This is a genomic window from Gracilibacillus salinarum, from assembly GCF_022919575.1.
GTDB lineage: Bacteria > Bacillota > Bacilli > Bacillales > Amphibacillaceae > Gracilibacillus > Gracilibacillus salinarum.
Genome location: NZ_CP095071.1, coordinates 288,358 through 403,700, shown reverse-complemented (window position 1 = coordinate 403,700; position 115,343 = coordinate 288,358). Strand labels below are relative to the sequence as shown.

The following is a 115,343-nucleotide window of genomic DNA, read 5'->3' as shown; positions in this document are numbered from 1 at the left end:
TACCGTGTTGATCTTCAGAAATATCTCCTACTTCTGTCAGTCTCCCTTCTTGTTCAATATCTTCTTGGGTTCTGGCGTTTTCAGTTTCTTTATTCTCGTCTTCTTCCTCATTACCAGTATCGTTTGCTTCTTCTCCTGTTTCGACTTCTTCACTTTGACTTTGATCATCAGCTTCAACCTCACCACTCGTATTATCACTAGAACAAGCTACAACAAATAACAGTAATAAAATCAATATGTACTTCTTCAATTTGATCTCCCCCTAGTCTTTTATAAACATTCTAGCATTATTTTCCTATATGTAAAGATGACTAAATATTATAAAAGGCACCTGCATTTTAAGTAGGTGCCTTTTAGTTTAACTTCTTCTAAGTATATTTGGAAAATCACGTTTTGCAGAAGGTTCAAATTCATCTACATGAAATTTCCCAGCTTTTATATCATACATATTATCTAGAATATAGTTTCGTAGTCCATCATCTCTCAAATGCTCTACATCCTCTTCAAAACAGAAGAAGTTTTTCTTCAATTGATGATCATATACCTTTATTAATATTGAATAATCTTCAACATCTACCGTTGTCTTTATTTCTAATTTAATTTTTACATCTACCATATGTTTACTCTCCTTTTCCAACACGACATATTTACTATTTCGACAAAAATTAGAATTTCCCTTCCATAAAATTCAATTTGCGTCTTTTTTGTTATCAGGTATATAATAAGAACAAACGTTCTTGTGATGAGGTGAAAAAAAGATGAGGAATATAAGTGAAGAAGAATATAAAATTGGATCACGTTATTTATTTTTATCTATGGCCATACAAGTAATACAGAAGGATTTAGAAAAATTACGCAGCCAAACTATCTTCAAGATCAACGAACCGTATATAAGATTGCTTGAAACAATCGAGAAAAAAGCCATTGAGGAAAGACGTAAGTTAAAGATAAGAATTAGCCAGGAAAAAATCGCTGTGCTGGAAACTAATCAGACAGATACATTTACAGAATACACCTTTTATTGTAAAGGCAAAGAAGAAAAACGAAATTATTTTAAGCCAGCTATTCGTAAGAAAGTGTTAGTTATTTTAGAGGAGTATTTTGAGAAGGCTGAAATGAAGGAATAGTCCTTACCATTCAAAACTATATTGGACAGTAAGGACTTAATCTTAAAGATAATTAATTCATTATAAATTTTCTGGATGCTGCTTCATGGCTTTCTCATCCCATTCCGAAGTTTTTAATCCTGTACCATACATTACCATTTTTCTAATAGAATTTATATAAAACGAAATTAAGATAAATCCAAGCAACGTCTGCAAATTAGCAAACTGCAGAAAAAGCTGAGCATACTTAGGGGATTCCTCGGCTAACTGAGTTATCGGCATACCCTGCCCCAAAGCTAAAAAGTAGTTCATGCCTATTTGCACAACTGATACAACTAAAAAAAGGCCTAATAAACTTATTAATACTATTGCTTTAGAAATAGGAGAATAATCAATACCTGGCAACCTGAATCTTTTACCAATTGAGTAAATACACTCAGTTAATGCTAAGAATATAAGTAATATTACAATAATCCAAAAAGGAATACTAAAAACAGCAGTAACAATATTTCCTATTATTGCCCAAAACGACAAATGCTTTATGTCTTTAAACATGTCATTTTCAATTTGTTCTTTTGCAAGAAGAGTAGATTCTTTAAAAAAAGGTTGAGAAAGAAACATGGTAGCAACCACCTTACTATAGGGCTTTTTACTAACTTTATGCTCCCTTACATTGTTTATATTCCCTTTTTCTGCTTTTTTACTCCCGATTCCATCTGAAAAATCAAACTCATTAATTATCTCTATGTATTCTACTTTCGAGGTTATCATTTCTGACATTGCCGAAGGGGATATCCTTTTAATCTTTGAGCTTCTTTTTTTATTTTTATGCAAACGTCTAGGATGAATAGTTTGTAGTTTACCATCGTTCTCTACAGTAAATCGTTCTTTATAATCCACTGCCACCTCACTCAAACTAATCCCCCTCCTCCATGTCTTGTATATAAATTAAATTACTTCCTATAACTTCATCATTGTACTCAATATAAAACTCATAAAACCCTTCTGTCTCTACAGGGAAGTTCTTGAATTTAAATTGACCTTCTATAAAAGTCTTTTTCTTTTCACTTGGAGCAAATTGTTGTTTAATTTTATCTCCTATTTTTTTACCTTTAGGACTTTTAAAGTGGAAATAAAAATGTCTATTATCCCTTTCTTGTAAATTATACTCTAATCCTACAATAACTAAGAATTCCAATTTTTTAGGAAAACTGTCAAATGTTAAAACGTCAAAAACATTATGATATGTATTGGTTCCATCATCATGCATGGTTATATCTTTGCAAAATGTAATGTTGTTTACTTTAGCATACCCCATTAGATCACTTCCATAATTTATGTATTATTAATAGAATAATGGAAAAAGCATCCGCTTGTCTAGTCATAAACAAAAAAAATAGTCATAAAGTTTCATTACTAATCCCCCAAAAAGCACATGATGTTGCTTTGATGTTACTCTCAACTTTGATCAAAAGATCAATAACGCCAAGACCAGATTGCCATGAAATATAAGTTTGTTTGGTGATTTATGGGATCATACAATGATGAGTCTTAATAAGAATCTTCCATATTTGAAATGATGTCGATGCTGTTCGTAAAGGTAAGGTCGGTAACGTGTTGAGCTGGTAAAGCTTCAAGTAGCTTAATGAGGAAATTGTTTGAATAAATTGGAATAAGGACTTATCCTAATTCTAGAAATAACAGGATAAAAACCAGAATACGAGATGGGAGTTTTTTCTCCCTCTCCGTTTTTTATAGCACTAACAAAAAATCCCACCACTAATATGTGATGGGTGTTGGAGAGTGTGGTCATAGTTCTTCTCTAGCTTTTTTAATATTCTCTTTACAATTAAATTAATCCAGAAGATAATAGCCACAGAAAGAAAACTGTAAGAAATCCAGCATTCACCCGAAGTGAAAAATACTTACTTTCAAAATACATCCTTATTCCACCTTTCTCCATTTATTAGACATAAAAAAGAGAAGGTTTAATAATTGTTGCAAAATCCACAACATTTATTGTATTATAATATCAAATGATATTATAAAAAATGAGTTGGCAATTAACATTGATACCTGGGGAGGTCCTGTTAATTAAAGCCTTCTCTTTTTTTATGTATATATAGATTTTAAATGATAAAATTATTTTTGACAATAAAAAAATCACCTTGTTGCGTTATTCGCAACTTTTGTGCTTATCCATCACATTTTTATTTATTGCAGGAATTTTGTTGAGTGGTGTAGAAGAAACTAAATACACTTTAAATTAAGGATTGTTGATAAATGGAAAAAGAGTTTATATCTTTTATAAGTGCCGTAATAAGCGCTGGTATTGCAGGACTAGTTACATTAGTAGTTCTTTTTATTAACCAATTAATGCAACATAAACGTTGGAGAGAAAATATGCAAAGAAAAGGAGAAGATAAATACCTCGAAAAAAAATTAGATACTTTACATGAAGCAAATATAGAACTATTTAAATTGGCAAATGAAACTCTTAGTCTCGCCAGAGATGCTGACAGTAAAGGCATTAATGATAAATTTGATAATTTAAATAACAAAGTACGCTTAGCAATTGAATTATCCTCGCCATATTTAAATTCGGGTAATGAACGTGAAATTGATGAAGATCTTGGGCTAATAGTTGAAATTAGCGAAGTTTTTGAATTATTAGCATTAATTCGTGGAATGTTACAAAAAGAAATTGATACTACAGATAAAGAAATTGAAACTCATTTACTTTGGCTCAATGAGGCCATTTGGGGTTTACGTGATCATCTATCTTTTGAAATGAAAAATTTTGATTTTAATAACGTAGTAAAGCCTACTAGTAATAAAATATTAAAATGGACTTTATTATCTTTATCTATAAATATTTTTTATACAATATATATAATTTTTATACTAATCTAAAAAAAATCAAGGAGCAGTTTTCCACGCTGCTCCTTTTTACATAAACAACTTATTAATAGTATCAAACAAACGTAATACTTAATTGAATGGTGTCTTAGAATGTTCCATTGTTTAAACGGCGTTGCAACTCTTTGACTACAAGTGATGGACGACTTAATTTCTTATCACAAGTTGTTCCCAGGTACTTCTGTAGTTTGCCGATTGTTTCCGGCCCTAACAGACCATCAACTTTGGCACCCATTTTCTTCTGTAATGCTTTAATAACCAAGCTACCATTTTTACCATTTCCGAAATCGATTGTGTCGCCATAAAATGCTTCAGTGATAACATTGCGGATTTGATCGCTGATTTCACCATCAACAACAGTTCCAAGACACTCTTGCAATCCTCTTGTTGTCTTTTCTGCCCATTTTCCATCTACAGTAAGGTTGGTACCGAAGTTCTTATCAAGGTAATCAAGTGGATCTACTTTATCAGTTTTATCAATATTCCATCTTCCTTTATGCAATTCGAAATGTAGATGCTGACCCGTAGAGTGACCGGTATTACCCATGATACCAATTTGATGACCTTGCTTTACTTTGTTCCCCACGAATACAGTTCTGGATCTACCTTTCATGTGTGCATATACAGACTCCCACGTTTGTCCATTTACAGTGTGCTTAATCATAATGCACTCACCATAGCTATCAGATGTGTAAGATCGTGTTACGACACCATCAGCGACAGCATAAATTGGATGATAACCACCTTCAGCTATATCTATACCATTGTGATCTGTTCCCCATCTTTCACCCATTTTACTTGTTACCCGTCTCGTGTCAGTTGGCCATATAAAAGATCTCATCATTTTTCCTCCTTGTCATTAAATTCTGATCTGATTTCTTCAGTAATACTCTGACTGTTATCTTTGTCAATTGCTCTTAATTTTTCAGCTAATCCGGCTGGTACCAATACGCCAACCTCAGCAAGATTCTCTACAATACTTAAGCCTTCATTAGCAATGTAAAAAAGCACAGTCGCATAAGTGACTGCACCATTTAGACTTAATATTTGATCTACCACATTGGCAAGAATAATCACAACTAAAATAAGCAACTTACGTGCATATCCAAATAATGATTTTCGCGACCACAATTTTCCATTTTTTATTGCTTTTGAGACACCTGTTACAATATCCAATGCCATCAATAACAACAACAGATGTAAAAATTTCACATCACCAAATAAATATAATCGTGCAGCTTCTAAATGCTCCAAGTTAACAGCTCCCATCTCTTCATCTCCTTAGTTTTCATTATAAGTAAGTCCCCCTCTTATCTATTTTTTGGGTATAAAAAAAGCACCTCGGTTGGAGATGCTTTAAAACGACTCTTTTTTATATTTTTCTATTTCCTCATATGCCAATATTTTGTAACTTGAACCTATTTCAAGCAAAGTGAAATATGGAGTTGAAACAATTGACTGCAGGTTCACCCATACACAAAGTAATAACACCCTAGTCTTCTTAGAAAAACTAATGGCTTTTGAAAAATACTGCAAGTCTTTTTTGTACTCTTTAAGAATATCATTACTTAAACTATCGTAGATTTTCTTATACTCTTCTTTGTTAAATTCGTAATTCAATCCATGACTTATACTATTTCTAATAGTATTAATTTTGTCAATTGGATCATATATTTCCTTATCAATTACTCCAACACCATATAATAAGTCCAACCTGCTTTTGAAATTTAAACCTTTGAACTTCTGAGGATGCTTCAAAAAAATTTCTGTTAGTCGGATCATTTCTTTTTCAATATATAAATGCACCCTCAAGATTACCATTTGTATTTCCTCATGTTCCGTTTTATTTAAAAAATCTTGTTTCTCTTTTAGAAATTCATCAAGCCCTGCTTCCAGATAATCCGATTCGATTTTTGACAACTCCACAACATCCCCTCCTCCTTATCATAATTCGACAAAAAGGAGGAAATTCCTGCATAAAAAATACGCCTTATTCGGCGTTTGGCTCTCCTGTGATCTGGTTGGCTACTTCCTGCTTTACAATGCCTTCCAACTGGGTAAAAGCTTCATTACCTTGATACTGAGCTGCTGTTAATGGAATATATCCATTAATGTTAATATTGCCGTCTTCTGCTGTCATTTTAAAACGGACACGGACACTTTCTAAAGAGCCTTCTTGATAACGGGAATCAATACCTAAGATCTGTACAATCATGCTGTTTCACCTCCTTCAAATTGATCACAAAGATAATCATATATTACGGCATCTGTGCCCCTAAATACTTCTTCACAGTTCAGTAATACATTTCGTAAGGTCTTCAGCATTTCTTCATTGTCACCGCCATCAATGACAAGCTGTTCTTCGTATAATTCCTTCAGGTCCTTCTGAAAGGCATTTTCATCTTCAATGTCATAACGTTTACCATCTTCTATCATGATCGGTTCGCCTTCTTCATCTTTCTTGGCATGTTCTTTCGCAAGCTCGACACGCTGCTGATCCACTTCTTTTAATCGCTCACTCAGTTTGTTAATAAATTTCGTTCTGTGACGTGACTGCTTCCCTTTTAATGACAATTCAAAAAGCAGGCTAACCGCCTGCCCTAGTTTTCCATTTTCAATTGTTACTTGCATATTAAGCAACTCCTTCTAATTGTTTTACTTTTTGTTCTAATACTTGGACCTTCATTTGCAATATATTAACGTCATTTTCAATCTCCGTGCTGATACCGTATAACTGTTTAATGGCATCCCAAGAAAGAGCAATCATCGATAAGTGATCGGTGCGTGTTCCAGTATGATCTAAGACCTCTACCGGTGTTTCTCGACCTATGACTAACCCATATCGGTAACCATCGTAGCCATTTTCGATACCATTATTATATTGCCACTGGTATGCTTTAGAATTAACAATCTTATCTAAAGAATCAAACGGCATATCTGCAATGTTTTCCTTTATACTTTCTAAAGATGGACTCCCAACACTATCTGCAGCACCGGCTCGTAATTTATACCATACATTATTGGATTTATAGGCTATATAATAGCTTCCAGAAGTATTCAAGCCAGGATAAGAACCATGAAAAGCACCGCCTTCAAAATATCCTTCTGAATTACCATTTGCGTCCCATCGATGAAAGTCACTAAGATTGCCCCAAAAACCATCTTGATTCACCCGAATTCTACCTGTGCCAGAATTGTAATAAATACTTCCAGGTTGACCATTTCCGCTGTCATTACCCAATCTAATACCTGCATAGAAACGAACAGATCCATTAGCATCAAATACCAAATCATTTCCTTCAGCATATATTCTGGCTGTGGAAGCACCATCATACCAATCGCCGAACCCTATAGCACTCGGTCCAATGTAGGCACCTCCGCTAAATGTATTATTGTTATAGTGTTCTATAGCTAAGCCAAACTGGCTAATCTGCGCTTGTCCATATGTTGAAAATGAAGTATTTCCGGATTGCATAGTAATTAATCCGTCATTAACGTCAAATACACCTTTTTGATTGGCGTGTGCCCAATCGCTGTAGTAAATGCCTTCTGAGTGGATATGATTGTTCTCAATAGTTGTATAATTGTTAGAATCAAGAATGGAATTAAAAGAAGAACCGTTGATATCTACACCATTAATCGTACCGGCTGTAATGGTTCCCAGGCTATCCGCGATATCCGATAAAACCGTAACGGCTCCTTGTAATTCTATATTCGCTGCTAGAATCCGAGCTGTTTCACTACTTAAGTTAATCGCAGCTATAACTCCATCCTCATTTACTTTAAGAGCGATTTGATTACTATGTTGCGAAATGGTGGATTCTGCCGTGTCCACTCTATTTTCCAAACTATCAAAAGTGCTCTCTTCTACTTTAGTAGTGATCGATCCTTCTAAAGCACTGATAGATTGTTCTGCCGTTGTTGTTCTTGTTTCTAAATTGGTTACAGTGGATGCCTCTGCCTTAGTATTTACTTCTCCCGCAATTTGTGTAATGTCAGATTCGGCCATTTCTAATCGTGCATCTATTGGATTAATGGTTTCGTCTACTTTCTCATTTATAGCACCTTCCACGAACGTTGCATCTACCTTACTTGATATCTGCCCGGCCTGAATATCTACTTGAGTAGTTAAATCGCTAATATCCGTTGTATGACCATCCACTGTAGATTGAACGCTACTAACATCAGCACTTATACCATTGACATTAACCTGTAATGTAGAGACTTGATTACTTACGCTGGTTACATCCCCTTCTATATCTTCCAAAGCACTTTGACCAGCCTTTAATGCAATAGCAGAGGAGTTAGCACTTATATCCGTTTGTTGTTGTTGAACGGTGCCATCAAGTGTACTTAAATCGGTTATGACAATCGATAACTCGCCTTCTACTTCGTCGATATCATTTTCAACAATAACAATCCTACCTTCTTGCGCTAATAACGCATCTTCATTATCATTTACTGCCGTCTGTAGATTACTTACTGTGTCGTTAATCGTTTGTACCGTACTGCTTTCGGCTTTAAAAGCCAGTTGACCATCCACATAAGTAACGTCTGCTTTATCCAGTAACTCTTGATCTACAGCTTGCTTTATTTGATCTGTATAACTATTAGCGTTCGTCTCAGCATCACTGGCAACGTTGTCCGCATGCTCTTCTGCATTGGTTTGTGCTTGTTCCGCTTTTTGAGATGCATCTGCGGCAGCATTACTTTCCACCGTATCGTCTTTGGTGTCTATTTGTGTTTTGGTGTATGTCACTTCTTCGAGATCACTCATGGCTATTTTATTCTTTATTTGTTGCTGTAGTGACTTCCAGATGGCGTTGACTTCTTCTTCGGTATACTCCGTATAATCACCGAGTCGCACCTGTTTTTGTGCATGATCTTTAATATCGCGATCTTGGAAAAAGATACGAGCTTCTAAATATAAGATAGGTTGGTAACTTGTATCTTTAATCTGGATGGTGTCGCCAAATCGTATTTTTTTATTTTCGAGTCCTGGCACATTTTCGAGATCAGCAATGGTGCCTTCGTAAGAGACACTAGCATTTATACGCTTGGCTAGTTCATTTTCTCCAAGTTTTCTTAATCTTGCTTCTGTTACATTCTCATCAAGCGAAAAAGAAGGCTTGTAGTCTTTCGTAATATGCCGGCCATTTCTGCCCCAGCGCTGTAAAGCCTCTTTATCTTCGACAAATACCGCTAATCTGCTTCCATCCTCTGCTTCAGGACCAATAACATTTAAGGCAGTAACAATATTTTCAGTATTTTCGATACGTTTTAGACCGATTAAGTCTCTACCAAACTCAACTCTACGACCTCGCCATTGACCGACTTTTTCGACCATATCAATATACCTGGCAGTGATCTTGCCGTCTTCATGCTCAATCCGGAAACGTAATTCTAATCCAAAGACTGATGCAATACGTTTTAAATATTTATATGGATTAGTATCTTCATCAAAAGTTAGGGTCCTGGTACCGTTAAATACCACATTGCCCATTTGCCATCCGGTGTCAGCTAATGCATTTTTGCCATGAGCCTCAGCTGACAGTGCTGGTGTGACATGTGGTGCAATCGTTTTGGCTGTTGTTAACTCTGCATAGCTGGCATAACTATATATTTCTAGCTGTCGGTTAATCCGATTTTCTTGCACCTCATAAATGATAAATTCTAAAAAATCACCATCCTCACTCGGGATGATGACTCGATTGTTTCCAGTTATAAACTCTGAATAGCTATGATCGGCATGTGTGGAAAAATCAAATGTCTCACTACCATCTTCTAGCGATTTCTTGTGACTATTAGAGATAACATTTCGATACCGTATATGACCTAATGCTTGGTTATTGCTACCGTCAGATATAAATAATTGACTCACAATCTCACCTCTTTTCTTGCTATGACATTCTGTTTATAAATACCGCTCTCGATAACTACCACTTGTTTTTAGGCTACCGGGCATAACTAATAGGTTGTTATCACCTTTTTTCAGGGTAAAATAATCAGCGCCTAAAATGCTATCCTCGTAAGGCTCACCATTAATATAAACTTGTCCATTATTAGTGTGGTCAAATGTGATAATGTCGCCTACATCCGCAATGTAGGGAACCCCGTTATTACCAAGACTATTTATTTTAGACACCGATAGATGATGCACAAATGTTCTTACTTCATCAGCAGCGCCCCATCTTGCAATATGGATACCTACTTGAGCTAATTGCTTGTCTGTAAATAAACCTTCATTATCTTTAAAAGATGTAAATTTTCTAGTATGGTGTTTTCTGTTTTCGTCTAATTCCGCAATGTAGGCTTCCCAATAATCCCCTTTTCTCAGTATTCGTAATATACCGTAGAAGCTGTTCCAGTACGCATTATTTTCATCAATCATGTAATTATTAACGGTTTGATCACCAATTCTAATAATTCCGTTTGTCATACTTCTATGCGCCCAGGCGTCTTGCATCGCTAATTTAGCTATGACATTTTCCAATTCATCATATAAGTACAGTTCAACTTTTCCGACTTGTCCGGGGCTATTACCGTTATCAAATGTAACTAACATATCTACCATAAAATCAGATAATACTTCGCTAACACTTGTTTTAACAGCAGGTCCGTAAAATTCACTCGATCGTTCTACCCCAAAATCAGTAGCTATCATTGCCCCATTCGCGTCCATCACGCCCTGTATATAACTATTTTCAACGCGAGTTGCCGTTGTGAATCCAGTCACACTGTTCATAGGGTTATAGATCAATCTTTCGTATTCTTGTACTGGCTCTTGTTTTGTTAAATCTATAGGTTTGCCAACCATGTTGTATTCGCCAAGTTGATTTTGGATCATTAAAAACGTAATAGGTGCTGTGACTTCAAATTCAAAAACTGGTTCTGCTTCTGCGGTACCTTCATTTTTGATATTAAAGTAATCGGATGTGGCACTAAATGGCTTTTCAGGACCATAGGCATACGGATCCGGACATATAAATTGAATGGTGCCTCTTCTTAATACAGCCATTTTTTCGAAATCATCAAGAGTATTTTGGACTACAGCATAATAGATGCGACCAGGTTCGTCGTCAAATTTTAATGGGACAGGTTTATCCGTTAACAGCCATTCCGCTAGTTCATCTTTTTTGGTCAAAGCATCCGCATCATCTTTAATACGAAAACCTACAGGCTGACTAATTGGTAATGGATCAATGTCCGTAGATGCCAGGTAACCACCTGGATAGCCGGGCACCGTTAAGAGATTTCGTTTCCTAGCAGCAAAGGGAGGTTTGCTTCGGCCACGCTCAATATATAGCCAATCTTTTCTTATACCGTTAAATGTTATCGATTCATACGCCAAATTTCTCCCTCACCTTCTGTTTACGAGTCTGAGTTTCAGTAATGACAGGTTCCAATCCTTTTCCTAGTGATCTAACATCTATGATAGGATTTGTATCCTTAGCTAACAACTGCATAAGGATTTCATTTTGCTGCAGTGTGGCGTTTAATAGATCTTTCGTGTAGTCTGTAGCTGAATTATTAGTTCTTGATGGTTGAGTTTGGGTATTGCTTTGTTTACCTAGTAATGCAAGTAATTTATTAAAAGGATTGTTTCTTAAGCTATGAATAATCCTATCGGCTTCACCTGCAGGACTAATACCTGAAGCGAAACCTGGAATAGGACTAATCATTTTCGTGGTCTCCTTATTCGTAAAAACCTGTGCACCCTTTGGCACGTCATATAAACCAAGACTAGCCATGGCCCATTTGTTGTTGTGTTTAACTAGCTCCGGTCCTTCTTCACCTAACCAAGAAACTCCGCCTGGGTGTGAATCGGTTCCTTTTGCAAAGCCTAATGCTCCACCAATTAAATTAATTCCGACATTTACAGAACTAGGGATTAAATCCCAAATACTGTTCCGTCTAGCTAGACTAACGTCTACATTTTTATTACCTTTTTTCGTTGCCTCGTCATGAACTTTATCAGCAGTGCCATTGTCATCAACGTCAACATTTTTATTGATGTCTTTTCCTAATAAACTATTAATATCATTCGCACTATTTTTGACATCGCCTAACTCTTTATCTTCCCTTTGAATATCAGAAATCCTACCCGAATAAACATCAGTTTTAGCTAATTCATTAATAGTTTGTAATTCACCTTTAGCATCACGTAATTTATCAATTTCATTTTGTGCTTCTTGAACACGCCTAGTATATTCTTGAGTTGTTAATTCTCCATCTTCTTTTTGTTGTCTCAAACCATTTCTTATTTCTAATTGTTTTGCAATCTCAGAGTCTAGCGCTTCAAGACCTTTTCCTCTTTCAGCATTGACATCTACTTGCGCAAGAATGAGTTGTTCATACTCAGCCACAAGTCCTTCCGTTTGCTTCAATTGCTCCCTTTTAGATTCTAAGTTATTTTGATTTTCAGAATATTCTTCCGTCTTACCATCTATTAGTTTTCGAACTCCATCATACTCAGCTTGTACTAAAGAAACTGCTATTTCCTGTTGCCTTACTTCTTCTTTCTTTTGCTGCCATTTTTCACCCCCGATGTTATAGGAATCTTCTTCTAGTTCTTTTAATTCTCTGTTCAAACCATTTAATTTACTTTGCTCTGATGATAATTCTTGTTGTAATTTAGGGCGTTTTTCACTTAAACGATTTAATTCTTGTTCAAGTGCAATATTATCTTGAACAAGTGCATTCTTTTCTTCTATTAATGTTTTTTCGTTTTCAAGTGCTTTTGATAATTCATTTCTTGCAGCTATCTGTTGTTCACGTAATTTTTCTTCTGTTAACTGTTTAATTGCTTCCGTAGTTTCAACATAAGCTTCTCCTTCACTGCTTATAGCTTGTGCAGTCCCAGGTGCCTTTTCGATAATATCATCATTTAAATCTATAAATGTTTGCATTTCTTTATTTGTAAAACCTGACTTCTCAAGTAACTCTTCTTGTCTAGTTTTTAATTCTTTTACTTTGTCAGGCGCACTTGTTTGCTCTAATAAAGCTAATGTATCCATATACTCAAGCATTTCATCTTTAGTTAGTTTATTAACTTCTTTCATTTCGTCAAATTTGGTTGTTACGTTTTCTAAAGTTGTTATTTCTTCTTCCATTTGCTTAACTACATCAAAATTAACTTCTTTTAAATCTTCTGTGTTACTTGTTAAAGCGTAGATACCAACTCCTAGCGCTCCTACTCCTGCTATTGCTAAACCAACAGGACCACCAGTAACACCCATGAGACCTATCCTGCCAAGTAATCCTTTACCTCCAACTTTACCAAGACCTTTAGATAAACCACCAGTTACTTTCATCAATCCACCAATACCTGTACTTAAACCACCAACTACAGATAATACAGGACCGGCAGCTGCAGCAATGCCACCTAACATGACAATGTTCTTTTTACCTTCGTCATCTAGTTCTTCAAACCAGTCTGTTACATCTTCTATGCCATCTTTAACATCTGGTAGGACATCACGTGTAAAATCAAGAAGCGTATCACCAACCGGTAATAAGACTTCTTTTGCTTCACGCCACGTTGCCTTCCATTGTTTCAAAATGGATTGTTCTGCATTTTTGGTCATATCGTCCATGGTGCCATCTACGTCTTCGATACCTTCTCCAATTTCACTCATCGAATACATGGCAGTTGATTCTAGATCTTCCCACTTGGTACCGAAAAGCTCGACACCGATTTGATTAGCTGCTACTTGATCGTCCATACCTTCCAATTCTTTCAATACGGCGTTGGACATGTCTTTTACCGTTTTATCACCATCCTCAAATTGCTCCCATACTTCCTGAGTAGATTCAGATAGTTCACCCATAGCATCAGTAGTTGTTTTACTGCCATCCTTGATCCGGATCTGAAATTCCTTCATTACGTCGTTAATATAATCTAAGTTATAAACGCCGGCATCGGTTCCTTTTTGCAGTAACTCAAAATACTCCTCTGCAGAATAACCCATATTAGCAAATAAAGTGGAATACTCGCTCAGGTTATCAAACATTTCATTAGAGAAGTTAAGACCGTTCTGCGCTCCTCTGGCCATCAAATCAAAGGCTTCGTCTGCTTCAATACCAAAACCCTTCATGACATTGTTTCCAGCTCGTGTGACCTCGTTTACGTCTGACTCAAAGGTATCAGCTAATAAGAATGCTTTTTCGGTTATTCGTTCCAAATCTTCGTTATTTAAATCTCGTATGTTTTGCTTGGTTTGTAATAATGCGTGATCGATCTCCTCAGCACTTTCACCAAAACCATTCTTATAAATATTACGAGATATATCCGTTAATTCTTTAGCTTCTTCTGCAGTTAGACCTAAAGAATTTTGTATCTTGACAGCAGAATCTTCGTAACTGGAAGCAACGACTCCCATGGCAGCACCCGCACCTAAAACAGCAGGTGTCAAAGTCGTAGACATCACATTCCCAACTCCAGAAACTCGATCACCAAAGGCTTGCATTTTATTGCCGGCACTGTCTAATTTGTTTCCCATCTTGGTCCAATTGCTATTAGAGATACGTTGTTCTTCTTTTAGCTTCGCAAGATCATCTTCGACTCGTCCGACATAACGACTTAGATTATTTAAAGAAGCAACCTGGTTGTTATATTCTTTTGCTGCCTTTTGTGCTTCTTTGGATCCTTCCCCATGCTCTTTAACCATCTTTTCATAGGTTTTACGAGCGCTTTCTGTCACAGACTGTTGGACTTCTAGTTTTCGGTTTAAGCCTCTTAATCGTGTTTCATATTTTTCAATCGATTTATCGCTACGGTCAAAGGCAGACATGTTAGCTTTCATTTCACTATTTACGACCGTCAACTGAGATTTTAAATCTTTCAAACCGGAATTGACCTTCATTGAATCAAGATCAAGCTCAATGGACAGACCTTCTATTCTTTCAGGCATGTACTTTCCCCTCCTTTCCTAGCCACCAAAAGCCGCAATAAGTGAATCTTTTTTCTGTGGTTTGTTTTTATCTTGCATCAGCTGCACAACATAATGAATAGGCATTTCTAGTATCTCGTTGATATCTTTCCCGCTGTTCATTAATTTGAGGATGAGCTTATCTAAGTATTCAGCCTGTTTAGCGATAGAAAAGTCCTCATCCGTTAACTTTTCTTCGCCAGGAAGTTTTTTGTGTCATCTGACTGTTGTCCTTGTGCCACAAAAATAAGTTGTTGTTTTAAAACGTCTTGACCTCCTGGAGCGTGCAGACGATTGTAAATATCATCCGTAGTAATCTTGCCGGCGAATACCTCGTTAGCAACGAAATCGGCAATTTTATCAAATCGGTCTGCTTCGGACATGGTTCGATCTGTTTCTACTTCATGCCATACTTCAATTGCATTGCGAGCTACACGTAATGGAATAAATGCTGGTGTCCATACTTTTTCAATTTCTGGTTCGTCGCCTTTTAAGACGCCTTCTGGATTTTTCACAAGTTCTAACATGTTTCGTTTTAAATTAGCCATGATGATTATTCCTCCTAAAATAGAAAGAGCAAGGTTTTAACCCTGCTCTTCGATCTTTTTAATTAATGGTCTACCTGCTTTGTTATTAGATGATGCCAATTCGTCTAATCGTTCTTGAATTATTTTTTTATTAGCTGGTCTCGGAAAAGGCTTATCCTTTTCATAGTCCTTGTCCTCTTCTAAGTCTTTAAAACTCTCTAGTACGATATATTTTGCTTTAGCCAATGGTCGCACCTCCTTAATTGCTTCAACGTATTTTATCGATGCTTTCTCCTGGTTAACATGTGATAGGTCATCCTCAAACGGAGTATGGTCTACATATTTCCCTTTAAAAAATAAAGATTGATGATCATCCACTACACCGGCATTATGGAAAATTTTTGTCTCATAATATTTCTGTACTGGATCTGTTGGCCAAGAAAAATTCATTTCTTCAGGCACTTTAACATCTATGCCAAAATGATACACATTCCATAGTTGCGCCCACATCTCCGCTGTCCATTTTTGAATATCCGTGTTGGTTTGGTCTAGCAGTTTATAAAGTGTAATCGAATCTTGATATACCTTTTTCCAATATGCATAAGAAGGATTTTTAATCGCCCATTGTGCACCACCAACTGGATCTTTTTTTCTAATGAATGGATGATCTATTCCAATCGCCCTACACATATCTTCTAGCAAACGTTCTCCCTTGCTATCGATATATTGATTACCAATGTAGCCTCTACAATCCGATGCATACCACATTTTTTTGGTCGGTCTCACTTTTGGAATTTCCCTCAACAACACATCGCTGTCTAAATAAAAATAAGATCCATTTTCTCTAGATGAATCTTCTTCTAGATACATCATCCATAAATAGGGTTTGATGGACGGAATATAGGACTTATCTGCTCGATTATCTTGATAAACATGCACTTCACAACCCAAAAACTTGAAATATTTAGGAATATCATCATCCCCTTGCGTAAACAAGAGGATAATGTCTTGTATCCCTAATTTTTGCAACCTAGTAATGCACACTTCTAGTTCCCATTTGAAACGTAATATAGCAGGCTGACAAAGTATATACTTCATCCTCTATTATGCTCCGACTGTGGTTGACGTCGTAGTGCTAGAAGTAGTAGTTGTCGTTGTTGGATATGCTTGGCCAAACACCTTTTGAAATAAAGCATCACGATTAGTGGTGTCTCCTTTAGCATCTCGTGCAAATATAACCGATTTTTCTTCTGAGAAACCTGTTACTTGTCGATCCATAAATTGCGCTGTGATTTCTTCACTCGAAAACTCCGTGCTTCCACCTTTGGTATTACCGTTAATTGATGGTCTTGTGAAAATACCTTTCGGTAAACCTACGTATTCTGTCGAACCATCTTCATAAGTTTTCGCAAATACGCATGCGACATATGGTGGATTGTCATTACTACCTGCTGCCGTTAATCCCTCAACAGATTCCCATCCTAACAGATTCTGTTTGTCTTCAATAGGGATTTTATGAAAGCCAGATGTAACACTAACATCACCACTAGAAACAGCTAATTCTGCAGTAGTGTTATCGCCGTAAGCTGGCACAATTTCTTGCGGCATTTCCACTGTGATATTTTGCAAAAACTTCACTCGTTCAATAGAAGCTGCAATTAATTCATCTCCTACAATGCCATAGTGAAATTCATCCACGCCTGTGGATGATCTATAGTTCTTTTCTTCTCCTGCCATTTTTTCATCACTCCTATAAATTATTTAAATCTTCTCTATACAAAGAACCGCGATACCTCCTAGCATCACGAAAAACACCTTGATCATATTCTTTTGGCCCTGCTCGCTGAGCGAATCGGAATGTCTTCCATATGACATCTCGAATCTTATCAGAGATCTCTTCAGTTAATTTCCTATCTCGACTCCAAACGTCAATCTGTAGTAAAAAATCTAGCTTTGTCCATTGATCATCTGCATATTGACTAGGTGTCGGTGTATCAATAGGATCAATCACGATATATGGATTATCGACATCCCCTGTTTCAGGATATTCATAAAACTTAATACGTCCAAAAGCTTGGTCATAAATATAGGCATCAGCAATTAATGCTTTATAAACCATGTCTAAGATGTCCATTACACACCACCTTTCAACGCTTTCTTGACCGCATTTCGATAAGCTTTCTCACTATTTTTCAACGCTCTTGCAATTGCACCTTTACCATCTGGATTCGGATTATTAATGGTACCCCACTCATTTAAGTGAATGATGCGATATCGATCATGTGGTCCACGCCAGTGAACTTTCATAATCCTTGATCCATTTTCCCATACAGGTCCTTTTACTGTGATTTCCTCAATGCTTGCGCCTGTGTCCTTAAATGTCTCAAACTCTCTTTTTAGTTCTTTGACAAATTCGTCTGTTGCTTCGACTAAGGCCTTATCACTAATGTGTTGCATGGCTTGTTTACCTAACTTGTTTTCCAAGTCCGACAGTAGATTATTTAGGCCTTTGATTTTCACACTCATGTGACCAACTCCGCTATCACATTAATAAAACGATTGTTTTGTGGATCCGGCTGAACATGTTTAACGTTGTATCGATTATTTTTGTACTGTGGATGCTCAATCGAAATATAATGCTTATCAGTCGGTACATACTCCTGTAATGGATCACGTATGGTGATCGTAATGTCTGATAACGTGCCGTTTGATTTGGCTAATTCCACGTCTTTCAACCACACTTCATCAATCTTGGCCATGCATTCATACAAAGTGCGCTTTTCTTGTTCGCCAGGTTCAGGACCTTGATTGGGTTCATATTCATAGAAAGTGGTAGGTGTTCTCAATTGACCACTGTGCAAGCGAGGTGGTTTATATTCAAATTTTCGCATACTAACCACCTCCAGATGTAGTAGTTGTTGTTGTATCTGGTAGCATATCTATACCTAAGCTAGTGATTTCACTCAGAAAATTATCTTCGAAATATTCAACAGCATCATTGTAGGCATATCTTGTTCGTTCCAGAACTAATTCCGTCGCTCTAATATCAATGGAGGTTTCACCTTCAAGATCAAAAGTACCACATTTACTTTCCACATAGGCATAAGAAAAGGATAACAACCGCTTCAGATTGTCATCCTCTCCATTATGTGAGATGTGCACTCTGCTCTTGAATTCATTTACAATTTTCGGTGTGATTTCCAATTAAATCACCTCTTACGCGCTAGTTGTCGTAGTAGTTGTAGAGCTAGTTGTCGTGGTGGTTACTCCATCAATATTCAAGTCATACACTTGCGAAGCGTTGTTATCTTTCGGCTTACCAGTAGCGTATTGTTTTGCGATGAATACATCTGCATCTTCAAGTGCTAAGGTTTCTTTGTATCGATTGACTTCTACACCACCACCAACTGCAGCGATATATTCGCCTTTTACAAAGAAAAGCACTTTTCCTTGTGGCACAAATACGGATTCTGTTTGAATTGGATTGAATGGCAAGTTTGTCACATAAGCACCATTAGCATTTTGTGTTGTTGCATTTGCTTTGATATCGAAAGTGTCAAAAGGATTTGTCACCATAACGATTTTACTTTCCACTTTACGTGGGTGATCCGCTACGGTACCATCTGGCTTTAACTTCTCAGCTAATTTTTTCACCACACCTCTTAATTCATTGATGGTTTTGCGACCAGGATCGAAAGTTAAAGTTCCTGCAGCTGTTTTATCTGTTACTGCACCCGTTTCTTTATCTACGTGTTTCAATAAACCGATTGGTTCGCTTTGTGCAGAACCACGGCCAGCCACATATCCGCGTTCTAAACCTGCTCGCATTGCTTCCCGAATGATAGTACGCACATAACGCTCAATCCATGCAGGCCCTAGCTTTAACATATCTTTTGCAATAGGTACAAAAGCAGTAAGTTTCAATTGCGTGATTTTTTCTTTGCGGAACGTAGCGTTTAATTGACCTTGAATTTCTCCGAATAGATCTCCCCAAACAGCTTGACCGGTTGGATCATTGGAATAAATAAATTCAGTTACTGCGCCTAAGTTTTGAATACCAATTTCCCCTAAAAGTGGGTGATCCTTAACGATTTCTTCAAAAATGCGCTCCTGAGTTGTTTCTGGTAACGTATCTTTTTCTTTAAACCCACCATCTTCTATTACAGCATTAAAGAATTTTGTTTCTTCACTAGTTAGCACGTTTTGTCCACGTGACTGTAACGCAAGGTTATCGCCCATATTCGCATTTACTTCACTTAAAATATCGCCACGAACATCATTCGCAAGTGCTTCAAGCATATTGGATAGCGCTTGTGATTGTTCCTCTTCTGTTCCGTTTTGCGTCGCTGTTGCAAAAGCTTGTTTCTTTTCTTCGAAATTGTTAAATTTGATTGGCATGTTCATTCTCCTTTTATTTTAAATTTAAAAAAAGCTTACTCATGTTCTGCTTAGATTCAGCAGGAGTAGGCTCTTGATTTTGTAGTTCGTTATTTTGTTGCATTTCATTTTTGATTTCAGATTTGAATTCTTCGAACATCTGCTTGATAGTTTCTTCATTCAAATCTGTTGTGTTGGTCGGCTTTTTAAAACCACCTTGATTTCTAACTTTATCAATAACCTGTTTGGGGAGTACTACAGAATCAACAGCTGCTACCGCTTGATAACTTTCATCAAACATAATTTCATCAATCATATTGTGCTCTATTGCTTGTTGAGCTGTCATCCAAGTTTCATCATCCATCATAGATTGTAATTCTTCATCACTTTTTCCAGTTTTAATCTTATAAGCGTTTATAATAGATTGATTTACATTCTTCAGAAAACCTGAATTACGGTCCATATCCCGATAATCACCTGCAGCTCTATTCATGGCATTGTGTATCATCATTTGTGCTGTCGGTGACATCAGAACTTTTTTTCCAGCCATCGCAATTACGGAGGCTGCACTCGCCGCAATACCTACAATTTTAACCGTTGAATCTCCTGAATAATCTTTAATGGTAGAGTAAATTTCAGAACCATCGAATACAGATCCCCCGGGCTATTAATTAAGATTTCTAAATCATCACCATTAGCATTATCAAGGGCTTTTTCTACCATGCTTGGTGAAGTATGATCAATATCAAACAGTTCATAGATCCAAGATATGTCATCAGATACAATAGTACCTTTGATTTTTAATTTATACGGCATCAATTCTCACCTCCTTCAACGGTCTCTGAATAGTTTTTCGTGATAACGTATTTATCGTGGATCGGATCATCGGACTCCTCCATTCCTAGTTCATCTCTTAATTCATGGCCATTCGCGACACCAGATGAACGTAATTTATCTACTGCAGTAGCTACATCAAACATATTGCGATATGTTACACGCCTTATGTCCATACGCTGACCAGATAGGTACTCCTGTTTTGAAAAGAATTTACCGTCAAACTCATCTTTAATTTTCTTAAGCAAGGAATCTATACAAAAAGTCATAAAATTACGTGTATGTTTTTCGACATCAGCCATCTCGCCATGTACTAACGATGGCGGAATGCCAAGTGCTTTTGATACTTGATCGAGATAACCGTTTGTAATCTTATTAATATCATCGATAGTGTTTCCAGAATTATTTGTCTTTGCATGTTCTTCATATTTGAACCCTTTTTGCTGCGGAACAATAGCAAAGACTTTGGAACGAATCGATGCATACATATCGTTTATGAATTTTTGCATTTTTGCACGCTTTTTCGGATCCTTACTATGGACATCTTCGGTATCAACAGTAGATCGTACTTGATAATTTAATTTTTGATATTCTATCAACCTACCGAATAATTCTCCGTAATCACTGTACAGAGAACTTAGTAGTTTGGATAAATTTTCATTGTCATACTCGAGATAAATGACATCGCTCATTCTAAAGGTTCGACTGTAAGTAAAATTCTTGATTGTGACTGATTTAAAAATATCTTCAACCAAACCATATTCGTCTCGATAAAAATCATCAGCTATTAGTAGGTCATCACTGTCTGATTTAATAATTAAACATTCATTATCGTGAATTAACTTATAAATGACTGTTTGCCAAAATTGAGACGCTGACATATTTTTGTTTGGTCTAACGTTCAATCTATAGTACAACTCGGTTTTAATCAGTTTTTCTCCGTCTTTTACGCGGAACTCCGATTGACTAATTGTACGACCAATTAAGTTTACGCAAATCTGTATAGCTAATTTTTTCATATGAATTCGTTCTGAAATATCCTCTATTAACCCCTGATCATGCATTTGCTCTAATTCGCTATGTCCCTTGAATAAGTCTAATAACCCCAATGCCTCACCTCCTTAAAAGCTAATTTCATCTAGATAGAATTCCTCTTCTTCTTCCAAGTAATTATCCGCCTGCCACATAGCATAAACAAATGCAGTAAAACCATCAGTTTTTCTTCTGACTTCATCTTTCTTTAGAAAATCTTTATTACCGTCTCCTTTTACTTTCACAGCAATATTGTTGGTGTTCCATCTCATTAAAGGGTTGTCTCCAAATATAACTCTATGTTGAGCAAAGAGAAGCTCAACTCTTGGTGCAAGTCTTGCATAAATAGCATGTGGATTACGAATATACAAGACATGAAAACCTTCCGCTTCTAATGCTGTCTTAACAATGTCTAAACGGAAGGTGTCACCAACTATTGTGTTTAACCCATATTTTTCACGCATTTCACAAAAATAATTAACCATATACTGTATATTTATTGCTGGTTCATCTAGTAGGGTTAATAAGCCTTCTTCTTCCCACTCTTCAATTGGCGGTTTAAGATTTGCTTCCTTTACAAAATCTCTTCTAGCAAACTGGTGACTATCCCAAATATAATTTTCACCATCTTTGAATAACACACCACAGGCGGTAAAATCTTTTATGAATGAAAAGTCAATTGCTCCTACACATGTTTGATGTTGCAGTTTTTCATAAGGTATGGGCCTGTTCGTTGCCATAATGTCATCCCAAGATGCAATACGTGTTGTATTATCCTCCTGTGGTAGGTTCATTCTTTTGGCCATAAATTCTGGTCGCCCGGATGAATCATCTTCTAAATCTAAATATTCGTCCATAACTGTATCAAATAGTTCTTCAGCATAAGGACTCAATGGCTTACTAAACATTGGGTTAGCTTTCTCCCATAAGTCCGGATTTTCCACTTCATCTTTATTATCCATCTTGCAAATAAAGACAAATCGGTTTTTTCGTTTACTTCCACCTTTCAATACTTCAAGACATTGCTCTATAAACTTATCAAAAAAACCACCACGGACATGACCGTTGGTGGATATAAATATTCGCCTTCTATGTTTTACTTTTCCTAAACCTGAGCTTAATGTATTAATAAGTTTCATCTCTTCGTAAATATGCCACTCATCAAAGATTAAGCAACCAGGTCGGCCGCCATCTTTCGTGTCCGCATTTGATGTTTTGAATGCAAATTCAGATAAAGTTTTCTTTCCGGTGATTTTTGTTCTTGTCCACCGAAAAAAATCTCTCATAAGATTTTTATTTTTCTCTTTCATGTTGAAAACTTCTTTTACTGATGTTTCAGCTTGGTCTTCACTATTTGCAACCACATCAACGTTGTAACCCTCAATCCCATGACCAGGACTGATAAAGTAATCCGAAAGTCCAGAGATTAAACCATTTTTACCATTACCGCGAGCAATCACAATTACAATATCTTTAAAGTAAAGTTTGTCTCGCTTTATATATTTTAAAAAGATGAATGCAATAATAAACTTTTGGAATAATTCAAGTTTGAAATACCATTTTTCAATATAATTGATACATTGCTCGATTTGATCTTCATCGAAATATATATCATCGCGAACAAGCACCTCTGTTTCCAGTTGCTTTACCAAATCTATTCTTTCCTGATTAAAAATAATCTTACCCGATCGCCAGGCTTGAATATATTCCTGTACATATTTTTGGTAGATCAATACAAATCACTGACTTTAGGTTCGTCATTATCCTTTTTCTCATCATTAAGCTCTGGGGGGTTAATCAATTCAAATTTAATAGATTTTTCAAGCGAAATTAACGTTTTTGTGAGCTTATTCAATTCATTTATTGCAGGATTTGTTTTCATAAATTCCTGGCTTCCGTTAACGGTCGTGGTTAAAACACCATTCTTATTTATTTCCGTTTGGAGCCTGCGAATCTGCTTCACAATAGCGATATATCGCTTTACTTTATCAACTTCTACTAAATCATTTGTATCGATTCTTAGCATTAATTGTTTTTCCAAATCGGTAATTTTTACAACTCCGCTCACAAAAACCCCCCCTTCTTTTTTTATCCCCCCCTAATATAAGTGTGGAATTTTGAATTTTTTTGGACAGCAGACTCCCCCTTCACCGGTGCCCCCGGCTGTTAAAATCGCAAAAATAATTAGGTGGGGGGTCTAGATTGTTCGGAAGCTGACAGCTTTACTTTCTTTTTGTGCTATAGTCCTTTCTATTGAACGAACATCTATAGTGATTTCATACTCATCTCTTTTTATGTCACTGTAATCTCGTTTAGCATATCGGTAAATGCTTTCCTCTTTTAACCTCTCTAGATCTCTCTTCATTCGTTCATACTCATCGATTGGCATTGTTACTGTTATCATCTTCTCACCACCATTCATCATCCCACTTAGGTTTCTTCCTCCACAAAGAAAAGTCAACGTACCTTCCGTGCTTGTAGTTATGACAATTAACGCATTTGGTTTCCAAGTTATCTTCATCAAGTGCAAGCTCCGGATGATCTTCTATCTCTTTGATATGGTCCACAACCAGCATGATTTTCTTGCGCTTAGCTGATTCACTGTACTCATTTGTATCAATGGTTACTCTACCTTGCCGTTTACATTCCTGGCATTCGTAATTGTCTCGCTCTTTAACCTTAACTCTTAGCAGCTTCCATGCTTTACCGTCATAGAACTTACGCTTCTGTTCTCTTGTTTTGTATTCAGGCATTTAATTATCGCCTTCAAATTCATACTTGCCTCTTTCCAACCTGTAACCTCTTCTGGTTGGGAAACCATGTCCAGTAACATAGTGTTCAATATTATATCTTGTCCCACCAAACTCATCAGTTTCAGTTTCCCAGTCAAAAGAAACTCTTATCTTTTTTGTTATTTTTTCACCTTCATAAAATACTTTAGGCACTGATTCTTCGTTTACCAATTCGATTGTGAGTAATGGATTTCCATTCCTTTCATTCATGTGCTCGTAAGCATACTTTAAAGCATCAACTGCATCTATATTTTTTTCTGGTACGTAATATAAGATGTCTAATTTATCAGAGAAAGTTATTTCATTATCAATACCAAGAGCATTTGAAATTTCCGTCGGTATCAGTAGCGCGTGCCTTGACTCGATAATTTGGGTATTATTAACTGATTTGTTTATAGGTTTTAATTCAAACATACTTAGTAATCCATTGAACATCGCTTCCGTTACATGTGGATACATTGATTGCAAATACTTTATAGCTTCTTTAGAGAAAAAGGCGTTCTTCAATATACTCATCTCCCTTTATGCATAATAAAAAGACACCTCATTTGAGATGTCTTTACTGATTTAATGACTCCAAATATTAGCTGCTATTTGCAATGACAATAGTGATCCACCAATAATTGCAACTATTGCTAAGATCCTGACTATTTCTCTTAAAATTCCTCTTGGTATTAAATTAATGATAATCATAAATACAATTCCTAGAACCACAGCAGTAATTCCCATTATGATAAATGGACCTGCTACATCCCATAAGCTATTCCAATTAAATAAATTCACTTCTAAATTATCCAATATAATCCCTCCCTATTGATTTATCGTCAAATAACGAAGGATATTAAGATAAAAGGCACTCACCGTTTAGCAGTGAATGCTTTTTGTGCAGTAAAAAGACACCTCATTGAGATGTCTTAATTTATCTTTTATTTTGTAATAAATTCCTGGCATTGCATTATCTTCAATTAATTCTATTCTGTTACTCCCTATGCATGATTATCTAAATGGAATTATATCAATAGTTGGATAATTTTACTATACTAAATCGCCACACACACGATTACCTTTTTTCACGCAATAGAAAAAGCACCCACATTTGATGCTTTTTAGATTAACTTAAGGTCTCTTCAAACGATACTATTAAAGTACTTATAAACGAATGGCTCCAGAACCTTAACCAAGCGATGGTTTCCATATCAAATATGATTTCCCTTCCATCTATTAAGTGAGAATTTAATACTGATGCTTCTTCAGGAATTTTTTTTTCTATTTTGTCAATATTATAGTATTGCTTATCAGACAACTTCCCATCCGTATGAACTAAAGAGTGTCTCATTTGCCTCAGTATATTGTAAGTATTAAAGTAATCTTGAAATTTAAATTTACTTTTTGATGGTTTTTTCAATTTTAATTCCCTTTGAAAATAATCCGGTAAATTTTTATAATACCAAGCACTGCTTACTTTTTCCTCGACAATTTCTCTGTCATATAACTCTCTTTCTTCCAATAATATTTTGTATATTTCTTGTAACAGAATATCAAAACTGGATACAATTGTTATTAAATAAAATTCAGCTATATTCTTTGGAATAGAAGTTTGATATTCATTTATTAATCTCTCTCTTCCTAATTGATGATCCATTTCGATATTAAATCTATAATGATTAGGAATCCCACCGATTAATGATAACGCAGTAATATGCTCTGAATTAATATATCTCTCTTGTGCAACAACCGATGAATTTACTAACAGAGCAACCGCCTTATACTTTTCTATCAATTTAATATCAGCATCAATTAATAGGTTGTTAACTTTCTCTTTATAATTCATATATTTGTTCCTCCCTTCATCATATTACTTTCAACAAAAGAAGAGAAATTCCTGCAATATTTTATTTTTTAAAGAAAAAGAAATCATTTGCTACTAGTTTTCTTTAATGTTTTCTTTAATGTTTTCTTTAGCAAAATCGCTTTAATGAAGAAACTCGTTTAGGGGTCCGCTAATTAGATGACACCACTGTCAACTACGTAGGTGACACCACTGTCATCTATATAGGTGACAGCAAAAGGTGTCCGCTAATTAGAGTACAAACAAACATTCGCTATAGGTTCATAATAAAAACCGACCAAGCATTTGCCTGACCGGTTACTTAATTTTCTATACTATTACTATAATTCATTTTTTCAATGGTTTCTATTCATGGTATTGAGGGAAAGAAAAGTGTGAATTAATTTCGTGAGCGAATTTGATGGATTTCATTATCTCTGCATGCTTTTTGTAAATGTGACTGGTACTGTATGTCAATTCCTCCGCGATGCTTTCCAATGTCATTCCCTCTACGTACTTTAAATATAGTATTTGGTTGTCCAAACCTTTAAACATACTAATAAGTGTCTTGGCATCACGCATGTCATTCATTTTATGGGCTAACTCATGTTCAGTGGTTCTTATTATTTCTTCCAAATTAGCTGCTTTAGATTTTTCTGTTAACTTTACGTCGCTAAGATCACCACGAGACCATCTCCCCAATTCTTTTTTGTACCTTTGTAACTCAAATTCTAAGTAATCTATCTCCTGCATAAGCCTTTGGTAATCTCTCAACCACTCATACAAAGCACTCACCTGCCTTAGCTCTAGCTTGTAAAAAGCCCTGCGCTAAAGACAGGGCTATAAATATCACTCTTGTAGTTCATCATCATCAAAGTTTACATCATTAGGCTCACCAGTTGGAATGTCTTCTGTGCTTAATTGACCTTCTGGTACTGCTGCGGTTCCATCAGGATTAACTTTGTATTCCAAACCTTCGTGAGCTTCTTCGAATTCTTCAATACTCATTTGAGATGGTTCTAGTAAAAGAACAACACTTCTGCCTGCATATTCATATAGCTTTAATACTTTACCCTGGCTATCGCCTTTCACATTGAATTTAAGTACCGTTTTCTTGCTGTCACGTTGAATGGACTTGAATTCAGCTGGTAGATCATCTACCTCGCTATTTTCAACACCGATCACTGCAATGTTGCCAGCCATGTTCACAAGCTCGTCTGAATGCTCTAATTCATCCCCCTGAACGTGAAATTCCAACACTTCTTTTTTATCGTCCTTCTGGATCTTTTTAAACAACACGTTCAAATCTACTTTTGACATTTTAGTCAACCTCCTAAATTTAATGCTTATTTCAATTCACATAACGTTCTATAAGTGTGATTCGACTCTTTGTGCCTATCAAACTGAATAACTCTCAGATCGTCTTATTTTAAACATTTAAGCTATGCTAGTTTTACTTTGGTTAAAACATCTGCTTGGTACGAATGTTGAACTGTACCTTTTTTAGCTGCTAAAGCAATATGAGCCATGATATAAGCATCAACCACGTTATCACTTGGATGTTCAAATCCATAGTGCTCCTGCACCGCCTTCATTACTGCTCTTTTTTTAGCTGCACCTTTTAAACGTTTCTTATTACCTGGTTCGCCTGTCCATCCCGTTTCATTCACAAATTTCTTAACAGCATTTGGAGCAACCTCATAATATTTCAACCCTCTACGAAACAATTCATTTCTAATGCCATGATGTAAACCACCGGCAAACATTGCTTTTTGTGTTTGGAATGGAAAGCCTTCGATGCAGATAATGTCATCTGATTGAATATGCTGCATGATGTCATAAATGAGAGTGGTCATTCGCTTCGGATCCTTATCACCAATACCAGTTAATTCTTTTGCTCTTAATACTTGTCCTTGTTCATCCAGTGCTACAAATCCAGTTTTGGATGCTGGGTCAATTCCTATGAATCTCATTTCATATCAGCCTCATTCTCATTTGTTTAATAAAGTTAATAATGCTATTATGTTCCTAAAGTATAGGAGGTGAATTTGATTGTCGACTACAACTACTTCATTTAATATTTTGGGTATTTTCATTACTCTGATTCCATTAATTTTGTCAGTAGCTGCTATTATTTTTATTATTTGGTTTGCTTTAACTTTGATTAAAATGTTGCAAGAAAAGAATAGAATCCTTGCTGAAATATCAACAGAAGTCAAGAAATTCAATCAAAAGAACACCGATACATTTTAAAGACTGCTTTGGCGGTCTTTTTCATTTTCGTCTCAATAAGCCTTATTCCCATGTTTGTACGATCTACCTTTATTCCGCTCCATCTTGGTCAAAATAGCATCTTCAAGATCGATGTTACTGGAGCCACAAATATCAAAGATTCTAATGCAAACATCTGCAAGTTCTACTTCAAATCCTTCCTGATTTCCTTTGCGATCAGCTTCTAGTGCTTCTGATACTTCGCTATGAACTAAAGCTAACAAAGTACCCGTTTCCCTTGGTTCATCATGCCAGCCTTTTGATTTGGCAGTTTCATATGCTTCACTACATAGTTGATTAATAGATTTAGCCATTTCTAAACTCATCCTTTCAATTTAATTCCTCGAATTTCTGCTTCCACCCTCTAAATAAGAGGCGAAACTCATTAATACCAGTATCGCGACCTTTTGCTATAAACTGTTGGATTACTTTACCCTGCTGTTCAGTATCGTTCGGATCATGCCAAAGAAATTCGACGAAATCAGCATCCTGTTCAATAGAGCCGGACTCCTTCAAGTGAGACAATTGAGGCTTTTTAACGTTTTCGCTTTCTCGAGTCATTTGGCTCAGCATCATGAAAGAACAATTTAATTCCCTTGCCATTTGTTTCGCGGTACTTGTTACATTACCAACAGCTTGCGCCCTGGTTTCTTGTTTCTTTTGTGAAATACTCATAATCTGCAAATAATCTACGGCCACCATTGCAACATCGCCATACTTCCGTTTAAATCTTTTGGCTGTTGCTCTTACTTCATCTATGGTTACCCCTGCTGCATCTTGAATGAATATCGGTAGATCTTGCAATGCATTGTATGCATCTTCTACATCAGCATATTGGTGCGGATTCAATTCTTTGTTTTTGATTCTATTATATGGAATACCTGTATAGTTAGATATCATTCGATCCAGCAACTCATCATCATCCATTTCTTGTGAATAAATTAGAACTGGACCATGATTAGCCACACCCATCACCCTTTGAAGCAACATTGCCGTTTTACCTACGGATGGACGACCAGCTGAAACAAACAATCGACCTCGCCATAAACCATTACACCAGCCATCGAATTTTGGAAAATGAGTTGGCACATAACCAATCTCTTTAGAAACCAGGTAGTCGAAATATTCATACCTAATTTCTTTCAAACTCTTCATGCGACCATTTTCTTTCGGTCTTAAATCTGCTATCTTTGCTTCGACAGCTGCATAATAATCCTCATCTGTATCAAAATCCTCACGAGAAAGCTCCGTTATTTCGTGGCCAAGATCAGCACCTCTCCGCCTCACAGCTCTGGACCTAACTATATTCGCATGATGCTCCACGTTTGCTGTAGTCGGACACGATTCTGCAAGTTTGGTAAGATATGAAATACTCAATTGGTCTTGCTTTTGGTGCTGCAGGTATAAATCAGTGACTGTTACAATGTCGATTGGTTTATTGTGCCTGTCCAGGTACTTCATTACTCTGTATATTTCCTGATGTTTAGGATCGAGAAAATCTCTATCTTCTAAAAATGAAATATCATCTAAAACGTTAGGATCTAAGAACACCGCTCCAAGTACTGATTGCTCTGCAGATAGATTTTCAATCGTTCCAGTTGAACTCATCCGGATTACCTCCTTCTTGTATAAATTTTTGGAATGCTATCTCTTTATCTCGACCATCTTTAGGTTGCGGTTTTTGTTTAGTTATTGGATTTGATTCAGCATTCATTTTTATTGCAAGTTCCATGAATTTCAGTCGTAACTTTTTAGCAGACAATATATTGGTTCGCCAAAATGGATCTGTAGTAACCCAGTCCATTACTTCTTTAGCCTTTCTCTTTTCTACCTGGTCGATTTCAATAAGCTTTCGCATATCATCAGCCCAAGTTTGCATATTCGCCTTTTTAGTTAGATGAGCAATCCCTGCATCTTCGGCAACTTTCTGGACTCGTTTATAAAAGTAAGTGGCCATCTTATAGTATGTGCTTTCGTCGTCGTATTTCGGTTTGACGTTAGACGGATTCTTTTTAGGTTCTGGAACCGGATTAGATTCCTGCTCCTGTTTATTCCATTGCTCGTAGTTCTTATTAAAGCGCAATTTTCTTGCTCCTTTCTTTCCAGCATCACTAACTTTAATGATATTTTTCGATAGCAAAACTCTTAACTCTCGGTCTACCTGGCTACGATTAGCATTTATTTTCGATGCTAAAAACCGAATAGAAAGCTCTTTATCTTTTGTCTGGAATCCGTAAGTATATCGCCAAACAGCCATGATTAAACGAAACTGAGTGCCGTTAAGATTGACTTTCATGATTTCGTTTAGGATTTCATTGGCAACTCCTGTGTACCCCTCTTCTTTTTGTGGATTTGCCATGATCAATCATCCGTTCATGTTTGTTTTTGAAGATGTCCAATAATGCTATTCACGAGCATTTTCACATCTTCTCGTTCATTATCTTGATAATAAGGTTCATTAAGCCATTCTGTTATCATTGCAGTTAATTCATCTTCAATGTCAATTCGTGCTTCGTATCCTTGCAGAATGGCTTGTAAATATTGAGTAGGGTCATTGCTTGCAAACCTTTTAAGAACTTCAGCTGGTCCATGTACAATAGAAAATGGAACGGCCATTAATACAAAATGCACAGTCTTCTTTGGCATGGTTTCTAATTGTTTTTCATAGAAGGCAAACGCCTCAGCAACTTCTTTTGGTACTTTCACTTTATTCATGTAATCACCTCTAATCGATAATGTTTGTTTCGGATAAAACCTTTCTTCGCCAGTGCTCGTACTGTTGTCATTTCAGCTAAAGCAGGCATGTTATTGTTGCTTGATAAGTGCGATAAATATATTTTCTCACCTTTGCCCTGGACTAATTCAGACAATGCAGCTGCAGTTTGCACATTACTTAGATGGCCTACATCAGATAACACCCTTGCTTTTACGCTATTTGGATAGTCTGAATGTTCCACCATGGCCGGAGCATGGTTTGATTCAATGATGTAAGTGTCTGAGTCACTCATGTGTATAAGCATGCTCTCATCAACTTTTCCAGTATCTAAGCAGATAGAAGTTTGTTCTCCATGCATCATTACTGAATACCCAACCGGTTCATATGAATCGTGGTGAACACCAAAAGGCGTGACACTTATTTCTCCCATGTCAAATATTAAGGGTTCATACATAATGTCATTCTTAGGTAAGATTATTCCGTGCTCTACATTTTCAATAAGCTTCCATTCCTCTTCACCTGCAAAAACGGGTATATTATATTTATTAGCTAAAGGTAATCCTTTTGTATGGTCCTTATGTGCATGAGTGATAAATATAGACTCAATGTTGTTTGGTGTAATGCCAACCTCAAGCAATGCTTTTTCAATCTTTGTCTTGGCCACACCAGCATCAACTAGAAAAGTAGATTCACCTGAAGTAAGTGCGATGCAATTCCCTTTGGACCCGGAAGCTAGAATATCTACTTTCATTTACTTGTCCTCCAATTCTTCACAACACCGAATGCATATCCTTCTATCTCGGTAATAATATTCAGTGTGAGGATTTAGCTCATCCCCACACAATTTGCAATCTTCCTGTCGTTCGTAAACAATTATGTCCGGCAAGTGTTTATTCTGGTAGCTCATCGTCAGAAGCCTCTTCCGCTTCCTTCATGTCCAAGTGCATATCTAACAGATCAATTAGGCCTGCCAATTCCGATTCAGTCGCAGGATCACTAAACTTAATGTTGTTATCTTCGATGTATTTATTAATGCCTGCTTTAGTGGTAATTCCTAATTCTTTGAATCTCTTTTTCATTTCTTTTCTAAGTGCAGCAACCTTGTCTTGTTGCTGTGGTTGTTCTTGTTGATTTTCTCCTGGATCAATAACTTCCTGGTTAGGCGTAATGTCAGTGCGCTCACGTTTGTATTCAGGAATCTCGCTTCCACCTTCAATAGGCTGATCTTCATCAAAATTAAGATCAAATGCTGCCTTTAACGCTCTTCGTGCCATATGTTTTTTGAACATATCATTAAAGTAATTGGTCCACATGGTTTTCTGCATCCCAATATTAGAACGCTTGAAATGTTCAACCTCTTCCACTTCCATAATGACTGAAAATGGATTGAACCCTTCACGATAAGCAAGAGCGTAACCACCGATTACTTTACCTCTAGGGAAGCCCCATGAATGTTCATCTATTACGGCATAATAACGGCCGTCCTTTGATTGTTCCTGGTGCATTTTAAATTCATCATTCTCATGTACTAGCTGCACATCATAACCTTGGTACCCTTCGCTTTCTTTTGACTTTCGAACATAGAAGTCAACTCCAAATTGGACTGTTAGTTGACCACCGCGAACTGCAGGATAAACTTCATTCATCACTGGATTAGCACCAGAAGCCTTTGCGATAGACATAAATAGTTTGAATTGTGATTCGTTGCAATCTTTACCGATCGTTTCACGAATAGTTGTAACATCTTGTGGTGTAAGCTCACCGAACGCTAACCCCTGATGTACTGCTAATTGATTATTGTTTGCCATGATTGAATTCCTCCTATAAATCTATAATTTTGATATTACCAGTTTCTTTGTGCACAACCTCTAATCGATCATCAAGATTCTTAACGATCAACCAATTCTTCGGATTGAGGTTTTCGGCTACTAAGACTTCTTTATGCTTGCGTGTTGGACGACGGCCGTGCTTCATGATTCAGCACGTTCCTTAAAAGCAACCCTTTTATCGATCTCAGCATTAATTTCATCCAGGGTTTCTTTCATTTCTGCTAGGATCAGGTACTTAATTTTGTTGAAGAAACGCTCTTTATTTGCCCATCGATCATTTGGACCAAAGAAACGATAATCATCACGTAATCTGATATCTGTCGTTGATATACTGCAGATGTCCTTAGCTGTGCCACTTTCTATCCGATCAATGTTCTGCTGCACTCTTTCTTTAGCTTTCACTAACTCTGCAACCTCGCTTAAAACTTTTCGTTGATCCATTATTTATCCTCCTCAATTTTCAGTTCTTCTCCAGCAATAACTTTAGCCATGATGAGTTGGCCACTTGGTTCTTTAAACTTGGTGATCGACTCAGCATTATCAACAAATACAGGAGCAACAATATCGCTTTGGTCTGATAACACTTCTCTTAATTCCAAGCCCGCTCTGATAGATTCAGATAGTGACAGCTTGCTATAATCCTTGCCGTCCATTTGTATTTCAAATGTTGGCTTATCGTCACCATTCTTCTGCTTTTTAAATAACTTGATCGATAGATTATCAAAGAGTGATTGTACTTTTTTAGCCTGCAGTTCCGCTTCCTTGGCATAAAAGTCCTTTATGCTATCGAGAATGAAAATGGATTCATTCAGGTCATCACGAGTCTGCTTTTCAGTTTGCTCTGCTTGTTCGATCTGTTCCTGGAATGCTTCAAGCTGTTTGTACTTATTCAATTCCGCTTCGATAGGATTGATCTTATCTTGCAATGCTCGTGATTTTTCCAGTTCTTCGGCTACATCAATGTATTCCAGTTCCTCAAGATCCTTTTTTAACGCATTTCGTTTGTTAACAATGTCGCTATGCTCTGCCTTATAAGTAGCGACACGTTTTTCTTTATCTTCTTCAACTGCAGCAACGGATTTTTCATCTAAAGGTTGCTTACATGTCCTGCAGGTGCGTTCTATCTTTTCATCACGAATAGATGGCCATCTGTTTTTAGACATTTCGATTTGATCATTAAGTGAATTAATTTGTGATTGAATGTTATTAAACTCGCTGTTTGTTGTTAATGCTTCATCCGTGACTTTCTCAATCTCATTTCTTTGTTTCGTTAGTTGAGAAAGTTCCGCTTGCAAAGATTCCTGTGGTACTTTTGGTGCCTGGTCCTCGAATTGTTCCTTCAATGTCTTTGTACGGCTTTGTGCTGCAATGTATTGCTTGTCCAATTTATTTTTCTTATCACAATGGATTTTCTCAAGGTCCGCTAACGATTGTTTCTTAACAAGTTCAGCAAGTTTGTTGCTTTGTGCTTCAGGCAGTTCTTTTAATACTTCTTTGTTCGCGGGAGCCGTTACATAATCAAGGATCATTTCACGTTGTTTTTCCCAATGCATCGTAAAGAAATAATTCGGGTTAAACAGTGACAAGAACATATTTTTATCAAATAGTTGATCAAGTATTTCGTTGAATTCAGTAGCTTTACTAGGCACTTCGTTGATTAAGTATTTTGTTTTGCCCTTCTTTAGTTCGCGGCCTAGAAGCAAATCTTTGCCATCTACATCTAATAAGAGTGAAACCATTGTTTCATCTGCTTCGTATGTTACTGGTGCCGGATCCGTCTTGCTTCCAAGCGTATCTATGCCGTATAATAGCCAAGAGATAGCTTCCAATACGGAAGACTTTCCTTTTGCATTGTCACCAGTGATCTTCGTTACCTCGCCAAAGTTAACTTGTAGATCCTGGTGGCTTTTGAAATTGTTTAGCTTTAGTTCTTTGAATTTTATTTGCAATTTAATTCCCCTTCCGATAAATAATTAATGCGTCTGTTGCCCAATCTTCGTGAGTGGCACTAGCAGCAAACTTAATATCAATTACTTCAGTATCTGCATTCTCTTCTAGCCATTGATTAACTCTTCCTTCAATAAACTCTCCGGATATTTGCTTGGTTCTTATGCTTGCAGCTACTCCTAAATCCAATAAATTCACCCCTTTCTAATCTGTAAAACTTCAGGAAATACTTTTCCGCTGAATTCGGTTGGATTACTGCGTGACGAATATGGATATTCCTTATCCAGTTGCCTTAGAACAGCAGCACGATTTTCACCTTGTGCATATATCTTTCCAGTAATTAACCCTTTAGCCACTAGCATGCTTTCACCTCTTTCAACTGCTTATTACTGTGATACGTTAAGACGCGTTCTTTCTGACTTGGCGACATCATCTGCCATAGCTTTGCCTTCACTCTCAATAGCCTCACCTCCTTTCAAAATCTATAATATCTGCCGTTGTAGCTTGATTAGGATTCTTTCTGGACGCTAACCTTCGTTTTCCTGTTGGTGTCACCATATAATGAATATAATCAGCCGTTACTTCCAATTCTTTTGCACACTCTCCAGCAGTACCAGTAACCAACATTTTTTCGCCTTTGTAAACTGCATAGATAGCATTGTTTTTATAAGATAATCCAGCAGGCTTCTCCAATACTTAAACCTCCTTTCAGTACCAGTTATATCTCTCTTTCAATGCGTGATCACTTAACTGATAATTAGCACCATCAACTGTGGTTTTTTCTAAATTCATTCGACGTAATTCTGCGAATAAATCGATAGCATGATCAAAATATTGCTTGGACTTGTCCAATTCGAATTTATCTAAACAAACTAATGAAGCTTTAAAGTAGTCTCCTATTTCTTTTCGATAATGATGAGCTCTCTGCTTGTCCTTTTTTAGAAAGTGATCAGAGAATGGCATATCATTCACCCCAGTCTCTTACTTGCATATCTGCATATTCACTTTGTATCTTGCCAATTAAAAAATTACACCCGGCTGCTAAAGCTGTAATAACAACGGCACAAATAATATAAGTCATCCAAAACACCTCGCTTGACTCACTTCTTTATATAGCTTCATGACACCAGGAAACGACTGTTTAAATGCTGCTATTCGTAATGGGCCTACCATTGGAAATTCATAAGCACTTTCCATGTCTGTCATTAGTGCTGCTAGACGAATGCTTTTAATGTTGTCATCCTCAATGCCTTGAATTTCTTTGAAACGTTCTTGGAATCCTATTAAACTTTTATGGCTGTTAATTGCCATTTGTCTCACGCTCCTTCCATTCTTTCTAGATAATTGAGCAAAAAATTGGTTGTTTTAGCAGCAGGAAAGTACCACTTACCGCCTAACTTTACCTTTGGAAAATCTCTTTCATAGAAAAACGTTCTTTGAATACTTGACCAACTCATACATGTTCTTCTAACCAATTCATTCTTATCCCACATCACCATGTCGAATTCAGCTTTATCTAGCCGCTTTTCTATCTCTTCTCGACAGATGCTTTCAACTAGCGATTGATCGACTTTCACTTCGATCATTTTACTTTCCTCCTTTAGATCCCTAATATTATTTTGATACGCTTCACATGCTCTTGTGCTTTCTTACCAGTACGTTTACCGCTCAGAATGTCAGAGAGATAAGCGCCGGAGATCCCAAGCTCTTTAGCAAGCTCGCTATGCTTCATATCTCTTTTGTATAGTTCATTGCGGATTTTAATACTTAAATCCATTGGCATGGTTTTCACTCCTTTATGATAGTGTCATTTGACTGTTAGATTGATCAATTTCTATTTGTAGTGATGTAGATGGTCGCCACAATTCAATGAATCGTATAGCATCATCAAACTTAACTTTTGGAATGTCACCATAACGCGGTACTCCAAAGTGTTTCTTAAACTCTCGCCAAAATGCTGAAAATACTTTTTTGCTTGATCCTTCATATGCAACAGAGTGAATCCCACCTAATGCTTGTACCACTGAATATTTGGCAGCCTGTTGTATCTCTTGTTGTTGCAAGGAATCAATTCGCATATTGCCCTTCAGATATCTAACATCTGATTTGATAGTTTTAATTTCTCTTTCATGTTCTAATGCCGCTTGAAGTGCTATTTCTAATGATTGAGGTTGAGCTTGCTCTTTTACGTTGTAGTAGTCATCAACTAACATTTCATAAACGTTCCAGGCTTGATTAGTATTTAGTGATTTCGCATGTAGCCATGCTCCTTTTTCTGTCCAAAGATAGAGTACCTGGGCATTTCTTGAACCATCGTCAATTTGGTGACGGTTGATAAAATCATGCTTTTCTTGACCTTTTAAAGGAATAAAATGCTTACCCTCTGTATACCTATCTTGATTCCTAGTAAAGTTCTTGCTGATTACCTTGCTACTTGTTCCATAACTTTCTGCCAACTGACTTGTTGTCAAAACCCGTTGACCGTCGTAATTAATAATTGTTAAATCTGTCATGTGATCCTTCCTTTCTTTTGGTATAATCTCCCTATGAGGGAGGTGAATTTTATTACTACATTTCTAGTTATTTTGTTAATTATTTTTTTGTATCTTAGAAAATCTATAAAATTGATTTGGAAAAACTCACGAATAAATTATTTGCTCAATCTCTATAATTCTTATAAACAAGCATCCAGTCGTGAAGATAAAATGCAATCTTTTGATGCAATTGCTAGAAATAAACCATTGAGTGATGATTTACTAGGCAATATATTTCGGATCTCCCCTTCATATAAAGACTTTGAAGACGAAAGGACAATTCATCATGCTTTCATAAAGCTTCACGAAGCTTTTAATAACAATTCTTATATGGCTAAAAAATACCTTAACCCGAAATATTTCATAAAAGATTTGTTTTTTATACCTGCTAATGTGTTTGGTTTTTTAGTTAGCTATGAGTTTAAAAAGTTCCCTTCTTTCTTATTTAGTTGTATCGCATGGCTAGCTACAATTTTAATTTCTGCTTATGCTCAAGAAATCCGGACTTTTATTGATGGGATATTCCAAGCTTTAAATTAATTAAATCAATATAATGAAAAACTCCACTATGAGAAATATCACAACCATTTTCATACCAAATAAAACTCTGTCTAATTTTCTATCTAATGCGTTAAACATTATTTCTAAGATAGTTATTGGTGTTTGTGGAGTCTCATTTGTTTTTACTTCTCCCTCGCCTGATACGCCAATATCATGTGGGGGTTCTTTTTTCTCCACTATTCAACCCTCCTTTATCCACTCACACCCAAGAACCAACATTTGAAGTCTTTGCGTGACCTATTGGCGTCGCTCGCTATCTTACTGATAGGTTCTGGCGTACTCCGCTCGTTCGAATGATGGTGCTCAGGTGTGAGTGTTTTAAATTAAGCTATAAAATTAGCTAAAAGTATTGACTTAATCTATCCATTAGGATAGAATACAAACATAGCTAAATAAGACTTTAAAAAGCCTGTAATAATGCATTTATCAGCTCCCCAGCGTCAAAAATTGCATTTAGATAGGTCGTATTTTTTATTGTCTTTCTTGCTAATCAAATAGCTTACCTAGAGTATATTAGACAATTAGATAGATGTCAACACGATTCTATCCAATTAGACAATATATTTTGTTGTAAGTAGCTAGGATGGTTGATATGACAGTATTTGAAAGAGTAAAAAAACTTTGCGATGAGCAAGGAATGTCTATTGTTGAATTAGAAGAAAAGATAGGATTCGGAAGAAACTCACTTTATAAATGGAAGAAACAAAACCCAAAAACAGAAACGTTAGAGAAAGTAGCTGACTACTTCGACGTAAGTACTGATTACTTATTAGGACGTACAGACAAAAAGCGTTACTATGATCTTACTGAAAAGGACGAACAAGCTATCCAAAGAGAGCTCAAAAAAATAATTGATGGTGAAGATGTTGATAGTGCCTTCGCAGCATTTGATGGTAGAGTGTTAGAAGAATTAAATGAGGAGGATAGAGAGTTACTAATCCAATCTTGGGCAAATACATTACGTCTTACGAAACGAATGGCTAAACAGAAATTCACTAGAAAAGACTACCGAAAATAAAGCGTGGTGAAACCTCTATGTTTATTAAAGAAAGAGTGGATCAATTAGTTAAAAAACATAATACTAATAACCCTTTTAAAATTGCAGAAGAATTAGGTATACAAATTGTATATGAGCAATTAGGGAGTATATTAGGTTACTATAGCAAGACTCATCGTTGTAAAGTTATCCACATCAATGAAAGTTCACCACGAGAACAACAAATATTTACTTGCTGTCATGAATTAGGACATGCTCTTCAACATCCTGAACATAATACAGCTTTTTTGAAAGCAAATACATTTTACTCAACAGACAAAATAGAACAAGAGGCAAATGAATTTGCAATTGAATTGTTATTTAACCAAGGTGGTGATCAAATTGTGACTCTACGGGAAGCTACTGAGACATACGGCATCTCTGAGCAACTGGTTTATAAAAATTTTTGCGATTAAAACAGAACAAACATTCTTATTATAAGGAGGTGAGAAAAAAGATTGCCTTTTACCACTATTAGAAGGGAGAAATTTGCATGGGAATAAGCTACAGAAAGCATAATGGTTCTTGGGAATACAGAATTAAGTACCAAGATCCAATTACTAAAAAGTATAAAGAAAAATCAAAAAGAGGATTTAAGACAAAACCGGAAGCTAGATTCGAGGCTCAGGAAGTTGAGGACCAGCTATTAAATAACTTTGAGTTAGCTAGTCAAAATATTACTCTTAAAGAATTTCTTAATAACTGGTTGGAAGAATATAAAAATGGTGTAGTTCGAAAAAATACGTTTGATCTACACAAGAGAAATATTGAAAAACAAATTATCCCTTATTTTAAAAGCATCGATATGAAGTCGTTGAAACCTACAATGTATCAACAATTCTTAAATTCATTGCACGATAAAGAATACAGTAAAAGAACTATCGAAATAGTACACGGCACAATGCGAAATGCTATGGAAAAAGCTTTGCAACTAAACATGATTGACCATAATCCGACAATTGGTGCTGTCATTAAGGGTAAAGAAAAAGAGCGACAAATTAAATTTATTGACTCGACAGAGATACCTACATTCTTAAAAACCTCTTTTCAATACGGTTATACATTTTGGTTTTACTTTTCATTCATGATAGACACCGGCATGAGAAAAGGAGAAGTTGCAGCATTACAATGGTCTGACATTAACTTCAAGGAAAAGACTATATCGGTAAACAAGACTTTAGATTTTCAAGCCGAATCGGATGAGGAATTGTTTGGAGATCCTAAAACATTCCGTTCTAAGAGAACCATCTCAATAACAAATAATACCATTAACCAGTTAAAGGATCATTTAAAATGGCAAAATAAAAACAAACAGAATTTAAATGATATATATCGCCACGACCTAAATTTAGTTTTTTGCCGTGATGATGGATATATAATGCCTAAATCTAGTTTGTTTAATGCCTTTAGGAGAATTCTCAAGCAAGCAGGTATTTCTAACTTGCCGATCCATTCCTTAAGACATACACATGCCGTATTGCTATTAGAATCAGGAACTGATATGAAATTTATCCAGGAAAGATTAGGGCACGGAAGCTATCAAGTAACAGCTGATGTGTATTCACATATTTCTAAGCGTCTCGACGAAAAATCAATGGCTAAATATGAATATTATTTTAATCAAATCACATTTTCGAATGATGATTAATTTTTGTGGGTGTTTCGTGGGTGTGGTTGTGGGTGACTTAAAATTAACTACTTTCAATAGTAAAAGAAAAACCCCCGACACCAACAGTGCCAAGGGTTTCTGCTTATTAATAAGACTGGATATATTGTTCTCTTTCCCAAGGGTGTACTTGCGTACGGAACATATCCCACTCAATTTCTTTAGATTCAATAAAGTGCTCGAATAAGTGCTCTCCAAGCGCTTCAATGATTGTTTCATCTGTTTTTAATAGATCTAAGGCGTCAGCTAGTGTTGCTGGTAAATCTTGAACACCATTAGCTTCACGCTCTTCTTTATCCATTACATAGATATTGCGGTCCACTGCTTTAGGTGCTTCTAATTGATTTTCGATACCATCTAAACCAGAAGCTAATAACACAGATAGTGCTAAGTATGGATTCGCAGATGGGTCAACACTACGTACCTCAACACGAGTACTTAAGCCACGAGAAGCTGGTACACGAATTAATGGACTACGGTTAGATCCAGACCATGCTACGTAACAAGGTGCTTCGTATCCTGGTACTAAACGTTTGTAAGAGTTTACGGTAGGATTCGTTACAGCCGTGAAAGAAAGCGCGTGTTTAATAATACCAGCAATGAACTGATACGCTGTTTCACTTAATTGTAATGGACCATTTTCATCTAAGAAAGTATTTGTTTTCCCTTTGAATAATGACATATTACAGTGCATACCCGAACCGTTCACACCGAATAATGGTTTAGGCATAAAGGTAGCGTGTAAACCGTGTTTACGTGCAATAGTTTTTACTACAAGTTTAAATGTTTGAATATCATCTGCATGCTTTACTGCACCAGAATATTTGAAATCAATCTCATGCTGACCAGGTGCCACTTCGTGGTGAGATGCTTCAATTTCAAAGCCCATCTCTTCTAACTCTAATACGATATCACGACGGCAGTTTTCACCAAGGTCAGTTGGTGCAAGGTCAAAGTATCCACCTTTATCATTCAATTCTAAAGTTGGCTCTCCTTGCTCGTCTAATTTAAATAAGAAGAATTCTGGTTCTGTACCGATATTAAACGCGGTAAATCCTAAATCTTCTGCTCTTTTTAAGTTTCTTTTCAGGTTATAGCGTGGGCAACCTTCAAAAGGTGTACCATCTGTATTATAGATATCACAGATAAAACGTGCTACTTTTCCTTTTTCAGAAGTCCATGGGAACACAACGAATGTATCAATATCTGGATGAAGTTTCATATCTGATTCTTCGATACGAACGAAACCTTCGATAGATGAGCCATCAAACACCATTTGGTTATCTAATGCTTTATCCAATTGGCTTAATGGAATCTCAACATTTTTGATTGTTCCTAGTAAATCTGTGAATTGTAGACGGATAAATTTTACATTTTCCTCTTTGATTCTTTGCTTTACTTCTTCTTTAGTTAATCCCATTGCTATTTCTCTCTCCTTTTTATTTTAATGGAAGAATCGTGATAATTCTCCCTGTCTTAACGAGGTTTTACCAAGTCGGCCAGCATCCATTAATTCTTTATGTAGGATCTTCCGTAATTCTTTTTCAGATATTTCGGAATTCTTTTCCTCTGGTATGCTTTCGCCAGTTTTTGGCATCTTTTTCATTTCCAACACTTGCTTAATACCTGCCAGATTCAGACCTTTTTCAATCAATTCTTTAATTTCTAACAAACGATCGACATCATTAAATGAAAAAAGTCGTTGATTTCCCTCCGTTCTGGACGGATGTATTAACTGATGCTGTTCATAATAACGAATTTGTCTCGCGGATAAATCAGTTAGAGATTTGACAATGCCGATAGAAAACAAGGGCATAGAACGTCTATCTATTTCGCTCACAACCTTCACCCCTTCCTTTCGTTTTCTATAATACTATTATACATCATGCACATTTGGTGTCAAGCAATGTTAAGTAAGTTGACATAGAGATTTTAGTTTTCATCTCGCAATGCCTTGGCAGCATTGCTGACTGCAATCTTTACATGATTATACGTTAACCCCCTTGAACAAATGCTGTGTATGGCGCTCGTATAGGACCGTCTGCCGTTAATTCCAAGCTTGCACCTTGAATAAATGTACCCGCAGCCATAATAACTTCATCATCATAGCCCGGCATTGGTGCTGGATATGGAACAACATGAGAATTAACAGGTGATTGCCGCTGTATTTCCTGACAAAATGCAACCATTTGCTCAGCGGTCTGGAAAGTTACGGATTGAATCAAATCAGTACGCAATTCATCATAACCAGGTGTGGTCATATAGCCGAGCTCTTTTAAATAACAAGAGGTAAATACCGCACCACGTAATGCTTCGCTGACAGTATGTGGTGCTAAGAATAGCCCTTGATACATTTCCTGTAACATACCAATGCTTGCTCCCACTTCCTTGCCAATTCCAGGTGCTGTCAAACGATGTGCAGCCATTTCGACGTATTCATTTTTTCCAACGATATAACCGCCCATTCTGGCAATTCCACCACCTGGATTTTTTATTAAAGATCCTGCAATGAGGTCTGCGCCAATTTCGGTTGGTTCTTTACATTCTACAAATTCTCCATAGCAGTTATCGACGAAAATAATGACATCTTCTTTTATTTCTCTTACTTGTTTAATGATTTCCTCCATTTCATCGATTGTTATGGATGGCCTATCATCATACCCTTTGGATCGTTGCAAAGCGACAACCTTTGTCCGATCTGATATTTGGTCCCGAACATGTTCCATATCAACATGCCCATCTTTCAAATCTGCATGTTGATATTGGATATGGAAATCTGTTAATGAACCTGGGACATGCTGACTGTGACCAATTACTTTTTGTAAAGTATCATAAGGACTTCCTGTGATATAAAGCAATTGATCGCCAGGTCGCAATACTCCGAATAAAGCAGTGCTGATCGCATGAGTGCCAGAAGTGATCTGGGGTCTGACCAGCCCAGCTTCAGCCTTAAACACACTCGCATAAACAGCTTCTAATTTATCTCTTCCGAAATCATCATAGCCATAACCTGTGGTTGGATTAAAATCACTGTCACTCACTTGGTGAGCCTGAAAAGCTGCCAACACTTTGCCCTGATTATAGTTCTCCCGCTCCTCTATCTTTTCCAATACGGGGTTAATTTTATTCTCGACTTCCCTGATTAAAGTATCTTTCATTCTTGGTGAAACTCCTTTATCTCTTTCATTACCGGATGCTGTGGGTCCACATAGCCACTCACATCATATCCCTCTTTGGTTTCGTGGTATTCTTCTTTCTCCAAAATGGTATGCTGCCGGATTTTAGCTAAACTTTTTGCATTCTCTTCCGGAATAAATCCACGATAATACTGCCATTGCTCTTTCATTATTTTTTCTGTTTCTTGTTTGATTGTGTGGATACTGGCATCTTCCAGCGCACTGATGAGTACATAAGGAAAAGATGATGGTACAAAGTGTTCCTCATCTATTAAATCTTTCTTATTATAAACAGTCAGCATCGGTATATCATCAGCTGCAAGCTCTTGAAGCAGATGATATACCGTTCGTTCATGATCATCACGGTTAGAAGCTGCGGCATCTATTACATGCAAGATGAGATCTGCTTCACGCACTTCTTCCAAAGTCGAGCGAAATGCAGCGATCAATGCGGTAGGTAAATCCTGAATAAAACCAACCGTATCGGTTAACAGTACTTCAAAATGGGAAGGTAGCTTCATTTTTCTTGATAATGGATCCAATGTCGCAAACAGCTGATCTTCCTGGAAAGAATCGCTTTTGGATAAATTATTAAATAACGTTGATTTTCCTGCGTTGGTATAACCGACAACAGCTACCTGGAAAAGCTGTTGCTTGCGGCGGTTTTCCCGATATTGTTCACGTTGATTGACCACTTGCTTTAATCGACGTTTTATATCATCCATTCTGTTCCTTATATGGCGACGATCCGATTCTAGCTTCGTTTCACCTGGACCTCTAGTTCCAATACCACCACCAAGTCTTGATAGCGCTGCACCTTGACCGTGTAACCTAGGTAACATATATGTATACTGCGCAAGTTCTACTTGCAGTTTCCCTTCCTTCGTGCGTGCCCTTGCAGCAAAAATGTCCAGTATTAGCTGACTGCGATCAATCACACGAACGTCTAACTCTTCATGCAGATTTCTCGCTTGTCCACCGGATAATTCCTCATTCGCAATCACCAGTTCAATCTCTTTCTCTTCAATGATTGTTTTCATCTCTTCTAGTTTCCCTTCCCCAACGTAATATCTTCGGTGAGGGGATGGACGTTTTTGGACAACTTTATCAACTACCGCTCCCTGTGCTGTTTTCACAAGAGCTTCAAGTTCTTGTAACGAATCATAAAATTTCTCTTCTTTATCTTGTTGATGCATGATTGCCATCAATAACACTTTCTCGATGTCGATCACCTACTGTTTTTGTATTTAGTATTGCTTCAATGAAAAGATTGATGCATATGAAATATGATCCTGTTTCCTGTCACATCCCATATCATAAGAACTCATCTTTATGTTTTACCCATAAAAAAGGCGCTACCTTCATAATAGCGCCATCAATTTCATTTATTCCTTGTCTAGATTAACATTTTTGGATGGTGCAAAGGTAGAAATCGCATGCTTGAAAATAAGCTGTTGTTTACCTTCTGTTTCAAGCAGTACGGTAAAATTATCAAACGCTTTAACTACACCGCGTAACTGAAATCCGTTTGTTAGAAACACGGTAACAGGCAAACGTTCTTTTCTTAATTGATTTAAATACTGATCCTGAATATTGACAGATTGTGACATGGTCGTACCTCCTCTAATTTCTCTATAGTTTAATATTCTATCTTTTTGCAAAGAATCCTTCTAAATCTGATAAAATATTTTGAAAAACCTTATGTTTGGTTTCTGGTCTGATGGAATACCAGTCTACTGGCATCTTATTTTTGAACCAGGTAAACTGCCGCTTTGCAAATCTTCGCGAATTTCTCTTTAATAATTCTGTCGCTTCCTCTAATGACTGCTCTCCTTTTAAGTAAGGGATGATTTCCTTGTAACCTATTCCCCTCATTGATTGACAGTCTTCCAACCCCGCTCGGTACAACTGTTCAACCTCCGCTATTAAGCCTTGTTCAATCATCATATCTACACGCTGGTTAATGCGCTCATATAATAATTGTCTGTCCATTTCCAACCCAATAATGCGAAAATCATATGCGGAGTCCTGTTGCTGACTATTCTGGTATGCAGTCATAGTCATTCCGGTTCGGTCATATACTTCCAACGCCCTGATTAATCTTCGTTGATTATTAGGATGGATTTTTTTTGCTTGTACAGGATCTACTCGTTCTAATCGTTTAAAAACGTTGTCAATGCCTTCCCGTTCAATTTCTTCTTCTATAATTTTCTGATAACCCTCTGATCGTTGGTTTTCAGAAAATTGATAACCATATAAGACAGACTGAATATAAAGACCCGTACCACCAGCGATAATTGGAAGCTTATTCTGGTGATAAAGGGCTTGAATGTTTTGATCAACTGCTTGCTGGAAATCAGCGACAGAAAAAGTTTGATCGGGTTCAACGATATCAATCATGTGATGTGGCACACCATTTTTTTCTGTCTCTGTAACCTTTGCAGTTCCAATGTCTAATCCGCGATAAATCTGCATCGAGTCTCCACTAATGACTTCACCACCGAACTTTTTTGCAACTTCGATGGAAAGTGCTGTTTTTCCTACCGCTGTTGGTCCAACTATAACAACTAATTTCTGTTTCAACTAAATCACTTCCTGATGCTTACAATGCTTTCTTACAGTATACATTAGTTCTATTGATACTTCATCTATTACATTATTCGTTTGAACATTTTTTCCATTTCATAAGTGGTATATTGAATGATGATCGGTCTGCCATGAGGACACGTAAACGGCTCTTCGCACGTTCTTAACTGATCCAGTAAATGTTGCATATCTTCTAGATTCAAGTAATGATTTGCTTTGATTGATCGTTTACAAGACATTAATATCGCGGCCTCTTCCCTCAACTTATGCAAATCCACCCGTTTATCCTGGATTAATTGATCGACCATATCACGGATAACAGATTCCTCTTCACCTCGCGGAAACCAATTTGGGTGAGATCTTACGATATAGGCATTTTGGCCAAATAGTTCAAAAAATAAACCAACCTTCTGAAGTTCTTCCTGATATTGTTCAATAAACAAAATTTCCTGCTGTGTAAATTCGAAGGTCAAAGGCACTAACAAATCTTGTAAATGACTTTCTACGTTCCCAATTTTGTCACGAAAGTATTCGTATTTGATCCGTTCTTGTGCAGCATGCTGATCAATAATAAATAGCGCATTTTCGTTCTGAGCTAAAATATAAGTGCCGTGATGCTGCCCAATAGGATACATGACGGGCACTCTTGGCTGATCCTTTTCCCCTTGGGTTTCATCCTGTATGTCTGCTACAGTTTCCTCTTCTTCAAGTTCAGGGGGCTCAATCTCCTCTTCCACATGTGAATAATCTACTGTGTCTTGAATTGGAGTTGATTCACGTACAACGTCCTCCAAAGCTTGTTTGTTTTGCTCTGGTACTGATGGAGAAGGAGATGGAGGCTGCTGCCTGTCTTCTTTTGTTGCAACCTGCTGTTCGTCAAAAGAAAATTGAGGTTGTTCTGTTTTTTCTTTGTTAATGATCTTTTTAGTCTGACCTGCTGGAATTAACCGTTGCTGATGCAGTGCGTCTTTAATCATTTTCTCCACTGCTTGAAATAATTCTTTTTCTTTACTAAAACGAACTTCTAATTTTGTTGGATGCACATTGACATCAATTAGGTATGGATCCATCGTAATTGCTAAGATTACAACTGGCTGACGGCCAATGGGAAGAAAAGTATGAAAACCATTCGTGATTGCCTTTGCCAGACCAATACTTCTAATATAACGACCGTTCACGATAGTAGAGATATAGTTTCTGCCTGCCCGGTTTACCTCGGGCTTGGCAATAAAACCTTTTATCTGATAATCCAGTGTGTTGATTTCTACTGGAATCATCTGTTTGGCAACTGCCATTCCATAGACGGAAGCAGCAATTTGACGGATGTCCCCTTTTCCTGTTGTTTGAAAAATTTGTTTGCCATTATGGGTTAATTCAAATCGAATATGCGGATGTGAAAATGCCATACGATTCATAATATCAGTAATATGGCCTAATTCCGTATGCACCGTCTTTAAATATTTTAATCTTGCTGGCGTATTAAAGAAGATATCCTGCACCGTGATTTCTGTTCCCTGTCGTGCATCACTTCGTCCATCTTCTTTAATATGGCCACCTTCTAGTACCATCTTTGTACCTGCTTCTTCTCCAGTTGAAGTCTTTATTACCAGGCGACTAACTGCAGCAATACTGGCAAGTGCCTCCCCGCGAAATCCTAACGTGTGGACATGAAACAGATCCGTTTCATTCTGTATTTTGCTCGTTGCGTGTCGTAAGAAGGCTTTCTTACATTGATCATGCGGGATTCCTGAACCATTATCAGACACTTTTATTTCTTGCAATCCCGCTTCTGAAATATCTACTTTAATCCACGAACTATTAGCATCAACACTGTTTTCGACTAACTCTTTGACAACAGAGGCCGGACGTTCTACTACTTCTCCTGCAGCAATTTGATTGGCTAGATAATCCGGCAATTGGTTGATTTGCATTTAGTTTCGCCCCTTTAATTCTTCTGCTTTCTTCTGAAGTTGATAAAGTTGATTCATCGCATCCATCGGTGTCATTTCCAACAAATTGATTTTATTCAAACGTTCGATTATTTCATGGTTTTTTTTCGATGGTTGTTGTTTAACTGGTTCTTCTGACGCAAAAAACGCCATTTGTCCCATTGAGTAAACATTTGTTTCATTTGATTTCTGTTCAGGAACTGGCTGCACGGACTGTTCCGTCCCTTCTAACTGGGACAGAATTGTATTTGCACGCTGTATCAGTGTATCTGGTAAACCTGCCAGCTGAGCAACATGAATGCCATAACTTTCGTCAGCCGCTCCTTCATGAATCTGGTGAAGGAATACAACTTTACCTTCAATTTCTTCTGCACGGACATGGATATTCTTCAGTGCAGTCAGGCTCTCCTCGAGACTTGTTAACTCATGATAGTGAGTAGAGAACAACGTTTTAGCATGAATATGATTATGAATATATTCAATGATAGCTTGGGCTAGCGCCATTCCATCATAAGTGCTTGTCCCTCTTCCGATTTCATCCAATAAAATTAAGCTGTTCTCTGTCGCATGCTGTATGGCATGATTCGCCTCAAGCATCTCAACCATAAACGTACTCTGACCAGATACGAGGTCATCCGCTGCACCGATTCTAGTGAAAATCTGATCTACAATTGCCAATTCCGCCTGGGTTGCAGGTACATAACAACCGACTTGTGCCATGATGACGGTCAAAGCCAGTTGCCGCATATATGTACTCTTACCAGACATATTCGGTCCTGTAATCAGTAACAAATGTTTATCATCAGCAAGATTAATAGAGTTAGGTACAAATTGCTCATTTTTCATCACTTTTTCGATTACTGGATGTCTACTCTCTTCCAAATTAATGCGACGCTCAGCTGAAAAAGTTGGTCTTACAAAATTATTTTCCTCACTAACCGTTGCAAAACTTTGCAGCACGTCTACCTCACTGATGATATCAGCCAGACGCTGCAATGCTGGAATAAATTGTTTAACCTTTTCTCTAATTTCCAGAAACAATTGATATTCTAATGCTACACTTTGCTCCTCCGCCTCTAGAATCAGTGTTTCTTTTTCTTTCAGCTCCTCTGTAATGAAACGTTCTGCATTCGTTAACGTTTGTTTCCGTTGATAACGGCCTTCTGGAATCATCGGCAAATTTGGTCGTGTTACTTCAATGTAATAACCAAATACTTTATTAAAGCCGATCTTCAACGATTTAATGGATGTTTCCTGTTTTTCTTTCTGTTCCAATTCAGCTATCCAGTGCTTACCATTTCTTGATGCATCTCGGTATTGATCCAATTCAGCGTGATAACCATCTTTCAAAATATTACCATCCGTAATAGAGATCGGTGCATCTTCTGAAATACTTGTTTCTAACAAGGTGTACAGTTCTGGTAATGGATCCAAATCACGAGCTAATTCATGGAGTGCAGGGTCATCAAATTGTTGCAGCTGTTCTTTAATCATCGGCACTTTTGATAAGGAACGTTTCAATTGAATTAAATCTCGTGCATTCACGTTACCGAATGAAACTCGACCAGACAGCCTTTCCAAGTCATAAATAGATTGCAATGCCTCTCTTATTTCTTCGCGCTCAAAAAACTGCTGATAAAAACCAGTAACTAGATCTAAACGACGCTCAATCAACGACTTGGTTAGTAAAGGCCGTTCAAGCCATTTTTTTAATTTCCTTGCGCCCATTGCTGTTACAGTTCGATCAATGACCCATAACAAACTGCCAAATTTCTCTTTTCGCATCAATGAATTTGTAATCTCCAGATTGCGCTGTGAATACATATCCAGTGTCATATACTCAGCTAATTCAATTACTTGGGCTTTCTTAAGATGGTCAATAGCCCGTTTTTGTGTATGGTATAAATACTGATAAAGCAAAATACAAGTATTTCGTAAGTTAGTGTCGCTAATTTCTTCTACCAGCAGATCCATACTGTTATCTTTAGTAGATCGTTTCGCAATAGATACTGGAAACTGCAGTTTTTCTCTTAAGTTCTCTGCATAGAGCTGGCTGAAATCCTCTTCCACTACAATTTCTTTAATTGGACGGTTAACCAGTTCACTAAGGACTGCATTCCAACCATTGTCGATCGCCATGACAAATGTCTCACCGGTAGACATGTCCGTATATGCTAAAGAGAAGTGATCTTCTTCATTTTCGGTCACAACGGCAAGGTAATTATTCTCTTCATCATCAAGCATGGCACCTTCCATTACCGTACCCGGTGTGATTAACTGTACCACTTCCCGCTTTACCACACCTTTAGCCGATTTCGGATCTTCGACCTGTTCACAAATCGCGACTTTATAACCTTTTTCAACTAACGACTTAATATAATTCTCTGCAGAATGAAAAGGAACACCACACATCGGTATCCTTTCCTCCCCACCACCATCACGACTCGTTAATGTTATTTCAAGTTCCTGGGCTGCCCTTTTGGCATCCTCAAAGAACATTTCGTAAAAATCACCTAATCGAAAAAATAAAAAGCAGTCTTGATACTCTGCTTTAATTTTTAAATATTGCTGTATCATTGGCGTAAAACCCATTATTGTATCCTCCAACATTCTTTCATTCTCGTCATATTATAGCATAGAAAAAGACGAAGGATAAAGTAAGACTTCAATCAGTGGGTGTTCACTGATTGCTAACGAAACTTAACAGGAAGTATTCGTCCGTTTCCCACCCACTTAGCTTCTTATTTACTTGAAGTGAGGGTATTGCGGACGGATTAGCCCTGTGATAAAGTAGGAGTTCTGTCATTAGATTTTTTGAGATAAGCTATTAAGAATGTTTATTTACATTGGCTGAATCATCTCCACACGATTGCCAAACGGATCACGAAATTCAAATCGGTCGAAACCCGGAATAGGAACTGCTTCAACAATTTCTATTTGTTGTTTTTCTAAAAGTTTTTTCCAATAGGCTAGATCATCTACCTGATACGCAATATGTCCCTTTGTAGAATAGCGGTCAAAACCTGATTCCGTTCCTACATGAACATCTCGATCTCCAACCTCCAGCCAAAAACCACCACGTCCTCGCAAAGCTTCCGGTTTAGTTTTTTCTGGTAACGCTAATAAACCGCAGTAGAATTGCTTGCCTTCTTCTTCTGCCCCTTTTGGAATGGTTATTTGCACATGATGAACACCTTTAATCATCCAAAATCCTCCTCCTTTTACATCTAACTTCATTTTACCAAAGGATGTGAATAATGGTAATTCTAAATAAGAAAAAGACAATTTTGTCAGTTAGAGCAGATCATTTATAATTAACAAGCCTACAAAACCTTCTGTTATCAATATTAGGGCTTTTTTTTCTTCTGATTTATTTCACACGTACACATTTCTAGGCTTTTGCATAGGATATTGTAGGTTCTATAGCCAGACATTTTTATGAAGAATGGTTGCACTATAGACGAATGTCTCGCATATGATGGAATTGAAATTAGAGGGAGGTTATAATTCGATGTCTTATTTAGACCAACAATACCGAGAAATTATAACAAAAGCGGTTATTGGCAAAGGTAGAAAGTTCAAACAGGATACAAATACAATCACACCAGCTCATCGTCCGTCAAGTATCTTAGGTTGCTGGATCATTAACCATATCTATCAAGCAAAGTTAACAAAAAAAGATACAGTTGAAATTCGCGGAAGCTATGATGTGAATATCTGGTATGCATATAACGACAATACCAGAACGGAAGTAGTGACTGAAAAAGTCGAGTATTGTGACTATGTACCACTTTCCATTCGTGACAAACACCATATCGGAGATGACTGTGAGGTTATCGCGAAAGTGATTCAACAGCCAAATTGCTTAGAATGCAGTATCGAAACACACGGAAACAAAATCGTAGTCGATGTAGAGCGAGAATTTATTGTAGAAGTAATCGGCGAAACAAAAATTTGTGTAAAAGTAGATCCAAATGGAAAAGTACATGATGATGATGAGTGGGATTTTGACGTGTCCGATGATGAACTAGACGAAATCGATCCAGACTTTTTAGATGATTACGAAGAAGAATAATGATTACAGTGTGGGGCATGCTCACACTGTATTTTTTTATTTATCTAAAAGTAACTTTTTCAATACTTTGCACAACTTTCGGGATCTAGGTTAACTGGCAAGTTGCAGCATAAAATTTCTTGCATTAAAAGCTTTCACTACGTCTAGCTTCTTCAATGCCAGAATTTCATGCTTTCGTACGTAAATAAAGCGGGATAGTACATCCGGTTTTAACTAACAAACTAATATACAACTATCTATAATATGGATTTTGTTAACTAGCTGCTTAGTGGTGATTTTGAAATGTTTCATGTGCTGGAATGCCGCTCCGGTCAACCACTGATGTATGTATAGGAAATCAACTTCATGTTCAATTTGATAAGTGCTGCGGCTGCACTTATATACTTTCTTGAACGAACACAAAAAATGACCAACACATGTGCTGGTCATTTTAACGTTTAGCAGGAGTGACTGCTGTTTTTTCTTTTGGAGCCTGTTTCACCAGATAACAAATCGCCGTCTGTGGAGCGAATCACTTCATTCGTTATTTCTCTAGCGATCGTGTTGGTTACCAGCTGCAACAGGTCATTGATCACTACTTGAGAATCTTTGAATTCTTGCACAACCGGAATTTCATCAATTTCTTGTTGAAGTCGATCAATTTCTTCCTCTACTCGCTTTAATGCTTCTTGTTTTCCATAAGCCTGGAAGTTAACTGCTTGTTTTTGCAATGCTTTGATTTTTTTGATCGAGCTTTGTATTTTATTGTTTTCATTCAATTTTGCTTCTAATTGTTTGAAGCGATCAATTTCTTCAATGTTAGCCATTTTTTCTGCAAGACCGCGTGCTTCTTGCAGTACTTCTGCTCTTGTATACTTCGCCATTTAATTCACCTCAACTGCTGATTCGACTAATTCTCCATCCAGTGTCCACGTTTTTGTGTTAGTAATTTTCACTTCCACAATTTCACCGATAATGGATTTTGGTCCTCTGAAATTAACTAATTTATTACGTTCCGTATAGCCAGACAAGACATCAGGGTCTTTTTTACTTTCTCCTTCGACTAATACTTTAACTGTTTCGCCTTGGTATGTTTCCATAGCCTCTGCTGATTGTTTATTAACAATTGCATTCAAGCGTTGCAGACGTTCTTTTTTCACTTCCATTGGAATATTGTCTTCCCAACGCGCAGCAGGTGTACCTTCTCTTGGTGAATAAATAAATGTGTAGGCACTCTCAAATCCTACTTCTTCCATTAACGATAACGTCTCTTCAAATTGTTCATCTGATTCATTTGGAAAACCAACAATAATATCTGTTGTTAATGTTGCATTTGGCATCGCTTTTCTAATTTTACGGACGAGTTCCAGGTAGTCTTCTCTTGTATAACGACGAGCCATCACTCGTAAAACATCAGAGCTTCCGGATTGTACAGGTAAGTGAATATGGTCTAACAGATTACCACCCTGTGCCAACACTTCAATGAGACGATCATCAAAGTCTCTTGGATGAGATGTCGTAAATCGGACTCTAGGAATATCAATTTTGCTGATTTCTTCCATTAATTCTCCTAAACCATATTCAAATTCCAAGTCTTTCCCGTATGCGTTTACGTTCTGTCCTAATAATGTAATTTCCTTATAACCTTGAGCAGCAAGATGTCGAACCTCCTGAATGATGTCTTCAGGCATACGGCTACGTTCTTTTCCTCGTGTATACGGAACAATACAATAGGTACAGAATTTATCACACCCATACATAATGTTTACCCACGCTTTGATTTTGCCTCTGCGTGCCTTCGGAAGGTTTTCAATGATGTCCCCTTCTTTTGACCAAACCTCGACAACCATTTCTTTACCGAACATTGCTTCATTAACTAACTGCGGTAATCGGTGAATGTTGTGGGTTCCGAAAATCAGATCGACAAACGGGTGCTTCTTTAAAATACGGTTAACTACGGACTCTTCCTGAGACATACAACCGCAAACTCCGAGAATTAAATCAGGCTTTTCCAATTTCAGCGGTTTCAAGTGTCCTAATTCACCAAACACTTTGTTTTCGGCATTCTCTCGAATCGCACACGTATTCAGCAGAATGATGTCCGCTTCGTGTGTATCATCAGTTGATGTATACCCCATTTGCGTCAGAATCCCTGCCATTATTTCCGTGTCATGTTCATTCATTTGGCAACCATATGTGCGGATCATGAATTTTTTCCCTTTACCTACCGCTTTCATTTCAAGTGGAATATCAAAGTCATAATGAATATCTACATCTTTTTTTAAACGTTTTTTAGCCTTACGCATATTCGGTGGTTCATATGTTGTCTGAAAATATTTAGAAATCAAGTCATCACTTGACATGCTCTTTAAACGATCTAAATTGTCATTCGTATCGGATTTTACGTCCGGCGAATCTGACTGTTTAATTTGTTGATTTTCTAATCGTTGTTTTTCATTCATGTTTTTATCTCCTTCCTTACCCCATTATCCAATCCAACAAAAGATAAAACTACTTCATCTATTATAGGGGATAAAACAATGAAATACAAAGCGTATTTCTCGAATTTTTGTATTTAGTTAGGGAAATGAGCTAGAAAGTTCTGAAATTGTATTTTTTTGTTGATCCCATTAGGGAAAGCTTGTGTCATTTTCTCTTGTAGAAAGCGATAATCTTCAATAGAGTTTACCCGGTCAATTAATTGATCTGTGCCATCAAAATCAGAACCGAAGACGAGATGGTTCTCACAACCTAATTGCAAAAAATAACGGATATGCTTAAAGAGATCATCTATATTTACATCAAATTTATTTGCAACAAAATATCTTACAAATGTCAGACCAATCAACCCATCTTTAGCAACAATCGCTTTTATTTGCTGGTCCGTTAAATTACGTTGGTGCGGCATAATCGACCTACTATTGCCATGAGACACAATAACGTGATTTGCTAGTTCGACCGCTTCATCAAATCCATGTTCTGATATATGCGCAAGATCTACCCAAGTGTTTGTTTGGTTGGCAAGTTCAATAACTTCCCTGCCGAAATCGGTTAGTCCACAACCACGCGGTTCACCAATCCCATCTACAGCCAAATTAGGATTATTCCAGGACATTCCGACCATTTTCACACCCAGCCGTATCAAGGTTCGAAGTTTATACAATTCATAACCGATGCAATCTAAGCCTTCTAGCGTGAGTAATGCACCTTTTTCGTGTGGCAGCAAAGATTCAACATCTGTCACCGACTGTATCAAGTGAATATTTCGGTAAGGCTTAATAATTCTCTCATAAAATATATCAATCATATGTATAGCAACCGTGAATTTAGCCTCTGTAGGCACATGTTCTGGAATATAAATAGCGAAACATTGCACTTGTGCCGGACTGTTCATCCATTTCTGGTAATTGACATGTAAACGCTGATCCAGAAAATCGGTATCGTGTAACCACATTTTCATTAACGCATCACAATGGCAATCTATGAGCATCTTCTACACCTCTGTTAGTAGAATACATAAAAACCTGTTTGTTAAAAAACAAACAGGTTACTATATTACTTATTACCTTGGTTCAACAATCAGTTTAATAGCTGTTCTTTCTTCATTATCAATGATAATATCCGTAAAAGCTGGAATACAAATGAGATCGACTCCACTCGGAGCAACAAAGCCACGTGCGATCGCAACTGCCTTCACTGCTTGATTAAGTGCACCAGCACCTATTGCCTGGATTTCCGCTGAACCACGTTCTCGTAATACATTTGCAAGTGCGCCTGCTACAGAATTCGGATTCGATTTTGCTGAAACTTTTAATATATCCATTCCTGGTACCTCCTTCAAATGCTATTGTTATCCCACTTTTACTATATTCATGATAATGAAAGATATTCCATTTTATTATGAAGGATAATGGACAAAATTTCAAATTATTCGGTAGTATCAAGGCTTAAGAAAAGAATGGATGATCATCATTTATCAAGATACGGTCGATTTGTTTTGCTTTGCCTGTCGTGGTATCAACATCAATCAAAACACCACTTAATTGAGAGCGTCCCGTTTTAGGCACTTCGAACCGAACAGGTAATCCTGTTAGAAATTTTTTGATAACAGCTTCTCTTTCCATACCTAATATTTCATCATATGGTCCTGTCATACCAACATCTGTGATATATGCTGTACCACCTGGTAGTATTCGGTTATCGGCCGTTTGAACATGAGTATGCGTACCTACGACAACGCTCGCCTTTCCATCGGCATACCAGCCAAATGCCTGCTTCTCACTAGTAGCTTCGGCATGAAAATCAACAAATATAAGGTTTGTACGTTTTTTTGCTTCCTGAATCAATTGATCCAATTTGCGGAAAGGATCGTCAACGGGTTGCATAAATGTTCGGCCTAATAAATTAATGACTGCAATTTCTTTGCCATTCGATTTAATATAGACAATCTCTTTACCTGGTGTATCTGGAGGTAAATTTCCTGGACGAACCATATAAGTGGCATCATCAATAAAATTAAAAATTTCTCGTTTATCCCATGTATGGTTTCCCATTGTTAACGCTTGTGCTCCAGTTTCCAACAAACTTTTATAAATTTTTTCCGTTATACCTTTTCCAGCTGCAGCATTTTCACCATTGATAATCGTGACATGCGGCTGGTATTTCGCTTTTAGTTTAGGTAAGTATTCTTGTACCATCGTTCTTCCTGGTGAGCCTACAACATCACCTATAAATAAAATCTTCATGAAGTGTTCTACCTTTCTATTATAGTACCCATAGTCTTGCATACAATGTTTCAAAAGTCAAAAATTGCATATGCGACGTATGTGTGCAACATCCTATCATATGGATTATGTATAGTGGATCTGTTGTCTGACTTGGTGGTGATTTTGATAGATTTCATCTGCGTAACAAAGCTCCGGAAATAAGCTCACGCTCATTTCCACGGGAGTCTCCACCTGTTTCCTACGCTTTAGGGAAATTCTCTCTGCTATTTCTTACAACAAAAAATAGAGAGACTAGGACCTAGTCTCTCTATTTTGCATATTCAACTGAACGAGTTTCTCGAATAACGGTTACTTTGATATGTCCTGGATAATCCAGTTCATCTTCTATACGTTTTCGAATATCGCGTGCGATTTTGGTTGATTCTGCATCATCAATTTCATCTGGCTTCACGATAATGCGGATTTCTCTACCAGCTTGAATAGCAAAAGATTTCTCAACGCCAGCGTATGACTCAGAGATCTCTTCCAGCTTTTCTAATCGCTTAATATAGTTTTCAAGTGTCTCACTTCTCGCTCCAGGTCTTGCAGCAGATAATGCATCCGCGGCAGCGACAATTACTGAAATAACAGATGTCGCTTCTTCATCACCATGGTGAGAAGCAATGGCATTGATTACTACATCGTTTTCCTTGTATTTCGTCGCTAGCTCTTTACCGATTTCAACGTGACTACCTTCCACTTCATGGTCGATAGCCTTACCAATATCGTGTAATAAACCGGCACGTCTAGCAAGTGTTTGATCTTCTCCGAGCTCAGCAGCTAATAGACCGGATAAGTAAGCCACTTCTGTAGAGTGTTTTAATACATTCTGTCCATAGCTTGTTCGATATCTTAATCGTCCTAATATCTTCACTAAATCAGGATGAAGACCATGAACGCCTATTTCAAATGTTGTCTGCTCTCCAAATTCACGAATATATTCATCGACCTCACGTCTCGATTTGTCCACCATTTCTTCAATTCTTGCTGGGTGAATTCGCCCATCCTGCACAAGTTTCTCAAGCGCAATTCGAGCAATTTCCCGACGAATTGGATCGAAACCAGATAAGATAACTGCTTCTGGTGTATCATCAATGATTAAATCAATACCTGTCAGTGTTTCTAAAGTTCGAATATTTCGACCTTCTCGACCAATTATTCGACCTTTCATCTCATCATTCGGAAGATTGACAACGGAAACAGTCGTTTCAGCGACGTGATCAGCGGCACAACGTTGCAAAGCAAGCGATAAAATATTTTTAGCTTTCTTATCAGCTTCCTCTTTTGCACGATTTTCAGCCTCTTTTATGATCATTGCTGATTCATGTGTGACTTCTTCTTCGACACGCTGTAAGATAATTTGTTTTGCTTGTTCTGTTGTGTATCCTGAAATCCGTTCTAATTCTGCTTCTTGCTCGCTTAACATTTCTCCAACTTTGCTTTCCATTTCTTCAATTTGTTGTTGTTTTTCTGTCAGCGAACCTTCTTTTTTCTCTAGCAATAGCTCACGCTTGTCCAGTGTCTGGTCTTTACGATTAAGATTTTCTTCCTTTTGCATGAGACGACTTTCAAGCTTTTGAATCTCTGCCCGACGTTCTCTGAGCTCTTCATCAGCTTGTTGACGAATTTTGTGGTTTTCGTCTTTTGCTTCCAGTAATGCTTCTTTCTTTGCAACCTCAGCGTTTTTATAGCCCTCTTCTACAATTTGTTTTGCTAATTCTTCTGCACTCGAAATCTTCTTCTCAGCAATTTGTTTTCGAATCAGATAACCAACAACAATACCGACAAATGTAAGCAAAATGGAGATGACAATGTTATAGTCCATACTTTCACCTCCTCTTGCTATAAACTTGTACAACTGTTTTAAGTCGGCATGTACAATAATACGCATAAAAATAAATAACTGTATAATAGTATGTTTTAATTATACATGTTAATTTTAATCTTCTATGACAAGGATGTCAAGGATTGTAAAGATTTTGCATTCTATTTGTGAGAACATACAAAAAGATGATCAAGTATGGGATCCGTCCTTATGTACGCGGTTGCAGTTTTATCAGCAAAAAACCGCAGCCGATAAACGACTGCGGTTTTTTTATTATTCCTCTAGCAAGCTATCTTGCAGTTCTTTATTCTCATCCGCTTCCTCATTTGCATCGCCGATATCGTAATGTACACGAATCGCCTGATAGATTTCGTTTAATACTTCAGGACGTTCTTTCAGGAATTGCTTCGCATTTTCCCGTCCTTGACCAAGTCTTTCATCATTATACGAATACCAAGCACCACTTTTGACGACAATGTCCAAGTCCGAACCAATATCTAATATCTCACCTGGACGTGAAATACCTTCGCCATACATGATATCTACTTCTGCTTGTTTGAAAGGTGGTGCCACTTTATTTTTGACAACTTTAATTCTTGTTCTGTTTCCGACCATTTCATTACCTACTTTTAGGGTTTCGGCACGTCTAACTTCCAGACGAACAGACGAATAGAATTTAAGAGCTCTACCACCTGGCGTTGTTTCAGGGTTACCGAACATTACACCGACTTTTTCACGAATTTGGTTAATGAAAATCGCAGTGGTTTTGGATTTATTAATAGCACCAGACAATTTACGTAATGCCTGAGACATTAAACGGGCTTGAAGTCCGACGTGCGCATCACCCATTTCCCCTTCAATTTCTGCTTTAGGTACTAACGCTGCTACCGAGTCAATAACAAGCATATCAACCGCACCACTTCGAACAAGTGCTTCAGCAATTTCCAAAGCCTGTTCTCCCGTATCCGGCTGAGATAGTAGTAGTTCATCAACATTAACGCCTAGTCTTCTTGCATAAACCGGATCAAGCGCATGTTCTGCATCGATAAAAGCAGCCTGTCCACCTGCACGTTGCGCTTCGGCAATGGCATGTAAAGAAACCGTTGTTTTACCAGAAGATTCCGGACCATATATTTCAACAATTCGGCCCCGCGGGTAACCGCCAACTCCTAAAGCAACATCGACAGCAATTGAACCACTAGAAGAGGTTGCAATCTTTTGTTCCGCTTGCTCACCAAGCTTCATAATTGAACCTTTACCGAACTGTTTTTCAATTTGTTTTAACGCCATATCCAAGGCCTGTTTTCTATCACTCACAATTATTCCTCCTTCATATTGCTAACTCTATCTTACAATCTTTTATCGTTTTTCACAAGTAAAAAACGAATAAATGTTCCCGTTTTTTTCAAAATTAATTGACCGAAATTCTGATTTTTGACGGAGAAAAAGCATTCTTCCACTTATAATTGATAGGAAAAATGCTTTTTCTTAGCTACAAAAAAGTTTGTTTCATGTTTGCAGATGGTAAAAGAGCAGTTCATATCCTTTTTTTACAGCACGACTTCGTATCGTTTGCCGGTTTCCTTTAAATTGAAAACGTTCTGTAAGAAATTGATTGTTCTTATCACAAATCGATATATAAACAGTTCCGACCGGCTGGCCCTCTAATTCATCAGGACCAGCTACTCCAGTAAAGCTAATCCCTATATCCGATTGATAGAGAAATTTGACCTTCTCAGCCATCGCTTCCGCACACTGTCTACTCACAGTACCATGTACTGCTAACAAGTTATGGTCAATGTTTAATGTTGCTTCTTTCGTTAATGATTGATAGACGACTGCAGCACCATTAAAAACAGCTGATGCACCACTCTCTTCAACAATACTGGAAGCAAACGCACCACCTGTCAGACTTTCTGCACTAGCAATATTCAAGTTCTGTTGTTTCAGCTGTAAAAATACTTGCTGGGCAATGTTAACTTCATCATATCCATACAAATATTGTCCCACTCTTTTGGAAATATGTGATTCCACTTCGTCAATCAATTGCTCAGCTTCAGCATTACTGCTTGCTCTTGCTGTAAGTCTTAAAGCTACTTCCCCTTCAGAAGCTAATGGAGCAATTGTCGGATTGGTTTGCGCTGAAATGAGATCACGCAGTTCATGTTCCAATTGTGACTCTCCTATACCGATAAAGCGAAGCATTCTTGAGAAGATTACCGTATTTAACTGTAGTTTATCTTGTAAGTAAGGTAATACTTCTTCTCCCATAATCGCCTTCATTTCTCTCGGCACACCAGGCATGAACACCCAATTAGTCCGCTCGTGTTCGACAATGATACCCGGGGCGATTCCGACCGAATTACGCAAAACCTTTGCCCCTTCAAAAACATGAGCCTGCTTACGATTATTCGGTGTCATCACCCGATTGTTTTTCGTGAAAAATGCTTCCATTTTGTCTATCGTGGACTGATCCTCGACAATTTCCAGCCCTGTGAGATTATGAAAGGCTTCTCTGGTCATATCATCCTCAGTCGGACCAAGTCCACCAGTGATTAAAATAAGATCTGATCGCTTCTCTGCTTCTTTAAGTACATTAGTCAGCCTGGATAAATTATCCCCGACAACCGTGTGATAATAGACGGAGATTCCTTTATCCGCCAGCTGTTCAGATAACCAGGCAGCATTCGTATTAACAATTTGCCCTAACAATAACTCTGTACCTACAGATATCAATTCTGCCTTTACTTCTGTCATTATTTCGAATCCCCCATCACATGCCAGTTTTTCACAAAATATTCCACGCCAGAAACAATAGTAAAGATTAGCGCAACGTACAATAAAATCATATCAATTGGCATGTCAACAGCAGAAAACGGGACATTATGCAGTAATAATACGATTATAGCTAATATCTGAAAGACTGTCTTTAATTTACCAAGCTGCCCTGCTGCTAATACTACACCCTCGCCAGCTGCGACTAATCGTAAACCGGTAACAGCGAATTCACGACTGATAATAATAATCACGATCCAGGCAGGTGCAATTCCCAGTTCTACTAAGAGAATAAATGCAGCAGAAACTAATAATTTATCCGCCATAGGATCAAGGAACTTCCCTAAGTTCGTTACGAGTTGATATTTCCTTGCATAATAACCATCTAACCAGTCGGTAGCTGAAGCAATGGCAAAAATGATAACTGCTACGAGGTGCGAAATCGGAATTGACTGATCTGCGACTTCCCAAATCCCCCATTCAAATGGATAAGATAATAGCAATATAAAAATAGGGATTAATAAAATTCGTGATAGTGTAATTTTGTTAGGTATATTCATTTTCTTCACTCCTTATGTGTAAAAGCAAACCCTCTTTATTAAGAGAAAAAGAGGGTTGATCATGTTGTTATTGTTTTTCAATCGTAAACCATGCTTCTTGCACACCAGCTTGAATATCTTCGGATAACGAAATCTGTTTGCCATTGATACTAATATTAATAGCTTCAGGTGCACCAAATCGCAAATAAAGCTCCTCGAAATCTGATATATCTACTTCCACAGGTCCAGCATCTTCAGTTAATGTACTAGTATAATAACTCTCACCACTTTGATCCTCAATCTCTAACCAGTTTCTATTATTTGAAGTGATTTCCAGAGTAAGCTCCTCTTCTGAAGTTGTGATCGTATAGTTACTTTCATTATTTTCATAATTGTCTAAAACAATATCAGTTGACGGCTCATCAGCTTCCGTTTCATCACCTTGATTGTCTTCCTGGCTTGTATCCTCTTCACTATTGCTTTGGTCTTGGTTTTCACCATTGTTCCCTTCGTTGCCTTCCTGAGTCGGAGGAAGCTCTACCTCTTCACCTGCATTATTATCATTATTATCTGCAGGAGTACTGTTATTATCATCCTCTCCCCCAAAAATGCCCTGTCTAAACAGCCATACCATCAGGACAATACCGATAATTAACAATACCACAATCACACTCGGCAAAAACGAAAAAACAGCTGGGGTTTTCACTGAAGTACTGTTCTTTTTACTGCTATTTACACGTGAAAGGACAACTTGTTCTTCTTGATCAAAAGGTAAATCACTTTTATATTCTTCCATTAACTCATCTGGATTTAATCCTAATATCGTTGCGTATTCTTTGATAAAGGCCCGTACATAAAAAGAACCAGGCATAACGTTAAACCGTTCCTGTTCAATTGCATCTAAATACCGTACTTGAATTTTCGTCATGGTTTGGACATCTTGTAATGTCATCTTCTGCCGTTCTCGTTCCTCTTTTAATCTTTCTCCAATACCCATATGTAACACCATCCATAAAATCATTTGTCAAAATTAAGCTAAGTAAGTTTCTTTCGATTCTTCTACCATATATATGACGTATCGTATATTCCATTTGTTTCAAAATTAAAACAATATATTCTTATCATATCTTAAAATATTCCAATTGAAAAGTGATATTATATCGAAAAGGAAATTTAAATAAGGCACACTTATCCATTAAGTAAAAAACCCTATAAACCATTAACATAAATGATTTATAGGGCCAACCGCTAAATTATTTTGAACCTTCGTTTTGAACAAGCTTTACCATAATGTTAGCAATGGCATGCTGTTCTTTTTGATCCGCCGCATTCCATAGGTCACGCAGCATTTTTTCCTGATCGTTTTTCGCTTGCACTTCTGTTGATAAATAGCTCCCAATATCATAGGCAAGTTCTGAAATAGCAGCATTACTGATACCATTATTTTGTGCATCATGCAAACGATCACCTAGAAAGTCTTTCCATGAATCAAAATTATCAATAACAGACATGTTCATTCCTCCTTTATCAGCATACATGATTAGCATTCGATTTTAGCTCGAAAATTATGCACACGATTAGAGACAAAATGATAAAGAAGAAACTAACTAAATGCACCGTTCACACCTATTACTTCTCCTTGAATATAAGAAGATTGATCACTGCATAAGAAGCTGACTGCTCCGGCAACATCTTCCGGCAGACCAGCTCTCTGCAGCGGTATATCCTCGACAAGTTGTTGTTTTTCGGTGTCTGTTAAATGATGATTCATTCTTGTGTCAATAAAGCCAGGACTGACACCATTCACGTAAATTTGACTTGGTCCCAATTCTTTTGCCAAAGCTTTAATAAAGGTATTCTGTGCGCCTTTCACCGAAGAATAGGCCACTTCACAGCTGGCACCTTGTTGTCCCCAAATGGAGGTTATCAGTATAATGTTACCACACTTCCGTCGAATCATTTCTGGTATGATCGCACGCGTAATCTTCCAAGGTGAAGTAACATGGAGATGGAGCATAGCATCCATTTCCTCATCCTTCATATCCTGGAATAATCCGTAATAAGCTGCACCACTTGTCATGACCAGGTGAGTAATCTCATTTGGTATCTGTTCCAGAAAATTGCGTAAGCCGTCACCGCTTGATAAATCAGCCTGGATGACACCCTTTATACAGTCCTCTGGTAACTGCTGAGACAATTCTTCGATAGCTGCATTATTCTGGTTGTAATGAAGGAACAGCTGGTGACCCTCACTAGCTAGCTTCATTGCAATAGCTGCGCCTATTTCCCCGCTGGCACCCGTGATCATTGTTTGTTTCTCCATGGTCGAACTCTATTCGTTCGGTTTCACAAAGCAAGTGGAAAGTTGTGCGTCATCAATCCAATTTTTTGTGAATTCGACCGTTTCTTCATAGGTTAATTGTTCCAGCCATTCGACACTTTCAAAAAAGTCGATCCCTAACAATTGATAATGGGAGTATTGATTAGCAATAAATTCCAAAGAATTCATTGCCCGTAATAATTGACCGATCTTTTTCTTTTTAATCCGTTCAAAACCTTGCTGGTCAATGGGATTGCTTGACAACTGCAGCAATTCATCTTTTATGAACTCTGCCAATTTATCCGGGTTCTTCGAATTTCCACCGATGATGCTAAATCCAAAATTACGCTCCAAATGCGATTCACTGCTGAATGATTGGTCAATTAAACCTTCATTGTATAATCGCTCATATGCTGTTCCACTTCTAGAAAATAAATAATCCATCACGATATCCATCATCCACTCTTTTTTCATAAAGGCTTTAGGCTCTTTCGGAATAATGGCCTCTTTAATTCCGACTAGAGCTTTCGGAACGGCTACTGGCATATGAATCGTTTGTTCTTTCTCCGCAACCGCAACAGGCTCATCAGGAAATTTTCTCGTAATCGGGCTTGGCGCAGCAAACGTCTTTTGGTCCTGGTTGTTTTTAATCAAGGTCATGGTCTCTTCTGCATCCACATTACCCGCTACGAATAACACCATGTTACTCGGGTGATAAAATGTATGGTAACAAGTATACAAATCATCTTTTGTTATGTCTGCAATCGATTCAATTGTACCTGCGATGTCAATTTGAACAGGATGTTTATGATACAAGCTTTTGATTGTACCGAAGAAGGCACGCCAGTCTGGCTGGTCATCATACATATTAATTTCCTGTCCGATAATGCCTTTTTCCTTCTCAACCGACTGTTCAGAAAAATAAGGATCTTGAACAAAGTCAATTAATGTTGTTAAATTTTCCTTTATCTTTGAAGTAGCGGAAAATAAATAAGCCGTTTTCGTAAAAGAAGTAAATGCATTAGCCGATGCACCGAGCTTTGAAAAGTCTTGAAACACATCGCGGTCTTCTTTTTCAAATAATTTATGCTCCAGAAAGTGTGCGATTCCGTCAGGTACTGTTTGAATATCCTGTTGATTCAACGGTACGAAGCTTTGATCTATAGAGCCATAATCGGTCGTAAAGATTGCGAAAGTCTTTGCCATTTCCTTCTTTGGCAAGATAAAAACACGCAATCCATTCGGTAAAGTTTCTTGATAAATGGATTCGGCAATTTGCTGATACTGTTTATGCTTCATTTTGTTCTGCCTCCTTGCTTGTTAACAAGTAAATCATATCTAATTCAATCTTTTGTGCAACCTGCACTACTTGCTCTCTCGTCACAGCCTTCACGTCGTTCAATAATTGTTCCGGAGAGAGTTTAGATTGTGCTAATACACGTTGATAGTGCAGTTCAATCATCCCTTGAGGGTTATCAAGTGTTTCACGCAATTGATTGATAGTCATTTCTTTCGTTTCAGCCAGTTGATTGTCTGTAAAATCTCCTGCTCTCATGTCTTCCATTTGTTCGAGAATAATGTCTTTAGCCTTTTGATATTGATCCGGAGCAATTCCGCTAAACACAAACATCAAGCCCTTATGACTTTCTATTCTAGATGCTGCATAATAGGCCAGACTGTGCTTTTCCCGAACATTCATAAACAATTTAGAGCTCGGGAATCCGCCAAATAAACCATTGAATACATGTAAGGACGCATATGCCGGATCGCTGTAGGTAATACCAGTACGATAACCAAAATGTAATTTTGCCTGCTGAATATCATCCGATTCTACAAGTGTCTGATCATTTACCGTCGTCAAAACAGGACTATCTTCGATCTTGCATTGCTTTCGATCTGTAATCAATGAGGACATTCGATCTTCAATCTGTAAATCATTGATATCGCCGACAACAAATACATCCAAATGATCCTGGTTTAAAATGTCCTGATAGTATGCAAAAAGGTCTTCCGCAGTAATCTGATCCAGATCTTCTTCATAACCATGCACCCGCAGATGATACGCTTCCTCTTTGCACATTTCTTCGATCATTCGTGTGTTTGCATAACTCATTTTATCTTCTTTCAAAGCCTCGATTTTACTTAATAAGGTTTGTTTTTCTCTTGCAACGATGTTCGAGTCAAAAGCTTGTGCATCTGCCTTAGGGTGGTAGATGACTTCCTTAAGAAAAGCAATTGCTTCTTCAAGTAAATTCTCTGATCCAGCGATATATTGTTCATTTGGCAACTCTAAACGGATCGTAAGGATGTGGTGTTCTCCCTTTTTACTGCTGTCAATAGACAATACGGTGCCATACAACTCGTCTAAGTGCTGTCTCAGCTGGATAGCTGTAGGATAGCGACTTGTTCCTTGCTGGAGTACATAAGGTAACAGTGCTCTTTTGGTTACATGTTCTCTCGTTAATTTGGAAGTGAACTTTAGTGATACGTGAATAGTCTTGAACTTCTTTGTATGTAGTAAATGTAAATCATAACCATCTTTCGGGATAATCTTTTCGATTGTATCTGTCATAACTAAACCCCTTTGTCATTATAGTCTCTTGTATATTCTATCAAAAATACTAAGTATTATGCTAATTGACAAGCCTGTCGTGTTTAATATTTCGCGCAGACTCGGACAACGGACTAACCGTAAGAGATGAACCAGTTAACAAAGATACATAATCTATCTGCATGTTCAGCATGATTACTTCTATGATCGTACTTATAGATTAAGAAAAACTCGACATAACCGGCCCTGTCCTAATTCAACTTCCTATAATATGGATTATGTTAACTAGCCATTGCTAGCTGAGCATCCATATTGAGCTATTTAATGTGCTAGGATACCGCTTCAGCCAACCACTTCGCGTCCTGCGGGGCACGGCTGAAGCTAGGTTACTACTCGAGTTACTTCTTTGCTGCCTTGCATCGAGGAAGCCTACTTCGAAGCATTACTGGTAGACACAGGTGCAGACGTTGTGGATCTCCAGCACCTGCCAGTCCCGCGGGAGTCTACGTGGTTGGCCTACGCTTGGATGGGGGCTCTACAACTTTTGGAATTGCTAGCATATTGACCGCATTCATATATAACAGGAATTGAATGAATAACGCAATGCCTAGAACCACTGCTTTTAGCTGTTCCATACGTTGTAGCACTTCCCTTAAGCGTAGGAAATAGGCGGAGACTCCTCATGCCTCAGCGCGAGCTGAAGATCCACTTCATTTGTGCCTGTGTCTGCAAGCATTGCTTCGAAGTGGGCTTCCTCGGCACAAGGCAGCAAAGATGCTGTTCAAGTAGTAGCCTAGCTGAAACCGTGCCCACAGCACGCGGAGCTTATTTCTGGAGCTTTGCTGAGCAGATAAAATATTTGAAAAATGACCATTTAGTAATACAGTTCCATTTGACTTAATCCATATTATAAGATCCTCATCTTCTTATTCAATATTGATTACTTCTATGTCAGTACTTTTATACTTGTTAAAAAAACCGACCAAAATTGGCTCGGTTTTTTGTTATCCTTGTGCAGGCTACATTCTTTTTCGTAAAACATAAAAACTAAATACATCCGCTCTAAAGAAGTTAGCAGAATATAAAACAGGTTCATTATCCTTTGTGTAATGCATCTGTCTCAAAAGTAACAGCGCTTGATCTGGTTCGCAGTTTAGTATTGGTGAGATTCGTTCATGGTAACCAATAGGCTCAATATAAGCGATGGCATAATCAATTTCTTTCTTTGCACATGTCTTTAGTGCCTGAAAGATAGATTCCTCCCGCTGAATTTGTTCTAATGGTAAAATTTGATGGTCTATCCTGTCGATACAATAGACCACAGGCTCCCCGTCAGCCGTCCTGACTCGTTCCAGTTGAGCAAATTTTTCAATTTCTACAGGATCGAATCGTCGCTTATCCTCATCTGTCGGCTCGGTAAGCTCAGCAGATATATACTGTACACCAGGCTTTTTACCAGATTGTTTAATCATTTCTGTCACACTGCCCAGCTGTTCAATCCCGGAGGAAAGAATTGGCTGAGCATGAACAAACACACCGACTCCCGGCCGGCGAATAAGAATATTTTCTTCTTCTAATATCGCTACAGCCTTCTGTATTTCTTTTCTTGGTACACCTAAATCTTTTGCTAATTCATACTCTGTTGGTAATTTTTCTTTCTCTTTGTAGTAACCATCTTCAATCAGCTTCTTAATATGCTGTACGACAGTAATTGCTGAACCGGAATTTAAATTAGATATCATAGCGTCCCCCAACCCATTCTATATCCAATGTAATTTTGTATTACAAATAAATATAACACTTTTAATTCAAAATAGAAAGAATATTTCTGACTTTGATTAATTGGATGAAACTATTTTTTTATGTCGAATGGGTTGGCTGATCTTCTGCTGGCTGACTTTGTAAGACTGTTCTTGGTTTAGAACCTTCATACGGCCCAACGATTCCTCTGTCTTCCATGGCATCAATCAGGCGTGCTGCCCTGGTATATCCGATGCGGAAACGACGTTGCAGCATGGATACACTGGCGCTCTGCATTTCTAATACCAATTGAACAGCATCATCATAGACATCATCATCTACTTCTTGCATAACTTCTGTCTCTTCTTCAGGAATCATCTCGTCCTGATATTGCGCTTTTTGCTGTTCGACACAATGATCAACCACTCGTTCTACTTCATCATCTGACAGAAAGGCACCTTGGATACGGACCGGTTTGGATAAGCCAACCGGTATGAAGAGCATGTCTCCTCGTCCTAATAATTTCTCGGCACCACCCGAATCCAATATCGTTCGTGAATCCGTTTGGGAAGATACACTAAAAGCGATTCGAGATGGTATATTGGCTTTGATAACACCTGTAATGACATCTACCGATGGACGCTGGGTAGCAATGATTAAGTGAATACCAGCCGCACGTGCCATTTGCGCTAATCGGGTAATAGCATCCTCTACTTCGTTTGATGCAACCATCATCAAGTCAGCAAGCTCATCAACAATGACGACAATATACGGCAGTTGAGGCTGCTGCTCTTCCTGCTCAGCATTATATCGTTTAACATACTCATTATAACCTTCAATATTTCGGGTACCTGTTTCGGAAAATAAGTCATACCTTCTTTCCATTTCCGAAACAACTTTCTTTAATGCACGAGACGCTTTTTTAGGGTCTGTTACGACTGGCGTCAGCAAGTGTGGAATTCCGTTATAAACATTCAACTCCACTTTTTTCGGATCAATCATCATCATTTTTACTTCATGGGGCTTGGCCCTCATTAAAATACTAGTAATAATACCATTAATACAAACACTCTTACCACTTCCTGTTGCACCTGCAACGAGTATATGCGGCATTTTATTTAACTCAGCTATAACAGCATCACCGGCTATATCCTTTCCTAAGGCAAAGCCAAGTTTGTTCTGCACCTGATTTTTCTTCGATTCCAGTACTTCTCTCAACGTAACCATGGCAGTTTCTTCGTTTGGCACTTCAATACCTACAGCTGATTTGCCTGGAATTGGTGCTTCGATTCGAATATCTTTGGCAGCTAGAGCTAATGCTAAGTCATCGTGAAGGTTAACAATCTTACTTACTTTCACTCCTGCCTCCGGATAGACTTCATACTTTGTTACAGATGGTCCGACATGTACTTTTGTTACGCGTGCTTTAACTCCGAAACTTTGGAATGTTTTTTCTAGTTTGCGGACAACTCGTTGGATATAGGTTTTATCTTGTTGTTTTCCAAAGTTTTTCGGAAGCTCCAATATATTCATAGTCGGTAACTGATAATCCTGATTCTCAAATTCCGTTGTTGGTAAATCCTCCGATGTCGAGGATGTGCTCCACTGTTCTTCATGTGCATCTACATTCTGTTTGTTATTATTGTCTTGATCCGGTTCAGAATCTGGGACGCTAGGCGGTTCCGGTTCGATTACTTCCAGTTCATCTTGCGCATAGGCGATGGCTGGCATATCTTCTTCTGTGTGCTGTTGTTGTTCATCTTCTTTCGGAGATTCCTGATCTTTCTTTTCAAGTTTTTGCTGTTTCTGTTTACTTGACCAATCAGAAAGTCGTTCTTTGTTGTTTACCAAGCTGACTCGTAATCTTTGAAAACCCTTTGCAAAAACATCGCCCAAAGAGAGGTTAGAGAAAATAACGACACCGATAATCATGGAGAAAAACGCTAATATATATGCGCCAGCTTTAGCAAACAAGAAATAACTGATTGCAAATAAAACAGCAGCATACATTCCTCCACCTAAATATGCCTCACTTCTCTGTCCCTGCAAATATTCCGTGTAATACGTAAAGGACGTACCGATGATCGATGAATTATTCTCAGGGAATACTGTTGAAGTATGTGTCCAAAGTAACAGACCTGTCAGTATTAGAAATGTTCCCACCCATTTCCTCGTTTTAAGCTCGGGCCATATTCGTTTAATCATCACATATAAACCTAAAAATAAGAAAAACAGCGGTACTATAAAATACCAGGTTCCAAAGAAAAAACGAAAGGTGTTTTCTAATAAAGAGGAAACGGCCCCTTCATCAATCAGCGATGCACCACTGCCTAATATAGCTAGGAAAATAAATAAGAGACCGATCAACTCTTTTTTTATATTAGCTTTTAACGATTGCTTTTTTTTCCTTTTTTTTCGTTTAGCCATCTCATACACTCCCCAAATTTCAAACCTAACCAACAAGTGTCATTATGTATCAAACACCCTTGCTTGTTTGACTCAGCAAGGGTGCTCTCTTTTCTATCACCATTACCATTATAGCATAGTTTTGGTAATAGAACGAATATTCTATTTGTCCTATTTTAGCTTGTTGAAATTATTTTACCTGGTTGGAATTGTTCATGCAGATAATCGCTGGGATCGGTAGATAATAATTGGATAAGTCGAAGATCTCCGTTTTCCAATCGTTCTGCATAGCATGGCCGCATCTGATAAGTAACAAGTTCATACTGTTGATAATCAGCCTCTGTCAGATGTATATCTTCATAGGAAAGTGGTGTGTATAGAATCACTGGATCATCTCCTGTGACTGTTTATTTTGCTCAATTAATTCATTTAATTTGGACATTGCACCGCTAATACCACCGACTTCGTTTATTAATCCATATTCCACGGCATCTGCTCCAACGACATTTGTACCAATATCTCTGGTTAAATTACCTTTATCGAACATGAGATCCTTAAATTTTTCCTCTTTAATATTAGAGTGACTTGTAACAAATTGGATAACACGTTCCTGCATTTTATCAATGTATTCAAATGTTTGCGGCACACCAATTACCAGCCCCGTTAAACGGATCGGATGAATGGTCATCGTTGCAGATGGTGCGATAAAAGAATAATCCGTCGCCACTGCAATTGGAACACCGATGGAATGCCCTCCACCTAACACGACTGAGACAGTTGGCTTAGATATGGATGCAATCATTTCCGATAAGGCTAAGCCTGCTTCCACATCGCCACCTACTGTATTAAGAATGACTACTAATCCTTCAATTTTGGGATTTTGTTCAATCGCAACGATTTGAGGGATTAGATGCTCATATTTAGTTGTTTTGTTTTGCGGTGGTAATTGCACATGTCCTTCGACTTGACCGATGATGGATAATACATGAATATTCGAGTCCGGCGCATTGGGAACCGAAGATTGACCAAGCTGCTGGATTTTTTCCACAAGTGAGGAGGATGTTGATTCTTTTTCATTCGGTGATTGTTTTTCGTTCATAACTAATTACCCCTTTTCTCGATATTACTATGTAGTATGAACGAGCTGTCCGATTTCATTCTGTTCCATCGAAAAAGGAGCATGAATGATGCAAAACAAACATATACTGATACACAGGATATAACAAAACCGGGCATAAACCGGCCGATCCCAATTGTCTTAATTAATAATTACTTCCTATAATATGGATTGTGTTAACTAGCTTTAAAGTCGTCATTTTGAAATGTTTTGTGTGCTGGCATACCGCTCCGGCCAACCACTTCGCGTCCTGCGGGCACAGCTGAAGATCCACTTAGCTTGTACCTGCGTCTGCCAGTAACGACCGAAATAAGCTTCCTCGGCACAAAGCAGCACAGATGATTTTCAAGCAGCAGCCTAGCTGAAGCCGTGCCCACAGGACGTGGAGCCTATTGTCGAAGCTTTGCTAAGCAAATAATCTATATCAATATTACATTTTAATACAGTTCCACTTAACATAACCCATATTATAAGAACCCAACTTCATGTTCAACGAGATTACCTTTTTGATTGTATCTTATAAAAAAAAGAGCAATCTAATTAAAAGGTCCTGTTGCAAGGAACACTTTAACTGAGAAAGCTCTTTTTTATTTTATATGAAGTTGTGGTACACCAGCTTTATTGTACAGAGTCAAGAACCCTGAACAAATTCTGCTCCTCGAATGGCGAAAGAGGAACTAACGGCAAACGAACAGAACCTACATCAATATCTTTATATTTCAAAGCCGATTTGACTGGTGAAGGAGATGGTGCCATGAACAATGCACGCATAATCGGTAACAATTGACGGTGAAGCTGAGCGGCTTCTTTTACGTTGCCTTGCTCATATAACGTAATCATCTCTTTCATTTCTTTCCCAATTATGTGAGAAGAAACAGATACGATTCCTGTTCCACCGATTGATTGAATTGGCAGTGTTAACGAATCATCGCCACTGTAGACAGTAAAGTCTTCATCTACTTGATTGAGAATAGACGCGATACTGTCTAGATCACCTGTCGAATCCTTTACAGAAACAATATTATCTATTTGAGAAAGCGCAACGACCGTCTCCACGTTCAGTCGCACAACCGCTCGTGAAGGAATGTTATAAAGCATAATTGGCAGCTTGGTTTGATCGGCAATCGCTGCAAAATGCTGATACAATCCTTCCTGATTTGGTTTGTTATAGTAAGGTGTTACTATTAACGCTCCGTTTACTCCTAATTGCTCTGCCTCTTTCGTTAATTCAATCGAGGCCTGTGTATTATTGCTCCCGGTACCTGCAATAATCGGTACACGACCATCCACGACCTTAATGACATGTTTAAACAAGTCTATTTTTTCCTGGTGGCTTAATGTTGGGGATTCCCCTGTAGTTCCGGCGACAACAAGACCATCCGTACCAGACGCAATTAAATGTTCCACTAATTGTGTCGTTATATTAAAATCAATTTGATTATGCTTATCAAAAGGGGTCACCATTGCGGTTAACATTCTTCCGAAATCCATAATGTCACCATCTCCTTTCCAATCTCCTTCACCTAATTTTACAAATACTAACGATTCAAAGCAGATATATTACTGTATCGTTTGCTGTATGTTAGGACTAAATGGCTTCTTTATATATAAATGGCGATGATAATTATGCCATGAATTAACGAATTCATCAATAGATTTTCGTAATTAATTTTCTAAATCAAATGCCACATGCAATGCATTTAAGGCGTTTTCCAAATGTTTACTTTGGATGAGCACCCAAATAGTCCGATGACTATCGGCTGATTGCAAAATTGGAATATCTTTATTTGTCAACGTTTGAACAATTTTTGACGTGACACCAGGTACACCTGACATCCCTGCACCTACCAGAGATACTTTGGCACAGTCTTTATTGAACTCCGGCTGTAAACCGAGAGACTCCAGAACTTTTTTGGCAAGTATTTCGTCCCGTTCAAAAATCGTATAAATTACACCATTTGGTGAAATATTGATAAAGTCAACCGATATACCAGCTTCAGCCATTGCTTTAAAAACTTTGACATGAATTTGTTGTGGTTCTTTTAATTCTTTTATCTTAATCTGCGTAATATGATTAACATAGGCAATACCCGTAACAAGCCGATCCTGTACACTACCAGGATATTCGGAATCTGACAGGTTTGTAATTAATGTTCCTTTATCTCTAAGCATGGTGGAACGAACCCGGATTGGCACATTCGCTTGCATCGCAATTTCGACAGCACGCGGATGAATTACTTTAGCACCTTGATATGCCAGGTTGCAAATTTCTGTATAGGAAATAGCATCTAATCTTTTTGCGTTTGTAACTACACGCGGATCAGCTGTCATAATCCCATTTACATCGGTAAAAATATCAACATACTCCGCATCAAGTGCTGCCCCCAATGCAGTGGCAGAGGTATCACTACCTCCCCTGCCAATGGTTGTCACTTCATGGTTCTCTGTTCTTCCCTGAAAACCGGCTACGACAACTACCTGATGATCAGTCAACAATTGAAAGAGATGATTGGATTCGACCGTTTTAATTTGGGCATTTGTAAAAGTGTCTGTCGTGATGATTCCAGCTTCACCACCAGTAATACCTACTGCATTAATGTTTCGTTTTAATAGTTCATGCGAGAATACCGTGGCAGAGATGGTCTCCCCACAAGACAAAAGTAAATCCTTTTCTTTATTGCTTAACGAAGTGTCATTTCCATCAATTAAGGATAATAATGAATCAGTCGCATATGGGTCTGGAAAACGTCCCATTGCTGACACAACAACTACGACTTTAAAGCCTTCTCGTAATGCGTCCTCAATATGATGTACGGCATGTTCCCGCATTGTTTTATCTTTTACTGATGTTCCACCGAATTTTTGAACCAATACCCGCATTTTTACACCTCTTTTACTTACTTAGCCAGTTATTTTTAATTAGAGACTCAGCGATTTGTACAGAATTCCAGGCAGCACCCTTTAATAAGTTATCAGATACAACCCATAAATGGAATCCTTTCTCATTATCTAAGTCTTTACGGATACGGCCAACAAATACATCACTTTTACCTGCTGCCTCCAATGGCGTAGGATAAACTTGATTTTCCGGATCATCTTCTAGTACGATGCCATCTGCATTCTTAATTGCTTCTTTTAATTGTTCTGCTGTCACACCTTCATTGTTCACTTCTACATAGACACTTTCTGCATGTGAAGTAAAAAATGGTAAACGTACACAGGTAGCAGCCACTTGAATGCCGTCATCATGCATGATCTTTTTCGTTTCATTGATCATTTTCATTTCTTCGAAAGTATAGCCGTTCTCTTGAAAAACATCAATCTGTGGTAAAGCGTTAAACGCAATCGGATAATGTTTCTTTTCACCAGATACTGGTAACAGATCCGCTTGCATTTCTTCGCCCTCTAAGAAAGATTTTGCCTGATTACGAAGTTCATCAACTGCTTCGTTCCCAGCACCAGATACAGCCTGATAAGTGGAAACAATCACTCTGGATAAACCAAATTGTTCTTGAACTGGTTTTAATGCTGCCACCATCTGGATTGTTGAACAATTCGGATTGGCAATAATTCCATTATGCTGTTGGATATCACCTTCGTTGACTTCCGGTACTACTAATGGTACTTCAGGATCCATACGGTAAGCACTCGTATTATCTACTACTACTGCTCCACGTTTTACCGCTTCCGGTGCTAGTTTCTTAGATACGGATCCCCCAGCAGAAAATAGTGCAATATCTACACCTTCAAAGCTTTCAGGTGTTGCTTCCTGCACTGTATACGTATTCCCTTTATATTCTACCTGTTTTCCAGCAGAACGTTTGGAGGATAATAAAAGTAATTCTTTAATAGGAAAGTTCTTTTGCTCCAATGTTTCTAACATTTTTACACCTACTGCACCGGTAGCTCCAACCACCGCTACATTATATTGTTGTTCTGTTGTCATGTTATTAGTCCCCTTCCATTGCGTTACTGTTTATTTGATTGACTAGTTAATCATAACATATATTGCGTTTTTCTTTAATTATTTCACTATATTACTTTTTGTTTCGCTCAATAATTACTGGCTGCAACTGCTTGAATTCCAAGGCTTCTTTTACTGTCTCCGGTATTAATGTCATATCCGACACCATAGAATTTGGCTTCTTAACGGGATCATCCTGACCGAAAGGAACAAAATACATAAGCTTAGTAGCCATCAATCTCATTAAGTTGACGCCATTCAGTCCAAGAGCATCATTCGTTGATACACCGATCACAACAGGATTGCCATTTCTGATAGTTGCTTTGGTTGCCATCAGAACGGCACCATCTGTTATAGCGTTTGCTAATCTGCTCATGGAATTACCTGTTAATGGAGCTAATACCATCAAATCGAGAGGTTCTATCGGTCCTAGCGGCTCTGCATCAACTATGGTAGCAATTGGTTCTCTACCTGTAATTTCACGAATCCGATCCATATGATCTGCCGCTTTACCGAATTTACTATCCGTTTCTTTAAATGTATTCGAAACTACTGGTACAATTTCCGCCCCTAATTCGATTAATTTTTCCATTTGTGGAAAGACGGCTGCATAAGTACAATGAGATCCTGTTAAACCAAAACCAATTTTTTTCCCTTTTAAATCCACCTGAATACCTCCTATACTGATTTAAATATACTAAAATCATCAGCAAAAACATGGGCTTACGATATATGCCCAGTATATGCCCAGAAGGTTTAGGTGTTACTGTCAGGAAGCAAATAGTAATTTAGCGATGGTATTAGCGAGTATTTCACCAGCGGTTTTCGGAGCTACCATTCCTGGTAAGCCTAGTGCATGGATAGCATCAATTCCCCTAGTTTTGGCAAAATCAAAATCAATACCTCCTGGTTTAGAAGCCAAATCAATGATAATTGCTTGATTGTTCATTTTCTCCAACAATTTCTTATCGACGATTTTTGCTGGAATAGTATTGATTAATATCTGACAATCATCCATATGATCCTCTACTTGCTCCAAGTGATATGGTTGCCATCCTTTTTCGTAAATCCTTGCCAGTTCTGATTCATCTTTAGATATAACGGACACATTCGCTCCAAGTCCTGCAAAACTGCTTGCAGTAGTCTGACCTACTCGACCAAATCCAAAGACAAATACATCGGCATGATGAATTGTGAAATCAGTATGTTTAATAGCGAGCATAATCGCTCCTTCTGCTGTGGGAATCGAGTTGTAGATCGCGACGTCATCTCTATCCATTAGTGTTTCAAGGGAAAGGTTATAGTTATTAATATAGCTATCGAGTTTCGAAGTGGTGATTCCGGTGAATATTTTACAGTGGGATGGTAATGATTTAAACCATTCTTCCGTCAATTGAATCTTCTCACCAGAAAACATTGTTTCTACAAAGCCATTTTCATCGATACCGGTTATCGGTAATATAATACCATCTAATTGTGATGTTACTAGATTATCTATTGTCGATTGCATGACACCCGTATAACTTTGCTCCACCTGATCAAAACCTAGTATCTGAATTCTAAATTCATCTATCTTATTAAGCGCATGAATTAAAGGCAAATAGCGCGCATCGCCCCCAATAATTGCAATGTTTTTTTTCTTTTGCATGTTGTCACCTCACCATTATCTATACAATTCCAATCCTAACTTATCATATGTAAACACGGTACAGAAGTGAAGGGGCATATATCACAGGTTTTGAAGAGAAATTACGATCTTACAGTTACATGTTATTCATTCACTTCCAACTGGCTTTCATCACGCCACTCGATAAGAAGGCTATCTTCTATCCAAAACCAGGTTTTCGCTTACTGTTTTTAACTGAAGTTTATTTAAAGCTTCCTTTTCAGCCTGATTACTACTATAACTGTACTTATATACTTTCTTTGCTTACATAAGAAAAACCGGCCATAAACCACCCGGTCCTAGTTGACTTCATTAATAAACAACTTCCTATAATATGGATTATGTTAACTAGCCGCTTTATGCTTAGTAGTAATTTTGAAAGGATTCATGTGCTGGGATACCGCTCCGTCCAACCACTCCGCGTCCTGCGGGGCACGGCTGAAGCTAAGCTACTACTCGAAATACTTCTTTGCTGCCTTGCACCGAGGAAGCCTACTTCGAAGCGTTACTAGAAGACACAGGTGCAGACGTTGTGGATCTTCAGCGCCTGCATAATCCCGCGGGAGTCTCCGTGGTTGGCCTACGCTAGGATATGGACTCTACAACTTTTGTAAGAGGTAGCATATTGATCAATGTAAACATAACAGGGATGGAATGAATAACATAATGCCTAGATCCACTGCTTTTAGCTGTTCCATATGATGTAGCACTTCCCTAAAGCGTAGGAAATAGGCGGAGACTCCCGTGGAATCAGCGCGAGCTGAAGATCCACTTAGGAAAGAAAAGAATTTTCTTTCCTAAGTTAGCTGAAGCCGTGCCCACAGGACGCGGAGCCTATTTCCGGAGCTTTGCAACGCAGATAAAATATTTCAAAATGACCGTTTTGCCATATAGCCTTAGTTAACATAATCCATATTATAGGAACCTATCTTCCATCTTCCTATTCAGCATGATTACTTCTACGACTGTACTTATATACCTTCTTTGCTTAATAAAAAAACGAAGCTGTGATGGCTTCGTTTTACACTTCATCTGTTTGAACGATGATCATATCATCCCCGACTTTTTTGATTTGTTTCCATTTAATTCGGGAATACGATTCAGATTTTCTTAAACCAAACATACTGTACTGCGGAATGGTGAAAGATAGTATTTGGCCTGTTTTTTCATCTATCTCTAAATCTGTCTGACCTAATACTCCTAATCTTGAACCTGTAGTTAGATCAATTAATTCCTTACTGCCCAAATCATTAAAACGCATCTACTTTACCTCCAATCTAGAAATCAGGAGAAATAACTGCGATAGCCGATTGATCAGCTTGCAAACCGTTAAGAATTGCCTCTACGTCTTCTAACTGTATACGATCTATTTGCTTCATCACTTGTTCTAAGGACGGATGATCCTCTAACAACAACTCATTTCTTGCATTTCTGCTCATTTTACTATTTGTACTTTCTAAACTTAGCATATATAAACCTTTCAGCTGTTCCTTACTGATTTCCCATTCCTTTTCGGTCAGGCCATTAGTTCTAAGCTGATCTGTTACAGAAAAAATTTTATCCTGCACTTGTTGCAACTGATGTTTAGATGTTCCTGCATAAATCGTTAACAGACCACTGTCGATAAAAGCACTGTGATAGGAAAAAATTGAGTACGCCATTCCATCTTTTTCACGGATTTCCTGGAACAATCTGGAACTCATACTACCGCCTAATACGTTGTTGACGATCATCATTGCATGTATTGACTTATCTGTCACATCTACTCCGTTAAAGCCGATACAAAGGTGTGCTTGTTCCGTCTCTTTTTGAAACTTTGCATTACCAGTATGAAAAACTGGCGAAATAAGCATCTCTTTATTTCTGGTCAACGGATTTGTTTCAAATTGCAAATATTCCTCTACGGTATTCATATAATCTTGGTCCGTGTTACCAGCAATCGAAACGACTATATTCTCTGGACGGTAGTGCTCCTGCATATAACAGGATAATTGCTGCTTGGTTAATTGCTCCACTGTTGCTTTCGAACCGAGAATCGGTTTAGCAAGCATATGATCTTGATAAATCATTTCGTGTAGTTTGTCATGGATGATGTCGTCTGGTGTATCTTCTGTCATATTGATTTCTTCTAAGATCACTTTCTTTTCCCTATCCATTTCGATTGAATCCAAATTCGAATGAAGAATCATGTCTGCTAGAATCTCGATTGCCATATTTTGATGGGTATCAAGTACTTTGGCATAATAACATGTATATTCTTTGGACGTGAATGCATTGATTTCTCCACCTATTCCGTCAAACGCCTCAGCAATTTCCTGTGGAGTACGATTTTTCGTTCCTTTAAACAACATATGCTCAATAAAATGAGATATGCCATTCAACCTTTCCGTTTCGTTACGTGAACCTGTTTTCACCCATATACCGATCGTAATAGACCGAACTGTTGTAATTTGCTCCAATACGATCCGCAAACCATTCTTGCATTCCTTTCTATGTAACAAATGAAATCCTCCTATATCATTAGTGTTTCTATAGTTCCTTTATTACCATTTCAAGCATATATATACTTTTTAGTTAACATAATACAGATTATGTTAAGTACAAATGGTATGACAATGTGATCATATAAATAGCGTAGGCCAATCACGTAGACTCCCGCAGTACAGTACGAGCTGAAGATCGACTTTGTGAAGTGCCTTTTCTTCACAAAGTTAGCAGACCGCAGTATGCGAAGTGGTACCCCACGTAACGCAGACATACTCTACATGATAACCAACCATACTAATACTTCGTCCATTCTCAACGTGTAAAAAAAAGAAACTGGTTAGCCAGCTTCTTTTTTGTTTAATCGTTTTGTTTTTGTTCTTTTTCTTTTTCGTCAATAAGAACTGCTTTTCTGGATAGATTTACACGGCCTTGACGATCGATTTCTTTTACTTTCACCATTATCTGGTCACCGATCTTCACAACATCTTCGACTTTGCCAATGCGTTCTTCTGCCAATTCAGAAATGTGCACAAGACCTTCTTTTCCTTTAAACAATTCAACAAAAGCCCCGAACTTCTCGACACGTTTTACAGTACCTAAGTACATCTGGCCAACTTCTACTTCTCGTACGATATCTTCTATTAACTGTTTTGCTTTGTTGTTCATCGTCATATCTGTAGAGGAAATAAATACATGTCCATCTTGTTCAATATCGATTTTGACACCTGTTTCTTCAATGATCTTGTTAATCTGTTTACCGCTTGGTCCGATGACATCACGGATTTTATCAGGATTAATTTCCATCGTAAGAATTTTTGGTGCATAATCAGAAAGTTGCTCTTTTGGTTCGTTAATCGTTTCTAACATGTGAGAAAGAATATGCTTACGACCTTTTTTCGCTTGTGTAAGAGCTTCTTCTAAAATTTCACGAGATAAACCATCAATTTTAATATCCATCTGCAGAGCAGTAACACCCTGTTCTGTACCTGCTACTTTAAAGTCCATATCGCCTAGGAAATCTTCCATCCCCTGGATATCACTTAAAATCGTGTAGTCCTCACCAGATTTGACAAGTCCCATCGCAATACCTGCTACAGGTGCTTTAATTGGCACACCGGCATCCATCATTGCTAATGTACTTGCACAGATACTTGCTTGCGATGTAGAACCATTAGATTCTAATACTTCTGAAACAAGACGAATAGTGTATGGGAATTCTTTTTCGTCAGGAACGACTTTTTCCAATGCTCGTTCCCCTAATGCACCGTGTCCAATTTCACGACGACCAGGACCACGAATCGGGCCAGTTTCACCAACACTAAAGGATGGGAAATTATAATGATGCATAAATCGTTTGGACTCTTCTGCATCTAATCCGTCTAGAATTTGCACATCACCCAGTGCACCTAGTGTACAAATGCTTAATGCTTGCGTTTGGCCACGAGTGAACAAGCCGGATCCGTGAGTACGAGGTAACACACTGATTCTTGAAGAAAGCGGTCGGATTTCGTCAATCTTTCTCCCATCAGGACGAACCTTTTCTTTTGTGATCAATCGACGCACTTCTTCTTTGACGATTTTATCAAGTACAGCAGACACCTGTTTCAGTTTATCCTCTGCACCATTGTCTTCTTGTTCTTCATATTCTGCTTTAATGTCAGTTTTCACAGCATCAATTGCTTCTTCACGAGCATGTTTTTCCTGTACCTGGATTGCTTCGACAAGACGTTGCTTCGCTTTTGCTTCTACTTCCTCCACAATTGCTGCATCAAGATCAAACAATTTAATTTCCATCTTCTCAACTTGTAATGCTGCAATAATTTCTTCTTGAAAAGCAATCAAACGTTTAATTTCTTCATGACCAAACATAATTGCTTCTAACATGATTTCTTCCGGCACTTCATTAGCACCAGCTTCCACCATATTAATCGCATCTTTCGTACCCGCTACTGTTAAGTCGATATCGCTTTTTTCACGTTCTTCAAGTGTCGGGTTAATAATAAACTGGCCATCTACTCGGCCTACAACAACGCCCGCAATAGGACCACCGAACGGAATATCAGAAACACTTAACGCGATGGAAGAACCGATCATTGCCGCAATTTCTGTCGGTAAATTCTGATCCACACTCATCACTGTGCTGATAACTTGTACTTCATTTCGGAATCCATCTGGAAATAAAGGACGAATCGGACGGTCAATCAAACGGGAAGTCAAGACAGCCTTTTCGCTAGGTCGACCTTCACGCTTAATAAAACCACCAGGAATTTTACCTACCGCATATAAACGTTCTTCATAGTTAACGGTTAACGGGAAAAAAGGTAAGTCCTTTGGTTCCTTAGATGCAGTTGCTGTTGCCAAAACTGCTGTATCACCATAGTGCACCATACATGCACCATTTGCCTGTTTCGCCAATTCTCCAATTTCCACACGGAATGGTTGGCCGGCAATTTCAGTTGAAAATACTTTCTTTTCCTCTGCCATTATAGAACTCCTCTCAAAACAACTATGCTTATAGCCACTAATTGCTATTTTAGCATGTTGTTGGTACATATGTAACTAGTAGCATTTATTAAATTCAATCCAGTATGTCTATAGTATTTTCTAAATTCCTTAGGATTAATCAAATAAACTTATTTTTGCATACAGAAAAAGCGGGATGACTCCCGCTTTCCTTGACTTATCGACGTAAGCCTAATTTTTGAATTAGAGTACGATAACGCGCAACATCTTTATTACGTAGGTAATTTAATAAGTTACGACGTTTACCAACCATCTTTAAAAGACCACGACGAGAATGGTGATCTTTCTTATGAATACGTAAGTGATTATTCAAATTATTGATTTCCTCTGTAAGGACAGCAATTTGAACTTCTGGAGATCCAGTATCGTTCTCATGTGTTTTGTATTCACCGATGATTTCGTTTTTACGATCTTGAGTGATAGCCATCCTATTCACCTCCTGTACTAATTTCTTGAAACCCCAATCCCCTAGCAGTCGTCGGAGACTCGAATAGCCAAGCGGATGGTTCCATATTAAAGATTACAACTTTTCAGGACAAATTGCAAGTAGTTTCAATGATTTATTGCAAAAAATTCTCTGCTGACGTACTCATCTACTTTTAATTTGTCCACTAATTCTTCAACACCTGTAAATTTCTCTTCATCACGGATATATTTTCTCCAATAAATAGTCACATTATCTCCGTATATGTTTTCATTAAAATCAAAAATGTGCACTTCCAATTTTGTATTTTCCCTGTCATCAGTGAAAGTTGGATTATAGCCAAGATTAGCCATACCGTAATAAAATGATTCATTAATCTTAACTTCTACAGCATATACCCCAATTTTTGGTAAAAAATAGTTATCAGCTATTTTCAAATTCGCTGTGGGGAAACCAATAGTTCGACCGCGTTTATCTCCGTGGACAACTTCTCCGGTCAATGCATAAGGTCTTCCCAGTAATACCTCTGCTTTTTCCATCTCACCAAGCTGCAAGGCTTCACGAATTCTGGTAGAACTGATTTTGTCCTCTTGATGATCAAATCTGGATACTTTCGTTACATCCAGTTCATTTGCTGTAAAACTGTGAATATTATCCATATTACCGGCCCCTTTATGACCGAAAGTAAAGTCAAAGCCTGCCACCAAATGAGAAATGTTCAAACCTGAAATAAAATGTTCAATAAATGCTTGTGGCGAAAGTTGAGCTAATTGCTGATCAAAGCGAATAATATAAAGGTTATCCACTCCGAGCGTATCCATTCTTTTTATTTTGTCTTCTATCGGAGTAATATATTTCACTTGTTCTTTTTTCTGCTGTAAGACAACAGATGGATGTGGATCAAAAGTTATCACCGCTGCATGTTTATGTTGATCTTCGGCAATCTGCTTGGCTTTGTTTATAACCTTTTGATGGCCTTTGTGAACACCATCAAAAAATCCAATTGCAGCCACAGCAGCTGGCAGCTGGTTTGTTTGTAAGGAATGTGGATAGTAAAGGGATGTTACTTCCATCTGTCTCACCTACTTTCTTTCGTTGAATCTAAATACCCTAGCCGGTTTAATCTGGTGCTGATCATTCAGAGTCTGATAAATCGCAATCGTATGTTGCTGATACACCATTCTAAAAAATGGTGTGCGTGGTACAGGTTCCGGCATCGGCAGTTTCTGTCCATGTAACACCTTGACTTTCGTACTTTCAGAAATCTCGATTTTATCCATATGAGCTAAAGCTCGATCAATAGTTAACAAAGGGATTACGCGTTCCTCTTCTTTCATTAACTGCAATTGAGCTAAAGTCAATGTTTGATCTTGCGCAATATGTCCTGTTGCAGTACGGACAAGGTGTGCCATATGCGCTGGATACCCTAGTGCTTTTCCTATATCAACACATAACGTACGAATGTATGTACCCTTTGAACAGGTAACCTCAAACTCTATTGTTTGTGTCTTTTCTACTTTATCATACGTCGTATCTAAAAAACGAATATTGTGAACTGTAATACTGCGAATAGGCCGTTCGACCGGTTCGTTCGCACGTGCATACTCATATAACTTCTTACCGTTTACTTTTACCGCAGAATATAATGGTACCTGTTGCTGCGTTTCGCCTGCAAATCCCTCTAAAACAGCTATAATAGCATCGTTTTCTAACGGCTTATCTACAGCGGCTTGTTGCATTACGGTACCTGTTTGATCTTCGGTATCCGTCGAAAAACCAATTTTTGCAACAGCGCGGTATGTTTTTGTTGTATCTGTTAGGTACGGAACAATTTTGGTAGCTTCTCCGATACAGATTGGTAAAACACCTTCTACTTCTGGATCTAGAGTTCCTGTATGTCCTACTTTTTTGGTCCGAAGCAATTTTCTCACTTTAAATACACAATCATGAGATGTCATGCCTTTTGTTTTCCACAATGGTAAAATCCCGTCCATATGTCACCTCTTTTAAGCGTTAATACGCTTTGTTGAATTAGACAGTGAGAAAACCCTTGTAATGACAAGGGTTTTCTACATGTTAGTCTTCTTCGTTTGTATCGTTCAATTCACGCAGGATATGTTCTATTCGATTACCACGTTCAATCGTATCATCAAAGTCGAACATTAATTCTGGTGTTTTTCTTAATCGAATTCGCTTGCCAATTTCTGATCGGATGAATCCTTTCGCTTTTGCAAGTCCGATTAAGGTTTCCTGACGCTTATTTTCGTCACCTAATACAGATATAAAAACTTTCGCTTGCTGCAAATCACCGGTCACTTCTACATCCGTGATGGTTACAAAACCAACGCGCGGGTCTTTGATTTTTCGAGAGATTATATCACCAAGCTCTTTTTTCATTTGTTCGGCGACTCGATTAGAGCGTAATTCCCCCATCCGTATCACCTCTTTCTATAATCCATTAGTTATTTGATTTCTACATTTGTAATGGTTCGTTCAATTTCTGTGAAGGAATCAATGATTTTGCATGCTTGCTGCATCATTTGTTCTCCCAATTCGACCGTAGTCGTGACCGTAACGATGGCGAATTTCGATCGTTGCCATAAGTCTTGATAATCGATCTCCGCAATCGCTACATTTAATTGTTTCGTTAACCGATTTTGTATCCTCTTTAGTACAGAACGCTTATCTTTCAATGAATGACATTCATAAAGAATAAACTCAACCTCGGCATAGGTAATCATTAGATTTGCACTTCTTCCATTACATATGCTTCGATTACATCGCCTTCTTTAATGTCATTGTAGTTCTTGATCGTGATACCACACTCATAGTTTTGAGCTACTTCTTTCACATCGTCTTTAAAACGTTTGAGCGTATCGATTTCACCTTCAAACACAACTACCCCGTCACGGATTAAGCGTATTCCGGAGTCTCTTGTTACTTTACCATCCGTTACATATGCACCGGCAATGGTACCAATTTTAGAAACCTTAAAGATTTCTCTAACTTCTACTTGCCCAATTACTTTTTCTTCAAATTCTGGATCCAGCATACCTTTCATCGCTGCTTCCACTTCTTCAATTGCTTTGTAAATAACACGGTGTAAACGAATATCTACTTTTTCTGATTCAGCCGCTTTCTTCGCATTGTTATCAGGGCGAACATTAAAGCCGATGACAATTGCGTTTGATGCGGATGCCAAGATAATATCAGATTCTTTAATTGCACCTACGCCTGTATGGATAATGTTAACTTTTACCCCTTCTACATCGATCTTTTGCAGCGATGCTGCCAAAGCTTCCACCGATCCTTGCACATCTGCTTTTAAAATAACATTGATGTCTTTAATATCACCTTGTTTAATTTGTTCGAATAGATCATCAAGGCTTACACGAGATTGCGAACCACGTTTTTCTTCCAATTGGATTTCCTGACGCATTTCACCAATCTGGCGTGCTTGCTTTTCATCTTTGAATACAACAAAGCGATCGCCAGCCAACGGCACATCATTTAATCCTGTGATTTCTACAGGCGTCGAAGGTCCAGCTGATTTAATACGTTTGCCAAGGTCATTTACCATTGCACGAACACGGCCAAATGTATTACCAACTACAATTGGATCTCCTACTTTTAGTGTACCATTTTGCACTAATAATGATGCAACAGAACCGCGACCTTTATCTAATTGTGCTTCAATTACGGTACCATCTGCTAAACGGTCAGCATTTGCCTTCAATTCTTCTACTTCCGATACAAGAAGAATCATTTCTAATAAATCATCAATGCCTTCTCCTTTTAGTGCAGATAAGTTTACAAAGATGGTGTCTCCACCCCAGTCCTCTGGGATTAACTGATATTCTGTTAATTCTTGCATTACGCGGTCAGGATTAGCACCCTCTTTATCCATTTTGTTCACTGCAACAATAATAGGTACTTCTGCTGCTTTGGCATGATTGATCGCTTCAACCGTTTGTGGCATAACACCATCATCAGCTGCAACAACTAAAATCGCAATATCTGTAATTTGAGCACCTCTGGAACGCATGCTGGTAAAGGCAGCGTGACCAGGTGTATCCAGAAATGTAACTTTTTTATCATTTTCGCTTATTTGATAAGCACCAATATGTTGCGTAATTCCACCAGCTTCGCCTTCTGTCACCTTCGTATTACGGATCGAATCCAATAAGGTTGTTTTACCATGATCAACGTGCCCCATGATAGTTACTACCGGCGGACGCTCTTCTAGTTTTTCCGGATCTTCTTCAGCGATATAATTTGCTAAATCCGATTTATCCACTTCCACTTCTTCCTCTACTTCTACACCGTACTCACCACAGATTAATTCTAAGGCATCTTCGTCAAGATCCTGATTTTTCGTTGCCATTACTCCTAAAAACATGAGTTTTTTAATGATTTCGTTAGTTTCTTTGTTTAACTTCTCGGCAAGTTCACCTACTGTAATGGAACCAATGTAAGTAATCTTTTCTGGTTGTTTTGGCTGTGTATTTGCCTTTTTCGATTCCTGTTTTGGCGCTTCTTTTTTATGATTATCCTGTTTTTTCTGTTTCTTTTGATTTTTATTGGACGGCTTATTTGAATGTTGTCCAGAGCCTTTTTTGTGATCATTCTTATTGTTTTCTTGTTGTTTTGGCTGTTCTTTCGTTGATGCTTTGAATGTTTGATCTAACTTTGTGATTGTTTCGTCTGAAATTGTAGCCATGTGATTGGAGACTGGTGTATTCAGCTCACTTAATTTATTAATAATATCTTTGCTTGTTTTATTTACTTGCTTTGCGTATTCATATACTCGTATTTTTGACATACGTTCACCCCCGAAAATTTTCATCAAGCAGTGCAATCAATTTCTTCGCAAATCCTTGCTCATGAATCGAAACAGCTACACGACCTGATTTACCTACCGCTTGTGAAAGTGTATCTCGATCGTCAATAAAGAAAAAAGGGATGTGATAATACGTACATTTATCCGTTAATTTCTTTTTTGTCTGATCTCCGATATCACTTGCGATAAGAACTATTCTTGCTTTCTTTGACTGAATTTCCTTTACGATTAGCTCTTCACCAAACGTACATTTCCCTGCACGATTGGCTAAGCCGATAATATTTAAATATGCCTTATTCACCTTATTCGCCTTCAATCTCATGACGCAGGTGCTGGTACACCTCGTCCGGGATTTTTATCTCCAAATGTTTGTCGAGTGCACCATTTTTTTGCGCCTGATCGATTACTTGCAAGTCCTTGGAAACATAGGCACCACGGCCGTTTTTCTTACCAGTGGGATCGACAAATACTTCGCCTTCTTTGGTTTTGACCACTCGAATTAACGATTGTTTCGGCTTCATTTCTTGTGTAATTACACATTTTCTAAGCGGAAGTTTGCGCTTCTTAGCCATTAGAATCACTCCTTACTTAAATAGATCTTCATCCATATTTTCGTAAGATTCTTCAAAGTCCAGGCTATCGTCCTCATATTCTAACCCTTCAAGGCTTTCATCCGCTTGTTCTTCTGAAATCATACCTTCTTCTATTGCTTCCGATTCACTCTTAATATCGATTTTCCATCCTGTTAATTTAGCAGCAAGTCTTGCATTCTGCCCACGTTTACCAATTGCAAGTGACAATTGATAGTCCGGCACGATGACTGTTGTAGCCTTCTCTTCCTCATCGACAAGGACTTTGACCACTTTTGATGGACTAAGTGCATTAGATACATAGACAACAGGGTCTTCAGACCATTCCACGATATCTATTTTTTCACCTTTTAATTCATCAACGATTGTTTGTACCCGTTGCCCTTTTTGTCCGACGCATGAACCGACCGGATCGATCTCAGGATCTTCTGCATGTACCGAGATCTTCGAACGATCACCCGCTTCTCGTGCCACAGACTTCACTTCGACTGTACCATCAAAGATTTCAGGGACTTCCATTTCGAATAACCTTTTTAGTAATCCTGGATGAGTTCTCGAAACAAAAATATTAGGACCTTTATTGGAATTTTCAACTTTGGTCACATAAACCTTAATTCTATCATGTACCTGATATGTTTCGGTAGGCATACACTCGGATTCCGGTAATTTTGCTTCTACTTTACCCAAGTTGACATAGATGAAACGACCGTCCATTCGCTGAATCGTACCATTCATAATATCATCTTCACGATCGATATATTCATTAAATATAATACCACGCTCTGCTTCACGCACTCTTTGTGTAACTACTTGTTTCGCAGCCTGAGCAGCGATTCGTCCGAAATCTCTCGGCGTTACTTCTACCTCTACTACATCGCCTACTTCATAGGAAGGATTAATGTGGTGCGCTTCTTCTAGCGACATTTGCTGTTGATGATCCTCTACTTCTTCCACAATCTCTTTCTGAGCAAATACGCCCATGGAACCAGCTTCTTCATTTATATCAACTCGCACATTTGTTGCGGACTTAAAGTTTTTCTTGTATGCCGATATTAATGCTGCTTCTAAGGCTTCCATTAAAATATCTTTGTTTATTCCTTTTTCCTTTTCTAAATAATTCATTGCATCGAACAATTCTCTGTTCAACCTAATTTCCCCCTTTAATCAAAAGTAACAGCTAAGCGCGCTTTAGCAATTTTGTCAAATGGAATTTCCACTTCTTTCTTTTTGGTTTTTTCCTTATATTGAATTGTTGCATAGCCATTCTTAAAGTCAATAAGATCACCTGTGAATGCTTTTTCACCAGCAATCGGCTCATACAGCTTCACAAAGACATGATGCCCGATATGCTTTTCGAAATCTTCACTTTTTTTGAGTGGTCGTTCTACTCCAGGAGAAGAAACTTCCAGGAAATACGCTTCTTTGATTGGATCTGCTTCATCCAGTTTTGCACTTAATTTTTCAGAAACAAGTCCACATTCTTCAATATCTACGCCACCATCTTTATCAATATAAACTCGTAAAAACCAATTAGGACCTTCTTTCTCATATACGATATCTACCAGTTCTAAAGAAAGTTCTTCTAAAATAGGTGTTACAAATTCTTCTGTCTGTTGTGCAATATTGAGTGCCAATTTCATTACCTCCTCTGCTGCATTTTGTTCTTTAGAATATATTTCCCATAATTGAGAAACGATACACACCGTTATTAGTGTGATAGTTGAAAAGGGAATGATAAATCCCTTGCCATAATTGGCAAGGGATTTGCATCAATCCATATCCTTACTTCGCATGACAGCTAAGAAGAAAGAGTGGGTTCACCCACTCTTTCTTCTGTCCGCATCAAATGAAATCTGTTTAAAATATAGCATGAATCGGTATACAATGCAAGGAATATGATATATTTATCCAATAAAACAGTGTAATCTGCACTTTTCAGCAAATTGTGGATAAGCAATTTAGAGTGCTGGTCATTTAGAATAGTGACAGTTGATTTTTGTCAGCCATCCCTTCTAGACATCCATGCTGATCTAAATATTCCAGTACTGTTTTCGATATTCTGCTTCGTTCACGCAAATCTTCTTTTGATAAGAACTCACCATCTTCACGTGCTTTTTCGATGTTAATGGCAGCATTCGTTCCTAAACCATCTACTGCATTAAATGGCGGAATTAAACTGTTTTCCTCAACAAGAAATTCCGTTGCTGATGAACGATAAAGATCTACTTTCTGGAAGTGGTAGCCCCTCTCATTCATTTCCAACGCCAATTCCAATACTGTGAGTAAACTTTTCTCTTTAGGCGGCGCATCATTACCTTTTTCTAAAATTTCTTTCACCCGTTTGCGAATTGCTTCTGATCCTTTAACCATTGTATCTAATTCAAAATCATCTGCTCTTACTGTGAAATAGGCTGCATAGAATAAAATAGGATGATGCACTTTAAAGTAAGCGATACGAATCGCCATTAACACATATGCGGCAGCGTGTGCCTTCGGGAACATATACTTTATTTTCTTACAGGAATCGATGTACCAATCGGGCACATCATGCTTTTTCATTTCCTCAATCCACTCTGGGTCAAGTCCTTTACCTTTACGAACAAATTCCATGATTTTAAACGCAAGCGATGCATCTAAGCCTTTGTGCATCAGGTAGACCATAATATCATCACGACAACCAATAACATCTGGCAAGCCGCAAATACCGTTATTAATTAATTCCTGTGCATTTCCTAACCATACATCTGTACCGTGACTTAGTCCTGATATAATAACAAGCTCGGCAAATGTCTTTGGCTTTGTATCCTCCAGCATTTGACGGACGAATCGAGTACCAAACTCAGGTACGCCCAATGTACCAGTTTTACACATAATTTGGTCAGATGTCACACCTAACACTTCCGGCCCGGAGAAAATTTTCATTACTTCCTCATCATCGGTCGGTACAGTTTGCGGATCTATTCCGCTTAAATCCTGTAACATTCTGATAACGGTTGGATCATCGTGTCCAAGTATATCTAGTTTTAACAAATTATCATGAATAGAATGGAAGTCAAAGTGTGTCGTTCTCCATTCCGAGTTACGGTCATCCGCAGGAAACTGTATGGGTGTAAAATCATAGATTTCTTTATCATCTGGTACTACTATAATACCACCTGGGTGCTGACCGGTCGTTCGTTTAGCACCAGTACAACCTTTCACAAGCCGATCAACCTCAGCTTGTTTCAGGGTCATCTCCTTATCGCTAGCATATCCTTTAACATATCCATATGCCGTCTTCTCCGCAACTGTACCAATTGTTCCAGCGCGATAGACATTATCTTCACCAAACAATACTTTCGTGTAGTTATGTGCCCGTGGTTGATATTCACCAGAAAAGTTCAAGTCAATATCGGGGACCTTATCCCCTTTAAAGCCTAAGAATGTCTCAAAGGGAATGTCCTGGCCGTCCTTCTTGAGTGGTACGTCACACTTGGAACAATTTTTGTCAGGTAAATCGAACCCGCTCCCGACAGATCCATCATCGAAGAACTGACTTTCCTTACATTCTGGACAAACATAATGAGGCGGCAAGGGATTTACTTCTGTAATTTCAGTGAATGTCGCAATTAAAGATGAACCAACGGAACCCCTTGAACCAACCAGGTATCCGTCATCCAATGACTTTTTCACCAGTTTTTGTGAAATTAAGTAAATAACTGCGAATCCATGTCCTATTATACTTTTTAATTCTTTCTCTATTCTTTTTTCAACGAGTTCTGGCAACTCATCACCATATACAGACCGGGCAAAATTGTAACTTAAATCTCTAATCTCTTGTTCTGCACCTTCGATATTTGGTGTGTACAAATCTTCTTTAACAGGTTTAATATCTTCTAACTGATCTACAAGTGCATTGGGATTATCGATAACAATTTGTTTTGCTGTCTCTTCGCCTAAAAAGGAGAAAGCCTCCATCATCTCAGTGGTTGTTCTGAAATAGGCATTTGGCAATGTTTGACGACTTAAAGGATTACCACTTTGTGATGAAATCAGGATTTGACGGTATATGCGATCATTTTCATTAATGTGGTGAACATTCCCTGTCGCCACACATGGTTTGTTAAGGTCACTAGCTAATTGCACGATATTACGGATAATATCGTATAACTGCGCTTCATTCTGTACTAACTCTCTGTCATATAAATGAACAAAATTGGCAGGTGGCTGAACTTCAATATAATCATAAAATTTCGCTACTTTTTCAGCCTGTTCCTTCGATTTTTGCATCATCGTTTCAAAGACTTCCCCCTGATCACAAGCAGTTCCAACTAATATCCCTTCTCGATACTGCTGCAGCTTGGATCTCGGAATTCTTGGTACACGATAAAAATAATTGATATGTGCCATCGATACCAGTTTATAAATATTCTTTAAGCCTTCCTGAGTAACGGCAAGCAACGTCGCATGGAAAGGTCTCGAACGCTGATATGCATTACCTTCCCCCATATGCTGATTATATTGATTGTGATTAGTAATGCCTCGTTCTATCGATAGTTTCACAAATTTCCACAACAAATAACCTGTTGCTTCAGCATCGTAAATCGCCCGGTGGTGCTGGGTTAATTCAATATCAAGCTTTTTACAAAGTGTATTGAGACGGTGATTCTTTAATTCAGGGAAAAGTAATCTAGCCAACTCCAGTGTATCGATAACAGGATTACTTGCCTCATCATAACCAATCCGCTTAAACCCTGTATTCAAAAAGCCCATATCAAAGTCAGCGTTATGAGCAACCAAAATCGCATCGCCCATCCAAGCATGGAATTCCTTCAAGACATCTTCTACTTCCGGGGCATCTTTGACCATGTCATCTGTTATCCCAGTTAAATTCGTTGTCGTTTCGGACAGTGGATGATGAGGGTTAGCAAACGATTCATATCGATCCACGATCTCACCGTTTGTAATTTTTACAGCTGCAAGCTCAATAATCGTATCGTAAATTGCAGATAAACCAGTTGTTTCGACGTCAAATACCACATAGGTATCCTCAGCCAAATTCCGATCTGCTTCATTATAGGCAATCGGCACACCGTCATCGACAATATTCGCTTCGACACCGTAGACAACCTTCACTCCGTGCTTTTGCCCAGCTGCATATGCCTCTGGATAAGCTTGCGCAACAGCATGGTCAGTAATAGCAATTGCTTTATGCCCCCATTTACCAGCTTGCTCGACTAATTTAGACGCTGACACTACTGCATCCATCTGGCTCATCAATGTGTGGGCATGCAGTTCTACACGCTTCTCCCCATCCAGACCTGGATCGTCTCTTGTGATAGTAGGGACTTGTTGAATGTCTTTAGCCATCATCGTTAATTCATTCGAGAAATTATCAGTCTGAATCATACCTTTAGCCTTAATCCAGAGTCCTTCTTTTAACTGCTTAAACTTTTCAACGTCTTGATCACCTTTAGAAAACATTTTTATCTGGAAGGAATCGGTATAATCTGTCACCTTCAGGATAAGCAAATGTCTTCCTGATCGTAATTCACGGATGTCAGCATCAAATAGATAACCTTGAAAGACAATGCTTTTCTCTTCTTCGAAAATGTCTCTCATCGGAACAGGTACTTCTTTAATCGGATAGCCGAGTTGAACAGGTCCCATATCCGTTTCCTGTTTTGATTCCTGTGCGCGTTTTTCTTGTTGTTTAAAAGCTTCTTCGACTTTTTTACGGTCTTCCATTGCTTTTTCCTGTTGGAATTTCTCTAACTCCTCTTGTTGATCGGCTACTTCCATTTTGATAATTTGCTTGGCTAGACCAGCTTTTGTACAAAATTGATCAAGATGCCCTTGAATATTTTTCCCCCACTGTGCTTCGATCTGGTTACTTACAGTTAACATAATAGTATTATCATTAAATAATGGCTTTTTATTTTCTATTGCTCGATATTTTGGGGATTCATTCACTAATTCTGATAGAAAAATCTGCCAATAATCAAAACGTTCCTTCTCGCTGAGCTGATCTTGCTGTACTTGTATTGACCAGGTAACCTTGGCAATCGAAGAAAATGCTTCTGTCAGTTTCAATATGAACAGCTGATAAATATCAGCAGGAACCGATTCAGCAAGCTGAAAATGAAAATGCCAGCGCTGATCAGCACGAAATACTTCGAGCTTTTCAATACTTCCTTCTTGGAAATACTTATTTTTCATGTCGTCCGTTATACCAATTTGATCCACTAAAAGTCGGAATTTTTCATGATTAGAGATGCTCATGCCTGATCTCCTTTACTTGTTAATCTTTCCAGTATAGCTTACATAAAGATAATTCCCTTGTCTGTGTTAAGGAGACAAGGGAATTGTATTAGTTAAACATTGCATGTAATTTCGGAAGCAAATCTGATAGGTGAAGATCTTCTTGTTCCCCATTCTCTCTCAACTTGCATTCGACATAGCCGTCTGCAGCTTTCTTACCAACTGTCACACGAACAGGCAATCCAATTAAATCACTGTCTGCAAATTTCACACCTGGACGTTCTTTACGGTCGTCATATAAAACAGATATGTTATTTGCTTCTAATTGTTGATAGATTTCTTCAGCCAGTTCCGATTGTTCATCATTCTTAGGGTTCACTGCAATCAAATGAACTTGATAAGGAGTTATTTCTTTTGGCCACTTTATCCCGTTCTCATCATTATATTGCTCTACAATAGCTGCAATAGTACGGGAGACACCTACTCCGTAACACCCCATTGTCATGGTTTCTTGTTTGCCTTGTTCATTTAAATAAGAAGCACCTAGTTTCTCTGCATAGAACGTACCTAATTTAAAGACCTGTCCAACTTCAATACCTTTTGCAAATTGGATGGTTCCCTGTCCATCTGGAGAGGGATCACCTTCCTTGATGAATCGAAGATCATGGAAAGAAGATATGTTAAAATCGCGATCAGGATTAGCATTTTTATAATGCTTATCATTTTCATTAGTACCGCAGTATGCATTTTTCATAACTGCAACGGCATGATCGGCAATGACTTCTATCTCATCCGGTACAGATACAGGCCCAATCGAACCAACTTCTGCCCCAAATAATTGACTTGCTTCTTCCTGGGATGCTAATTCAACGTCGAATGCCTCGAGAGCATGCTTTAATTTAATATCATTTATTTCATGGTCTCCACGTGACAACACCAGGACAAACCGTTCGTCCACTTTAAATAACAGTGATTTGATACCTTTTTCCAATGGTTCATGTAAAAATTGTGATACTTGCTCCATTGTCTTATAGCCAGGTGTATCTACTATTTCTAATTCCTGCATTGCTTCTGTATTCTCCGGATAGTCCAAATGGACAGACGCCATCTCAATATTCGCTGCAAAGTCAGACGAATCTGAGTAGGCAATTGTATCTTCTCCAACTTCGGACAACGCCATAAATTCATGGGTATCCTTTCCGCCCATGGCGCCGGAATCTGCTATAACCGCTCGGAAATTCAATCCACAGCGAGAAAAAATATTCTGGTAAGCTGTGTAAAATTTTTGGTATGCTTCGTCAAGACTTTCCTGCGATGTATGGAAAGAATAGGCATCCTTCATAACAAATTCACGTCCACGTAACAAACCAAAACGAGGTCTTTTTTCGTCGCGATACTTTGTTTGGATCTGATATACACTAAGTGGAAGTTTCTTATAACTTTTCACTTCATCTGCAATGAGACTTGTGGTTACTTCTTCATGTGTTGCTCCTAAGGCAAATTCACGGTCGTGGCGGTCATTTAGTCGCATTAATTCTCGACCGTAGCTATTCCATCTGCCCGTTTCCTTCCAGAGCTCAGAAGGTTGCAGAGCAGGCATCAGCATCTCCACTGCTCCTATTTTTTCCATTTCTTCATGAACTATTTTTTCAACGTTTTTTAGAACTTTATTCCCTAATGGTAATAAGCTGTAAATACCTGATGCAGTCTGACGGATATATCCAGCACGAACTAATAGTTGGTGACTTCTGATTTCCGCATCTGCTGGTACTTCTTTTAAAGTTGGGATAAGTGTTTTACTATGTCTCATTTGCAAATATCACCTCAATGATTTCAATAAAAATTAGAAAAGTATGTCATCCATCAAGGGCGTCTTGTCCCATGGATGGGTTAGCAAATTTAATCGGGGTGTTAGCATTCAGCTAATACCCGCTTCGCCGCTTGATGAAAATCTTTTATAAGAATAAGCGTTGGATATCATTCCACGTTACAACAATCATCAGCAGCATTAATAAAGCAAATCCAATAAAGTGCACAATACCCTCTTTTTGAGGATCAATTGGCTTTCCTCTCACTGCTTCTAATCCGACAAATAATAGTCGGCCTCCGTCAAGTGCAGGTAATGGTAATAAATTCATAATACCTAAGTTAACACTCAGCACCGCGGTCCACGTCATAAAATTCATAAAACCAGTTTTCACTACCTGGTCGGTTGCATCATATATACCAACCGGACCTGATAAAACATCAATCGAAAACTGACCGGTAATTAATTTCGTTACATTTGTCAGAATTAAAGTAGACCAGCGATAGGTCTCTTCCAAACTGTATGGAATAGCGCGTAGAAATGATTTCTCTAAGGCCAGTGTCACCCCAACCTGTCCAATTGTATCTTCAGCAGTCTCAACAGCAGCTGGAGTTACCTCTACTGCCAATTGCTCATTATTTCGCAGGACAGTCATTTCTAACGATTCATTGGGACTGGACTGCACGATCTCCTGAAATTCATCCCAGGAACTAATCGATGAACCTTCAATGCCAATTACAGTATCATTAGCCTGTAGTCCAGCTTCTTGCGCAGGACTGTCATCGACAACAGATCCTATTCGTACATCATCGACAGGTACACCTTGAATGTTTGCAAGGACGATAAAAATCACAATCGTTAGGACAAAATTCATTAATGGACCAGCGAATAATTGCAAAGCTCGCTGTCCAAGAGATTTCGATCCGAACTGTCGATTGTAAGGCGCTATTTGCGTGGATCGTTCATCCATAATAAAGTCAGCTTTTTCATTTACACGGAAGGAGTACTTCTTCTCTTCGTCTATTTCATAGCCTTCAATCGTCAAATTATGATCAAGGTCAATATGTTCTACCTCGATAATGAAGGCATCAGGATGCTTTGCCTTATTATTTACGATGATCTGATTTACTTCCCCATCATTATTAAACGTTAATCCGATATGTTGACCTGGTTTAATATCAATTATCTCGGGATCTTCACCGGCAACCCGAACATAGCCCCCATAGGTAATAACCGGATAGTATATAAGGTTTCATTTTTCACAATCGAGAATACTTTAGGGCCGAACCCGATCGCAAATTCCCGAACAAGCATGCCTGTTTTCTTGGCAACATAAAAATGGCCAAATTCATGTACAAATACAAGCAAACCGAACATTAATATAAAGGCAATAATGGTCGTCAATCAAAGCACTCCTTCCCTCACACTCGTAATCAATATTTTTCATAGATTTGCTGTCGAACTTCCTGGTCAATCTTTTGAATAGCACTGATATCAGGCTGATCGATAAATGGATAATGTGCCATTGCATTAGCAATCACTTCTTCGATTTCTAAAAAGGTAATCTTCTCATTTAAAAACAAATCAACTGCTGCCTCATTGGCTGCATTTAACACCGTAGGTAATGAACCACCTTTATTACCTGCCTCATAAGCAAAAGCAAGACATGGAAAGCGTTCAGTGTCCATTCTGTCAAAATGCAAAGTACTGATTTCAACCAAGTCAAGACGCTTAGATGCTGGCAACGCCATGCGATCCGGATAGGTCAAAGCATACTGAATCGGCACGCGCATATCCGGTGTACCCAGTTGTGCAATAACACTGTTATCAACATATTCAACCATAGAGTGGATAATGCTTTCTTTATGCTGAATGACATCGATCTTGTTATAGGCCATATCAAATAGCCAATGTGCTTCAATTACTTCCAAACCTTTGTTCATCATCGTAGCAGAATCGATCGTAATCTTAGCACCCATACTCCAATTTGGATGGTTGAGAGCATCGTGTACGGTTACTCCATGGAGGTCAGAACGCTTTTTATCTCGGAAACTTCCACCTGATGCTGTAAGAATAAGTTTATGTACATCTTTAGCATGTTCCCCATTTAATGCTTGAAAAATGGCTGAGTGCTCACTATCAACCGGAAGCAAGTCCACCCCATATTTTTTTGCTTCTGCCATCACAATATGACCGGCAGTCACTAATGTTTCTTTATTAGCTATGGCAATCTGTTTCTTATGTCTAATTGCTGTAATTGTAGCGCTTAGACCGATACTACCCATTACCGCATTAACTAATACGTCCGTATCAGCATCCGCGCTGATTTCTTCCATACCTTCGTTTCCGAGTAAAATGGTTAATTGATCGTTATGTGCTAACAACTGCTGTCTAATTGATTCCTCTTGCACCACAATCTTTTTGGGATGAAAGGATTCGATAATATCAATTGCCTTATCAACATTTTTACCAAATGCAATAGCAAATAATCGAAATTTATCGTTATGTTCTCGGATAACATCCAATGTCTGCAAACCAATTGATCCGGTTGCACCTAATAATGTGATATTTTTCATAGTAGAACGCTCCAACTTCTATTAGTTTATGAGATGAAATGGATAAAATGTAACAACGGAAATACAAATAACCAGCTATCAAACCGATCGAGAATTCCGCCGTGACCTGGTAACAGTTTACCTGAATCCTTCACATCATAATGTCGTTTAATCGCCGACTCGACTAAATCACCAATTTGAGCAAATATGGATGACAGTATCGTCACGATAATCAATTCAAACAGCGCACCTGGCACGGGAAAGAAGTAATCAAATACTACCGCTACAATACAGGCAAGCAGTATACCACCCAACGCACCTTCTACTGTTTTTTTAGGACTGATTTTCGGCCACAATTTATGTTTACCAAATGCTCTTCCAAAGAAATAGGCACCGGAATCCGTTGATAATATCACAAGAATAACATAAAAAATATAGACTAGTCCATTATCGACCTCTCGCGTTTCAATCACGTAATAGAAGCCTAAACCTACATAAATAGATGCTAAAATCAAAAAGCCAGCATCCTCAAAAGTGAATTTGTTCTTTACCAGGACCGTATAACCTAATAAAATCAGCACAAAAAACATAAGCAGTTCAAGTCCTGAAGAGAAGTATAAGAATTCATCGTACACTAACAACGACCAAAGAAAAGCTACTCCCAAAAAAGTAGGAATAGGAAATCTTGTCATATTTCTCATGTGTAACAATTCCAAAAAACCTATCGTTGTAATGATATACATCACGATTTTAAATGTTAATCCACTTAAAAATATGATGGGGAAAAAAAGTAATATTGCCACGATAGCCGTTATAATTCTAGTTTTCATGATAATCTCACACCTTATATACCGCCATAACGACGTTTTCTTTTTTGATAGTCGCGGATAGCCTCTTCAAATTCTTCTGTATGAAAGTCAGGCCAAAGTGTTTCAGTGAACCACAACTCTGAATAGGCAGCCTGCCAGAGCAGGAAATTACTCAGTCTCAGTTCACCACTTGTACGAATCAATAAATCCGGATCCTCTAACTGTGAAGTATACAAATGATGGCTTAATGTATTTTCTGTAATTTCATCAATCCCATACTTGCCTTCCTGAACTTCTTCACATATTTCTTTAATAGAGCGGATCATTTCAAATCGACTACCATAATTTATCGCAATATTTAAGATTAAACCAGTGTTGTCAGCTGTTTGCTGCTTTGCATTGAGAATGGCTTTTTGAGTGTTGGCTGGTAAATCTTGCGCTTCTCCAATTGTCTGCACACGAACATTCTCTTCTACTAGTTCAGGTAAATAATGCTGCAGGAAATCAATCGGCAATCTCATCAGATATTCTACTTCATTCGAAGGCCGCTTCCAATTCTCCGTTGAAAAAGCGTAAAGTGTTAATACTTCCACTTGAAGCAGATTCGCTGCTTTTACAATCCTTTTGACATTATCCATCCCTTCACGGTGACCAGCAATACGTGGCAACCCACGTTTCTGAGCCCATCTGCCATTACCATCCATGATAATCGCAATATGTTTCGGAATATTTTCTGATAGGTCCGTTGAGATTTCGACGTTTTTCTCTTTTTTATTGTTAAAAGGAAGTTTAAACAAACGCATAAGTATCCTCCATTATGTAAGACCGGTTCTTTTTTATTTATTATACTATATAAAGTGGAAAAACCCTCTTCTTAGCAAGAGGGCTTCTACACTCAACATATATTCTACCTTTTTTTTGCTTATACTTCCATAATTTCTTGTTCTTTTTGTTTAGTTAATTCGTCAATTTTGTTAATTTGTGCATTTGTTTCTGTCTGAACGTCGTCTTGGAAGCCTCTTAAATCGTCTTCCGTAATGTCACCATTTTTCTCGTCTTTCTTTAATTGATCGTTTGCTTCACGGCGAATGTTACGAATTTGTACTTTCGCTTCTTCTGCATACTTACCAACTACTTTGACTAGTTCCTTACGGCGTTCCTCTGTTAATGCAGGAATACTGATACGAATCACATTACCATCATTGGAAGGTGAAAGACCTAAATCTGCTTTTTGAATTGCTTTTTCTATATCAGATACAGATGATTTATCAAATGGTGTTATGACTAATAATCTCGCTTCTGGTACAGAAATAGAAGACAATTGATTTAATGGTGTTAATGCACCATAGTATTCTACTTGAACACTGTCAAGGATTGCTGGATTCGCTCTTCCAGCTCTAACTGTTGCTAAATTTTTTGAGTAAGCTTTCGCCGCTTGACTCATCTTATCTTTTGTTTCGTTAAGTAATTGTTGAGACATGATTAACTCCCCTTTATAATTGTTCCAATATTTTCACCAATTACAGCTTTTTTAATGTTTCCTTCTTCTGAAATCGAAAATACAAGCAGTGGGATATTGTTATCCATACATAAGGAAGATGCAGTGGAATCCATTACACCTAATCCTTCATTTAAAATTTCCAGATAGGATAATTCGTCATACTTCCTGGCATCTTTGTCGAGTTTCGGGTCTGCTGTGTAAACACCATCGACATTATTCTTCGCCATCAATATAACATCTGCTTCAATCTCGGCTGCTCTTAATGCCGCTGTTGTATCTGTTGAGAAATATGGGTTACCAGTACCGGCTGCAAAAATAACAACGCGTTTTTTCTCTAAATGACGGATTGCTTTTCTGCGAATATAAGGTTCTGCCACTTGACGCATCTCAATTGATGTTTGCACGCGTGTCGGAATTCCTACGTTCTCTAAGCTGTCTTGCAGCGCTAGAGAGTTCATTACTGTTGCTAGCATCCCCATATAATCAGCGTTAGCACGATCCATACCCATTTCGCTGCCAACTTTACCACGCCAAATATTGCCACCACCAACAACAATTGCAACCTCTACACCTAGCTCAACAATATCTTTCACTTGTTTTGCGACAGATTGAATGATAGATGGCTCAAGACCAAACCCTTGAACACCACTTAGTGCTTCACCACTTAATTTTAGAACGATTCTTCTGTAGTTAGCAGTAGCCATAATTACCTCCATATATGTAAATATTATAAAGAAAAATTAGTTACTCGCCAAGTAATAGGCAGTAATTTTCACTTATTCTTATCCTAAAGTTCGTACATTAATCGTTGGATGTTTACTTTCAAAGAAAAGGGACACCATGTGCCCCCTCTTCTCTTCCAGCTTATTTTTTATTAACTTGACTCATTACTTCTTCAGCAAAGTTATCTTCACGTTTCTCGATACCTTCACCAACTTCATAACGTACAAATGAGGCAACTGTCGCATTATGGTTTTTAGCAATTTGTTTTACTTTTTGATCAGGATCTTTAACGAAGCTTTGCTCTAAAAGACAAATTTCTTCAAAGAATTTGTTTAAACGGCCTTCTACCATTTTTTCAACAATATGCTCTGGTTTACCTTCGTTTAATGCTTGTGTTTTTAGAACTTCACGTTCTTTTTCTACATCTTCTGCAGAAACTGCATCACGAGATAAGTATTTAGGGTTAACAGCAGCTGCGTGCATTGCAATGTCTTTTGCAACTTGCTCATCAGTAGTGCCTTCAAGTACAGTAACCACACCGATGTTACCACCCATATGGGTGTAAGCACCGAATGCATCGTTATCTGTTTTGCTAATTAATTCAAAGCGACGTAATGATAATTTTTCACCGATTTTTGCAATATTAGCATTAATAAACGCTTCTAACGTTTCTCCGTCACCATTTAATGGCTGTTGTAAAGCTTCTTCCACAGTAGCTGGCTTTTGAGATAAGATATGGTTCGCAAGCTCTTGTGCTAATGTTTTAAACTGGTCATTTTTCGTTACGAAATCTGTTTCACAGTTCAGTTCTAATAATACCGCTTCATTACCAGAAACTTCTACAAACGCAGTACCTTCTGCTGCAATACGATCTGCTTTTTTAGCTGCTTTTGAAATACCTTTTTCACGTAGGTAATCAACCGCTTGTTCGATATTACCATCTGTTTCTTGAAGTGCTTTTTTACAGTCCATCATACCTGCACCAGTTTTTTCACGTAATTCTTTTACCATTTGTGCTGAAATTGCCATTAGAGATTCCTCCTTGAATTCATATATTGCTGAAAAAAAGGTGATAAAAGGTCTCCCTCTTATCACCAAAACCTTTCATTACTCGCTTGCAGATTCCACTGCTTTTTCTTCAGCAGTTTCTGCTTGCTCTGCAGCTTCTTCTGTTACTTCTCCTTGCTTCGCTTCTAAAATAGCATCTGCCATTTTACCAGTAAGAAGTTTCACAGCACGAATTGCGTCATCATTTGCTGGAATTACATAATCAATCTCATCAGGGTCACAGTTAGTATCTACAATCCCTACAATTGGAATGTTTAATTTATGTGCTTCTGCAACAGCAATACGTTCTTTTCTCGGGTCAATAATGAATAAAGCATCAGGAATTTTATTCATTTCTTTAATACCGCCTAAAAATTTCACTAAGCGTTCTTTTTCTTTTAGAAGACCTACAACTTCTTTCTTCGGTAATACTTCAAAAGTTCCGTCTTCTTCCATTTTTTCGATATCTTTCAAACGGTTGATACGTTTGCGAATAGTTTCGAAGTTTGTTAACGTTCCGCCTAACCAACGTTGGTTAACGAAGTACATACCAGAACGGATCGCTTCTTCTTTCACAGATTCTTGTGCTTGTTTTTTCGTACCTACGAATAAAACAGTTCCATCGTTCTCAGCGATTTCTTTAACGAAATTATACGCTTCTTCTACCTTTTTCACTGTTTTCTGTAAGTCGATGATGTAAATGCCGTTACGCTCTGTGAAGATATATTTCTTCATTTTTGGGTTCCAACGGCGTGTTTGATGTCCGAAATGAACACCAGCTTCTAGTAGTTGTTTCATTGAAATAACTGCCATAACTTTTTCCTCCTATAAGATGGTTTTTTTATCCTCCATTTGTTTCATACGATACGAGGACTATATAATAGCACCTCTCGCATCATCCACAAACGTGTGTATTTAACACCAAAAACTAATATACCACAACGTGCAGCGCCAAGCAAGAGAAAATCATTTTTTTTGTTGAAATTTCAAGATTAATTCTACTTCTGTTTTACCTTTATCTAATTTTTTCGCTATTTGGTCAACGGTAAGACCTTGTTGCCGCAGATGCAGTATGGATCCGGCAAGAGAATGTTCCACGACATCTTCTACATGATCGATTGTCGAAACTGGTTGATAATATCCGGAGTGTGTTGCAGGTTCATCTGGTTCTGCCTGCCTCGAATTTTCCGGTTTATTCTTTGCAGTCGATTGCTGGGATTTCGTCATTTCTTGAATGAATTGATCGTTTTCTTCTTTTATTTCGACTAAATACAGCGCTAATGTGTCTTCTATACTTTTAACTTGTGCATCTACCTTTGCCTCGACAGCGTGCATGTTATCTATTTTGTTTTTTAACTGTCTGATAATAATAAATGTAATGATATGAATAATAAAACTAAATAAAATTAAATATTGCATAATCAACCTCTTAACCGTTAATATCGAATTTATTTCCTAAATACGGATGCCTGACCGGAGGATTTTGCACGTCTGATGGATCAGAAGATGCCTGTAGCTGACGATTCTCAGATGTTTGTTTGTTATTTTTGAGATGACTTGTTTCCTGCTGCTTCATTACTTTTGATCGCTTGTGCATTTCTTCCTGCAACAATGTCTGCTGAAGCTGGTTTTGACCAATTCTGCCTTGTTGCTGCATTTGATCCTGGAGTTTCCCTGCATCCTGCACTCTTGGCAACGCAACTTGCATCTCCACCGATTTCCAACTCATCTTCTCAGCCCTCTCGCAAGGATTTGTTACTTTCAGTATAACAAAGAAACCAACATAAAGTGAGACTTCAATCAGTGGGGTGTTGAACACCACTGATTGCTAGCGAAAAACTTATCAGAAAGTTATTGTTCGTGTATTACTTACTCGGAGAAGATTGAATAACGATTTCTTTTTCATCTAAACATGCTTCAAAATGAACATGTTCTTGGTTTAATAAACGTTTGTATTTACCGAAGAACAGTTCTACATTTTCATATGCTCTGCCCCTGACGAAAAGCTTTAGACCGGCAAAGTTACTTATTTCAAATTGCAATTCGCTCAATTCATCGGTAACTTGCTGTAGTTGCTCGGTTGTAATCTCGAACATGTTACGTTGCTTTAGTAACATTATCCGTTCTTTCGCTGGTAATTCTCCTACCGCCTTTTTCTTTTCGATCAACTGATCTCCCAGCATTCGCAATTTTTGCTTATTGTTGTCTAATTCTGTCCGCTTTTTATTAAGTTTATTTACACGATCGATAATCTTTTTACTTACTCCAAAAGAAAGAACTGTTTTTAGATTTGCCATATTTCCAAGATTCTTCACTTCAATGATTTTCCCAGCCGAGCAACTCCCGCCAATAATATTACCATTTGGACAGAATATATTTTCCTGTGCTTCACATTGAGACTGCATAATCGATTTTTTTACTTTTAGATCACGTCCTGCCGTAACCTCTGCCTGATTAATATAGGCCACTTCGATATCTCCGGCCGCATGGATTTTCGCTTTATCCATTCCTGCAATCCCTTCTCTTATGGTAATGTTACCATCTGCAGACAAAAATGACCCTTCAACAATCCCATATACAATAATGTCACCTTTGGCTTTGACTCTGTATCCGCTCGGAACATTACCTTTAATACTAACCGAACCATTAAATTCTATATTACCTGTTTTCAATGACAAATCACCATTCACTTCATATAATGGATGAACTTGAATGACATGGTTGACAATCGATAATTGTCCGGCAGCTAAAGCGAAATACGAGAGCTGATCTTTGTCGAAATTTACATTTTGTCCAGCTGTAATTGGTAATGGTTTCCCCTTTCTTGGACGGAGCGGCTGTTTAAAAACGTCTATTCCTGCTTCCCCTTCCGTTGGTGGGATCACTTGTGCTAACAGGTCATCTACTTCCACCATAGGAATCTTACGAACATCACGAAAAGAAGACTTCTCTTCTTCTCCCAGCTCGTTCTCTGTTGATTGACGAACCAACAATTTGCCATCCTCGCCATTAACAGGTACTTTCCCTTTTGCTATAACAATTCTTTGCTCCTCGGTCAGCTGTGTCTTCCAATCAATTTTGTTTAAATCAAGTATTCCGTATGTAATATTGTTTTCGTTCAACACTTCTTGTATTTCTTCAAAAGTGAGCGTATCAATAAGCTCCGGTTTCTTTAATAGTAAGGTAGCAGATAAGCGATCATGACTTACTTTTATCACGATATTTTCTTTTAATTCACTCATTTCAAGCCCCGCCTACTTATTTATTTTTTGATACAACTGACGAACTTTCACAATGGCTTGTTTATGAATTTGTGATATCCTTGACGTGGTTAATTCCAGGATTTTTCCTATCTCCGTAAAGGTTAACTCTTGATCATAAAATAAGCTGAGTACCATTTGTTCATTCTCATTCAACTGTTGAATACAGGTTGTTAATTCACGATAGTTTTCTTGCTGGATCATGTTGCCTTCTGGTAAAGGTTCGCGATCGTCCGCAATTAAATAGCCGATTCCTTCTTTTGATTCTTCACTTGTTTTATTTTTATCTTCCATTGATAGCAAATTAGAGAAGAAACTATCCTTTATAATTTCTTCGATTTCATCAACCGGTAGTTCTAGGTACTCTGCAACTTCATTTGTGGTAACATTACGTTGCAATTTTTGTTCCAATAGAATGGTAGCCTGATCGACTTTTTTTACTTTATCTCGTGTTGAACGGGGAAGCCAGTCTTCTTTTCTTAATCCATCTATTATCGCACCTTTGACTCGAAAAGAGGCATACGTATCGAATTTCAAATCACGACTATTATCAAATTTCAGAATGGCATCATATAATCCAATTAAGCCCAGACTTCTAATATCTTCTTTGTTCACGTTCTTAGGAAGGTTCACTGCGATTCGTTGGACATGGTAATGTACGAGATACATATAATTTTCGATTAACTCATTGGCATTCTCATCATTTTTATTACGCAACCATTTATTCCATAATTTTTTTTCAACTGATATATCTTTGACCATCGAATCACCTCTCCCTTATATGTTGGCATTAAATTTCTACGACACCACTATTGACTGTCCGTATTTTCAGCATGCTTGTTGCAATGTTAAATTCAATCGTTCTTCCTTTCGATCCGCCCACATCCTGTGCAACTACCGGAATATGGTACTGCTCCAATTTCGCTAAAACTGCTTCAACATTGCGGTCACCAATTTTCAGCATGCTGTTATTGGATTGAAAGGAGAACATATGGGCACCTCCAGCTATTTTAGCTTGCAGATTTGAGTGACGGGCTCCTTCGTGTAACAACTGTTCGACCAATAAGTCAATTGCGGTATCAGCATATTTCATTGGATTGGAAAGTTGTTTTTTAGAAGTAGTAGAGTCAGGCAGCATCACATGTGCTAACCCTGCCAGCTTCCGACCATAAATGACCACACCGACACAGGAACCTAATCCAGATGTCTTTAGTGAATGAGGCACATTCGTAATCTTTAAGTCTGCTATTCCAACTTTCACTATTGGTTCTGTTACGATCATTGGTCCTCTACTCCTAATGAAGAAAAAATCTTATCAAAAGATGTTGGATCAGGCAGCAAGAAAAAGTGCCCTTTAATTGATGAAGACCTTTCCCCTTCCTCTTTAATGGTCGTATCTATCATAATTGCGTAATCACTTTCCATCGAAATTTCGATCAATCCTTGCATCAGAATGGCCGCGGCCATATCGATACTTACATTCGGTACGGTAGGTTGCAAGTTTATCGATGTAAAGTCAGATAGCGCTGACAGGTACGAACCTGAAAGAATATTACCTATCTCTGAAATAGCTGACAACGCTAAATCACTCTCTGTTAAATCATCGGAGGCATTACCGGTAACTTGTTCAACAAGGGAACTAGCTTCATTTGGTGATAATACAAAGAACATACTGCCAGGAGCCTCGCCTTGGATGCGAAGAAAAACACTGACAATCACTTCCTCAGGTCCTCCGACATCTTCCATTAATTCGTTAAATTCAACTATTTTAATAGCGGGTATCTTCATATCTATTTTTTTATTTAACAGAGCTGATAGAGCTGTCGCTGCATTACCTGCTCCGATGTTACCTATTTCCTGCAAAACATCCAGATGGTGTTGAGATAAATTCTCCATATGAACCATCTTTTAGCCCTCTAACTCTGATGATTTAGCTGCTTGATAGGATTCCTGGGATAACACTTTTTCCAAATCCAACATAAGAATTAGCCGTTTATCCACCTTGGCTACTGATTTAATATAATCGGCATCAACTGTACCAATAACTTGTGGTGCTGGTTCGATCGATTCTTCCGGAATATCAAGTACATCATAGGCTGCATCGACGATAAAACCGACATTGTATTGTCCCATATGCACAATAATAATACGCGTACTCTCTGTGTAGTCTTCCGTCTCCATTCCGAATCGTTCTCTTAAATCAATGATCGGAGTAACTACACCTCTAAGATTAATAACTCCTTTGACAAATGAAGCTGTTCTTGGCACTCTCGTTATATGCTGCATCCGTTCAATTGCACCAACAACCTCTACCGGGATAGCATATTCTTCTTTTTGCAATTCAATAATGATAGATTTCTGGTTACTTGTCTCTTCCTTCATTCTGACACCTCCTAATTTATTAAAGAATTAGTATCAATAATAAGGGCAACTTGACCGTCCCCTAAAATGGTCGCACCTGAAATAGCAAATACATCACCTAAGTAATCACCTAAGGATTTCAATACCACTTCTTGCTGACCAATAAAACGATCTACAACCAACCCGGCCATTTTGTCCCCTTTTCGAATGATAACAACGGAATAAAATGTTTCTTCCTCTTCCTCTGCAGGTACTTCAAAGATTTGCTTTAGATTAATTAATGGTACTACCTTCCCACGAAAATCTATCACTTGCTTATTATGCGCATTCAAAATATCGGCTTTGTTAATAATTGCCGTCTCGATAATGGATGAAAGTGGAACTGCATATTTTTCGTTCACTACTTCTACCAAGAGCACTGGAATAATCGATAACGTTAATGGCAACTGAATAGAGAATAATGACCCTTTCCCCTCTTCCGACTCTATCGTGATGGTACCGCCAAGCGATTCAATCGTATTTTTTACAACATCCAAACCAACACCACGGCCTGAAACATCACTGATTTTATCTGCTGTGGAGAAACCACTTGACATAATCAGCTGATAAACCTGTTTGTCCGTTAAATGGCCTGTCTCTTCTTCTGTAATAACTTGATTGCTAATAGCTTTCTTAATTACTTTATCTCGATTAATGCCAGCTCCATCATCTGAAATCTCGATAAAGACATGATTACCACTATGATAGGCTTTTAATAATAAACGTCCTTCTTCATTTTTTCCGTTTTGTTTTCGTATATCTGGTGTTTCTACCCCGTGATCTAGCGCATTTCGAATTAAGTGAACAAGTGGATCTCCTATTTCGTCAATGACAGTTCGATCTAGTTCTGTCTCAGCTCCGATGATCTCGAGATTAATTTGTTTGCCTAAATCTTTTGACAATTGGCGAACCATACGAGGAAAACGATTAAATACTTGTTCAATCGGAACCATACGCATATTGAGGATGATGTTTTGCAAATCGCCCGATATTCGTGTCATTCTCTCAACTGTTTCTTGCAATTCTGCGTGTTTAAGATTGGCCGATATTTGTTCTAATCGACCTCTGTCTATGACTAATTCTTCAAAAAGATTCATCAAACCATCAAGACGATCGATGTTCACACGAATGGTTTTGTTCGATACGCCGTTGGTTTTCTTTTTCTGATTGGCAACTTGTTGTTGTTTGTGATCAGCTGACGGAGATTCGTCTGCTTTTTGTGTATCCTCCGATTCATTCGAAGACGCATCCCCCTGATCTTGTACCTGGACAGACGAAAAGCTTTCCGTAATTACCTCTTCTATTTCAGAAACTTTCAAAATTTTCTGTTTCACCTGCTCGGCAGTATCCTTTGTTACAAGCAGGACGTGGAAAGCTAAGTCGAAATTCTCTTCTTCGAGCTCCTGAACGGTTGGATTTGATTTAATTACTTCGCCAACTTGCTCTAAGACTTCAAACACCATATAAACTCTTGCTGCTTTTAACAGGCAATTTTCATTTAACTTCACAGTAACCTGTATATTCTGATAGCCATTTTCATTTGATTGATCTAAAATTGCTAATTCAAATTGGTCAAGCTGTGCAAATGGATTTGTCTGATTGATTGCTGTTTTAGCAGATACCGCATCTTTCGTCGGTTCTGCCTGTCCAATTTCCTGTTTTTGTTCAATTGCCTGTAAAGTATGGACCAACTCCTTAACATCTGCTGCTCCATCTCCACCATCTGCTATGTCAAAAACCATTCCTTCTAATTGATCGACTGCTTGAAATAGCACATCTATAATTGGTGACGTAATATCTACATGATGATTACGCACCGCATCCAGGACATTCTCCATTTTATGAGTTAAATCAGCAAGGTCTTGATACCCCATCGTTGCTGCCATTCCTTTCAATGTGTGAGCAGAACGAAAAATTTCACCGATCGTATCCATATTCGCTGGTTCACTCTCTAATATTAATAACTGGTCATTAAGTGACTGAATATGCTCTTTGCTCTCTTCAATAAACACTTCAAGATACTCATTGTTCTCCACTGACCCTTCACCTCTTCTTAGGGATTTTTTGTACCAAAACTGTATGTATGTCATCAATATCGTGAACATAATCTATTAAACTTGTTTTTTCTGCTGCTTGTGGCATTCCGTATACAACACAGGTTGCTTCCGATTGTGAAATGGCAATCGTTTTAGGATGGTTTCGTTTTAATTGAATAATGCCTTTTGATCCATCACTTCCCATACCAGTCAGAACGACTGCAATTGGATGACAGCTTTTCAGATTGGCAACGGAATCGAACAGTACATCCACTGATGGCTGATGACCATTTACCGGTTCTTCCCGTGTAACACTTGCAACCATTTGCTGTCCTCTACGGATTATTCTAAAGTGTTTTCCTCCTGGTGCTAAATACACCTTTCCCTTCTCGATCACATCCTGATCTTCAGCCTCTTTGACTGCTAATAGGGACAATTTATCCAGTCGTTCTGCAAGTGACTTTGTAAAACCTTTCGGCATATGCTGAACAATCACGACAGGAGCCTGGAAATCAGCTGGTAATTTCGTAATTACTTGCTGTAATGCTCTTGGCCCACCTGTTGAGGAACCAATAGCTACAATTGGTTTATCACTTTGAATCGGTTTGTAAGAAGCTTGTACACGCTCTGACGTACGCTTTTTTGTTAACTTCACGTTGGCAGTGGCTGCATTCTTAACCTTGCGAATAATTTCTGTTTCGATTTTCTTTATGTCTAATGATATAGAACCCGACGGTTTCGCAATTACGTCGACAGCTCCTAAAGATAAAGCTTCAATCGTTTTATCTGCTCCTGACTTAGTCAGACTGGAAAGCATCACGATCGGCAGCGGATTTTGTTCCATAATCTCTGTCAATGTCTGGATTCCATCCTTGATTGGCATCTCAACGTCCAATGTAATCACATCTGGTTTCCACTTCTCTATTTTCTTCAATGCGTCTTCACCATTTCTGGCAGTGTCGACACATTCCAGAGAGTCAGATGAACGAATAATATCGGAAATCATTTTCCGCATGAATGCTGAATCATCTACCACTAATACACGCTTTCTTATCATTACGTTCTACCTTTCTGTTAAAAGTCTTTTGAGTTTGTTCAGAAAACCTCTGTTATCTTGATTCTTGACGGACTCCCCTACATATTGACCGGCAATTGATTGGACAGCTCTAGATGCTTTCGATTGCCTGTTGTGTAGTACGAAAGGCTGCTGTGCAATGACTGCGTTAGTAACACTCGAATCATCAGGAATAATACCTAGCGGGTGTACATCTTGTTGTAAGAATCGTTTTGCCACATTCGTCATTCGGTTCATCATCTCCATGCCTTGCTTCTGATTTGTTGCCCGATTCATAATTAAGTAAAAAGGTACACGTTGTTGGTGTACTACTTGTTTCATCATGGAATACGCATCAGTCAATGCTGTTGGTTCCGGGGTGGTAACGAGCATACATTCATCCACAGCAAGTATATAATGAATGGTTTCTCGGGTAATACCAGCGCCCATGTCAAAAAGAATGTAATCATATTCTGTCATCAACAATTCCAATTGCTCCAAAAAATACGTTAATTTATCCTGATCCAGATAAAAAATATGATTATGGCCACTGCCACCCGCGATATAATAAAGGGAATTTGGACCTATTTCTATAATATCATAAATCGACAATTTATTCTCAAAAAGATTAAAAATGGAATACTTAGCATTTTTACCTAATAATATATCAATGTTACCCATACCGACATCTAAATCAAACAGTAATACTTTTTTTCCTCTGTCAGCTAATGACAGGGAAAAATTCAGTGCAAAATTAGATTTACCAACACCGCCTTTTCCACTGACTACAGCTATTGTTTTCGCCTGGGGTAACTGATGCATGCCTTTTAATCTTTCTCTTAGCTTCGCTGCTTGATCGACCATTATTTAATCACCAACTATTAATTTCGCCATTTTTTCGATGGACATTTCTTCAATATCATCTGGTACATCCTGACCATTCGTCATATATGCTACCCCGATATTATATTTCAAACACATATTTAGTACCGATCCATATATACTAGTCTCGTCTTTTTTGGTAAAGATAAGTTGTTTGACTGGTATCTTGTCAAATTGCAAATAAGTCGCTTCTAAATCTGTCGTTCTCGTCGTTAATGACATGACCAGATACGTATTCACCTCATGATTCAAGTCTACAATCTTTCCTAATTCCCGAATGTATTTTTCATCTCTGAAGTTTCTTCCAGCAGTATCGACAAAAATATGATCATAGTCTCTGAACTTTTCTTTAGCCATCTGATAATCCTCAACATTATAAGCAATCTCAATCGGTACATCGAGTATCTTTGAGTAGGTCTTTAATTGTTCAATTGCAGCTATTCGATAGGTATCAGTGGTAATAAAAGCAACTTTTTTCCGTTTGTTCAGTACGCAGTGTGCAGCCAGTTTGGCAATCGTGGTTGTCTTACCTACACCTGTAGGACCAACAAGATGAATAATTTGTTTATCAAAAATTTCACCACCAAAACTGCCTTTATTTGCTAACCGGTGCTTGATTTCAAATGCCAATTGTCGCCATAACTCACTTTCTTCCGGAAATTGTCCATCAGATCTGTCCTCTATAGTTTGCAGAAGTGAATGGACAATGTCATGATCGATCTCTTGTCTGATCATTTTTTGATACAAAGGCTGTAAAGGTTCAGGAAGTATCGCTTCGTTAGACTGCGAGACATTTTGTTGCATCCATAATTTCATTTGTCGCAATTCTTGCAAAACCTCGGCATTTGCTTCGTCCTTCTCAGGCTTAGGATAGGGAACTGATTGCACATATGATGGTGCGGATGGTGACGATTTTCTTATGTTTACCTCGTCTACTGCCGCTAACACTTCTAATTTCTTTTTCTGGAAGAGTCCTAGAAATCCGCCTTCATGGACTACCTTCGAATTTAAAATAACAGCATCTGCACCTAACTCTTTGCGAACAACTTGCATCACTTCCGGCATTGTTGATCCTTTAAATTTTTTCACTTTCATGCTACTTTCACCACCCCGATGCTTTGAATTTCAGCAGTTGGCTCAATTTCATTGTAAGAAAGAACGACGACGTGTGGATAGAAACGGTCCAACAGTTGTTTGAAATACATCCGGATCGTCGGCGAACACAGAATGACGGGCATTTCTTCTTGCAAACTCATATTTTCAACATTTTCAGCAACAGAATGGACGACACGTTGTTGTGTATCTGGATCCATTGCTAAATAGCTGCCGTGTTCTGTTTGCTGTATGTGCTCTGCGATTAATTTCTCTACTTCTCCTGATACCGTAATAACTTTAAGCTGTGGTCTTCCCTGAACAATGTCATTGGTTATCTGGGCTGATAATGATTGTCTTACATACTCTGTCAATAAATCAGTATCTGTCGTCATCTTGGCAAAATCAGCCAATGTTTCAAATATAACGGGCAAATTTTTTATAGATATTTGTTCACGTAACAGTTTCGCTAATACTTTCTGAACATCACCGACAGATAAAGGATCTGGTGTTACTTCTTCTACAAGTATTGGATTCGTTTCTTTCAAATGATCGATGAGTTGCTGTGTTTCCTGCCGTCCGATTAGCTGATGTGCATATCGTTTGACTAATTCGGTTATATGAGTCGATACAACTGATGGCGGATCCACCACTGTATAACCAGACATCTCAGCATCATCTTTTGTTTCTTCCGTAATCCACTTCGCTGGAAGACCAAAAGCTGGCTCAACGG

Annotated in this window: 125 protein-coding genes and 2 pseudogenes (2 of these 127 only partly in view); 8 read left to right on the top strand and 119 right to left on the bottom strand. The window is 38.0% G+C overall.

Annotated elements, in window-relative coordinates; all coding sequences use genetic code 11:
* Together MUN87_RS02030 and MUN87_RS02025 are read right to left on the bottom strand one after the other, a co-directional pair.
* A protein-coding gene (locus tag MUN87_RS02030) for a hypothetical protein (protein ID WP_244745864.1) crosses the window boundary here: on the bottom strand, nt 1-250 show its 5' end (the start). 455 nt of this gene lie to the left of the window's left edge; only the first 250 of its 705 coding nucleotides appear in the window; its start codon is at nt 248-250; the stop codon falls past the left edge of the window.
* A 108-nt stretch (nt 251-358) separates the two neighbouring features.
* A complete protein-coding gene (locus MUN87_RS02025) occupies nt 359-616 on the bottom strand; it encodes a hypothetical protein (RefSeq protein ID WP_244745862.1) in 258 nt (85 codons plus the stop codon).
* A gap of 142 nt (nt 617-758) precedes the next feature.
* Between MUN87_RS02025 and MUN87_RS02020 the strand changes: the two genes are divergently transcribed.
* Nucleotides 759-1,127, top strand: a complete 369-nt coding sequence (locus MUN87_RS02020) for a YhjD family protein (protein WP_244745861.1) — start codon at nt 759-761, stop codon at nt 1,125-1,127.
* 60 nt (nt 1,128-1,187) lie between these two features.
* Here MUN87_RS02020 and MUN87_RS02015 read toward each other — a convergent pair whose 3' ends face one another.
* Together MUN87_RS02015 and MUN87_RS02010 are read right to left on the bottom strand one after the other, a co-directional pair.
* Complete coding sequence (locus MUN87_RS02015) at nt 1,188-2,021, bottom strand: hypothetical protein (RefSeq protein ID WP_244745859.1); 834 nt, start codon at nt 2,019-2,021, stop codon at nt 1,188-1,190.
* 1 nt (nt 2,022) lies between these two features.
* Nucleotides 2,023-2,424 (bottom strand): DUF6941 family protein, encoded by a 402-nt coding sequence (locus MUN87_RS02010; protein ID WP_244745857.1) that lies wholly within the window; start codon nt 2,422-2,424, stop codon nt 2,023-2,025.
* 965 nt (nt 2,425-3,389) lie between these two features.
* On the opposite strand from MUN87_RS02010, the gene MUN87_RS02005 reads away from it, so the two are divergent.
* The gene (locus MUN87_RS02005; RefSeq protein ID WP_244745855.1) at nt 3,390-4,019 is read left to right on the top strand and encodes a hypothetical protein; all 630 of its coding nucleotides are present in this window, start codon (nt 3,390-3,392) and stop codon (nt 4,017-4,019) included.
* A gap of 94 nt (nt 4,020-4,113) precedes the next feature.
* On the opposite strand, the gene MUN87_RS02000 is transcribed toward MUN87_RS02005, so the two are convergent.
* The 30 genes from MUN87_RS02000 to MUN87_RS01865 form a co-directional block, all read right to left on the bottom strand.
* On the bottom strand, nt 4,114-4,866 hold the full coding sequence (locus MUN87_RS02000; protein ID WP_244747852.1) for a M23 family metallopeptidase: 753 nt from the start codon (nt 4,864-4,866) through the stop codon (nt 4,114-4,116).
* Nucleotides 4,866-5,294, bottom strand: coding sequence for a phage holin family protein (locus tag MUN87_RS01995; protein ID WP_244745853.1), 429 nt, complete (start codon nt 5,292-5,294; stop codon nt 4,866-4,868). Before MUN87_RS01995 ends, MUN87_RS02000 begins: the two co-directional genes overlap by 1 nt.
* Before the next feature lie 87 nt (nt 5,295-5,381).
* Nucleotides 5,382-5,951, bottom strand: a complete 570-nt coding sequence (locus MUN87_RS01990; protein WP_244745852.1) for a hypothetical protein — start codon at nt 5,949-5,951, stop codon at nt 5,382-5,384.
* A 64-nt stretch (nt 5,952-6,015) separates the two neighbouring features.
* Entirely contained in the window at nt 6,016-6,240 is a 225-nt protein-coding gene (locus tag MUN87_RS01985; protein WP_244745850.1) for a hypothetical protein, read from the bottom strand.
* On the bottom strand, nt 6,237-6,656 hold the full coding sequence (locus MUN87_RS01980) for a DUF1617 family protein (protein ID WP_244745848.1): 420 nt from the start codon (nt 6,654-6,656) through the stop codon (nt 6,237-6,239). The genes MUN87_RS01985 and MUN87_RS01980 overlap by 4 nt, the downstream gene beginning before the upstream one ends.
* Nucleotide 6,657: 1 nt before the next feature.
* Nucleotides 6,658-9,906, bottom strand: coding sequence for a phage tail spike protein (locus tag MUN87_RS01975; protein ID WP_244745846.1), 3,249 nt, complete (start codon nt 9,904-9,906; stop codon nt 6,658-6,660).
* Nucleotides 9,907-9,939: 33 nt separating this feature from the next.
* Complete coding sequence (locus MUN87_RS01970; protein WP_244745844.1) at nt 9,940-11,376, bottom strand: distal tail protein Dit; 1,437 nt, start codon at nt 11,374-11,376, stop codon at nt 9,940-9,942.
* Nucleotides 11,366-14,872 (bottom strand): phage tail tape measure protein, encoded by a 3,507-nt coding sequence (locus MUN87_RS01965; protein ID WP_244745843.1) that lies wholly within the window; start codon nt 14,870-14,872, stop codon nt 11,366-11,368. The genes MUN87_RS01970 and MUN87_RS01965 overlap by 11 nt, the downstream gene beginning before the upstream one ends.
* Before the next feature lie 84 nt (nt 14,873-14,956).
* Entirely contained in the window at nt 14,957-15,043 is an 87-nt protein-coding gene (gpGT, locus tag MUN87_RS22495; RefSeq protein WP_439649652.1) for a phage tail assembly chaperone GT, read from the bottom strand.
* Nucleotides 15,044-15,141: 98 nt separating this feature from the next.
* Nucleotides 15,142-15,504: a phage tail assembly chaperone G gene (gene gpG / locus MUN87_RS01960; protein ID WP_244745841.1), complete on the bottom strand. Its 363-nt coding sequence runs from the start codon at nt 15,502-15,504 to the stop codon at nt 15,142-15,144.
* Nucleotides 15,505-15,540: 36 nt separating this feature from the next.
* A complete protein-coding gene (locus MUN87_RS01955) occupies nt 15,541-16,581 on the bottom strand; it encodes a hypothetical protein (RefSeq protein WP_244745839.1) in 1,041 nt (346 codons plus the stop codon).
* A 6-nt stretch (nt 16,582-16,587) separates the two neighbouring features.
* Nucleotides 16,588-17,220 carry a major tail protein gene (locus MUN87_RS01950; RefSeq protein ID WP_244745837.1) on the bottom strand — a complete coding sequence of 211 codons (633 nt, stop codon included), beginning with the start codon at nt 17,218-17,220 and terminating at the stop codon, nt 16,588-16,590.
* Between the two features lie 13 nt (nt 17,221-17,233).
* A complete protein-coding gene (locus tag MUN87_RS01945) occupies nt 17,234-17,617 on the bottom strand; it encodes a gp17 family tail completion protein (RefSeq protein WP_244745835.1) in 384 nt (127 codons plus the stop codon).
* A complete protein-coding gene (locus tag MUN87_RS01940) occupies nt 17,617-18,009 on the bottom strand; it encodes a hypothetical protein (RefSeq protein ID WP_244745833.1) in 393 nt (130 codons plus the stop codon). The genes MUN87_RS01945 and MUN87_RS01940 overlap by 1 nt, the downstream gene beginning before the upstream one ends.
* The gene (locus MUN87_RS01935; RefSeq protein ID WP_244745832.1) at nt 18,006-18,374 is read right to left on the bottom strand and encodes a phage head-tail adapter protein; all 369 of its coding nucleotides are present in this window, start codon (nt 18,372-18,374) and stop codon (nt 18,006-18,008) included. The genes MUN87_RS01940 and MUN87_RS01935 overlap by 4 nt, the downstream gene beginning before the upstream one ends.
* 1 nt (nt 18,375) lies before the next feature.
* The gene (locus MUN87_RS01930) at nt 18,376-18,687 is read right to left on the bottom strand and encodes a phage gp6-like head-tail connector protein (protein ID WP_244745830.1); all 312 of its coding nucleotides are present in this window, start codon (nt 18,685-18,687) and stop codon (nt 18,376-18,378) included.
* 12 nt (nt 18,688-18,699) lie between these two features.
* Nucleotides 18,700-19,881 (bottom strand): phage major capsid protein, encoded by a 1,182-nt coding sequence (locus MUN87_RS01925; protein ID WP_244745828.1) that lies wholly within the window; start codon nt 19,879-19,881, stop codon nt 18,700-18,702.
* A gap of 13 nt (nt 19,882-19,894) precedes the next feature.
* Complete coding sequence (locus tag MUN87_RS01920; protein ID WP_369414021.1) at nt 19,895-20,482, bottom strand: Clp protease ClpP; 588 nt, start codon at nt 20,480-20,482, stop codon at nt 19,895-19,897.
* Complete coding sequence (locus MUN87_RS22400) at nt 20,443-20,676, bottom strand: hypothetical protein (RefSeq protein ID WP_369413987.1); 234 nt, start codon at nt 20,674-20,676, stop codon at nt 20,443-20,445. The genes MUN87_RS01920 and MUN87_RS22400 overlap by 40 nt, the downstream gene beginning before the upstream one ends.
* A complete protein-coding gene (locus MUN87_RS01915; protein WP_439649644.1) occupies nt 20,676-21,803 on the bottom strand; it encodes a phage portal protein in 1,128 nt (375 codons plus the stop codon). Before MUN87_RS01915 ends, MUN87_RS22400 begins: the two co-directional genes overlap by 1 nt.
* A 12-nt stretch (nt 21,804-21,815) precedes the next feature.
* Nucleotides 21,816-23,459: a terminase TerL endonuclease subunit gene (locus MUN87_RS01910; RefSeq protein ID WP_244745826.1), complete on the bottom strand. Its 1,644-nt coding sequence runs from the start codon at nt 23,457-23,459 to the stop codon at nt 21,816-21,818.
* Nucleotides 23,456-23,794 (bottom strand): P27 family phage terminase small subunit, encoded by a 339-nt coding sequence (locus MUN87_RS01905; protein ID WP_244745824.1) that lies wholly within the window; start codon nt 23,792-23,794, stop codon nt 23,456-23,458. Before MUN87_RS01905 ends, MUN87_RS01910 begins: the two co-directional genes overlap by 4 nt.
* Before the next feature lie 129 nt (nt 23,795-23,923).
* On the bottom strand, nt 23,924-24,130 hold the full coding sequence (locus MUN87_RS01900; protein WP_244745823.1) for a hypothetical protein: 207 nt from the start codon (nt 24,128-24,130) through the stop codon (nt 23,924-23,926).
* A gap of 4 nt (nt 24,131-24,134) precedes the next feature.
* Nucleotides 24,135-24,479 (bottom strand): HNH endonuclease, encoded by a 345-nt coding sequence (locus tag MUN87_RS01895; RefSeq protein ID WP_244745821.1) that lies wholly within the window; start codon nt 24,477-24,479, stop codon nt 24,135-24,137.
* The gene (locus MUN87_RS01890; RefSeq protein WP_244745818.1) at nt 24,480-25,025 is read right to left on the bottom strand and encodes a hypothetical protein; all 546 of its coding nucleotides are present in this window, start codon (nt 25,023-25,025) and stop codon (nt 24,480-24,482) included. It abuts the gene before it with no gap.
* A gap of 60 nt (nt 25,026-25,085) precedes the next feature.
* Nucleotides 25,086-25,316: a hypothetical protein gene (locus tag MUN87_RS01885; protein ID WP_244745816.1), complete on the bottom strand. Its 231-nt coding sequence runs from the start codon at nt 25,314-25,316 to the stop codon at nt 25,086-25,088.
* A gap of 313 nt (nt 25,317-25,629) precedes the next feature.
* Nucleotides 25,630-26,349: a hypothetical protein gene (locus MUN87_RS01880; protein WP_244745814.1), complete on the bottom strand. Its 720-nt coding sequence runs from the start codon at nt 26,347-26,349 to the stop codon at nt 25,630-25,632.
* A 363-nt stretch (nt 26,350-26,712) separates the two neighbouring features.
* On the bottom strand, nt 26,713-27,132 hold the full coding sequence (locus MUN87_RS01875; protein WP_244745813.1) for a sigma-70 family RNA polymerase sigma factor: 420 nt from the start codon (nt 27,130-27,132) through the stop codon (nt 26,713-26,715).
* A 63-nt stretch (nt 27,133-27,195) separates the two neighbouring features.
* Complete coding sequence (locus tag MUN87_RS01870; RefSeq protein ID WP_244745810.1) at nt 27,196-27,666, bottom strand: hypothetical protein; 471 nt, start codon at nt 27,664-27,666, stop codon at nt 27,196-27,198.
* 122 nt (nt 27,667-27,788) lie between these two features.
* On the bottom strand, nt 27,789-28,319 hold the full coding sequence (locus MUN87_RS01865) for a RuvC family protein (RefSeq protein ID WP_244745808.1): 531 nt from the start codon (nt 28,317-28,319) through the stop codon (nt 27,789-27,791).
* Between the two features lie 79 nt (nt 28,320-28,398).
* Here MUN87_RS01865 and MUN87_RS01860 point away from each other — a divergent pair, with 79 nt between their 5' ends.
* Nucleotides 28,399-28,599 (top strand): hypothetical protein, encoded by a 201-nt coding sequence (locus MUN87_RS01860; RefSeq protein WP_244745807.1) that lies wholly within the window; start codon nt 28,399-28,401, stop codon nt 28,597-28,599.
* A gap of 32 nt (nt 28,600-28,631) precedes the next feature.
* Here MUN87_RS01860 and MUN87_RS01855 read toward each other — a convergent pair whose 3' ends face one another.
* The 17 genes from MUN87_RS01855 to MUN87_RS01775 form a co-directional block, all read right to left on the bottom strand.
* Complete coding sequence (locus tag MUN87_RS01855; RefSeq protein WP_244745805.1) at nt 28,632-28,931, bottom strand: MazG nucleotide pyrophosphohydrolase domain-containing protein; 300 nt, start codon at nt 28,929-28,931, stop codon at nt 28,632-28,634.
* 16 nt (nt 28,932-28,947) lie between these two features.
* Nucleotides 28,948-30,225 (bottom strand): replicative DNA helicase, encoded by a 1,278-nt coding sequence (locus MUN87_RS01850; protein WP_244745803.1) that lies wholly within the window; start codon nt 30,223-30,225, stop codon nt 28,948-28,950.
* Entirely contained in the window at nt 30,203-30,976 is a 774-nt protein-coding gene (locus MUN87_RS01845; RefSeq protein WP_244745802.1) for a phage replication protein O, read from the bottom strand. The genes MUN87_RS01850 and MUN87_RS01845 overlap by 23 nt, the downstream gene beginning before the upstream one ends.
* Before the next feature lie 14 nt (nt 30,977-30,990).
* A complete protein-coding gene (locus MUN87_RS01840; RefSeq protein WP_244745800.1) occupies nt 30,991-31,332 on the bottom strand; it encodes a hypothetical protein in 342 nt (113 codons plus the stop codon).
* A complete protein-coding gene (locus MUN87_RS01835; RefSeq protein ID WP_244745798.1) occupies nt 31,329-32,084 on the bottom strand; it encodes an MBL fold metallo-hydrolase in 756 nt (251 codons plus the stop codon). The genes MUN87_RS01840 and MUN87_RS01835 overlap by 4 nt, the downstream gene beginning before the upstream one ends.
* A gap of 139 nt (nt 32,085-32,223) precedes the next feature.
* Entirely contained in the window at nt 32,224-33,141 is a 918-nt protein-coding gene (locus MUN87_RS01830; RefSeq protein ID WP_244745796.1) for a RecT family recombinase, read from the bottom strand.
* A gap of 13 nt (nt 33,142-33,154) precedes the next feature.
* Entirely contained in the window at nt 33,155-33,307 is a 153-nt protein-coding gene (locus MUN87_RS01825) for a DUF6906 family protein (RefSeq protein ID WP_244745794.1), read from the bottom strand.
* Nucleotides 33,304-33,603 carry a hypothetical protein gene (locus MUN87_RS01820; protein WP_244745792.1) on the bottom strand — a complete coding sequence of 100 codons (300 nt, stop codon included), beginning with the start codon at nt 33,601-33,603 and terminating at the stop codon, nt 33,304-33,306. The genes MUN87_RS01825 and MUN87_RS01820 overlap by 4 nt, the downstream gene beginning before the upstream one ends.
* Nucleotides 33,603-35,111 (bottom strand): AAA family ATPase, encoded by a 1,509-nt coding sequence (locus MUN87_RS01815; protein ID WP_244745790.1) that lies wholly within the window; start codon nt 35,109-35,111, stop codon nt 33,603-33,605. The genes MUN87_RS01820 and MUN87_RS01815 overlap by 1 nt, the downstream gene beginning before the upstream one ends.
* Before the next feature lies 1 nt (nt 35,112).
* On the bottom strand, nt 35,113-35,298 hold the full coding sequence (locus tag MUN87_RS01810) for a hypothetical protein (protein WP_244745788.1): 186 nt from the start codon (nt 35,296-35,298) through the stop codon (nt 35,113-35,115).
* 5 nt (nt 35,299-35,303) lie between these two features.
* A complete protein-coding gene (locus MUN87_RS01805) occupies nt 35,304-35,471 on the bottom strand; it encodes a hypothetical protein (RefSeq protein WP_244745786.1) in 168 nt (55 codons plus the stop codon).
* A 103-nt stretch (nt 35,472-35,574) separates the two neighbouring features.
* Entirely contained in the window at nt 35,575-35,802 is a 228-nt protein-coding gene (locus MUN87_RS01800) for a hypothetical protein (protein ID WP_244745784.1), read from the bottom strand.
* A 15-nt stretch (nt 35,803-35,817) separates the two neighbouring features.
* Nucleotides 35,818-36,072 (bottom strand): hypothetical protein, encoded by a 255-nt coding sequence (locus tag MUN87_RS01795; protein WP_244745782.1) that lies wholly within the window; start codon nt 36,070-36,072, stop codon nt 35,818-35,820.
* Between the two features lie 114 nt (nt 36,073-36,186).
* Entirely contained in the window at nt 36,187-36,420 is a 234-nt protein-coding gene (locus MUN87_RS01790; RefSeq protein ID WP_244745780.1) for a hypothetical protein, read from the bottom strand.
* Between the two features lie 5 nt (nt 36,421-36,425).
* The gene (locus tag MUN87_RS01785; RefSeq protein ID WP_244745778.1) at nt 36,426-36,695 is read right to left on the bottom strand and encodes a group-specific protein; all 270 of its coding nucleotides are present in this window, start codon (nt 36,693-36,695) and stop codon (nt 36,426-36,428) included.
* Nucleotides 36,696-36,709: 14 nt separating this feature from the next.
* Nucleotides 36,710-36,892, bottom strand: a complete 183-nt coding sequence (locus MUN87_RS01780) for a helix-turn-helix domain-containing protein (RefSeq protein ID WP_244745776.1) — start codon at nt 36,890-36,892, stop codon at nt 36,710-36,712.
* Between the two features lie 13 nt (nt 36,893-36,905).
* Nucleotides 36,906-37,622, bottom strand: a complete 717-nt coding sequence (locus MUN87_RS01775) for an ORF6C domain-containing protein (protein WP_244745774.1) — start codon at nt 37,620-37,622, stop codon at nt 36,906-36,908.
* 111 nt (nt 37,623-37,733) lie between these two features.
* On the opposite strand from MUN87_RS01775, the gene MUN87_RS01770 reads away from it, so the two are divergent.
* Complete coding sequence (locus tag MUN87_RS01770; RefSeq protein WP_244745771.1) at nt 37,734-38,183, top strand: hypothetical protein; 450 nt, start codon at nt 37,734-37,736, stop codon at nt 38,181-38,183.
* Here the strand turns inward: MUN87_RS01770 and MUN87_RS01765 are convergent, their stop codons facing one another.
* Nucleotides 38,184-38,381 (bottom strand): hypothetical protein, encoded by a 198-nt coding sequence (locus MUN87_RS01765; protein WP_244745769.1) that lies wholly within the window; start codon nt 38,379-38,381, stop codon nt 38,184-38,186.
* A 415-nt stretch (nt 38,382-38,796) separates the two neighbouring features.
* On the opposite strand from MUN87_RS01765, the gene MUN87_RS01760 reads away from it, so the two are divergent.
* The 3 genes from MUN87_RS01760 (at nt 38,797) to MUN87_RS01750 (ending at nt 40,888) form a co-directional block, all read left to right on the top strand.
* Nucleotides 38,797-39,222, top strand: coding sequence for a helix-turn-helix domain-containing protein (locus tag MUN87_RS01760; RefSeq protein WP_244745767.1), 426 nt, complete (start codon nt 38,797-38,799; stop codon nt 39,220-39,222).
* A 17-nt stretch (nt 39,223-39,239) separates the two neighbouring features.
* On the top strand, nt 39,240-39,656 hold the full coding sequence (locus MUN87_RS01755) for an ImmA/IrrE family metallo-endopeptidase (protein WP_244745764.1): 417 nt from the start codon (nt 39,240-39,242) through the stop codon (nt 39,654-39,656).
* Nucleotides 39,657-39,733: 77 nt separating this feature from the next.
* The gene (locus MUN87_RS01750; RefSeq protein WP_244745762.1) at nt 39,734-40,888 is read left to right on the top strand and encodes a site-specific integrase; all 1,155 of its coding nucleotides are present in this window, start codon (nt 39,734-39,736) and stop codon (nt 40,886-40,888) included.
* Nucleotides 40,889-40,994: 106 nt separating this feature from the next.
* On the opposite strand, the gene glnA is transcribed toward MUN87_RS01750, so the two are convergent.
* The 9 genes and pseudogenes from glnA to MUN87_RS01705 all read right to left on the bottom strand — a co-directional run bounded on the left by glnA (nt 40,995) and on the right by MUN87_RS01705 (nt 51,821).
* Nucleotides 40,995-42,326 carry a type I glutamate--ammonia ligase gene (glnA, locus tag MUN87_RS01745; protein WP_244745760.1) on the bottom strand — a complete coding sequence of 444 codons (1,332 nt, stop codon included), beginning with the start codon at nt 42,324-42,326 and terminating at the stop codon, nt 40,995-40,997.
* 24 nt (nt 42,327-42,350) lie between these two features.
* Nucleotides 42,351-42,722 carry a MerR family transcriptional regulator gene (locus MUN87_RS01740; RefSeq protein ID WP_244747849.1) on the bottom strand — a complete coding sequence of 124 codons (372 nt, stop codon included), beginning with the start codon at nt 42,720-42,722 and terminating at the stop codon, nt 42,351-42,353.
* A 116-nt stretch (nt 42,723-42,838) separates the two neighbouring features.
* A pseudogene (locus tag MUN87_RS01735) lies at nt 42,839-44,064 on the bottom strand (methionine gamma-lyase family protein).
* On the bottom strand, nt 44,061-45,287 hold the full coding sequence (hflX, locus tag MUN87_RS01730) for a GTPase HflX (protein WP_305037431.1): 1,227 nt from the start codon (nt 45,285-45,287) through the stop codon (nt 44,061-44,063). The pseudogene MUN87_RS01735 and the gene hflX overlap by 4 nt, the downstream one beginning before the upstream one ends.
* A gap of 180 nt (nt 45,288-45,467) precedes the next feature.
* Nucleotides 45,468-45,692 (bottom strand): RNA chaperone Hfq, encoded by a 225-nt coding sequence (hfq, locus tag MUN87_RS01725; protein ID WP_244717311.1) that lies wholly within the window; start codon nt 45,690-45,692, stop codon nt 45,468-45,470.
* 37 nt (nt 45,693-45,729) lie between these two features.
* Nucleotides 45,730-46,665: a tRNA (adenosine(37)-N6)-dimethylallyltransferase MiaA gene (miaA, locus tag MUN87_RS01720; RefSeq protein ID WP_244745758.1), complete on the bottom strand. Its 936-nt coding sequence runs from the start codon at nt 46,663-46,665 to the stop codon at nt 45,730-45,732.
* A 68-nt stretch (nt 46,666-46,733) separates the two neighbouring features.
* Nucleotides 46,734-48,599 (bottom strand): DNA mismatch repair endonuclease MutL, encoded by a 1,866-nt coding sequence (gene mutL, locus MUN87_RS01715; RefSeq protein WP_244745755.1) that lies wholly within the window; start codon nt 48,597-48,599, stop codon nt 46,734-46,736.
* Nucleotides 48,600-51,209: a DNA mismatch repair protein MutS gene (mutS, locus tag MUN87_RS01710; RefSeq protein WP_244745753.1), complete on the bottom strand. Its 2,610-nt coding sequence runs from the start codon at nt 51,207-51,209 to the stop codon at nt 48,600-48,602.
* A 249-nt stretch (nt 51,210-51,458) separates the two neighbouring features.
* Nucleotides 51,459-51,821 (bottom strand): VOC family protein, encoded by a 363-nt coding sequence (locus MUN87_RS01705; RefSeq protein WP_244745751.1) that lies wholly within the window; start codon nt 51,819-51,821, stop codon nt 51,459-51,461.
* A gap of 307 nt (nt 51,822-52,128) precedes the next feature.
* Between MUN87_RS01705 and MUN87_RS01700 the strand changes: the two genes are divergently transcribed.
* Nucleotides 52,129-52,692: an outer spore coat protein CotE gene (locus MUN87_RS01700; RefSeq protein WP_244745749.1), complete on the top strand. Its 564-nt coding sequence runs from the start codon at nt 52,129-52,131 to the stop codon at nt 52,690-52,692.
* A gap of 437 nt (nt 52,693-53,129) precedes the next feature.
* Here the strand turns inward: MUN87_RS01700 and MUN87_RS01695 are convergent, their stop codons facing one another.
* From MUN87_RS01695 to flhA, 58 genes and pseudogenes are all read right to left on the bottom strand, one after another.
* Entirely contained in the window at nt 53,130-53,555 is a 426-nt protein-coding gene (locus tag MUN87_RS01695; RefSeq protein ID WP_244745748.1) for a YlbF/YmcA family competence regulator, read from the bottom strand.
* Entirely contained in the window at nt 53,556-55,133 is a 1,578-nt protein-coding gene (miaB, locus tag MUN87_RS01690) for a tRNA (N6-isopentenyl adenosine(37)-C2)-methylthiotransferase MiaB (protein WP_244745746.1), read from the bottom strand. It lies immediately after the preceding gene.
* 113 nt (nt 55,134-55,246) lie between these two features.
* Nucleotides 55,247-56,131 carry a dipeptidase gene (locus MUN87_RS01685; protein WP_244745743.1) on the bottom strand — a complete coding sequence of 295 codons (885 nt, stop codon included), beginning with the start codon at nt 56,129-56,131 and terminating at the stop codon, nt 55,247-55,249.
* 102 nt (nt 56,132-56,233) lie between these two features.
* Nucleotides 56,234-56,494, bottom strand: a complete 261-nt coding sequence (locus tag MUN87_RS01680) for a stage V sporulation protein S (protein ID WP_244717333.1) — start codon at nt 56,492-56,494, stop codon at nt 56,234-56,236.
* A 124-nt stretch (nt 56,495-56,618) separates the two neighbouring features.
* A complete protein-coding gene (gene ymdB, locus MUN87_RS01675; protein WP_244745741.1) occupies nt 56,619-57,416 on the bottom strand; it encodes a 2',3'-cyclic-nucleotide 2'-phosphodiesterase in 798 nt (265 codons plus the stop codon).
* 289 nt (nt 57,417-57,705) lie between these two features.
* Nucleotides 57,706-59,262, bottom strand: a complete 1,557-nt coding sequence (rny, locus tag MUN87_RS01670; RefSeq protein WP_244745739.1) for a ribonuclease Y — start codon at nt 59,260-59,262, stop codon at nt 57,706-57,708.
* Nucleotides 59,263-59,535: 273 nt separating this feature from the next.
* Nucleotides 59,536-60,579: a recombinase RecA gene (gene recA, locus MUN87_RS01665; protein ID WP_305037430.1), complete on the bottom strand. Its 1,044-nt coding sequence runs from the start codon at nt 60,577-60,579 to the stop codon at nt 59,536-59,538.
* A gap of 192 nt (nt 60,580-60,771) precedes the next feature.
* Nucleotides 60,772-62,019: a competence/damage-inducible protein A gene (locus tag MUN87_RS01660; protein ID WP_244745737.1), complete on the bottom strand. Its 1,248-nt coding sequence runs from the start codon at nt 62,017-62,019 to the stop codon at nt 60,772-60,774.
* On the bottom strand, nt 62,019-62,597 hold the full coding sequence (gene pgsA / locus MUN87_RS01655; RefSeq protein WP_244745735.1) for a CDP-diacylglycerol--glycerol-3-phosphate 3-phosphatidyltransferase: 579 nt from the start codon (nt 62,595-62,597) through the stop codon (nt 62,019-62,021). The genes MUN87_RS01660 and pgsA overlap by 1 nt, the downstream gene beginning before the upstream one ends.
* A 67-nt stretch (nt 62,598-62,664) precedes the next feature.
* Nucleotides 62,665-63,573: a helix-turn-helix domain-containing protein gene (locus MUN87_RS01650; RefSeq protein WP_244745733.1), complete on the bottom strand. Its 909-nt coding sequence runs from the start codon at nt 63,571-63,573 to the stop codon at nt 62,665-62,667.
* Between the two features lie 256 nt (nt 63,574-63,829).
* Entirely contained in the window at nt 63,830-64,087 is a 258-nt protein-coding gene (locus MUN87_RS01645) for a DUF3243 domain-containing protein (protein ID WP_244745732.1), read from the bottom strand.
* 92 nt (nt 64,088-64,179) lie between these two features.
* The gene (gene ymfI, locus MUN87_RS01640) at nt 64,180-64,899 is read right to left on the bottom strand and encodes an elongation factor P 5-aminopentanone reductase (RefSeq protein ID WP_244745730.1); all 720 of its coding nucleotides are present in this window, start codon (nt 64,897-64,899) and stop codon (nt 64,180-64,182) included.
* A 9-nt stretch (nt 64,900-64,908) separates the two neighbouring features.
* On the bottom strand, nt 64,909-66,195 hold the full coding sequence (yfmH, locus tag MUN87_RS01635) for an EF-P 5-aminopentanol modification-associated protein YfmH (protein WP_244745728.1): 1,287 nt from the start codon (nt 66,193-66,195) through the stop codon (nt 64,909-64,911).
* The gene (yfmF, locus tag MUN87_RS01630) at nt 66,185-67,468 is read right to left on the bottom strand and encodes an EF-P 5-aminopentanol modification-associated protein YfmF (RefSeq protein ID WP_244745727.1); all 1,284 of its coding nucleotides are present in this window, start codon (nt 67,466-67,468) and stop codon (nt 66,185-66,187) included. Before yfmF ends, yfmH begins: the two co-directional genes overlap by 11 nt.
* A 998-nt stretch (nt 67,469-68,466) precedes the next feature.
* Complete coding sequence (locus tag MUN87_RS01625) at nt 68,467-69,189, bottom strand: GntR family transcriptional regulator (protein ID WP_244745724.1); 723 nt, start codon at nt 69,187-69,189, stop codon at nt 68,467-68,469.
* A 118-nt stretch (nt 69,190-69,307) separates the two neighbouring features.
* On the bottom strand, nt 69,308-71,614 hold the full coding sequence (locus MUN87_RS01620; protein WP_244745723.1) for an FtsK/SpoIIIE family DNA translocase: 2,307 nt from the start codon (nt 71,612-71,614) through the stop codon (nt 69,308-69,310).
* Nucleotides 71,615-71,769: 155 nt separating this feature from the next.
* Nucleotides 71,770-71,979: a YlzJ-like family protein gene (locus tag MUN87_RS01615; protein WP_244745721.1), complete on the bottom strand. Its 210-nt coding sequence runs from the start codon at nt 71,977-71,979 to the stop codon at nt 71,770-71,772.
* Nucleotides 71,976-72,692 carry a ClpP family protease gene (locus tag MUN87_RS01610; protein ID WP_244745719.1) on the bottom strand — a complete coding sequence of 239 codons (717 nt, stop codon included), beginning with the start codon at nt 72,690-72,692 and terminating at the stop codon, nt 71,976-71,978. The genes MUN87_RS01615 and MUN87_RS01610 overlap by 4 nt, the downstream gene beginning before the upstream one ends.
* Nucleotides 72,693-73,328: 636 nt before the next feature.
* On the bottom strand, nt 73,329-74,201 hold the full coding sequence (gene dapA / locus MUN87_RS01605) for a 4-hydroxy-tetrahydrodipicolinate synthase (RefSeq protein ID WP_244745717.1): 873 nt from the start codon (nt 74,199-74,201) through the stop codon (nt 73,329-73,331).
* Nucleotides 74,202-74,375: 174 nt separating this feature from the next.
* Nucleotides 74,376-75,590 (bottom strand): aspartate kinase, encoded by a 1,215-nt coding sequence (dapG, locus tag MUN87_RS01600; RefSeq protein ID WP_244745715.1) that lies wholly within the window; start codon nt 75,588-75,590, stop codon nt 74,376-74,378.
* 13 nt (nt 75,591-75,603) lie between these two features.
* On the bottom strand, nt 75,604-76,656 hold the full coding sequence (gene asd, locus MUN87_RS01595) for an aspartate-semialdehyde dehydrogenase (protein WP_244745713.1): 1,053 nt from the start codon (nt 76,654-76,656) through the stop codon (nt 75,604-75,606).
* Between the two features lie 91 nt (nt 76,657-76,747).
* Complete coding sequence (locus MUN87_RS01590) at nt 76,748-77,341, bottom strand: dipicolinate synthase subunit B (protein ID WP_244745711.1); 594 nt, start codon at nt 77,339-77,341, stop codon at nt 76,748-76,750.
* A gap of 102 nt (nt 77,342-77,443) precedes the next feature.
* A complete protein-coding gene (dpaA, locus tag MUN87_RS01585) occupies nt 77,444-78,322 on the bottom strand; it encodes a dipicolinic acid synthetase subunit A (RefSeq protein ID WP_244745709.1) in 879 nt (292 codons plus the stop codon).
* 1,039 nt (nt 78,323-79,361) lie between these two features.
* Nucleotides 79,362-79,601 (bottom strand): YlmC/YmxH family sporulation protein, encoded by a 240-nt coding sequence (locus tag MUN87_RS01580; protein ID WP_244717390.1) that lies wholly within the window; start codon nt 79,599-79,601, stop codon nt 79,362-79,364.
* Nucleotides 79,602-79,617: 16 nt separating this feature from the next.
* Nucleotides 79,618-80,841 (bottom strand): M16 family metallopeptidase, encoded by a 1,224-nt coding sequence (locus tag MUN87_RS01575; protein WP_244745707.1) that lies wholly within the window; start codon nt 80,839-80,841, stop codon nt 79,618-79,620.
* Between the two features lie 343 nt (nt 80,842-81,184).
* Nucleotides 81,185-83,311 carry a polyribonucleotide nucleotidyltransferase gene (gene pnp, locus MUN87_RS01570; protein ID WP_244745705.1) on the bottom strand — a complete coding sequence of 709 codons (2,127 nt, stop codon included), beginning with the start codon at nt 83,309-83,311 and terminating at the stop codon, nt 81,185-81,187.
* 196 nt (nt 83,312-83,507) lie between these two features.
* Entirely contained in the window at nt 83,508-83,777 is a 270-nt protein-coding gene (gene rpsO / locus MUN87_RS01565) for a 30S ribosomal protein S15 (protein WP_244745703.1), read from the bottom strand.
* A 125-nt stretch (nt 83,778-83,902) separates the two neighbouring features.
* Entirely contained in the window at nt 83,903-84,847 is a 945-nt protein-coding gene (locus tag MUN87_RS01560; protein WP_244745701.1) for a bifunctional riboflavin kinase/FAD synthetase, read from the bottom strand.
* A gap of 9 nt (nt 84,848-84,856) precedes the next feature.
* Nucleotides 84,857-85,768, bottom strand: coding sequence for a tRNA pseudouridine(55) synthase TruB (gene truB / locus MUN87_RS01555; protein WP_244745699.1), 912 nt, complete (start codon nt 85,766-85,768; stop codon nt 84,857-84,859).
* 82 nt (nt 85,769-85,850) lie between these two features.
* Nucleotides 85,851-86,207 carry a 30S ribosome-binding factor RbfA gene (rbfA, locus tag MUN87_RS01550; RefSeq protein ID WP_244745697.1) on the bottom strand — a complete coding sequence of 119 codons (357 nt, stop codon included), beginning with the start codon at nt 86,205-86,207 and terminating at the stop codon, nt 85,851-85,853.
* 29 nt (nt 86,208-86,236) lie between these two features.
* Nucleotides 86,237-86,515: a DUF503 domain-containing protein gene (locus tag MUN87_RS01545; RefSeq protein WP_244745695.1), complete on the bottom strand. Its 279-nt coding sequence runs from the start codon at nt 86,513-86,515 to the stop codon at nt 86,237-86,239.
* Nucleotides 86,515-88,596, bottom strand: a complete 2,082-nt coding sequence (gene infB, locus MUN87_RS01540) for a translation initiation factor IF-2 (RefSeq protein WP_244745693.1) — start codon at nt 88,594-88,596, stop codon at nt 86,515-86,517. The genes MUN87_RS01545 and infB overlap by 1 nt, the downstream gene beginning before the upstream one ends.
* A 4-nt stretch (nt 88,597-88,600) precedes the next feature.
* Nucleotides 88,601-88,915 carry a YlxQ family RNA-binding protein gene (locus tag MUN87_RS01535; protein ID WP_244745691.1) on the bottom strand — a complete coding sequence of 105 codons (315 nt, stop codon included), beginning with the start codon at nt 88,913-88,915 and terminating at the stop codon, nt 88,601-88,603.
* 1 nt (nt 88,916) lies between these two features.
* Nucleotides 88,917-89,186 carry an RNase P modulator RnpM gene (gene rnpM, locus MUN87_RS01530; protein ID WP_244745689.1) on the bottom strand — a complete coding sequence of 90 codons (270 nt, stop codon included), beginning with the start codon at nt 89,184-89,186 and terminating at the stop codon, nt 88,917-88,919.
* Nucleotides 89,187-89,198: 12 nt separating this feature from the next.
* A complete protein-coding gene (gene nusA, locus MUN87_RS01525) occupies nt 89,199-90,350 on the bottom strand; it encodes a transcription termination factor NusA (protein WP_244745687.1) in 1,152 nt (383 codons plus the stop codon).
* A gap of 14 nt (nt 90,351-90,364) precedes the next feature.
* Entirely contained in the window at nt 90,365-90,844 is a 480-nt protein-coding gene (gene rimP / locus MUN87_RS01520) for a ribosome maturation factor RimP (RefSeq protein ID WP_439649643.1), read from the bottom strand.
* Nucleotides 90,845-91,178: 334 nt separating this feature from the next.
* Nucleotides 91,179-95,465 carry a PolC-type DNA polymerase III gene (locus tag MUN87_RS01515; protein WP_244745683.1) on the bottom strand — a complete coding sequence of 1,429 codons (4,287 nt, stop codon included), beginning with the start codon at nt 95,463-95,465 and terminating at the stop codon, nt 91,179-91,181.
* Between the two features lie 88 nt (nt 95,466-95,553).
* Nucleotides 95,554-97,254: a proline--tRNA ligase gene (locus MUN87_RS01510; RefSeq protein WP_244745681.1), complete on the bottom strand. Its 1,701-nt coding sequence runs from the start codon at nt 97,252-97,254 to the stop codon at nt 95,554-95,556.
* A gap of 145 nt (nt 97,255-97,399) precedes the next feature.
* Nucleotides 97,400-98,655, bottom strand: a pseudogene (gene rseP, locus MUN87_RS01505) (RIP metalloprotease RseP).
* A gap of 29 nt (nt 98,656-98,684) precedes the next feature.
* Nucleotides 98,685-99,827: a 1-deoxy-D-xylulose-5-phosphate reductoisomerase gene (dxr, locus tag MUN87_RS01500; protein WP_244745679.1), complete on the bottom strand. Its 1,143-nt coding sequence runs from the start codon at nt 99,825-99,827 to the stop codon at nt 98,685-98,687.
* A 26-nt stretch (nt 99,828-99,853) separates the two neighbouring features.
* The gene (locus MUN87_RS01495; protein WP_244745677.1) at nt 99,854-100,636 is read right to left on the bottom strand and encodes a phosphatidate cytidylyltransferase; all 783 of its coding nucleotides are present in this window, start codon (nt 100,634-100,636) and stop codon (nt 99,854-99,856) included.
* A gap of 14 nt (nt 100,637-100,650) precedes the next feature.
* Nucleotides 100,651-101,418 carry an undecaprenyl pyrophosphate synthase gene (gene uppS / locus MUN87_RS01490; RefSeq protein ID WP_244745675.1) on the bottom strand — a complete coding sequence of 256 codons (768 nt, stop codon included), beginning with the start codon at nt 101,416-101,418 and terminating at the stop codon, nt 100,651-100,653.
* Between the two features lie 119 nt (nt 101,419-101,537).
* On the bottom strand, nt 101,538-102,095 hold the full coding sequence (gene frr, locus MUN87_RS01485; RefSeq protein ID WP_244745673.1) for a ribosome recycling factor: 558 nt from the start codon (nt 102,093-102,095) through the stop codon (nt 101,538-101,540).
* Between the two features lie 2 nt (nt 102,096-102,097).
* Nucleotides 102,098-102,820, bottom strand: a complete 723-nt coding sequence (gene pyrH / locus MUN87_RS01480) for a UMP kinase (RefSeq protein WP_244717446.1) — start codon at nt 102,818-102,820, stop codon at nt 102,098-102,100.
* A gap of 160 nt (nt 102,821-102,980) precedes the next feature.
* Nucleotides 102,981-103,868 (bottom strand): translation elongation factor Ts, encoded by an 888-nt coding sequence (gene tsf, locus MUN87_RS01475; RefSeq protein ID WP_244745671.1) that lies wholly within the window; start codon nt 103,866-103,868, stop codon nt 102,981-102,983.
* 78 nt (nt 103,869-103,946) lie between these two features.
* Nucleotides 103,947-104,699, bottom strand: a complete 753-nt coding sequence (gene rpsB, locus MUN87_RS01470; RefSeq protein ID WP_244745669.1) for a 30S ribosomal protein S2 — start codon at nt 104,697-104,699, stop codon at nt 103,947-103,949.
* A 153-nt stretch (nt 104,700-104,852) separates the two neighbouring features.
* Nucleotides 104,853-105,305 carry a DUF6115 domain-containing protein gene (locus MUN87_RS01465; RefSeq protein ID WP_244745667.1) on the bottom strand — a complete coding sequence of 151 codons (453 nt, stop codon included), beginning with the start codon at nt 105,303-105,305 and terminating at the stop codon, nt 104,853-104,855.
* Nucleotides 105,306-105,315: 10 nt separating this feature from the next.
* Complete coding sequence (locus tag MUN87_RS01460; protein WP_244745665.1) at nt 105,316-105,615, bottom strand: hypothetical protein; 300 nt, start codon at nt 105,613-105,615, stop codon at nt 105,316-105,318.
* Nucleotides 105,616-105,751: 136 nt separating this feature from the next.
* Nucleotides 105,752-107,128: a flagellar assembly protein A gene (locus tag MUN87_RS01455; protein ID WP_244745663.1), complete on the bottom strand. Its 1,377-nt coding sequence runs from the start codon at nt 107,126-107,128 to the stop codon at nt 105,752-105,754.
* Nucleotides 107,129-107,140: 12 nt separating this feature from the next.
* On the bottom strand, nt 107,141-107,908 hold the full coding sequence (locus MUN87_RS01450; protein WP_244745661.1) for a FliA/WhiG family RNA polymerase sigma factor: 768 nt from the start codon (nt 107,906-107,908) through the stop codon (nt 107,141-107,143).
* 28 nt (nt 107,909-107,936) lie between these two features.
* Nucleotides 107,937-108,428, bottom strand: coding sequence for a chemotaxis protein CheD (locus tag MUN87_RS01445; protein ID WP_244745659.1), 492 nt, complete (start codon nt 108,426-108,428; stop codon nt 107,937-107,939).
* Entirely contained in the window at nt 108,425-109,051 is a 627-nt protein-coding gene (locus MUN87_RS01440; protein WP_244745657.1) for a chemotaxis protein CheC, read from the bottom strand. Before MUN87_RS01440 ends, MUN87_RS01445 begins: the two co-directional genes overlap by 4 nt.
* A 3-nt stretch (nt 109,052-109,054) precedes the next feature.
* The gene (locus MUN87_RS01435; RefSeq protein WP_244745655.1) at nt 109,055-109,528 is read right to left on the bottom strand and encodes a chemotaxis protein CheW; all 474 of its coding nucleotides are present in this window, start codon (nt 109,526-109,528) and stop codon (nt 109,055-109,057) included.
* Between the two features lie 11 nt (nt 109,529-109,539).
* Complete coding sequence (locus MUN87_RS01430; RefSeq protein ID WP_244745653.1) at nt 109,540-111,582, bottom strand: chemotaxis protein CheA; 2,043 nt, start codon at nt 111,580-111,582, stop codon at nt 109,540-109,542.
* 7 nt (nt 111,583-111,589) lie between these two features.
* Nucleotides 111,590-112,639 carry a protein-glutamate methylesterase/protein-glutamine glutaminase gene (locus MUN87_RS01425; RefSeq protein ID WP_244745651.1) on the bottom strand — a complete coding sequence of 350 codons (1,050 nt, stop codon included), beginning with the start codon at nt 112,637-112,639 and terminating at the stop codon, nt 111,590-111,592.
* A 6-nt stretch (nt 112,640-112,645) separates the two neighbouring features.
* Nucleotides 112,646-113,500, bottom strand: coding sequence for a MinD/ParA family protein (locus MUN87_RS01420; protein WP_244745649.1), 855 nt, complete (start codon nt 113,498-113,500; stop codon nt 112,646-112,648).
* Between the two features lie 3 nt (nt 113,501-113,503).
* On the bottom strand, nt 113,504-114,613 hold the full coding sequence (gene flhF / locus MUN87_RS01415) for a flagellar biosynthesis GTPase FlhF (RefSeq protein ID WP_244745647.1): 1,110 nt from the start codon (nt 114,611-114,613) through the stop codon (nt 113,504-113,506).
* On the bottom strand, nt 114,610-115,343 hold the 3' end of the coding sequence (flhA, locus tag MUN87_RS01410) for a flagellar biosynthesis protein FlhA (RefSeq protein WP_244745645.1). Its footprint extends 1,300 nt past the window's final position; only the last 734 of its 2,034 coding nucleotides appear in the window; the start codon falls outside the window, past its right edge; it ends in the stop codon at nt 114,610-114,612. Before flhA ends, flhF begins: the two co-directional genes overlap by 4 nt.

Bases quoted from the DNA above. Each gene is read 5' to 3' on its own strand.
- rny (WP_244745739.1), bottom strand. From the start codon at position 59,262: ATGGACTATAACATTGTCATCTCCATTTTGCTTACATTTGTCGGTATT.
- mutL (WP_244745755.1), bottom strand. From the start codon at position 48,599: ATGCAAATCAACCAATTGCCGGATTATCTAGCCAATCAAATTGCTGCA.
- frr (WP_244745673.1), bottom strand. From the start codon at position 102,095: ATGTCTCAACAATTACTTAACGAAACAAAAGATAAGATGAGTCAAGCG.
- MUN87_RS01980 (WP_244745848.1), bottom strand. From the start codon at position 6,656: ATGCAAGTAACAATTGAAAATGGAAAACTAGGGCAGGCGGTTAGCCTG.
- rbfA (WP_244745697.1), bottom strand. From the start codon at position 86,207: ATGGGGGAATTACGCTCTAATCGAGTCGCCGAACAAATGAAAAAAGAG.
- MUN87_RS01455 (WP_244745663.1), bottom strand. From the start codon at position 107,128: ATGAGTGAATTAAAAGAAAATATCGTGATAAAAGTAAGTCATGATCGC.
- MUN87_RS01685 (WP_244745743.1), bottom strand. From the start codon at position 56,131: ATGAAAATGTGGTTACACGATACCGATTTTCTGGATCAGCGTTTACAT.
- pyrH (WP_244717446.1), bottom strand. From the start codon at position 102,820: ATGGCTACTGCTAACTACAGAAGAATCGTTCTAAAATTAAGTGGTGAA.
- ymfI (WP_244745730.1), bottom strand. From the start codon at position 64,899: ATGGAGAAACAAACAATGATCACGGGTGCCAGCGGGGAAATAGGCGCA.
- rimP (WP_439649643.1), bottom strand. From the start codon at position 90,844: ATGAAATTGGCACTCAATATTGCACAACAGACAGAAGAATTTGTAACA.
- MUN87_RS01830 (WP_244745796.1), bottom strand. From the start codon at position 33,141: ATGGCAAACAATAATCAATTAGCAGTACATCAGGGGTTAGCGTTCGGT.
- MUN87_RS01610 (WP_244745719.1), bottom strand. From the start codon at position 72,692: ATGAACGAAAAACAATCACCGAATGAAAAAGAATCAACATCCTCCTCA.
- tsf (WP_244745671.1), bottom strand. From the start codon at position 103,868: ATGGCAATTTCAGCACAAATGGTAAAAGAATTACGTGAAAAAACTGGT.
- MUN87_RS01580 (WP_244717390.1), bottom strand. From the start codon at position 79,601: ATGCGTTTTAATGATTTGGGCAGTAAGGAATTAATTGATCTAACTACA.
- MUN87_RS01560 (WP_244745701.1), bottom strand. From the start codon at position 84,847: ATGGAAGTAACATCCCTTTACTATCCACATTCCTTACAAACAAACCAG.
- flhF (WP_244745647.1), bottom strand. From the start codon at position 114,613: ATGAAAGTGAAAAAATTTAAAGGATCAACAATGCCGGAAGTGATGCAA.
- MUN87_RS01705 (WP_244745751.1), bottom strand. From the start codon at position 51,821: ATGATTAAAGGTGTTCATCATGTGCAAATAACCATTCCAAAAGGGGCA.
- MUN87_RS01880 (WP_244745814.1), bottom strand. From the start codon at position 26,349: ATGAATTATAAAGAGAAAGTTAACAACCTATTAATTGATGCTGATATT.
- MUN87_RS01445 (WP_244745659.1), bottom strand. From the start codon at position 108,428: ATGATCGTAACAGAACCAATAGTGAAAGTTGGAATAGCAGACTTAAAG.
- MUN87_RS01420 (WP_244745649.1), bottom strand. From the start codon at position 113,500: ATGGTCGATCAAGCAGCGAAGCTAAGAGAAAGATTAAAAGGCATGCAT.
- yfmF (WP_244745727.1), bottom strand. From the start codon at position 67,468: ATGACAGATACAATCGAAAAGATTATCCCGAAAGATGGTTATGATTTA.
- MUN87_RS01790 (WP_244745780.1), bottom strand. From the start codon at position 36,420: ATGGCAATTAACAGCCATAAAAGTTTAATAGGATTCCAAGAACGTTTC.
- truB (WP_244745699.1), bottom strand. From the start codon at position 85,768: ATGGACGGGATTTTACCATTGTGGAAAACAAAAGGCATGACATCTCAT.
- MUN87_RS01935 (WP_244745832.1), bottom strand. From the start codon at position 18,374: ATGCGAAAATTTGAATATAAACCACCTCGCTTGCACAGTGGTCAATTG.
- MUN87_RS01825 (WP_244745794.1), bottom strand. From the start codon at position 33,307: ATGAAGCACGGCCGTCGTCCAACACGCAAGCATAAAGAAGTCTTAGTA.
- MUN87_RS01955 (WP_244745839.1), bottom strand. From the start codon at position 16,581: ATGAAGTATATACTTTGTCAGCCTGCTATATTACGTTTCAAATGGGAA.
- MUN87_RS01850 (WP_244745803.1), bottom strand. From the start codon at position 30,225: ATGAGTTCAACTGGAACGATTGAAAATCTATCTGCAGAGCAATCAGTA.
- infB (WP_244745693.1), bottom strand. From the start codon at position 88,596: ATGTCAAAAATACGAGTATATGAATACGCAAAGCAAGTAAATAAAACA.
- MUN87_RS01945 (WP_244745835.1), bottom strand. From the start codon at position 17,617: ATGGACATCTTAGACATGGTTTATAAAGCATTAATTGCTGATGCCTAT.
- MUN87_RS01760 (WP_244745767.1), top strand. From the start codon at position 38,797: ATGACAGTATTTGAAAGAGTAAAAAAACTTTGCGATGAGCAAGGAATG.
- MUN87_RS01660 (WP_244745737.1), bottom strand. From the start codon at position 62,019: ATGACAGAAGTAAAGGCAGAATTGATATCTGTAGGTACAGAGTTATTG.
- MUN87_RS01780 (WP_244745776.1), bottom strand. From the start codon at position 36,892: ATGCCAATGGATTTAAGTATTAAAATCCGCAATGAACTATACAAAAGA.
- MUN87_RS01545 (WP_244745695.1), bottom strand. From the start codon at position 86,515: ATGATTACCTATGCCGAGGTTGAGTTTATTCTTTATGAATGTCATTCA.
- MUN87_RS01625 (WP_244745724.1), bottom strand. From the start codon at position 69,189: ATGATATCTAATTTAAATTCCGGTTCAGCAATTACTGTCGTACAGCAT.
- MUN87_RS01795 (WP_244745782.1), bottom strand. From the start codon at position 36,072: ATGCCATTCTCTGATCACTTTCTAAAAAAGGACAAGCAGAGAGCTCAT.
- MUN87_RS02025 (WP_244745862.1), bottom strand. From the start codon at position 616: ATGGTAGATGTAAAAATTAAATTAGAAATAAAGACAACGGTAGATGTT.
- rpsB (WP_244745669.1), bottom strand. From the start codon at position 104,699: ATGGCAGTTATTTCAATGAAACAACTACTAGAAGCTGGTGTTCATTTC.
- miaB (WP_244745746.1), bottom strand. From the start codon at position 55,133: ATGAATGAAAAACAACGATTAGAAAATCAACAAATTAAACAGTCAGAT.
- MUN87_RS01950 (WP_244745837.1), bottom strand. From the start codon at position 17,220: ATGGCAGGAGAAGAAAAGAACTATAGATCATCCACAGGCGTGGATGAA.
- asd (WP_244745713.1), bottom strand. From the start codon at position 76,656: ATGACAACAGAACAACAATATAATGTAGCGGTGGTTGGAGCTACCGGT.
- MUN87_RS01805 (WP_244745786.1), bottom strand. From the start codon at position 35,471: ATGCTAGTGGCTAAAGGGTTAATTACTGGAAAGATATATGCACAAGGT.
- MUN87_RS01695 (WP_244745748.1), bottom strand. From the start codon at position 53,555: ATGGCGAAGTATACAAGAGCAGAAGTACTGCAAGAAGCACGCGGTCTT.
- MUN87_RS01650 (WP_244745733.1), bottom strand. From the start codon at position 63,573: ATGGGTATTGGAGAAAGATTAAAAGAGGAACGAGAACGGCAGAAGATG.
- hflX (WP_305037431.1), bottom strand. From the start codon at position 45,287: ATGGCAATCATGCATCAACAAGATAAAGAAGAGAAATTTTATGATTCG.
- rpsO (WP_244745703.1), bottom strand. From the start codon at position 83,777: ATGGCTATCACTCAAGATCGTAAAAACGAAATCATCGGTGAATACAAA.
- MUN87_RS02020 (WP_244745861.1), top strand. From the start codon at position 759: ATGAGGAATATAAGTGAAGAAGAATATAAAATTGGATCACGTTATTTA.
- MUN87_RS01435 (WP_244745655.1), bottom strand. From the start codon at position 109,528: ATGAAGGAAGAGACAAGTAACCAGAAATCTATCATTATTGAATTGCAA.
- MUN87_RS01515 (WP_244745683.1), bottom strand. From the start codon at position 95,465: ATGAGCATCTCTAATCATGAAAAATTCCGACTTTTAGTGGATCAAATT.
- pnp (WP_244745705.1), bottom strand. From the start codon at position 83,311: ATGGCAGAGGAAAAGAAAGTATTTTCAACTGAAATTGCCGGCCAACCA.
- yfmH (WP_244745728.1), bottom strand. From the start codon at position 66,195: ATGAAGCATAAACAGTATCAGCAAATTGCCGAATCCATTTATCAAGAA.
- MUN87_RS01755 (WP_244745764.1), top strand. From the start codon at position 39,240: ATGTTTATTAAAGAAAGAGTGGATCAATTAGTTAAAAAACATAATACT.
- rnpM (WP_244745689.1), bottom strand. From the start codon at position 89,186: ATGGCTAAGAAGCGCAAACTTCCGCTTAGAAAATGTGTAATTACACAA.
- MUN87_RS01835 (WP_244745798.1), bottom strand. From the start codon at position 32,084: ATGAAAGTAGATATTCTAGCTTCCGGGTCCAAAGGGAATTGCATCGCA.
- MUN87_RS01845 (WP_244745802.1), bottom strand. From the start codon at position 30,976: ATGGCAAATCCACAAAAAGAAGAGGGGTACACAGGAGTTGCCAATGAA.
- MUN87_RS01940 (WP_244745833.1), bottom strand. From the start codon at position 18,009: ATGAGTGTGAAAATCAAAGGCCTAAATAATCTACTGTCGGACTTGGAA.
- mutS (WP_244745753.1), bottom strand. From the start codon at position 51,209: ATGGGTTTTACGCCAATGATACAGCAATATTTAAAAATTAAAGCAGAG.
- MUN87_RS01700 (WP_244745749.1), top strand. From the start codon at position 52,129: ATGTCTTATTTAGACCAACAATACCGAGAAATTATAACAAAAGCGGTT.
- MUN87_RS01925 (WP_244745828.1), bottom strand. From the start codon at position 19,881: ATGCCAATCAAATTTAACAATTTCGAAGAAAAGAAACAAGCTTTTGCA.
- MUN87_RS02010 (WP_244745857.1), bottom strand. From the start codon at position 2,424: ATGGGGTATGCTAAAGTAAACAACATTACATTTTGCAAAGATATAACC.
- MUN87_RS01900 (WP_244745823.1), bottom strand. From the start codon at position 24,130: ATGATAACAGTAACAATGCCAATCGATGAGTATGAACGAATGAAGAGA.
- hfq (WP_244717311.1), bottom strand. From the start codon at position 45,692: ATGTCACAATCTGTCAATATTCAGGATCAGTATTTAAATCAATTAAGA.
- gpG (WP_244745841.1), bottom strand. From the start codon at position 15,504: ATGGCTAATTTAAAACGAAACATGTTAGAACTTGTGAAAAATCCAGAA.
- MUN87_RS01995 (WP_244745853.1), bottom strand. From the start codon at position 5,294: ATGGGAGCTGTTAACTTGGAGCATTTAGAAGCTGCACGATTATATTTA.
- MUN87_RS01820 (WP_244745792.1), bottom strand. From the start codon at position 33,603: ATGGATCAACGAAAAGTTTTAAGCGAGGTTGCAGAGTTAGTGAAAGCT.
- MUN87_RS01895 (WP_244745821.1), bottom strand. From the start codon at position 24,479: ATGCCTGAATACAAAACAAGAGAACAGAAGCGTAAGTTCTATGACGGT.
- MUN87_RS01750 (WP_244745762.1), top strand. From the start codon at position 39,734: ATGGGAATAAGCTACAGAAAGCATAATGGTTCTTGGGAATACAGAATT.
- MUN87_RS01460 (WP_244745665.1), bottom strand. From the start codon at position 105,615: ATGAGTTGGAAATCGGTGGAGATGCAAGTTGCGTTGCCAAGAGTGCAG.
- MUN87_RS01775 (WP_244745774.1), bottom strand. From the start codon at position 37,622: ATGACAGATTTAACAATTATTAATTACGACGGTCAACGGGTTTTGACA.
- pgsA (WP_244745735.1), bottom strand. From the start codon at position 62,597: ATGAATATACCTAACAAAATTACACTATCACGAATTTTATTAATCCCT.
- MUN87_RS01495 (WP_244745677.1), bottom strand. From the start codon at position 100,636: ATGAAAACTAGAATTATAACGGCTATCGTGGCAATATTACTTTTTTTC.
- MUN87_RS01440 (WP_244745657.1), bottom strand. From the start codon at position 109,051: ATGGTTCATATGGAGAATTTATCTCAACACCATCTGGATGTTTTGCAG.
- MUN87_RS01855 (WP_244745805.1), bottom strand. From the start codon at position 28,931: ATGGCTAAATCTATTAATCAACTATGTAGTGAAGCATATGAAACTGCC.
- dapA (WP_244745717.1), bottom strand. From the start codon at position 74,201: ATGGATTTCGGAAGAATGTTAACCGCAATGGTGACCCCTTTTGATAAG.
- MUN87_RS01620 (WP_244745723.1), bottom strand. From the start codon at position 71,614: ATGGCTAAACGAAAAAAAAGGAAAAAAAAGCAATCGTTAAAAGCTAAT.
- MUN87_RS01870 (WP_244745810.1), bottom strand. From the start codon at position 27,666: ATGTCAAAAGTAGATTTGAACGTGTTGTTTAAAAAGATCCAGAAGGAC.
- MUN87_RS01450 (WP_244745661.1), bottom strand. From the start codon at position 107,908: ATGGTCAAAGATATATCAGTTGAAAAAAAATTATGGAATAAATGGTTG.
- glnA (WP_244745760.1), bottom strand. From the start codon at position 42,326: ATGGGATTAACTAAAGAAGAAGTAAAGCAAAGAATCAAAGAGGAAAAT.
- MUN87_RS01740 (WP_244747849.1), bottom strand. From the start codon at position 42,722: ATGCCCTTGTTTTCTATCGGCATTGTCAAATCTCTAACTGATTTATCC.
- MUN87_RS01425 (WP_244745651.1), bottom strand. From the start codon at position 112,639: ATGATAAGAAAGCGTGTATTAGTGGTAGATGATTCAGCATTCATGCGG.
- MUN87_RS02005 (WP_244745855.1), top strand. From the start codon at position 3,390: ATGGAAAAAGAGTTTATATCTTTTATAAGTGCCGTAATAAGCGCTGGT.
- ymdB (WP_244745741.1), bottom strand. From the start codon at position 57,416: ATGAAGATTTTATTTATAGGTGATGTTGTAGGCTCACCAGGAAGAACG.
- MUN87_RS01985 (WP_244745850.1), bottom strand. From the start codon at position 6,240: ATGATTGTACAGATCTTAGGTATTGATTCCCGTTATCAAGAAGGCTCT.
- gpGT (WP_439649652.1), bottom strand. From the start codon at position 15,043: ATGCCTATTCATTATGTTGTGCAGCTGATGCAAGATAAAAACAAACCA.
- MUN87_RS01465 (WP_244745667.1), bottom strand. From the start codon at position 105,305: ATGCAATATTTAATTTTATTTAGTTTTATTATTCATATCATTACATTT.
- MUN87_RS01785 (WP_244745778.1), bottom strand. From the start codon at position 36,695: ATGATCGAAGTGAAAGTCGATCAATCGCTAGTTGAAAGCATCTGTCGA.
- MUN87_RS22400 (WP_369413987.1), bottom strand. From the start codon at position 20,676: ATGCCGTATAAATTAAAAATCAAAGGTACTATTGTATCTGATGACATA.
- dapG (WP_244745715.1), bottom strand. From the start codon at position 75,590: ATGCGGGTATTGGTTCAAAAATTCGGTGGAACATCAGTAAAAGATAAA.
- MUN87_RS01510 (WP_244745681.1), bottom strand. From the start codon at position 97,254: ATGAGACATAGTAAAACACTTATCCCAACTTTAAAAGAAGTACCAGCA.
- MUN87_RS01645 (WP_244745732.1), bottom strand. From the start codon at position 64,087: ATGTCTGTTATTGATAATTTTGATTCATGGAAAGACTTTCTAGGTGAT.
- MUN87_RS02000 (WP_244747852.1), bottom strand. From the start codon at position 4,866: ATGAGATCTTTTATATGGCCAACTGACACGAGACGGGTAACAAGTAAA.
- uppS (WP_244745675.1), bottom strand. From the start codon at position 101,418: ATGCGTTTGTTTAAACTTCCTTTTAACAATAAAAAAGAGAAAAACGTC.
- MUN87_RS01840 (WP_244745800.1), bottom strand. From the start codon at position 31,332: ATGAATAAAGTGAAAGTACCAAAAGAAGTTGCTGAGGCGTTTGCCTTC.
- MUN87_RS01865 (WP_244745808.1), bottom strand. From the start codon at position 28,319: ATGAGATTCATAGGAATTGACCCAGCATCCAAAACTGGATTTGTAGCA.
- dxr (WP_244745679.1), bottom strand. From the start codon at position 99,827: ATGAAAAATATCACATTATTAGGTGCAACCGGATCAATTGGTTTGCAG.
- MUN87_RS01680 (WP_244717333.1), bottom strand. From the start codon at position 56,494: ATGGATATATTAAAAGTTTCAGCAAAATCGAATCCGAATTCTGTAGCA.
- dpaA (WP_244745709.1), bottom strand. From the start codon at position 78,322: ATGCAAAAGAAAAAAAACATTGCAATTATTGGGGGCGATGCGCGCTAT.